This window comes from Solibacillus palustris, from assembly GCF_022549215.1.
GTDB lineage: Bacteria > Bacillota > Bacilli > Bacillales_A > Planococcaceae > Solibacillus > Solibacillus daqui.
Genome location: NZ_JAKZFC010000001.1, coordinates 346,028 through 461,370 on the forward strand (window position 1 = coordinate 346,028; position 115,343 = coordinate 461,370).

At 37.2% G+C, this 115,343-nt stretch carries 91 protein-coding genes; 78 read left to right on the top strand and 13 right to left on the bottom strand.

What is annotated here, in order from left to right; genetic code table 11:
- Positions 1-22: 22 nt before the first annotated feature.
- The 11 genes from murA (at position 23) to LZ480_RS01695 (ending at position 8,671) form a co-directional block, all read left to right on the top strand.
- Positions 23-1,321: a UDP-N-acetylglucosamine 1-carboxyvinyltransferase gene (murA, locus tag LZ480_RS01645; RefSeq protein ID WP_241367590.1), complete on the top strand. Its 1,299-nt coding sequence runs from the start codon at positions 23-25 to the stop codon at positions 1,319-1,321.
- A 153-nt stretch (positions 1,322-1,474) separates the two neighbouring features.
- Entirely contained in the window at positions 1,475-2,380 is a 906-nt protein-coding gene (gene spoIID / locus LZ480_RS01650) for a stage II sporulation protein D (protein WP_241367591.1), read from the top strand.
- Positions 2,381-2,429: 49 nt separating this feature from the next.
- Positions 2,430-3,080, top strand: a complete 651-nt coding sequence (locus LZ480_RS01655) for a M23 family metallopeptidase (protein WP_241367592.1) — start codon at positions 2,430-2,432, stop codon at positions 3,078-3,080.
- Between the two features lie 97 nt (positions 3,081-3,177).
- The gene (locus LZ480_RS01660) at positions 3,178-3,459 is read left to right on the top strand and encodes a sporulation transcriptional regulator SpoIIID (protein ID WP_241367593.1); all 282 of its coding nucleotides are present in this window, start codon (positions 3,178-3,180) and stop codon (positions 3,457-3,459) included.
- Between the two features lie 181 nt (positions 3,460-3,640).
- Positions 3,641-4,636, top strand: coding sequence for a rod shape-determining protein (gene mreB, locus LZ480_RS01665; RefSeq protein ID WP_241367594.1), 996 nt, complete (start codon positions 3,641-3,643; stop codon positions 4,634-4,636).
- Positions 4,637-4,953: 317 nt separating this feature from the next.
- Entirely contained in the window at positions 4,954-5,793 is an 840-nt protein-coding gene (locus tag LZ480_RS01670) for a flagellar hook-basal body protein (protein WP_241367595.1), read from the top strand.
- A gap of 69 nt (positions 5,794-5,862) precedes the next feature.
- The gene (locus LZ480_RS01675) at positions 5,863-6,702 is read left to right on the top strand and encodes a flagellar hook-basal body protein (protein WP_241367596.1); all 840 of its coding nucleotides are present in this window, start codon (positions 5,863-5,865) and stop codon (positions 6,700-6,702) included.
- Positions 6,703-6,726: 24 nt separating this feature from the next.
- Positions 6,727-7,026 carry a DNA-directed RNA polymerase subunit beta gene (locus LZ480_RS01680; RefSeq protein WP_241367597.1) on the top strand — a complete coding sequence of 100 codons (300 nt, stop codon included), beginning with the start codon at positions 6,727-6,729 and terminating at the stop codon, positions 7,024-7,026.
- A 170-nt stretch (positions 7,027-7,196) separates the two neighbouring features.
- Positions 7,197-7,631, top strand: coding sequence for a 3-hydroxyacyl-ACP dehydratase FabZ (gene fabZ, locus LZ480_RS01685; RefSeq protein ID WP_241367598.1), 435 nt, complete (start codon positions 7,197-7,199; stop codon positions 7,629-7,631).
- A 189-nt stretch (positions 7,632-7,820) separates the two neighbouring features.
- Positions 7,821-8,204 carry a hypothetical protein gene (locus tag LZ480_RS01690; RefSeq protein WP_241367599.1) on the top strand — a complete coding sequence of 128 codons (384 nt, stop codon included), beginning with the start codon at positions 7,821-7,823 and terminating at the stop codon, positions 8,202-8,204.
- A 104-nt stretch (positions 8,205-8,308) separates the two neighbouring features.
- Positions 8,309-8,671, top strand: a complete 363-nt coding sequence (locus tag LZ480_RS01695) for a hypothetical protein (protein WP_241367600.1) — start codon at positions 8,309-8,311, stop codon at positions 8,669-8,671.
- A 48-nt stretch (positions 8,672-8,719) separates the two neighbouring features.
- On the opposite strand, the gene LZ480_RS01700 is transcribed toward LZ480_RS01695, so the two are convergent.
- On the bottom strand, positions 8,720-9,178 hold the full coding sequence (locus LZ480_RS01700) for a YwpF-like family protein (protein WP_241367601.1): 459 nt from the start codon (positions 9,176-9,178) through the stop codon (positions 8,720-8,722).
- A gap of 253 nt (positions 9,179-9,431) precedes the next feature.
- Here LZ480_RS01700 and LZ480_RS01705 point away from each other — a divergent pair, with 253 nt between their 5' ends.
- The gene (locus LZ480_RS01705) at positions 9,432-9,833 is read left to right on the top strand and encodes a single-stranded DNA-binding protein (RefSeq protein WP_241367602.1); all 402 of its coding nucleotides are present in this window, start codon (positions 9,432-9,434) and stop codon (positions 9,831-9,833) included.
- A gap of 143 nt (positions 9,834-9,976) precedes the next feature.
- On the opposite strand, the gene LZ480_RS01710 is transcribed toward LZ480_RS01705, so the two are convergent.
- Both LZ480_RS01710 and LZ480_RS01715 read right to left on the bottom strand, forming a co-directional pair.
- Positions 9,977-12,727, bottom strand: coding sequence for a DEAD/DEAH box helicase (locus LZ480_RS01710; protein ID WP_241367603.1), 2,751 nt, complete (start codon positions 12,725-12,727; stop codon positions 9,977-9,979).
- A gap of 47 nt (positions 12,728-12,774) precedes the next feature.
- Positions 12,775-14,349: an SWIM zinc finger family protein gene (locus tag LZ480_RS01715; protein ID WP_241367604.1), complete on the bottom strand. Its 1,575-nt coding sequence runs from the start codon at positions 14,347-14,349 to the stop codon at positions 12,775-12,777.
- Positions 14,350-14,948: 599 nt separating this feature from the next.
- Here LZ480_RS01715 and LZ480_RS01720 point away from each other — a divergent pair.
- Positions 14,949-15,431: an IDEAL domain-containing protein gene (locus LZ480_RS01720; protein ID WP_241367605.1), complete on the top strand. Its 483-nt coding sequence runs from the start codon at positions 14,949-14,951 to the stop codon at positions 15,429-15,431.
- A gap of 311 nt (positions 15,432-15,742) precedes the next feature.
- On the opposite strand, the gene csaB is transcribed toward LZ480_RS01720, so the two are convergent.
- From csaB to LZ480_RS01735, 3 genes are read right to left on the bottom strand one after another with little or no spacing between them, the layout of a single operon-like run.
- Complete coding sequence (csaB, locus tag LZ480_RS01725; RefSeq protein ID WP_241367606.1) at positions 15,743-16,822, bottom strand: polysaccharide pyruvyl transferase CsaB; 1,080 nt, start codon at positions 16,820-16,822, stop codon at positions 15,743-15,745.
- A complete protein-coding gene (locus tag LZ480_RS01730; protein ID WP_241367607.1) occupies positions 16,822-20,328 on the bottom strand; it encodes a DUF5693 family protein in 3,507 nt (1,168 codons plus the stop codon). Before LZ480_RS01730 ends, csaB begins: the two co-directional genes overlap by 1 nt.
- Complete coding sequence (locus LZ480_RS01735; protein ID WP_241367608.1) at positions 20,325-21,065, bottom strand: WecB/TagA/CpsF family glycosyltransferase; 741 nt, start codon at positions 21,063-21,065, stop codon at positions 20,325-20,327. The genes LZ480_RS01730 and LZ480_RS01735 overlap by 4 nt, the downstream gene beginning before the upstream one ends.
- A gap of 741 nt (positions 21,066-21,806) precedes the next feature.
- On the opposite strand from LZ480_RS01735, the gene LZ480_RS01740 reads away from it, so the two are divergent.
- The 30 genes from LZ480_RS01740 to LZ480_RS01880 all read left to right on the top strand — a co-directional run bounded on the left by LZ480_RS01740 (position 21,807) and on the right by LZ480_RS01880 (position 68,281).
- Positions 21,807-25,463 (top strand): S-layer homology domain-containing protein, encoded by a 3,657-nt coding sequence (locus tag LZ480_RS01740; protein ID WP_241367609.1) that lies wholly within the window; start codon positions 21,807-21,809, stop codon positions 25,461-25,463.
- An 859-nt stretch (positions 25,464-26,322) separates the two neighbouring features.
- Positions 26,323-26,490: an NUDIX domain-containing protein gene (locus LZ480_RS01745; protein WP_241367610.1), complete on the top strand. Its 168-nt coding sequence runs from the start codon at positions 26,323-26,325 to the stop codon at positions 26,488-26,490.
- 186 nt (positions 26,491-26,676) lie between these two features.
- A complete protein-coding gene (locus tag LZ480_RS01750) occupies positions 26,677-27,510 on the top strand; it encodes a stalk domain-containing protein (protein WP_241367611.1) in 834 nt (277 codons plus the stop codon).
- Positions 27,511-27,797: 287 nt separating this feature from the next.
- Positions 27,798-27,920: a hypothetical protein gene (locus LZ480_RS19825; protein ID WP_255731153.1), complete on the top strand. Its 123-nt coding sequence runs from the start codon at positions 27,798-27,800 to the stop codon at positions 27,918-27,920.
- Between the two features lie 784 nt (positions 27,921-28,704).
- Positions 28,705-29,853 (top strand): acyl-CoA dehydrogenase family protein, encoded by a 1,149-nt coding sequence (locus LZ480_RS01755; RefSeq protein ID WP_241367612.1) that lies wholly within the window; start codon positions 28,705-28,707, stop codon positions 29,851-29,853.
- A gap of 9 nt (positions 29,854-29,862) precedes the next feature.
- On the top strand, positions 29,863-30,447 hold the full coding sequence (locus tag LZ480_RS01760) for a TetR/AcrR family transcriptional regulator (protein WP_241367613.1): 585 nt from the start codon (positions 29,863-29,865) through the stop codon (positions 30,445-30,447).
- A gap of 13 nt (positions 30,448-30,460) precedes the next feature.
- A complete protein-coding gene (locus LZ480_RS01765) occupies positions 30,461-31,963 on the top strand; it encodes a class I adenylate-forming enzyme family protein (RefSeq protein ID WP_241367614.1) in 1,503 nt (500 codons plus the stop codon).
- A 117-nt stretch (positions 31,964-32,080) separates the two neighbouring features.
- Complete coding sequence (locus LZ480_RS01770; protein WP_241367615.1) at positions 32,081-33,262, top strand: acetyl-CoA C-acetyltransferase; 1,182 nt, start codon at positions 32,081-32,083, stop codon at positions 33,260-33,262.
- A 96-nt stretch (positions 33,263-33,358) separates the two neighbouring features.
- A complete protein-coding gene (locus LZ480_RS01775; RefSeq protein ID WP_241367616.1) occupies positions 33,359-34,198 on the top strand; it encodes a 3-hydroxyacyl-CoA dehydrogenase NAD-binding domain-containing protein in 840 nt (279 codons plus the stop codon).
- 495 nt (positions 34,199-34,693) lie between these two features.
- On the top strand, positions 34,694-35,191 hold the full coding sequence (locus tag LZ480_RS01780) for a tetratricopeptide repeat protein (RefSeq protein ID WP_241367617.1): 498 nt from the start codon (positions 34,694-34,696) through the stop codon (positions 35,189-35,191).
- 17 nt (positions 35,192-35,208) lie between these two features.
- Positions 35,209-36,774 (top strand): O-antigen ligase family protein, encoded by a 1,566-nt coding sequence (locus tag LZ480_RS01785; RefSeq protein ID WP_241367618.1) that lies wholly within the window; start codon positions 35,209-35,211, stop codon positions 36,772-36,774.
- Positions 36,774-37,691, top strand: coding sequence for a Wzz/FepE/Etk N-terminal domain-containing protein (locus LZ480_RS01790; protein WP_241367619.1), 918 nt, complete (start codon positions 36,774-36,776; stop codon positions 37,689-37,691). Before LZ480_RS01785 ends, LZ480_RS01790 begins: the two co-directional genes overlap by 1 nt.
- A 25-nt stretch (positions 37,692-37,716) precedes the next feature.
- Complete coding sequence (locus tag LZ480_RS01795; protein ID WP_241367620.1) at positions 37,717-39,531, top strand: polysaccharide biosynthesis protein; 1,815 nt, start codon at positions 37,717-37,719, stop codon at positions 39,529-39,531.
- Between the two features lie 75 nt (positions 39,532-39,606).
- The gene (locus LZ480_RS01800) at positions 39,607-40,764 is read left to right on the top strand and encodes a hypothetical protein (RefSeq protein ID WP_241367621.1); all 1,158 of its coding nucleotides are present in this window, start codon (positions 39,607-39,609) and stop codon (positions 40,762-40,764) included.
- 20 nt (positions 40,765-40,784) lie between these two features.
- Complete coding sequence (locus tag LZ480_RS01805) at positions 40,785-41,702, top strand: glycosyltransferase family 2 protein (protein ID WP_241367622.1); 918 nt, start codon at positions 40,785-40,787, stop codon at positions 41,700-41,702.
- Positions 41,703-41,840: 138 nt separating this feature from the next.
- Complete coding sequence (locus LZ480_RS01810; protein ID WP_241367623.1) at positions 41,841-43,352, top strand: oligosaccharide flippase family protein; 1,512 nt, start codon at positions 41,841-41,843, stop codon at positions 43,350-43,352.
- Between the two features lie 23 nt (positions 43,353-43,375).
- Complete coding sequence (locus tag LZ480_RS01815; RefSeq protein ID WP_241367624.1) at positions 43,376-44,080, top strand: glycosyltransferase family 32 protein; 705 nt, start codon at positions 43,376-43,378, stop codon at positions 44,078-44,080.
- A 17-nt stretch (positions 44,081-44,097) separates the two neighbouring features.
- Positions 44,098-45,213 (top strand): glycosyltransferase family 4 protein, encoded by a 1,116-nt coding sequence (locus LZ480_RS01820; protein ID WP_241367625.1) that lies wholly within the window; start codon positions 44,098-44,100, stop codon positions 45,211-45,213.
- 8 nt (positions 45,214-45,221) lie between these two features.
- Positions 45,222-46,238 (top strand): UDP-glucose 4-epimerase GalE, encoded by a 1,017-nt coding sequence (gene galE, locus LZ480_RS01825; protein ID WP_241367626.1) that lies wholly within the window; start codon positions 45,222-45,224, stop codon positions 46,236-46,238.
- 66 nt (positions 46,239-46,304) lie between these two features.
- Complete coding sequence (locus LZ480_RS01830) at positions 46,305-47,171, top strand: NAD-dependent epimerase/dehydratase family protein (RefSeq protein WP_241367627.1); 867 nt, start codon at positions 46,305-46,307, stop codon at positions 47,169-47,171.
- On the top strand, positions 47,168-47,731 hold the full coding sequence (locus LZ480_RS01835) for a sugar transferase (protein ID WP_241367628.1): 564 nt from the start codon (positions 47,168-47,170) through the stop codon (positions 47,729-47,731). The genes LZ480_RS01830 and LZ480_RS01835 overlap by 4 nt, the downstream gene beginning before the upstream one ends.
- Before the next feature lie 428 nt (positions 47,732-48,159).
- Positions 48,160-49,275, top strand: a complete 1,116-nt coding sequence (locus LZ480_RS01840) for a phosphodiester glycosidase family protein (RefSeq protein ID WP_241367629.1) — start codon at positions 48,160-48,162, stop codon at positions 49,273-49,275.
- Between the two features lie 86 nt (positions 49,276-49,361).
- Positions 49,362-51,179, top strand: a complete 1,818-nt coding sequence (locus LZ480_RS01845; protein WP_241367630.1) for an SH3 domain-containing protein — start codon at positions 49,362-49,364, stop codon at positions 51,177-51,179.
- Between the two features lie 757 nt (positions 51,180-51,936).
- A complete protein-coding gene (locus LZ480_RS01850) occupies positions 51,937-54,768 on the top strand; it encodes an S-layer homology domain-containing protein (protein WP_241367631.1) in 2,832 nt (943 codons plus the stop codon).
- Between the two features lie 304 nt (positions 54,769-55,072).
- Positions 55,073-57,004, top strand: coding sequence for a stalk domain-containing protein (locus LZ480_RS01855; protein ID WP_241367632.1), 1,932 nt, complete (start codon positions 55,073-55,075; stop codon positions 57,002-57,004).
- Positions 57,005-57,335: 331 nt separating this feature from the next.
- Positions 57,336-59,834, top strand: coding sequence for an S-layer homology domain-containing protein (locus tag LZ480_RS01860; protein ID WP_241367633.1), 2,499 nt, complete (start codon positions 57,336-57,338; stop codon positions 59,832-59,834).
- 285 nt (positions 59,835-60,119) lie between these two features.
- Positions 60,120-61,919 (top strand): N-acetylmuramoyl-L-alanine amidase, encoded by a 1,800-nt coding sequence (locus tag LZ480_RS01865; protein WP_241367634.1) that lies wholly within the window; start codon positions 60,120-60,122, stop codon positions 61,917-61,919.
- Positions 61,920-62,503: 584 nt separating this feature from the next.
- Positions 62,504-65,920, top strand: coding sequence for a hypothetical protein (locus tag LZ480_RS01870; protein ID WP_241367635.1), 3,417 nt, complete (start codon positions 62,504-62,506; stop codon positions 65,918-65,920).
- Positions 65,921-66,048: 128 nt separating this feature from the next.
- Positions 66,049-67,107 (top strand): CAP and S-layer homology domain-containing protein, encoded by a 1,059-nt coding sequence (locus LZ480_RS19980; RefSeq protein WP_241367636.1) that lies wholly within the window; start codon positions 66,049-66,051, stop codon positions 67,105-67,107.
- A 232-nt stretch (positions 67,108-67,339) separates the two neighbouring features.
- On the top strand, positions 67,340-68,281 hold the full coding sequence (locus LZ480_RS01880) for a C40 family peptidase (protein ID WP_241367637.1): 942 nt from the start codon (positions 67,340-67,342) through the stop codon (positions 68,279-68,281).
- A 301-nt stretch (positions 68,282-68,582) separates the two neighbouring features.
- Here LZ480_RS01880 and LZ480_RS01885 read toward each other — a convergent pair whose 3' ends face one another.
- Positions 68,583-70,586 (bottom strand): S-layer homology domain-containing protein, encoded by a 2,004-nt coding sequence (locus LZ480_RS01885; RefSeq protein ID WP_241367638.1) that lies wholly within the window; start codon positions 70,584-70,586, stop codon positions 68,583-68,585.
- Between the two features lie 282 nt (positions 70,587-70,868).
- On the opposite strand from LZ480_RS01885, the gene LZ480_RS01890 reads away from it, so the two are divergent.
- The gene (locus LZ480_RS01890; protein WP_241367639.1) at positions 70,869-71,465 is read left to right on the top strand and encodes a TetR/AcrR family transcriptional regulator; all 597 of its coding nucleotides are present in this window, start codon (positions 70,869-70,871) and stop codon (positions 71,463-71,465) included.
- 61 nt (positions 71,466-71,526) lie between these two features.
- Here the strand turns inward: LZ480_RS01890 and LZ480_RS01895 are convergent, their stop codons facing one another.
- Together LZ480_RS01895 and brnQ are read right to left on the bottom strand one after the other, a co-directional pair.
- A complete protein-coding gene (locus LZ480_RS01895) occupies positions 71,527-72,897 on the bottom strand; it encodes a S41 family peptidase (RefSeq protein ID WP_241367640.1) in 1,371 nt (456 codons plus the stop codon).
- Between the two features lie 240 nt (positions 72,898-73,137).
- Positions 73,138-74,454: a branched-chain amino acid transport system II carrier protein gene (brnQ, locus tag LZ480_RS01900; protein ID WP_241367641.1), complete on the bottom strand. Its 1,317-nt coding sequence runs from the start codon at positions 74,452-74,454 to the stop codon at positions 73,138-73,140.
- 316 nt (positions 74,455-74,770) lie between these two features.
- Here brnQ and LZ480_RS01905 point away from each other — a divergent pair, with 316 nt between their 5' ends.
- Both LZ480_RS01905 and LZ480_RS01910 read left to right on the top strand, forming a co-directional pair.
- Complete coding sequence (locus LZ480_RS01905; protein WP_241367642.1) at positions 74,771-75,712, top strand: C40 family peptidase; 942 nt, start codon at positions 74,771-74,773, stop codon at positions 75,710-75,712.
- 592 nt (positions 75,713-76,304) lie between these two features.
- Entirely contained in the window at positions 76,305-76,856 is a 552-nt protein-coding gene (locus LZ480_RS01910) for a C40 family peptidase (RefSeq protein WP_241367644.1), read from the top strand.
- 324 nt (positions 76,857-77,180) lie between these two features.
- Here LZ480_RS01910 and LZ480_RS01915 read toward each other — a convergent pair whose 3' ends face one another.
- Positions 77,181-78,086, bottom strand: coding sequence for an accessory Sec system S-layer assembly protein (locus LZ480_RS01915; RefSeq protein ID WP_241367645.1), 906 nt, complete (start codon positions 78,084-78,086; stop codon positions 77,181-77,183).
- 3 nt (positions 78,087-78,089) lie between these two features.
- A complete protein-coding gene (gene secA2, locus LZ480_RS01920) occupies positions 78,090-80,450 on the bottom strand; it encodes an accessory Sec system translocase SecA2 (protein WP_241367646.1) in 2,361 nt (786 codons plus the stop codon).
- 286 nt (positions 80,451-80,736) lie between these two features.
- Between secA2 and LZ480_RS01925 the strand changes: the two genes are divergently transcribed.
- On the top strand, positions 80,737-81,792 hold the full coding sequence (locus LZ480_RS01925) for a glycosyltransferase family 4 protein (protein WP_241367648.1): 1,056 nt from the start codon (positions 80,737-80,739) through the stop codon (positions 81,790-81,792).
- Between the two features lie 213 nt (positions 81,793-82,005).
- Here LZ480_RS01925 and LZ480_RS01930 read toward each other — a convergent pair whose 3' ends face one another.
- Together LZ480_RS01930 and LZ480_RS01935 are read right to left on the bottom strand one after the other, a co-directional pair.
- Positions 82,006-83,049 (bottom strand): LCP family protein, encoded by a 1,044-nt coding sequence (locus LZ480_RS01930; RefSeq protein WP_241367649.1) that lies wholly within the window; start codon positions 83,047-83,049, stop codon positions 82,006-82,008.
- A gap of 178 nt (positions 83,050-83,227) precedes the next feature.
- Positions 83,228-83,860: a YigZ family protein gene (locus tag LZ480_RS01935; RefSeq protein ID WP_241367650.1), complete on the bottom strand. Its 633-nt coding sequence runs from the start codon at positions 83,858-83,860 to the stop codon at positions 83,228-83,230.
- A gap of 142 nt (positions 83,861-84,002) precedes the next feature.
- Here LZ480_RS01935 and LZ480_RS01940 point away from each other — a divergent pair, with 142 nt between their 5' ends.
- From LZ480_RS01940 to secA, 31 genes are all read left to right on the top strand, one after another.
- Complete coding sequence (locus tag LZ480_RS01940; RefSeq protein ID WP_241367651.1) at positions 84,003-85,166, top strand: sensor histidine kinase; 1,164 nt, start codon at positions 84,003-84,005, stop codon at positions 85,164-85,166.
- 21 nt (positions 85,167-85,187) lie between these two features.
- Positions 85,188-85,862: a response regulator gene (locus LZ480_RS01945; protein ID WP_241367652.1), complete on the top strand. Its 675-nt coding sequence runs from the start codon at positions 85,188-85,190 to the stop codon at positions 85,860-85,862.
- A gap of 379 nt (positions 85,863-86,241) precedes the next feature.
- On the top strand, positions 86,242-86,757 hold the full coding sequence (locus tag LZ480_RS01950; protein WP_241367654.1) for a nuclear transport factor 2 family protein: 516 nt from the start codon (positions 86,242-86,244) through the stop codon (positions 86,755-86,757).
- Positions 86,758-86,923: 166 nt separating this feature from the next.
- A complete protein-coding gene (locus LZ480_RS01955) occupies positions 86,924-87,769 on the top strand; it encodes a DegV family protein (protein WP_241367655.1) in 846 nt (281 codons plus the stop codon).
- Between the two features lie 360 nt (positions 87,770-88,129).
- The gene (locus tag LZ480_RS01960; RefSeq protein WP_241367656.1) at positions 88,130-89,071 is read left to right on the top strand and encodes a nuclease-related domain-containing protein; all 942 of its coding nucleotides are present in this window, start codon (positions 88,130-88,132) and stop codon (positions 89,069-89,071) included.
- A 536-nt stretch (positions 89,072-89,607) separates the two neighbouring features.
- Positions 89,608-90,705, top strand: a complete 1,098-nt coding sequence (locus LZ480_RS01965) for a DEAD/DEAH box helicase (protein WP_241367657.1) — start codon at positions 89,608-89,610, stop codon at positions 90,703-90,705.
- The gene (locus LZ480_RS01970) at positions 90,698-91,303 is read left to right on the top strand and encodes a ComF family protein (RefSeq protein WP_241367658.1); all 606 of its coding nucleotides are present in this window, start codon (positions 90,698-90,700) and stop codon (positions 91,301-91,303) included. Before LZ480_RS01965 ends, LZ480_RS01970 begins: the two co-directional genes overlap by 8 nt.
- A 114-nt stretch (positions 91,304-91,417) precedes the next feature.
- On the top strand, positions 91,418-91,828 hold the full coding sequence (locus LZ480_RS01975; RefSeq protein WP_241367659.1) for a TIGR03826 family flagellar region protein: 411 nt from the start codon (positions 91,418-91,420) through the stop codon (positions 91,826-91,828).
- Between the two features lie 194 nt (positions 91,829-92,022).
- The gene (gene flgM / locus LZ480_RS01980) at positions 92,023-92,283 is read left to right on the top strand and encodes a flagellar biosynthesis anti-sigma factor FlgM (RefSeq protein WP_241367660.1); all 261 of its coding nucleotides are present in this window, start codon (positions 92,023-92,025) and stop codon (positions 92,281-92,283) included.
- A gap of 36 nt (positions 92,284-92,319) precedes the next feature.
- Complete coding sequence (locus tag LZ480_RS01985) at positions 92,320-92,826, top strand: flagellar protein FlgN (protein WP_241367661.1); 507 nt, start codon at positions 92,320-92,322, stop codon at positions 92,824-92,826.
- A gap of 215 nt (positions 92,827-93,041) precedes the next feature.
- Entirely contained in the window at positions 93,042-94,577 is a 1,536-nt protein-coding gene (flgK, locus tag LZ480_RS01990) for a flagellar hook-associated protein FlgK (protein ID WP_241367663.1), read from the top strand.
- Between the two features lie 47 nt (positions 94,578-94,624).
- Positions 94,625-95,506, top strand: a complete 882-nt coding sequence (flgL, locus tag LZ480_RS01995; RefSeq protein ID WP_241367665.1) for a flagellar hook-associated protein FlgL — start codon at positions 94,625-94,627, stop codon at positions 95,504-95,506.
- A gap of 220 nt (positions 95,507-95,726) precedes the next feature.
- Entirely contained in the window at positions 95,727-96,653 is a 927-nt protein-coding gene (gene flgL, locus LZ480_RS02000) for a flagellar hook-associated protein FlgL (protein ID WP_241367666.1), read from the top strand.
- A gap of 64 nt (positions 96,654-96,717) precedes the next feature.
- Entirely contained in the window at positions 96,718-97,284 is a 567-nt protein-coding gene (locus LZ480_RS02005) for a DUF6470 family protein (RefSeq protein ID WP_241367667.1), read from the top strand.
- Positions 97,285-97,298: 14 nt separating this feature from the next.
- The gene (gene fliW, locus LZ480_RS02010; RefSeq protein WP_241367668.1) at positions 97,299-97,742 is read left to right on the top strand and encodes a flagellar assembly protein FliW; all 444 of its coding nucleotides are present in this window, start codon (positions 97,299-97,301) and stop codon (positions 97,740-97,742) included.
- Positions 97,742-97,963: a carbon storage regulator CsrA gene (gene csrA, locus LZ480_RS02015; protein ID WP_241367669.1), complete on the top strand. Its 222-nt coding sequence runs from the start codon at positions 97,742-97,744 to the stop codon at positions 97,961-97,963. Before fliW ends, csrA begins: the two co-directional genes overlap by 1 nt.
- A 637-nt stretch (positions 97,964-98,600) precedes the next feature.
- Positions 98,601-99,851: a flagellin N-terminal helical domain-containing protein gene (locus LZ480_RS02020; protein WP_241367670.1), complete on the top strand. Its 1,251-nt coding sequence runs from the start codon at positions 98,601-98,603 to the stop codon at positions 99,849-99,851.
- 66 nt (positions 99,852-99,917) lie between these two features.
- The gene (gene fliB, locus LZ480_RS02025; protein ID WP_241367671.1) at positions 99,918-101,132 is read left to right on the top strand and encodes a flagellin lysine-N-methylase; all 1,215 of its coding nucleotides are present in this window, start codon (positions 99,918-99,920) and stop codon (positions 101,130-101,132) included.
- 13 nt (positions 101,133-101,145) lie between these two features.
- Positions 101,146-101,859 carry a hypothetical protein gene (locus LZ480_RS02030; RefSeq protein ID WP_241367672.1) on the top strand — a complete coding sequence of 238 codons (714 nt, stop codon included), beginning with the start codon at positions 101,146-101,148 and terminating at the stop codon, positions 101,857-101,859.
- A gap of 24 nt (positions 101,860-101,883) precedes the next feature.
- Positions 101,884-102,237, top strand: a complete 354-nt coding sequence (locus LZ480_RS02035; RefSeq protein WP_241367674.1) for a hypothetical protein — start codon at positions 101,884-101,886, stop codon at positions 102,235-102,237.
- A gap of 497 nt (positions 102,238-102,734) precedes the next feature.
- A complete protein-coding gene (locus LZ480_RS02040) occupies positions 102,735-103,130 on the top strand; it encodes a flagellar protein FlaG (protein ID WP_241367675.1) in 396 nt (131 codons plus the stop codon).
- Between the two features lie 28 nt (positions 103,131-103,158).
- The gene (gene fliD / locus LZ480_RS02045; RefSeq protein ID WP_241367676.1) at positions 103,159-105,771 is read left to right on the top strand and encodes a flagellar filament capping protein FliD; all 2,613 of its coding nucleotides are present in this window, start codon (positions 103,159-103,161) and stop codon (positions 105,769-105,771) included.
- An 18-nt stretch (positions 105,772-105,789) separates the two neighbouring features.
- Positions 105,790-106,143 carry a flagellar protein FliT gene (locus LZ480_RS02050; protein ID WP_241367678.1) on the top strand — a complete coding sequence of 118 codons (354 nt, stop codon included), beginning with the start codon at positions 105,790-105,792 and terminating at the stop codon, positions 106,141-106,143.
- A 27-nt stretch (positions 106,144-106,170) separates the two neighbouring features.
- Entirely contained in the window at positions 106,171-106,575 is a 405-nt protein-coding gene (gene fliS, locus LZ480_RS02055; RefSeq protein ID WP_241367679.1) for a flagellar export chaperone FliS, read from the top strand.
- 276 nt (positions 106,576-106,851) lie between these two features.
- Positions 106,852-107,949: a DNA sulfur modification protein DndB gene (locus LZ480_RS02060; protein ID WP_241367680.1), complete on the top strand. Its 1,098-nt coding sequence runs from the start codon at positions 106,852-106,854 to the stop codon at positions 107,947-107,949.
- A complete protein-coding gene (locus LZ480_RS02065; RefSeq protein WP_241367681.1) occupies positions 107,949-108,995 on the top strand; it encodes a DNA sulfur modification protein DndB in 1,047 nt (348 codons plus the stop codon). Before LZ480_RS02060 ends, LZ480_RS02065 begins: the two co-directional genes overlap by 1 nt.
- 139 nt (positions 108,996-109,134) lie before the next feature.
- Positions 109,135-109,674 (top strand): competence protein ComK, encoded by a 540-nt coding sequence (locus tag LZ480_RS02070; RefSeq protein WP_241367682.1) that lies wholly within the window; start codon positions 109,135-109,137, stop codon positions 109,672-109,674.
- Positions 109,675-109,758: 84 nt separating this feature from the next.
- Positions 109,759-111,414 carry a phospho-sugar mutase gene (locus LZ480_RS02075; RefSeq protein ID WP_241367683.1) on the top strand — a complete coding sequence of 552 codons (1,656 nt, stop codon included), beginning with the start codon at positions 109,759-109,761 and terminating at the stop codon, positions 111,412-111,414.
- A gap of 168 nt (positions 111,415-111,582) precedes the next feature.
- A complete protein-coding gene (locus LZ480_RS02080) occupies positions 111,583-111,960 on the top strand; it encodes a PilZ domain-containing protein (protein WP_241367685.1) in 378 nt (125 codons plus the stop codon).
- 124 nt (positions 111,961-112,084) lie between these two features.
- Positions 112,085-112,639: a ribosome hibernation-promoting factor, HPF/YfiA family gene (gene hpf, locus LZ480_RS02085; protein ID WP_241367686.1), complete on the top strand. Its 555-nt coding sequence runs from the start codon at positions 112,085-112,087 to the stop codon at positions 112,637-112,639.
- Between the two features lie 176 nt (positions 112,640-112,815).
- Positions 112,816-115,326 carry a preprotein translocase subunit SecA gene (gene secA, locus LZ480_RS02090; protein WP_241367687.1) on the top strand — a complete coding sequence of 837 codons (2,511 nt, stop codon included), beginning with the start codon at positions 112,816-112,818 and terminating at the stop codon, positions 115,324-115,326.
- Positions 115,327-115,343: the final 17 nt, after the last annotated feature.

The following is a 115,343-nucleotide window of genomic DNA, read 5'->3' on the forward strand; positions in this document are numbered from 1 at the left end:
ATCGAATTCGGAGGGACGAATTGTGGAAAGAATTATTGTTACTGGGGGTAAAACGCTAAAAGGTAACGTACGTGTCGAAGGTGCAAAAAATGCTGTATTACCGATTTTAGCTGCATCTCTATTAGCTTCTAAAGATAAAAATATTATAAAAGATGTACCAAACTTAGCAGATGTAAGTACAATCAGCGAAGTATTGAAAAGCTTAAATGCAAAAGTAGAATATAAAGTTGAACATAATGAACTGATCATTGATACGTCTATGAAGCTTTCTAGTGAAGCACAATTCGAGTTTGTTAGCAAAATGCGTGCCTCAATTTTAGTAATGGGGTCATTATTAGCTCGTAATGGTTATGCACGTGTAGCATTACCTGGTGGATGTGCAATTGGTTCACGTCCAATAGAACTTCATTTAAAAGGCTTCGAAGCAATGGGTGCTAAAATATCATTTGGTCATGGTTATGTAGAAGCAAAAGTAATAGAAGAATTAAAAGGCGCAGAGATTTATTTAGACTTCCCAAGTGTTGGGGCGACTGAGAATATTATGACAGCTGCAGCATTAGCAAAAGGCATAACAGTCATTGAAAATGCAGCTAAAGAGCCTGAAATTGTTGATTTAGCAAACTTCATTAATGCAATGGGCGGTCGTGTCATCGGTGCAGGTACTGATACGATACGTATTGAAGGTGTGAAAGAATTAAAAGGTTGCGAGCATTATATTATTCCAGACCGTATCGAAGCAGGGACGTTTATGGTGGCTGCAGCAATTACTCGTGGTGATGTATTTATCGAAAACGCTGTACCAGAGCATATGACGGCATTGATTGCAAAAATGCGCGAAATGGGTGTTGAAGTAATCGAAGAAGGTGAAGGTCTACGCGTACGTGCAAACGATCCGTTAAAAGCAGTGGATATTAAAACTATGCCACACCCAGGCTTCCCAACAGATATGCAATCACAAATGATGGCATTAATGTTAACGGCTAAAGGCACAAGTATCATCACTGAAACTGTATTTGAAAATCGTTTCATGCACGTAGAAGAATTCCGCCGCATGAACGCGGACGCTAAGATTGAGGGCCGTTCTGTATTTATTGAAGGTGATAAAAACCTACAAGGTGCAGAAGTTTCAGCAACAGATTTACGAGCAGCAGCAGCACTAATTTTAACAGGATTAGTTTCTGAAGGTGTAACACGCGTTACAGAATTACATCACTTAGACCGTGGCTACGTGGACTTCCACAAAAAATTAGCGGCTTTAGGTGCAAATATTGAGCGCGTAGATATAGAAGAAGTTGTAGTAGAAACAGTGGTAACGGTATAACCGTTTAAGTATTTTTAAGCATCTAGTTGCTCGAATAGAATTTCGAGCAACTAGATGCTTTTTATATTGCTTAGACATATAGTAGGAAATATTTTTCTATAGAATTTTTTGAGTTTTCAGGTATATCTACTGGCAAAAATCATACATTGTCACATGAAAAAAATCATTCTCACGTTGTTAGTAATTAGCTTATTCCTTACGCCAGTTTTTATGCAAAAAGGTGAGACAAAACAATCGATTTCTACTATAGAAACACCGAAAGATGAATGTCCAATATTCATCAAAATCAATAATACTTCGATCCCGTTAGAAGAATATTTAGTAGGGGTACTAGCTGGAGAAATGCCAGCGAGCTTTCATGAAGAAGCACTAAAAGCACAAGCAATCGCCTCAAGGACGTATGTATTAAAGCAAACCAATAATGGACAAACTCCGATTTTAGCAACTACCGCACATCAAGTTTTTAATGATAAAGATTTGCGCGAAGAAAGATGGAAGGCCGCGTTTGCACAAAACGAACAAAAGGTGCAACAGGCTGTCGAGCAAACTAAACAACAAGTGCTTACTTATAACGATCAGTTAATTACAGCAATGTTCCATGCTTCTTCCTTCGAACAAACTGAGTCCGCCCAAAATTATAGCAATAGCATAGTTCCCTATTTACAGTCTGTCTCATCACCAGAGCCGCTTGAAGAAACGGAAACTACTTACACATACAGTGAATTAAACAAGCTGCTCAAACAAAATTTCACAATGGCACAGTACAAAAATACGAAAGTTAGCATTAATAGCTCAGGACGCGTGCAATCTATTACAATTGCAAATAAAACGTGGTCAGGGCGTGAAATGCGAGAATTATTAAATTTACGTGCAACCCACTTTACTTGGCAGTCCACTACAAAGGGGATCACACTAACAACTCTTGGATATGGGCATGGTGTCGGCATGAGTCAGGAGGGGGCAAATACGCTGGCACAAGGTGGAACCACAGCACAGGAAATTTTGGCGCATTACTATCCGAATACAACATTACAAACTTTTAATTATTGTCAAAAATAATGTTTAACTTGAGAACTTCCTGTCCACACTCTCTCTTGAGGTGATGAATATGGGAGAAGATAAACGAAAGCCTTCTCGGAAACCATTTATGGAGAGACCGTGGTTTTGGCCGGTCATTTATAGTAGCATTGCAGTAATGATTGTTGGTGTTATCTTAAGTTACAATGTTCTGTACAACAGTAAGCAAGATCAGGTTGCACTTGAAGGACAGCCAGAAACGAATCAACAATCTATTTTGCCAACTGCAACGAAGTTAGAAATGTTAAAATATCCGTTTAAAGAGGAATTATTCAATGAAGTAAGCATCGTACAAGAATTTTATGATGTAACTGCTGACGAAGCGACACGAGAAAAAGGATTATTAGTTTTTAATCAAGTGTTTACGACTTCTACAGGCGTCTCTATTGCCATTAATAGCGAGCCATTTGAAGTTGTAGCGGCAATGAGCGGCGAGGTCACACAAGTCAAAATGGACGTTTTCAAAGGCAATCAAATTACGCTGAAACATCCAAATGGTATGGAAACACGTTACAGCTCAGTCTCTGATATTTTAGTAAAAGAAGGCGACAAAGTTACACAAGGGGAAGCCATTGCCAAATCGCAAGAAAATGAATGGAACCCTCAAGCAGGCGTTCATTTATACTTTGAATTGGTAGAAGATGGTGTGCTAATCAACCCACGCAAATATTTATCGTTCTAAATTCGCAAACTAATTCGAATAAACCTAAACGTTGACACATAAGGTGAACCAATAAGAACTAAACACTCTTCATACATTTTATAGAGAGGAAGAGAACGTGCACGAGCATATTCGGCAGCGTTGCGTTCGATTAGGTGAGCTGTTTGTGGAGACAGGTGGAACGGTGCGTGCTCTTGCCAGTAAAACAGGATTTTCGAAAAGTACGGTGCATAAGGATTTAACAGAAAGGCTTGTACAAGTAAATGAGCCGCTTGCTAAACAAGTCCAAGACATGCTAGCGTACAATAAATCGATTCGACATTTACGAGGCGGAGAAGCAACACGCAAAAAATGGTTAACAAAGCCAATACAATCCCAAGCAATGTCTAGCGAGTTTTAACCTCACTAGGCATTTTTGTATTTCAATGGTACACAAAAAATCCCTATAAATCCCAAAGTAAAGGAAATTCCCTACCATAATTTTAGATGTAATTTACGTATTGTATATGATAAAATAATCTAGATAAAGAGAAAAATGAAACGTACACATGTTGAAATCGGTGGAAGGAGATTAAATAAACATGTTTTCTAAAGATATTGGGATAGATTTAGGTACTGCAAACGTGTTAATTCACTTGAAAGGGAAGGGCATTGTCTTAAATGAACCTTCAGTAGTGGCGATTGACAAAAAGAGTGGTAAAGTACTTGCTGTTGGTGAAGAAGCACGTCAAATGGTAGGGCGTACACCTGGGAATATCGTTGCAATTCGTCCGTTAAAGGATGGAGTAATTGCCGACTTTGATGTAACGGAAGCCATGTTAAAGCATTTTATCAATAAGTTGGATTTAAAAGGATTCTTATCAAAGCCTCGTATTTTAATTTGTTGTCCGACAAATATTACATCTGTCGAGCAAAAAGCGATTCGTGAAGCAGCTGAAAAATCAGGTGGCAAAAAGGTTTATTTAGAAGAAGAACCGAAAGTTGCAGCAATTGGAGCTGGTATGGATATTTTCCAACCAAGCGGTAATATGGTCGTTGATATCGGTGGTGGTACAACAGACGTAGCAGTATTATCAATGGGCGATATCGTAACGAGCGAATCAATTAAAATCGCAGGCGACGTATTCGACAATGACATCTTGCAATACATAAAGAAAGAATACAAGCTATTAATCGGTGAACGTACAGCAGAGAATATTAAAACAACAATCGGTACAGTATTCCCTGATAGCCGCAAAGAAGCGATGGAAATCCGTGGTCGTGATATGGTAACGGGTTTACCACGCACCATCGAAATTCACTCAGTAGAAATTGAGCAAGCATTGCGTGAATCAGTAAGTATGATTGTACAAGCGGCGAAGGACGTACTTGAAAAAACACCGCCAGAATTATCAGCAGATATTATTGACCGCGGCGTTATTTTAACAGGTGGTGGTGCATTATTACATGGCATCGACCTATTGCTAATCGAAGAATTAAAAGTACCAGTATTCATTGCTGAAAATCCGATGAACTGTGTAGCTGTTGGAACAGGCATTATGTTAGATAATATTGACCGAGCAGTTAGTAATAAATAACTATCCCCACCTATGTTCCTAACATTTAAGTGACTTTTACCGATATATAATCAATTACGCCTCGGCGTAATTGTGTCCAGGTTCTTTCTAGTATAGTGCCACAGGGCGTGGGTCAGTCAGCTGCTGTCACAGAATGTGATGTTTTTAGCCTTCGTTTTCCTATTCAGCTGGGGATTGCCCCCACTGAAGTAAGGTCCTACTTGATATTCAAAGCCCACTTATAGAAGTAGGGGAGTTCTGTATCTGTCACTTTACTGATGGTACAAAAAGAATCTGCAGTAGCAAGGTAAATATGACGTAAATTCGAGGTGAAGCGAATGTTTAAAGGGTTTTATACAGTAGCGACAGGAATGGTTGCTCAACAACGTAAAACAGAAATTTTAACAAATAATATGGCGAATGCGAATACACCTGGTTTCAAATCAGATCAAACGACAATTCGCTCATTTCCAGATATGTTGATGTCGGCAGTAGGTTCAACAAATATTCCTACAGAAAATGGCTTTGCATTAAAAAGACTAGATACAGTTGGCGCATTAAATGCGGGTGTATACTTACAAGAAACAATGCCAGACCAAGCACAGGGACAGATTTATTCTACGGGCTTGACGACAGACGTAGCGCTTATTAATAGTCAAGTTCCAACAGATGTAGCTTCAGGCAACTCCGGGCAAATTTTCTTCCGATTAGAAAACGAAAACGGCACAGAAAGCTATACGCGTAACGGGAATTTTACTTTAGACGGCGCGGGGAACTTAGTGAATCCAATGGGGTTATTCGTACTTGATGCAAACGGCAACCGTATGCAATTTGCGAACGATAACATTCGTATTGATTCAACAGGGGCAATTTTCGATGAAAACAACGTACAGGTGGGCGTATTAGGCGTAGCATTTTCGGCAAACCCAGACGTTTTAGTAAAGCGTGGCAATGGTCTTTACAATACGTTAGATGGTGCAGACTTACCTTCAGCTTACGGACAAGATGGCGTACAATTTTCAATGCAACAACAATACTTAGAAGGTTCTAATGTTGATGCTTCAAAAGCAATGACGGACCTTTTAACGGCTTATCGCGCATTTGAAGCCAACCAAAAAGTATTACAGGCATACGATAAAAGTATGGATAAAGCCGTAAACGAAATCGGACGTGTGTAACTTCGTTTAGCACAGTGAATTATTTTCATTCATGGGCGAAATTTCGTATAATAAGGAGGTAGTATTCAAATGCTACGTACAATGATTACAGCGACAAATACGTTGTCTCAAATCCAGAATCAATTAGATACCATTAGTACAAATATCGCAAATAGTAATACACACGGTTATAAAGCACAACAAGCGAATTTTACAGAGCTACTATATCAACAGTTTAATAATGATGAATACGACAAAACTGTACGACAAACACCAGTAGGCATTCGCTATGGAGTTGGAGCACAAATTGGTCAAATTCAATCAAATCAATCGCAAGGCTCAATCCAAGTAACAGACCGTGACTTAGATTTTGCTTTAACAACGAAAAATCAATACTTCAACGTACTGATGACAAATGATGCGGGCGAAACGCGTACAGCATATACACGTAACGGGAGCTTTTACGTATCGCCAGCGCAACCAGGTATTGTAACACTTGTAAATAGTGATGGCTATCAAGTGGCAGATGTGAATGGTCAAGCAATTACGTTCCCAGACAACGCAACACAGTTTACGATGGATTCAGATGGAACATTAGTAGTGAATTATGCAAATGGTCAACCACAACGTTTCCAATTAGCTGTTTCAACACTGCAAAAGCCGCAAATTATGGAAAACCTACAAGGTGGTACATACATTGGCTTGCCAGAAAATCTTGACGAACTTGGTTACACAGAAGCCGAGATTTTAACAGATTTACAGGGGGCAAACCGTCAAGTTGGCATTCAAAAAGGGGCACTTGAAATGTCAAACGTTGATTTATCGAAAGAAATGACAAATTTAATTCAGGCACAGCGTTCTTACCAGTTCAACACACGTGCGGTAACGATTGCTGATCAAATGCTGGGCTTAATAAACGGTATTCGCTAAAGGATATTGTAAGGGAGAATAGTTATGACAGATGAGTTTGAACAACAAGCAGCACAGCCGACAATAAAAAAGACGAGACGTGGCTTCAGAAGAAAACAAGAGACACCACAGCCGGAGCCAACGAACGATCAACCAGTCCGCTGGGTTCAGCTTCGTCTCATTCCCATTTGGTTACGCATAATTTTAGTAGCAGTACTTTTTGTTGCCGCTGCTGGAATTGGTCTTACAATTGGCTACAGCGTCATTGGTGATGGTGATTCCGCTGACACATTAAAATGGAGCACTTGGCAACATTTACTCGATATTATGAGTGGAAAACAGTAAAGAAGTTGTCATAAACATGATGTTGTGCTACCCTTTTAAGCTAGCTAATTGTGACATAAAGAGTAAGTGAGCATGGCTGTAGGAAACTTTTTCTACAGCCTGTTACACATAGTTTATACGAATTTTTTACATAACGATTACCTATCAAACAAATCAAAGGGGGAAGTTATATGTTAAATGCAGAGCAAATTCAAAATATTTTACCACATCGTTATCCGTTTCTATTAGTTGATCGTATTTTAGAGATTGAAGAAGGTAAGCGTGCAATCGGTTTGAAAAATGTGTCAATTAATGAACAATTTTTCAATGGGCATTTTCCAGGTTATCCAGTTATGCCAGGTGTGTTAATTGTGGAAGCATTAGCGCAAGTTGGAGGCGTAGCATTACTTAACACGCCAGCCTATAAAGGGCGTCTTGTATTTTTGACAGGCATTGATAATTGCCGCTTTAAACGTCAAGTTGTACCGGGCGATCAGCTAAAACTTGAAGTAGAGTTTATAAAATTACGTGGGCAAATGGGCAAAGGGAAAGCAATTGCTACTGTAGATGGTGAGCTAGCTTGTGAATGTGAAATCTTATTTGCAATTGGACCAGAACAGCCGTAATAAAGCAATTTGCAATTATACCGCAAAGATTATAGAATATATAGGTTGAAGTGAAATTTTTACCTTTTGACAGGAGTTAAAAAAAAACGGAGCTCTACTGATTAATAACCGTATGCAATTGTCAAAATATAAATATAGAGAATGATAACAAGCAAAATTCGGCTTTAAACGTAGGAGGTTTTAAAAGAGATGTATAAACAATTGTCTTCAGGCGTAAAAATTAGTATTACACGATCAATCTCGACGTCGTTTGAAGCTTATTTAGCAAATATTGGTTGGGATGAAGAAAAATTTTCAATGGAAGACTACATGGTAAGTTGGCAAAGTTACTTCAAGGAAAATGCGGCTTGGATCGATAAAATACCAACAGAGGTATTATTAAGCCCTGAATTCCACGAAGAAATCGCCAAGAAAATGGACGAGGTTATTGCAAAAATTTTAAATGAAGCGCCAACTGATAAGCAAAAGAAAGAAATTGCGAAGTTACAAAAACAGTTAGGCACGGACTATAAATTTGATTGTAAGGCTGAGGCTGCTTACGTGGAGCAACTGTTAAAAGATAAATTAAAATAATCCCATTTATATGTTGGATAGATCCTTCTTTTCCCGGGCACTATATTTATGATCACTTGAGGTGATTATGAATTGAGTTTCTAAGCGAAAGGAGGGATTTTTTTATGCGTACTTCAGCAGTAATGGTAAGTGTATTTTCGCTTTTTCTACTTGCTGGCTGTAACTGGAACACAGCTGAGCGTGATACAACAACTCCCGTAGAGGATGTAAAACGTGGAGTAGATGATACGATGGACGATACACGGGATGCCATTGATGATACAATCGATACTGTTGATCCGAATCGACCAAGAAACGGGGAAGTAAACGAAAGTACGATTGATAAGAATGGAACGTATCCAAACGGTTCAAGTAACCCAAATGGTGAAAATGGGATAACTGCACCAGGGGCTCCGTCTGTTAATCAAGAGGATATCATCGAGGATAATAAAGATCGCGTAGATAAAGACAAAGTGGATAATCACTAATGAAAAAAGGAAGTCCGTATTTAATACGGATTTCCTTTTTCATTAGCTTTATTTAATAACCTGTGTATTCTCTAAACGTTCATTCCGTTCTTGAAGTGATGGGCGTTCACGCATGCCTTGTTCAAATGCAACAAGTAGCTCATCGTTGCGTAAGCCCTGCTCAAGCAATTGTGACAATAATAACTCAGCGTATTTTTTGCGCTGTGCTTTCAACCGTCCTTTAAATAGTACCGAAATATTTTGATCAATAGGTGTTAAGGAATGTGCGATAATTGAAAACGGCGCGGGCTCGTTGTCTGGAAATGAAATAATAACGCGTGCATCGAGCATTGTACCGGATAAAATGAGCTCGTCAAACAGTTCTTTATATTCTGAAGTTGTAAATGCTTCAATTACCCAAAGTTGGTGGCTATTTTCTTGGCTGATAATTATGCCATCTGTTAGTGGGATTTTTTTGAGTTTGCCATCTAGTTGTAATTCAAACGAAAGCATTTTAAAAGTTTTCAAAAATTAACCCCCTTCGAATTTATTGATACATAAAGTATAACATAATCAAATTGCGAAACTGTCAAGATCGGCTACAATAATAATACTTTCAAACCATGATTACGTCTTATTTTGTTCAAAAACCAATAATTTTAACGCATCAAAAAAAACAATTTGACTTGTAAAAAGGGCTTAAAATTAATTTTTCAGATTTTGAAAAAAATTAGGTAATTATTTATTATGTAGTTACTTTAATACGAAAGGAGGAGAATGCATGAATCATGTTGGAATTGTCGGACGCACGACGAAGGATTTGAGCCTGCGTCAATTATCAGAAGGGCGTATACAAACAACTTTCACCGTAGCGATAAATCGCCAATATAAAAATAGTGAAGGGGTGAATGAGGCCGATTTTGTGCAATGTATTGCATGGGGAAAGCTAGCAGAACGGCTTATTAAGTATTGTGGAAAAGGCTCACTGATTGGCATTAAAGGTCGTTTACAAACAGGTTCCTATATTAATCGAGAAAACCAAAAAGTGTTTACAACAGATGTTGTAGCCGAGGAAATTCGCTTTTATGCAATGAAGCCAGTTACAAATACCACAGAGGCACCATCAATTCCAAAAGATTTTGTATTACCTGAGCAAGAAAGTGAGCTAGTAAAATCGTTATAGTTTGTCCTAGTTAGCTTAACATTACAATGGACAAGTCTACTGTATGACCGCACAGTAAAAATCTATTCCAATCTCAATGAAAACAAGTTGTGAAGTAAGCAAAAAATAGAGTCTACTTCAAGGCGTAAAGTAGACTCAACATTTTATTTAAATGTTGCTGTATCGAGGGTAAGTAAATTCATGAGCTCCTGATCATCGAGCTCAGTAAGCCATTTACTGGATTGAATCAATTCCTCTGACAGCGCAGACTTCATCGTGATCATTTTATCGATTTTTTCCTCAACTGTTCCAATTGTCACAAATTTATGCACTTGTACAAATTGTGTTTGGCCGATACGATAGGCACGGTCTGTTGCTTGGTTTTCAACGGCCGGATTCCACCAACGATCGGCATGTAGTACATGTGTAGCCGCTGTTAAGTTAAGCCCCGTACCACCAGCCTTCAGTGACAGTAAAAATACTGGGAATTCCCTCGCTTGAAAGGCCTCTACTAAATGGTCACGTTGAGCTTTTGAGGTACTACCTGTTAAAAACGGTGCATCGACATTGTAAAGCTCTTGTAGACAATGTTGGATTAAATTTCCCATACCGATATATTGCGTAAAAATTAAGCATTGTTCACCACTATCAATTATTTCCTTCGTCATTTCAATTATGCGTTTAAGCTTCACCGAACGATTCATCATCGTTTGTGCTTCATCAAAAGGTTCTTTTAAATAAAGGGCAGGGTGATTACATAATTGTTTAAGCTTTCCGAGCATTTTTAAGATGCGACCTTTTTTCTCAAAGCCCGCTAATTGTTCTAAACTTGCAAGCGTATCTTGAATATAGCCTTCATATAGCGCGGCTTGCTCTGTTGTTAATGCACAGAACTCATGAGATTCTTGTTTGTCAGGTAAATTTAATTGAAGCTCTGGATCTCGTTTAGAGCGACGTAGTAAAAACGGACTAATTTTTGTACGTAATATACGTTTATGTGATTCCGATTCGTCGCGTTCAATCGGGATAATATATTGTTCCGAAAACTTACTGAAGCTACCTAAATAACCCTTATGGATAAAGTCAAAAATAGCCCATAATTCAGAGAGGCGATTTTCAACAGGAGTGCCGGTTAATGCAATATGATGTGTCCCACTCAGTTTACGAATGGCACGGGATTGCATCGTTTGCATATTTTTGATATTTTGAGCTTCATCAAGCGCAATCGTCGACCAATGAAGGAGCTTTAAATCATCTGCGTCTTGAGTCACTGTACCATAAGTCGATAAAATTACATGCGGACGCTGCGTTAGTACATAGCTTGTTAAACCGTCACCTTTCAAACGGCGAGGACCGTAATGCGTATACACTTCTAAGTCTGGTGCGAATCGCGTTAATTCCTTCTGCCAGTTCCCAACAACAGAAGTCGGACAGACGATTAATGTAGGCTCCTGTACTTGCAAAGTTTGAACCGTGTGTAAAATATACGTAATTAACTGAATGGTTTTTCCTAGACCCATATCGTCAGCAAGACAAGCGCCGAACTTTTGCTCACGCATAAACGTTAACCATTCAAATCCCTCTTGCTGATATGGACGTAGCTCGGCGTGTAGCTTAGATGGCACTACGATTGGAGGTAAGCCCTTTTTATGTTGAAGCTGTTCGATATATGCGGCGAGTGATTGCTGCATTTCAAAGGCAAATAGCGGATCATCGCGCTCTGCATCATCATCTTCTTCATCAAGTGGTGCGGTTAACGTTTCTGGTAGCTCACGGAATAATAAATCCTTTACGGTCCAATTTTCTTCTTCCGCTTGCTCCATTAGTTCTTTCATTTCAGTAAGCCACTGCTCATCGATGCGGAACCATTCATTACCGATACGTACGAATTCACGTTTTTCGTCAACTAAACGTTTGAATTGCTCGGCAGAAACTTCTTCACCATTCATCGAGAATTGCCACTTAAATGTTAAAATATCATCAAGTCCAGCGACACTACGCGTAGATTGGTTACCTGCGCTTACGCGAACCCGAAGTTTTGACTGCTTTAATTCTTTTAACCATGCAGGCAAAATAACTTCAAACCCAATTGCCTGAAGCTTCGCTAAATCATGGCGTAAAAATTCGCGTACAGCTGCATCTGCTAGTGTTAAACGAATAAATTGAGAAGGTTCCAAATCGATTTGCAATAACTCTAACACTTGCTGCTGCGTATTTTCAATCTGTGATGCAATAGGTTCCCATTTTTTCGGTAAGGCATCATTGATTGGTAGTTGTCGTTTTGTAGCAGCAGGTGTCCAATGCTTAGCGGAAGAAGGACTTATTAAAACGGTTTCTAATAGCCAGTTTTCTTCATTTTCCTCTGGCTCACTTAAACGTAGCGCCATTTTTACGCCATCAAAAGTATGTGTTCCTTGCAGTGGCCAACCTCCGTTTAAAAAGTATGGAATTAGCGTAAGAGAATCTTCTTTTGACAGCCCTGCATTTGCGAGCTTTTGTTCCATTGCGTGCTGCAATAATTCCTGCTCAAAGTGAAAGCCATCTTCCGTAAGTGTTGCATGCTGCCATAGCTTTGGATCGGACCATAAAGGGAGTATCGTTTGTAGGTCACTAAACAGCTGAGTGGTTTCGCTATTTAGCGCCGAAAAATCTATAAATGGATGACGGTAGCGAGGGGATAATACATCAAGTAAATCCGCTGCATCTATAAGTAAGTCACGTTCTTCTAAAGACGTGTTTAACCCATATAAATTTTGCTCAAATTTAAAAAACAATGTCGGTACCCAGCTTGTGGTTGGCAAAATTAAATCGTCCTTATTGTACGCAGTCATACGAAAAAGTCCCGGACGTACTGTGGCAAGCTTGATGCGCATTGTTTGTAAAAATGGCAGTTTTGTATTGAGTAAAGTTTGCATAGCTAGCTTGCGTTACGCAAGTTCACCTCCTAATGACAACATACATATTATGAAGCAATTAAATTGCTTTTTATGATTTCTTCTTGTAGTGCACGTAGACGCTTAAACTGCTGTTGCACGGCATCTATATAGTTTTCAAAATAGTCGAGCTTTCCTGCTTTTTTAGCCGCAGATTTCATTGATCGCCAAATACGGACAGCCTGTTTATAATTTTGACGAGATTTTTGGTTAATTTCATCCATCGCATAAAAATGATAAAGCGGTAATGCGGCTTCTGGGGCATGGGCAACGACTTCCTTTAAGCCACTTTGCTCTAGATAAGCAATGGAAGTAGGGTAGAGCTGATGCAATGCGACCCATTCATTATAACGCGCATGACGTAGTAAATAATCAGAAAACGCCTCGATTCCAAATTTACCGAATGCTGCATACAGTGTAAGTTCCTCGGCTTCTGTTAAGTCAATTTGCTCATACAGTACATCAAGTTTACGTGTGTATTTTTGACGACGAATAGGTATTAACTGTTCTTGAATAAAGGTTTGTAAAAAAGGAAGCGCTTTTTTCAAAATCAGTGTCGCTTCAGCAAGATAGCCTTTTTCAAGACTTTGCTGCGCAACATCAATAAAGCTTTCTACATTTTCTAATGACATCTCTTGTATTATTCGTTCTAGCGGCGTCATCGTGCGTAATAAAATATAGAACAGCGCTTTCACTACGTTTAAATCGATATCGATTGGAGCGTTTGTTTTTTCTAAAACGGAAAGCTCCGCTGTTAAGCGCTTTTTCTCTGTGAATAGCTTCGTCCAAAATTGTAAGTATAGTGCAAGACGAAAATGCGTAGCCCCTTTTTCGAGCAGTAAAATATCGCGTGTTATTAGCTGTAGTGCATCAAAAAATGGTTCGGCTGCGAATAATTTCGTGGTTCTACTAATGATATCAATTGCACGTTCCATACGAATGAACGCATTTTCTAAGTAATAGTTGAAGTAATTATTGTCCATTGACATACCCGTTTTCACAGCATGCTGTAATAGGCGCTTCATTAACGCAATTTCCATATACAAATCAAATAAATGCTGCCACTCTTGTTCAAATGGTCGCTGGCGTTGTAATTTTAAACGGGCATTTTCAAGAAGCGAAGAAATTAAAAAGCTATCGATAGGTCGCTGCTCTTTAAAGGTATAGTTCAGCACTTCATCGGCCATACGCTGCCAGCTTTCAGGACTTCGCTCAGAGGCGAGGGTACTCAACTGCACTGTTTTTTTCGCGCGCCAACTTGTTAGCCAATCTTGCAACGAAATGAAATATTGTGAAAGCTTAAAAATAACTGCTAGCTGATGTCGACATAGCTTTTTTTGAGGGCATGTACAGCTAATTTGCTTCTGTGTAAAAGATATGGTTACGTCGGTTGTGCGAACATCTTGGATTTGGCACACCAAAATTTGTGTAAACGCTGAGTAATTACGTAGCTTGATCGCTTGATTACGCACGGAAAACATCGCACGCGTGACAAGTTCTGCATCCTCATTTGCAGAGGGATGGAGCTGCTCTTCGAAGCGCTGTAATGTTTTTTCAATAAAATCTTTATGTGAATGAGCAACATCAGAAAAACTGGAACTCACAATAGACGTCCTCCTATCTAAAAAAGTCGTTCCTTTCATTATAATATGAATTCCAACAAAGTGAAACTTTGCTCGATTGGGGTTTTCCTCATTCCCTTCAGAGCAATAGCCTTCACTAGTCAGGCATTTGTAAAGCTTTTAAGGGCTACGACATGTCGGCTTTGCGAGAATACGTGCGAATTTTGTGCCGGTATGTGCGGATTCACAAGGGATATTTGCGAATTTCGGAATTTTTTTGCGAAATCATAATGGAAATGAGCTAATTTTAAAATATACTTGCGAATACCCAGTAAATACCTGCTTTTCCGACAAAAATGTAAATGTACAAACGCTCGCAACTCAATTTGCATTCACTTAATAATGAAAAATGGCTCCATCACAATTTATAGGGATGGAATGTACATTTTTACCATGTACATTAATTGGAAGTTTGAAACGTTGAAAGTATGGGGATACTAAATGCAAATAAAAAATTTATCGAATTTTCAAAAATATTTAATTCCGTATTGTTAAATTTATTGAATAAAAACCTTGAAATAAGGTCTTTTGGTTGTGATAAAAACGAATGGGAACAAAACGACATCCAAGGAGGAATTCATATGATTCAAGTTCAATTTATGAAACCATTTTATACAAAATTAAATGGTTCAAAACTACGCTTAGTATTTGCCTATCAATACTTTTCAATTACAAAGGACGATGAGATTTTTCATTTCATTCCAATTGAAGGCAAAGAAATGATTGTGGATTTAAATACGTTGCAAGTTGAAAATTTATCAGAAGTATTTGTCTTCCAGCGTGGGAACCGTTTCGTGCGACTTCCGCTTTATCAACTACTATTAGTATCCAACGTACACGATCATTTAATGCCGATTATCGAAAACGTATCGACACATGTGAAGCCATCACAAGCTGAGGTGCTATATAAATTTGATGAGGAAGTAGAAGGGATTGTGCGCGTATTAGAAGAGGAAAACTTATCTCGCTTAATCGACAATGCACTTGAAGCGCGTAACGAAGCATTGTTTCATACCTTAATGGCAAAGAAGGCAAAATTGACTGGAGGCTTCGCCGCATCATGATTGTCAATAAGCTTAATTAGCGCCCACTGACGTATAAATTATACGCCAGTGGGTTTTTTTAAAGTGTCTAGGCTAAAGCGCCAGCCCCTCGCACCATTAGATCCCTCCTGCATAAGTGGTAGATCGCTTACTTTTGCGTCGGGCTATCCAATGTCTGAGACTCACACGATGTGAGTCATTGGGGGCATGCCACATGGATGTGGTGTTTTGCCCCCTATGGGCTGGAAGGGCGCTTTAGCACTTTTCTGATTACACAAAAAAGTCCCATGAAGCTTTTCCTCAAAAATGAAAAGCTCATGGGACAAAAGAAATTATTTACCTGTAAATAAATCCATCGCTAATTGCGCGGTATGTTGTGCTTGTTCATGTAATACGACAATTTGCGCGCGTAACGAAGCTTCGATTGATTCGCGTTCTGCTAGCATGTGTTGTGCTTGTTTGAACAAGTCTTTACCAGTCCAATCATCTTTTTCAACATGTCCGATCGTTGGTTGGTTTGCGATATCGGCAAAGGCATCGATTTTTGGGTCATATGAAATTGCAATAAATGGTGTTGTTTGAATCGCGGCAAAAATTAAAGAATGCAGGCGCATCCCGATTAATAAATCCGCGTTGCCAATAACCGCAATTTTTTCTTCGATGGATAAGTTACCCGGTGCGACTAAGCTTTGTTCAGCCATCATTTGTGAAAGTTGAAATGAAGCTTTTTCATCATGTTCATCATGCATCGGAATAAAGACAATTCGCTGACCCGCTTGTGCGAGTAATGATAAGCTATCGACAATTTTTTGTTTGAAGTCCACGTCAGATGGCCAATCACGTACACTTACCGCAATATAGCCACCTTCGAATGTTTGATAGTCTAACCAGCTGCTTTTGAACTCAGTAGCATTCAATCCAATAACAGGATCAGGTACAATCGACATGGGCTTGTTTACACCGATATCGATTAATAACTGACGAGATGCTTCATCACGCAGGGTAATTTGGTTGACCTTGTTTAGTGTAAATTTCGTCATCCACTTGCTAAATGCATGATTGATTGGGCCCATCCCTTGTGCATAGACGAAGACAGGCTTTTTATGAAACTTTGCGATCTGCATAATTGCGCAGTAGTAAGGAATGGTTTTCATGCCTGTTTGGTCCTGTAGTAAACTACCCCCACCACTAATTAAGCCATCAGCACGCTTTAATACAGCAGAAATTTCTTTTAGTTTCCAACGATTCACCGCTTGGACACCGTAAGTAGTAGCTGTGTGCTCTGGGTTATTCGATAGCACCGTTAATTCAACAGCAGGCTCTAACTTGCGTAGGGAAGTGATGATGGATAACAAAATCGCTTCATCGCCTACATTATCAAAGCCGAAATAGCCAGAAAGAACGATATGCATTATGACCACCTCGCGATTGCTTTTTTCACTAATTTAGCTAAAACAATATAAATCCCGATAAATACTAACCCAATAACAAAGCCAAACACAACACTATAAAACGTACGTAATAACGAAACATCTAACGGAATGTGTAAGTGTGTAAAAGTATTCATAATCGATAAGAAACCAATTACACCAGGAACTAATAAAATGCTACCAAGCTTACGGTTAATACCCATTACATAAAGCGCTAATACAAAGAATGGGAAGCCAATTAAAAATTCCTTCGTACGTGGACGAACATACAGTGTATTTTCTAGCCATTGACGAAGAGCCAGCTCAAGCGCACTTGCTGTACCAGAGTTACCAGTACGCGTAATGTAAAACACACCCACTGCCGCAATTACAACGAATAATAGAAGATGCCAGTAGCGAACTTCCATGTTCACAAGCTTTACTGTACGAGTAAGCGCATGCTTGGAGCCATTTTCGAAAATATTGTACATTTGCATAATGACAAGAACAATAACACCTGCAATCGGAATGACATAAACGAGCTTAACGCCACGGAACGCTTCAATACCTGTTAAGAAAGGATTGCCGTTTAGTAAACCAACAACGATCGCAATACCTATCGCACTAATCGCAATAGCTTTTACATATTGTACGAGGATGTTACCGATTTTACGCGAACCTTTTGCCGTAGACATTACTGCATAAATAGGTGTTAATACAGCGATAATTAACGCAAAGACTTGAATAAATAGTAAGCGATCTAATAAGAAATACGCCACTGCCAGTAAAATCATCCCCACTGTAGCGACTAAACGTAGCGGATGGCATTTAATAATACTAAACATCATGTACGTAAATAATACACCTGCCAGTAAAATGAATGCCGTAGACCAAGATGGAATCGTTACTTTATCTAATGTAGTCGGCTTGCCTAAAGTGAATGATGAAGGCACGGCTGATTGAATATCTGTTAAGTAATCCGTTGCTAATTCTAGATTTTCTTCAACATCGCCCTTTGTTTTCAAATGGTAGAAAATCGATTTAATATTACGCTCTTTAATCGCACGCACGGTACGCTCAACCATTACTTGGTTTGTTAGAGTTGGCTGACGATTAATATCGATACTGTGCAGTCGCACAATGTCGTAATCTGTTTGACGAGCAATCGCTTGCTCACCTTTTAGTGGGCCACCTTCGATTAAGTAGAAGAAATAGCCCGCTTCTTCTAATCTGTCTACAAATTTCGGTTGAGATGTTTGTCCAAATCCGATTGTTTCTTCACCCATACCAAGTAAACCAGATGTAGACTCATTTTTCATCTCTACTAATTGCGATACAATTTTGCCGTTTACTTCATCCGTTTCGGCATTTGTTGCGCGGAAAACATGTAGTAAATTATGCTGTTCAATCGTTTGTAGTGCTTGTTCATCATAGCCAATCGGTGTATCTAAATCATAAAACTCATCTGAGCTTGCTAAGAAGTAGAATGATTCATCGCCAATTTTTGTACTTTCAACGTCGATTGTGTTCGTAATCAGCTTTTGGTAATGTTCGTTTTCAGGAATAGAAATATAGAAGCCTGTCTTTTTCACATCTACTTCATCACGATAAGGTGTGAAGCGTAACATAGAAGCTAACTCATTTTCTTCAAAAATAGTCAGTACATTTTGATTTTGTAAATCTTTTAAGCTCAGTGGACTTAAGCTAACTGTTGTTAAACCAGCATCCTTCAACTCTGATAAAATATCGTCTACAGATAGCTCACTTTCCATCGATAGCGTTAAAATTTCCTCATATGGAATAATTACTTCATAATTATGACTGTTTTGCTCGGCATTCCAGCGATTTATAAAGCCAATGGAGCCAGCCAGCAATAAAATAAGAATGGCTGCCCATAGCCATGTACGTTTATTCTTCATAGTAGTACGATTGCCCCCGTTTCTTTCTTTAAGTTGTAGTTTTTTCCCAAGGACAGGGATTCGTTTCAAATCTTCTGGATGAATGGCACGAAGCACCCAAAGTAGCGCAAAGTACACAACGCCGCCAATCGCAATCGCGACGAACACATAGCCAAGCGCAAGCATACGCCCAAAGTTTGCTACGTCGAACCACAAAGTAGGGAGCCCAACGATGACTGCCATTATAATAGAAGAAATAATGATTTTTAATATTGTGGCATTGAAAGCCGAGAATGGAATTTTACGTAAAATAAACAGTGTGTTCACAATAAATACAACAGCATACACTATTAAAGTTGACCACGCGGCACCTTCTAAGCCATATTGCTGAATAAGCACGATGTTAAGTACGATTTTTAACGCAACACCTACCAAGATTATATAGGCGGCAAGCTTTGCTTTGTTCATGCCTTGTAAAATCCCCGTACTTACAAGTGTTAATGAGGTAAATACCGCACTCGCATTAATAATAGCAAGCATCGAGCTACCTTCAATATTTGTATAGAGTGCTAAGTTTAATGGTAACGTTAATGCCAGTAAGCCCATCGCAGCAGGCCATGTAATTAAATGCGTCATTCGGTAAGTTTGCTCGATTACAGAACGTGTACCAGCTACATCATTTTGCGCGAGCTTTTTTGTAATGAGTGGCACAAGCGGTAAAATAATTGACGACGCAAATACCGTAGTAATTTGAACTAACGTAGCACCACGACCATATAGTCCGTATAAGTAGTTAATTTCTTGCTGTGTGGTAATACCGATTTGTTTTAATGAATATGTAGCAGTAAACGAATCAACAAAGTTAAACAATGCCATTGTTACCGAACCTATCGCAATCGGAATCGAAATTTTTAAAATCGTGCCACTCCATGTTGAGAAGTCGCTTGATTGATATTTTTCATCTGAAGTTACTTTTACATTAGACCGCTGATATCTTAGACGCAGATAGATTAATGAAGCAAGTGCCCCAAGTACAGAGCCGATCATTACACCACCGGCAATGATTTCAGTGGATAGCTCCATTTTTACAAGAACATACGCAGCCACGATAATGAGAACAGCACGGATAAGCTGTTCTAAAACTTGCGAAATTGCAGTAGGGCGCATATCATCATAGCCTTGGAAAAATCCTCGATAGACCGCCATATAAGGTGCCACTAATAATGTCAATGCTACAACAATAAGGGCAAAGCGTGTTGATGGCCCCCCAAGCCAATCTGCTAAAACGTGAGAGAAGCTAAAGATAATCGTAAAGCTAAAAACCCCAAAGCAAATGGCTAATATACTTGCTGTAAGATAAATCTTTTTGACCTGCCCAGCTTCACCTCGCGTATTTGCTTCGGCAATGAGCTTCGAGATTGCGAGTGGAATACCAGCTACTGATAGATACAGTGCCACCATATATACTGGATACACAAGGCTGAAAATACCGAGTACCTCATCGCCCGCGATATTTTGCAGCGGAACACGGAAAATACTGCCTAATATTTTGGAAAGCAATGTAGCAATCGTTAAAATGAGCGTGCTTTTCACTAATGTGGATTGGCTCATTGCTTTTTACCTTGTCCTTTAAATTTTAGTGCAAATACTTTCAAAGCGAATTGTGGAAGCACAAGCGCACGCTTCCAACGGCTAGGCTGTTTTAGGAGGCGGTATAGCCATTCTAAATTGAGCTTTTGCCAAACTATCGGTGCACGTTTAACTGTACCAGCGATTACATCAAATGAACCGCCAATCCCCATAAAGACACCATGTGAAAATTTATCCATATTTTCAGAGATCCATTTTTCTTGGCGCGGCACACCTAGTGCTACAAAGATGAAATCAGGCTGTAGGGCCGCCGCTTCTTCGGCAATCGTATTGTTATTCCAATCAAAGAACCCATCATGATAGCCAACAACCTCAACATTCGGATAATCACGCTGAATATTTGCCGCTGTTTTTTCGATCGTTTCCTTTTGCGCTCCAAGTAAATAAATTTTGTAATGCTTTTCTTGTCCAATTTTTAAAAGCTCTACCATTGTATCGTAGCCTGTCACACGCCCCGGTAAATCCTCGCCTAAAATCGAAGCCGCTTTCACAACACCAATTCCATCTGCGCATATATACGTTGCTTCATTAATATACTGGTTAAGTGTGTCATCTTCATTGGCGCGCATGACAATTTCCGGATTCGCCGTAATGACAAAGGTCTTTTCCTTGTGCTCAGCTCGCTGGGCAAGTAATTTCACAAAGCCTTGCTGATCGATATGTAGAAAGGGAACGCCCATAATCTGTACATGTCTCATATTTTTTTGACAACCTTTCTTATATAAATACAATTAACTGCCCCTTATCATACCACAAATTCTACATGGAAAAAATATGTCACAGGGGGAAATGGCTAGGTGCAGTTAATCATTTGACGAGGAATCGAAGGGAAGGTTCTTATGAGCAGGTATATATAAAAAAATAATGAAAATTAGCGGATGTACAGGAAGAATTTACATTACAATTGCATTACAAGATTGACACTTATATTACTAAAAATAACAAATTGGTAGCGTATTTATGATGCTATTTTAAAGTAATTAACCTAAAAAGTTAGTATTTGGTTATACGAAAGAATCAGAATAATAAAATTTTAAATTTACAATTTTATTAATTTTTTGCCGTATTTTGGTGTTTTATGTTATGAAATGGTTTAAAAAAGCCACAATTCACCTAAAATTATGCATTAACATAATGCAAACTTTTCCAACATAAGGTATACTAGGTTTTGGATATGCCATAATTAGGGTTAGTAGGATATATTATTATTTTTAACTTTTTGGTAATGTGGAATTATTTAAGAGTCGAAATATATCCTTGTTTTCTAAAATAATAGATGGTATATTATTGAAGTAATTAAATGTGCCAAATTGATACTCTTGTACCAATTTATGCTCATTTACTAAAAAAATCCCTTATTCAGCCGTTAGAGGTAGCTAAAACGCAATGCGTACTATTTCTGGATGGATAAACGGAAAATTTAGGAGGAAAAAAATAAAATGGCAAAATCAAACAAAGGTCGTAAGTTATTTGCGACAACTGCAACTGCTGCATTAGTAGCATCTGCAATCGTACCAGTAGCTTCTGCTGCTCAAATTAATGACTTCAATTCAATTTCATCATACGCTCAAGAAGCGGTACAAGATTTAAACGATCGTGGAGTTATTAAAGGTGACCAAAAAGGGAACTTCAACCCTAAAAACCCAATCACTCGTGCAGAAGCAGCTACAATTTTAGTTGGAGCTTTAGAATTAGAAGGTTCTGGTTCTACTAGCTTCACAGACGTGAAAAAATCTGCTTGGTACTATGAAGCAATCGATGCTGCAGTATCTAACGGAATTTTCCAAGGTCAAGGCGCTGGTAAATTCAATCCATCTGCTAACTTAACTCGTTCTGAAGCGGCAATCATCCTTGTTGATGCTTTCGGTTTAGAAGGTTCTGCTGATCTTTCAGAATTCAAAGACAGCGCTAGCGTAAAATCATGGGCTGAAGAAGCTTTATCAATCGCAGTAGCTAACGGCGTTATGAAAGGCGACAACGGCAACTTAAAACCAAACGCTGCTATCTCTCGTCAAGACTTCGCTGTAATGTACCACCGTACAGAAGCTGCTGAAGGTACTGAAGAAGTATCAGGTTCAGTTAAAGCAATTAACTCTACTACTGTAGAAGTAACATTCCCAGAAGCAGTGACTGAATTAAATGAATTAAACTTCGCTATCGAAGGTTTAACAATTTCTAACAAAGTACTTAAACAAACGGATTCTAAAACTGTAGTATTAACAACTTCAGCTCAAACTGCTGACGTAGAATACACAGTAACTGTTAACGGTGAAGCTGTTGGCAAATTCAAAGGTGTATCTGCTGTAGTTCCAACTGCTGTTAAAACAGTTGTTGCTTCTCAACAAGGTATTATTGGTAAAGAAGTGACTTTAACTGCTGAAGTAACAGTTGCTGATGGCCAATCTAAAGCAGGTATCCCTGTAACTTTCAACATCGTTAACGGTGAAAAAACTAACGATAAAATTGAAGTTGTAGCGCATACTAACGATAAAGGTGTAGCAACATACTCTTACACTCGTTACTATAATGGAATTGATGATGTAGTAGCTTACGCTACAAACAAATCAAGCGTTAAAGATAACGCAAAAGTATACTGGGCTTCTTCTCCTCAATTAACAATTAAAGAAGATAAAGCAGGTACAACAGTAGCTAACGGTGGTAAAAAGAGCTACCAAATCACTGGAGACAAAAACTCAGTTGTATTAGTAGCATTTGAAGAAAACTTAGACATCAAATCTAACAAAATCGCTGACGTTCAAGTAACTAGCGCTGTTGGTTATATCGATGAAGACGATAACTATAAACCATATAGCAGTTCTAAAAAACTTACTCCTTATGAATTATCAACTGGAGCTGCACAATATGTAGTGGTTGAATTAGACAAAAAAGGTGAAGGTTCATTAATCATCACTGGTAATGATGCTTCTGTAACTCCAATCGTTTATGAAGCTGCATCAATTGGTGATTTAGACCTTAAAAAACTAGATACAGCTCAAGCAAATCTTAAAAAACTAGATGTAGAGTACAGCCGCACTCTTCTTCAAGCTAAAGCTGATAAAGTTAAATTCGAGCAAAACGATAAGCTAGCTCTTGATGTAAAAGCATTAGGAACTGAAGATGCTGCTCAAGCTTCAGCATTAAAAACTGCAGGAACTGAAATTGACGAGAAAAATGATTTCGGTTTAGGTGGTCGTGAATACGAAGTAACAGTTAGAACTAAAGATGGCGAATTAGCTTCTAAAGGATCTAAAGCTCATTTAGTATTCGAAGATATCAAAGGTGATATCCAAGTTATTATCGGTGATGTTGTATACAACGTTGAAGAAGATAAAGTTCTTTCAGCTCCAATTACAGTGGAGAAAGATGGAAAAGCTTCATTCCGCGTAATCGGTAAAGGTAAAGACTCTTATGCAACACCAACTGTATTCTTAAATACTGAAGGCAGTACTACTGATGTTAAACTTGATAAAAAAGATGTTCAAGTTAAAGCAGAAACTACTTACTTCACAGCAGCTGATGTAGAAGAAGCAGTTATTAAAGTACTTAATGGTGAGTTTGGTACAGAAGTAACATCATTACAAGCTGGTAAAAAAGCATACGCTGTTTATCAATCAGTGGATCAAAACGGATTCGCATATGGAACTGGTAAAACTTATGATGTAACATTCGAATTATCTAACACATTTGGTGAATTAGAAGTTACAGGTAAAGATGTTCAAAATGTAGGTAGAACTTATACTTACGAAACTACATCTGATGTAAATGGCCGCGCTGTAGTAGAATTCACTTCTAAATCAGCTACAACAGTAAGCATTGATATTTTAGGTTCAAGAAATGTTCTACCTACTAAAGTAGCAACTATGAAATTCACTCAATACGCAACAGGTGAAACAACTGGCGTAATTACAGCTACTAACACAGAAGATGATACATTAACTATTGGTACAAATGTATACAGCTATGCTGATGCTAAGGAATATAAGCAAAATGGATCAAAAATCAACAAATCTGAATTTGAAAAATTAATCGTTAAGGCAAATGCACGAGTATCTATTACAAAAGATGCTGATGGCAAATTAACATTTGATGTATTAAATGCAGCTGATCCAGCTGATGTTCCTGTAACTGTTACATCTGCTGAAGCTGTTGATACAGATGGAAATAATATCGCTGATCAAATTAAATTAACATTCAGTAAAGATGTTGATGAAGCTGTATTAACTGCTGCTTATCTTGGAGCTGTAACATTAACAGGTGGTACTGTAGGAACAACTGTTGTTGCTGATTCAAATAGCAAAGATAATAAAGTTACATTAGCTGTTACTGGTGCAACTGGTTTAGGTCTTGGTACATTAACAATGCCAGCTCTAGTTGACTTAGGTGTAGACGCTTCAGACTTTGCAAAATATACAACTTCTTTAGGTACTGCAGTAGCTCCTACATTAGTAGCTGCTACTTCTACTCCAACTCCTGGAACAGCTGTTAAACAAGTTGAGACATTAACTATTGATGCGAACGCTGCAGTTAATACTGGAGATGCAATTGTTACTGTTAAAGCTGCTGGCTTTAATGGCGGAGCTCCATTAGACATTAATGTACGTGTTGAAGTTGGTCAAGATGCAGATACAGTAGCTGCTTCTGTAGTAAAAGCATTAAAAGCTAACTCAACAGTTACAGGATTCTTCACTGTTACAGGTACTGCAGATGAAGTTATCTTAACTGCTAACACAGCAGCTGGTGATGATTCAACAATGAACATTGCAATTGCTGGTGGTTCACATAATGTAGTTACAGGTGTAGCTGCTTCAGTTGATACAAAAGCTGGTGAATTAACTGCAGAAACAGTTGATGTTAAAATTACAACTGGTGCAACAAATGCAGGTACTGTAACTGCTACAGTAACTGATGGTGCATCTAGTAAAACAGTTACATTCCAAGTTGCTGCAAATGATACAGCTAATCAAGTTGCTACTAAATTAGCAATTGCGTTATCAGCTGATTCTCGTTACGTTATTACTCAAACAGCTCTTGATACAGTTACTTTAACTAACAAAACTGCTGGTACTGCACCTGCTACTACTGTAACTGTTAAATAATTAACTTCGAAAGTTAATTATCGTGTACTAAACGCATTATAATTTTGACAAATCAATAGATTATCAGAATGATATAGAAAGTCCTTGTATGAGAGAAATCTTGTGCAAGGACTTTTCTTTTTGTCCTTCAGCCTCGCTCATGTTGAGTTCTGTAACATTCATAAATGGCGGAACACTTATAGCATGTATCAACCTCACAACAATTAAAGCTTCACCAGTAGAGATTTAAATGAGGAATATCTAAAAAAGCCTTTTATTCCAATGTTGGGAACGAAGGGTTTTTTTATTGGATATTAATCTAACTGTAGTTTTAAATTTGCTCTGTCTTCACTAAATTGCTTCTTGGATATACCAGTTAAGACGAGGCTCTTTTATTTGCATTTTATCTATATTAATAGACAGGTTCTTTAAGTATCTAAACATATCTGCAATGGAAACCTGTGGATTGAACCATAGATAGTGAGATATTTCTTTTTCCTTTTCAAAATAAGGTAACGTTTGTTGTATTGAAAAGTTAATACTATATGTCCCTAACCATTCTTCAAAATACTGGACTTTTTGTCGGTCTTTGTGAAGCACGTTAAGTGTTAGTGCAAACTCATTTAATTGAAGAGAAAAGAATAGAAGAGAAGCAAAGTGAAGTACCCGCAAAAAAAAATCAGCTAGTAGATGTAGTGTTGGAGAGAAAGGGGAGTCAGATGTTCTCAGTAAGACGTGTACGATCGCCAGAAGATACGGCAAACATCATTGTACATAGAAAATAATTTGCATACAATCATTAAGTTGATACAGGAGCATAATCAGAATTTTATTACAGAAGAGGTCGGATTATGGAGATTGGGGTTTACCTGGTGGAGCAATGGAACCAGGAGAGCCAATTGAAGAAACAATGATTCGTGAGGTAAGAGAAGGGGCAGGAATAAGTATTAAAGAATTTGATTTTCTTTCTGTTTATATGGGGAAAAGAATGATGTACAAATATCCTGATGGTAACGAAGTGGTTTTCGTAATGTTTTTTTTGAAGTAAAAATCGATGAACAAGGAATACTGTTAAATGATGGTGAAACATTGGATTATCAAGATAAATACAATGAATGGTTCAACAAGATTTTGATAATGTTGGAATTTATAGTGTTCTGTGAGTTATGATATACCATAATTTCCATATTTAGTGTATAATATAATTTAGAAACTATAATAGGAGTGATGAAATTTGGATAAAAAGATGTTTGGAAAAGTCAGAAAAGGTATTGCTTCAACGATTGTTGCTAGTCTTTTAATATTTTCACAAACGGCTGTATCTGAAGCTGCTGTAGTATCGAAAAAAGTTGAGACTAGCCCACAAATTAAGATTCTAAATAATAATGTTCAAGTGTCTGGTAATGTTGGTCCAATCGTTATCGATGGAACTACTTATTTACCTGTGCGTTCCTTGTCGAATGTACTTAACAAAAATGTTCGTTGGGATGGACCAACTAAATCTATTTTTATTACGGATACAGTGGACCCAAATGAATCAAAGAATGAAATTTATAATTTAGAAAAATTTATTAAAACTCAGGAAGCTAAAATTACTGATTTTGAAAGTTCAATTAAATCCAAAGATACTAAAATTACAGAGTTAGAAAACTCAAGTAAATCCAAAGATGCAAAAATTTTAGAATTAGAAAATGCAATTAAAGCAAAAGATGCTAGAATTGCTGAATTGGAAAAGAAATCTAGTACTTCCCTAAAAGATTTACAAAATCAATTGAATAAAGACTACGATGATTGGAGTGATTTGGCATTTGATATTACACTCAAAGGAGATAAGGATGATATTGATGTCGAAATCGAAATTGATTTAGGTAAAAATAGTTATTATAAAGAGTGGAATGCACTATCGGATTCAACAGTTAAAAAATTCATAACTTATATCGTTGAAGATATTTGGGATGAATATGAAGATGCTGAAATCACGGGTGAAGTGATTGATATTGATGAAGATGATACATTAGTTACATTCTCTGGTAAAGATGAGAAATTGGAAAAATTTAAACGATACTAAGAATAATGAGTAACTACCAACAATAGATATCGTGTACCAGGTTCACAAATAACTTTGATAATTACCTGTAGTTTATGAAAATATAGTGAATGTTGTTAGTTGAGGGAAGTCCTTTGCGAGAGTAATCTTGCATGGGGCTTTTCTTTTGCGCTCCTTGCCTTAGCTCCTGTCGAGAGCCGTAACAACTCGACTTTCAAATGGTTAAAATAATTATGAAGCAATGTATTAATGCCTTTCATTCCAATATGGAGTAAAGGGCTATTTTTCATTTTGAAGGAGGAATTCATATGGAAGAAAAACAAAAGAATGTACCTGCAAAGCGGATTCAGCTAGTTGATGTGGTGCTGGATAAGAAAGGGTTCATAGATGTTCGAGGGAAGACGCGTTCGATCGCCAGAGGATGCAGCTAACATCATTCGAGATTTCATCGGGGACAGAGACAGAGAGAAGTTTGTGGTGCTTGGGTTGTCGATGAAGAATGAGCCGTAGCTGCTACAGGTGGTGCGTATTACAGAGAAAAAAATACAATGGGATTATTACTGTAATTTTCCATTACAACCAGTAAAGCCTTGTGAAATTGTAGAAGAAGTAAAAATCGAGGTAGATGAAATCCTACATTTACTTAATAAAATACAGGATGTAAAGCAACGAAGCATAATTCATTATTACATTGCCTATTTAGTAAAAATAAGTATTAGGAAATTAGACGATTTTTAGTTGAACATTTGAATGTGGCACGTAATGGTAATCGCAAAAGAAATTATTGAGGAGAACTCTATGTAGCTCTGGCTGTGTAGGGTATTTTTAAATATGAAGTAAAGAATGAACTTCCCCCATTTGATTTAGATTTAGTAGGTGATGCAAATAGTGAACAAGTTTGCCACCACCCATTCTGCCATCAATTCCTCCACAAAATCCATTCGTTACAGCGGAAGAAGCGGTGTTCAAGGCTGAACAAAATAGTCTATATGAAAACTATAAATGCACGTGGTTTCAAATTTTGTATTGAAAAATGCTCGTTATGAGTTAGTATTATTTTTTTGTATCCGGTGCATGAAATTTAAAATTTGAACATAAATCAAAAATTGAACGCAGTTTAAAAAAATGTTGCATTACCGAAAATAGTTAGATAAAATTAAAATAATCAGAAAATACAGAAAGTAGAATACGTGCATTAAGGGGGAATAATTAGACGTGAAAGCTACTTTTTTAACAAATGAACATGACATGTTTCGTGAGGCACTTCGGAAAATGCTCCAAAAAGAAGCGTATCCGTATTACGAAAAATGGGAAGAAGAACGCAATATTCCACGAGAATTTTGGTTAAAGCTGGGTGAAAATGGTTTTTTACTTCCATGGGTGGACGAACAATATGGTGGCTTAGGGCTTGATTTTTCTTACTCTATGATTTTAACGGAAGAATTAGAAAAAGTTGGGGTTGGTTTAGCCAGTGGCATCTGTTTGCATTCAGATATTGTAAGCCCTTACATTGAGGCGTATGGTACAGCGCAACAAAAACAAAAATGGCTGCCAAAGAGCGTTACAGGTGAATATATTTCTGCAATCGCTATGACAGAGCCAGGTGCTGGTTCCGACTTAGCTGGCATTAAAACGAATGCGCGCAAAGACGGAGATTACTATATTTTAAACGGAGAGAAAACATTTATTACAAATGGCATCCATGCAGATTACGTCATTGTTGTTTGTAAAACAGATCCCCATGCACAACCCGCGTATCGAGGGATTAGTTTACTCATCGTAGAAAATGGCGCACCTGGGTTCAAACGGGGAAAAAAGCTAAATAAAATCGGCATGCATTCGGGTGATACTGCAGAGCTTATCTTTGAAGATGTAAAAGTACCTGCCGAAAACCTGCTTGGTGAAGAAGGAAAAGGCTTTTATTACTTAATGGAAAAGCTGCAGCAAGAGCGTCTTGTCGTAGCACTTCAAGTTCAAATAGAAGCAGAGGTCATGCTGCAACTGACAATCAATTATGTGAAAGAACGGAAAGCTTTTGGTAGCAGGATTGCCGATTTCCAAAATACACAGTTTAAGCTAGCAGAAATGGCCACAGAGATCGACATGGGAAGAAACTATGTGAATACACTGACTGAAAAACATATGCACGGCGAAGATATTGTCAAAGAAGTATCGATGGCAAAGTGGTGGATTAGTGAAATGGCGAAACGAGTCGCAGCCGAATGCCTTCAACTTCACGGAGGCTATGGCTATATGGAGGAATACGAAATTGCTCGAAGATATCGCGACATTTCCGTGACGTCCATCTATGCGGGGACAACCGAAATTATGAAAGGCATTATCGCCAAAAAAATACTGTCGTAGGAGGTCTATATGAAACTCTCTGAGAAAAAAATCCTAAAGAAGAAAGAACAAATCTTATTATCCGCCATTACGATTGTAAATCGGAGAGGGTATGACGGTGCAACAATGGAAGAGATTGCTGCAGAGATGTTGATGACAAAAGGTTCATTATATTATTACTTTAAAAATAAAGGCGATTTAATGTACCAATGTCATAAACTTGTGCTCGCGCAAGCAACGCAAGAGCTTGAGGAGGAGTTACAAGGTGAGGGAACCGCGGAAGAAATTCTTCGGAAAATGGTCGCTACACATATCAACTATGCGGTGGAGGAAAAAGAAACATTCAACATGATTATCGAACCGAAACAAATGTTTAACCCTGAACAAATCGAACCTGTGCTGAAATTACGAAAGCATTACGCTAGTTTGTTTGACCAAGTGATTGAAAAAGGTGTCTCTACAGGGGAATTTCATGTGGAAGAGCCGATTATTGTCCGAATGATCATACTTGGTGCAATGAACTGGATTCAACAATGGTATAGAGCGACTGGGAGATTGGCAAAGGAAGAGCTAAAACAGCATTTTGCAGAGTACATTATTAAACTACTGAAATAAAGGGGAGATTGACATGTTACTACCTGAATTATTCGGGAATTATGCGAAAAATCAACCGGACAAAGTGTTTACATCTTATAACGGACGTGAGTGGACGTATCATGAGTTTTATGAAAAGGCGAAACGAATCGCAGCTTATTTTCAAACAAAAGGGTATGAAAAGGAAGATATTATTGCGCTTTATTCATTAAACACTGATGTATTTTTAGTATGTTATTTCGGTTTACAATTAGGTGGATTTACTGTAATGCCCGTTAATACAAAGCTTGCTGTACCTGAGGTGGAATATATTTTCAATCATTCAGAAGCAAAGTCTCTTATTTATGATGTACGAATTGAAAATGTCATTAATGAAACACAGCATGTATTCCATGAAAAGCTAGCAATCGGTGGGGAGGATCAGCTTGGAAAAATTCTTGAAGACGAATCACTCCACTTTTCACCTGTGCCATTAGGAGAACATGATACGTCCGTTATTATGTACACATCTGGAACAACAGGAAAACCAAAAGGAGTTATGTTGACGCATCGAAATATCATTGCGGCTGGGGAAGTTTGGTCAGAAGTAATGGATATTACGGAAAATGATCGGATGCTAGTGTCCACGCCATTATTCCATTGTGCGGCAGCCCATGTATTCGTTGTCCCAGTCACGTATAAAGGGGGCACAATTATTATTGAAGAGGCATTTTCTACTGACAAAACATTAGCTCTTTTACAAAATGCACAGCCGACCATGTTTTTCGGTGTTCCAGCTATGTACACAATCCTGTTGAATTTGCCACATATAAAGGAAATTGAACTTCCAACATTGCGCTTGTTTGGTTACGGAGCTGCGCCAATGCCTTATGAAATATTGAAGAAATTAAAAGAAACATTCCCAAATATTAAAGTACAAAACTTATATGGTCAAACGGAAAATGCACCTGCTGCTTCTTCTCTAAAAGACCATCATGCACTTAACAAAATCGGCTCAGTTGGTGAACCACTTCCACAAACGGAAGTACGAGTAGTCGATGAAAATGGAAATTCATTACCTATTGGGCAAGTGGGAGAAATCGTTGTTAAAGGCGCACAAGTCATGAAAGGCTATTTAAAAGATGATCAAGAAACAGCGCGCGCCATTAAAGATGGTTGGCTTTATTCAGGCGATTTAGGGCGATTCGACGAGGATGGGCTTCTGTATATTGTCGACCGCAAAAAAGACATGCTTATTCGAGGCGGAGAAAATGTTTATCCTGTTGAAGTTGAAGAGGTGTTATATCAAATCCCTGAATTATTAGAAGCCGCAGTAGTCGGTGTGCCGCATCCAGTGTACGGGGAAGTGCCGAAAGCATATGCGGTTTTGAAGGAAGGAAAATCATTGACGGCAGCCCAAGTAATGGACTATTGCTCAACACAGCTCGCGAAATATAAAGTGCCAATGGAAGTAGAATTCCTGAATGAATTACCTCGAAACGCTTCAGGTAAAGTATTGAAACATACATTGGGACCTAAAGAGAATATGAGTGTATGAGTCAAGTACGACGAGCAAGCCGGTATATTTCTTTGTACCAATTGGTTTTCTTTTCATGTTATTAGAAGTACTTTTACGATTTGTACGGAAGTCCGAAGAAGGAGGCGAAGTTGGATTATGAAAAATGTATATATAATAGACGGAGCAAGAACAGCATTTACAGCGTTTGGAGGGTCATTTGCAAGTGTTGGGGCAACCGAACTTGGTGCGGCGACAGCGATTGAAGCGATGAAGCGTGCCGATATACAACCGAATCAAGTAGATCATGTTATTTACGGAAATGTAATTCATAGTAGTGAAAGTGCATCGTACCTAGCGCGTCATATTGGACTTCATGCAGGTGTTCCTCAAGATGTTCCCGCCTTGACGCTCAATCGATTATGTGGTTCAGGGATGCAAGCCATTGTATCAGGAGCCCAGCATATTTTACTTGGTGAAGCACAAATTGTGTTAGCGGGTGGGGCAGAAAATATGTCGCAATCCCCATATGCGAACTTTGAACAACGGTTCGGTGGGGTGAAAATGGGTGCACTGAAATTTCAAGACATGCTGCAATCCACGTTAACTGATCAATATACAGGAAGCGGTATGGGGCTAACGGCGGAAAAATTAGCTGAACAGTACGAGATTCCACGTGAAGAACAGGATGCGTTTGCCATTGAATCGAATCAACGCGCCGCACAAGCACAGCAAGACGGAATATTTGCGGAAGAAATTGTCCCAGTCGAAGTAAAAACACGCAAAGGTACCATCATTATAGATAAAGATGAACATATTAAACCACAAGTAAATACAGAAGGAATGGCAAAACTTCGGCCTGCATTTAAACCAGATGGAACTGTGACAGCTGGTAATGCTTCGGGAATTAATGATGGCGCGGCATCCATTGTTATAGCGGGTGAAGATGCCGTACAAAATCACGGGTTAAAACCTTTAGCGCGCATTGTTTCTTGGGGAGTCGTTGGAGTGGACCCAACAATTATGGGCATCGGTCCGGTGCCTGCTATCAAGCAAGCATTAGAACGTGCGAACCTTACAATTGATGATATTGATGTATTTGAAGTAAATGAAGCGTTTGCCGCGCAATTTTTAGCGGTTGAAAAAGAACTTGGATTAAATCGTTCCAAAACAAATATCCATGGTGGTGCGATTGCGCTCGGACATCCTGTAGGTGCAAGTGGCGCACGCGTTTTATTGTCAGCAGCCTATGAACTAAAACGTCGTAACGAAAAATATGCAGTCGCGAGTTTATGTATCGGTGGCGGGCAAGGAATTGCGGTGGTAATTGAACATGCTTAAACTACCAGTCATTGTTTCTCCAATGTTTTTAGTGTCCACCCAATTTCCACTGAAAGCAACGGACTTACCAGCTTTTATGAAGGCGGGTGAGAGAAGTTGAAGATAGGTGTTGTCGGTTCAGGAATTATGGGAAATGGCATTGCCCAAACATTTTCTATGGCCGGATATGATGTCATACTGAGTGACCTTAATGAGGAGGCACTAGTAAGCGCGCGTGAAGTCATTGCCATGAATATAGAAAGAGTATTAAAAAAGCAAGAAAGTACGCAGGGCGGACATGAAATTCTCCAACGGATTCAGTTTACTACGAGTAAGGGTGAATTAGCAGATGCGGATTTGATTGTAGAAGCCATTGTTGAAAATATGGAAATGAAAAAGGCAATTTTCAAAGAGTTAGATGAAATTTGTGAGCAAAAGACCATTTTTGCCTCTAATACTTCTAGTTACTCAATCACTGAAATAGGAGCTGCAACAAAACGCCCTGATCGTGTGTGCGGTATGCATTTCTTCAATCCAGTACCGGTTATGAAGCTCATTGAAGTGATTCGAGGGGAGGCAACTTCGGATGAAACGGTCGCATGTATCCAACAGTTAGTAACGCACATGGGGAAAGAAAGTATTACGGTGGCAGATGCACCATTATTCGTTGTCAATCGTATACTCATACCGATGATTAGTGAGGCGATTTTTGTTTTAGATGAGGGTATTGCCACTGCAGAAGATATCGATAAAGGGATGGTTTTAGGAACAAATCAGCCCATTGGTCCATTAAAGCTTGCGGATATGATCGGCTTAGATACGTTACTTTACGTTCAAGAGACATTGCTAAATGAAACTGGTGATTCGAAATATCGCATTCCACAATCACTGAAAAAGCTAGTACGCGCAGGGCATTATGGACGAAAAACAGGACAAGGGTTTTATCGTTATACTTAATGGGTGAACTGTGTGTCTTGTGCCCTGTGCTACTGTGAGGATTCGTGCGATTTTTCGGTGTTTATGTGTGAATTTATGCAAAATGCGTGCGGTATTTCAAATTTATGTGCGATTTTCGAGCATTTGCGTGCGAATTTTGAAAAATACGTGCGAATAACCATTTAATACCGATTATATGCGGGGATATGTGCGGTTAGGGAAGCCCCCATGCACTATAAGAAAATCGAAATGAGAGGTCCTTCATTGCTATAGCTGTGTAGGGCTTTTTCTTATTTGCAAACACCGTTAATGGTTACATTAATAATATTCGCAAACAATTAGGGAAAATATCACGCAACAGGTTTTGTTGATTTCTTTGTAGAAATATCCAAGCAAGCAATATAATCGAATAGATAATATTGGATAAAATAACAATCCATTTTATGAAACTCTAGCAAAATAGTGTATAATAAGTAAGGTCAATTTATTAACTTTATATTAAAGGAATGGAATGAAATGAATTTAAAAGAATCTACTAGAAGATACATATTGTTAGGAGCTTTACTATTTATTGTAGCAGGGCTTATAGCAGCGAATGTACTTGCGAATGGGCAAGATGCGCAATTTACAAAGGAAGATGCACTTTACCAGCAAGTCGCTCAGCTTTATAGTGAGAAAAATTATGAAGAAGCCTCGGTTCATATGAAAGAACTTTTAAAAGCACAGCCTAAATCTGAGGCAGTGAATTATTTAGGGGGTTTAGTAGCAGCAAATGTAGGGGACAACAAGCAAGCTGCTATTTTACTACAAAAAACATTAGATATTAATCCGCATAAAGTAGAAGATGCGATGTTCATGCTTCAGTTTGGGGAAGTCTTGGTGCTAGCTGAGCGAAAAGAAGATGCGAAAACGGTATTAATGCGCTGCCAAGAGTCAGCATGGGCTCCAGAGGATTTCCCAGAATATCAAAATCGTGTAGCTGAATTACTTGCACAGATAGACACTATACAATAAGGAAGGTATATAGAATAATGACTTCATTTTACGAAGAACTGAATAAAACAAGCAAGGTTGGCGACGACAAAGAAAACGCCCAATCCCGTGCGAATGTAGACAAATGGATTTTCCGCCTATTGCTACTTCTAATTGGGGTAATGCCACTAATCGTACTTGCTAGTGTTGAGCAAGTAGTAAGCCCACTCATTTCCAATATTAGTGAACTCTCCTCTGGCATGAAGGGGGATTTATTTACACATTACAAAGCATTGTTTGTAATTGCTATTACGGTTATTACGGGCGCAATGCTATTCGTCAAAATCTTTTTTATGGATGGTCAAATTCGAAAAACGCCTTTTAACTATGTAATTGGATTATTCGCATTTGCAATCATCCTATCTACGTTATTTTCACCAAATATTACAGTTGCATTAAATGGTTTATACAATCATTCGGATGGTGCGATTAGCTGGTTATGTTATTTAGCGCTAATGTTCATCGCGATGAATATCGAATATCCGAAAAATGTTACTAAATATGTCATGTACACAATGATACCATTTGTTTTCATTAACTTATTTATAACTTCAATGAACTTTTACGGAAAAGATTTACTTCAGTATGGATGGATGCAAAAGCTCGTTTCAATTGTGCTTCCAGAAGGTGCAAATCTTACGGCAGGCTCAACGTTAGTCGGAACATTAAATCAATGGAACTATATGAGCGGGATGTTTGCGATGATGACGGTCATGTATGTTGCTTGGGCTATTATTGAAAAATCATGGGTACATAGTATAGTCGGTGCGATTACAGCAGCTGCTGCTATTGCTGTTATGTTTATGTCGATTTCTACAAGTGGATTTTTAGCAGTATTAATGCTTTTACCTGTATTACTTGTATTAATTTTTAAAGTGCAGCATAAAAAGAAAGCCGCTATTATGCTCGCTATTTTTATCGGGATTTCAGCGCCTATTTTCCATATCCTTGCCGAAAAGGATGACCGCGTTTGGGGAGAATCGTTTGGTTTCTTTGTAGGGAACAACCCTTACTTAGATGAAGAGCCAGTCGCAGTAGACAACTCAAAAACGCCGCTAAATTGGACAAATAAAGCATATGCCGCGGAGAAAGCATTAGAGCTACCAGTTTTACCGGAACGAGGAATGGCATTTGGCTCCGGTCGCGGTTATATTTGGAAAGAAACTTGGGAATTAGTACAGGATCGACCACTAGTTGGTTACGGTAGTGATACCTTAATGTATAATTTCCCGCATTTCCAACTAGAAAGCCGAGGCGCGCTAAATTGGGAAGAAATTGTAACGGATAAACCGCATAATGTGTATGTCGGTATTTTATATGGAATGGGTATATTAGGATTTATTGCGATCATCGTACTAGTAATCTTCCAAGTATTAAAATTGCTTCAACAATTATTTAATAAAAAAGGGAATTTAGCGGCGATTGTATTAGGGGTAGGTGTAACAGCTTATTTCATTCAAGCGATGTTTAATGACTCTTTACCAGGTATTACAACCGTTGCCTTCGTATTATTTGGCATGATGATTTCGATGATTTCAAATTCTAAAAGGGAGCCAATGAATTAATGGAGGAAACGATTGAATTAAGAGAAATAATTAATATTATTTTAAGAGGGAAATGGCTTATTTCACTTATTACCATAATCGCCCTATTATTCGCTGGTATTCTATCTTGGTTTGTAATTCCTGAAAAATATGAGTCGAAAGCAGTTATTCAAGTAATTGCAGATGCTCAAGATGCAGGGATTATTAATTCATATGTGAGCGCGGAATTTACACCCGTTATTTATACACAGCGTATTCAAAATGAAGCAGTAATGGATGCATTATTCGAACAAAATAATTTTGGACAATTTGACGTAAAAAACTTAGTTGTTTCGTCAGATGTTCAATCGAATTTAATTAATCTAAGCTATCTGTCAAAAAATCCTGCAGAGGCACAAAAGCATCTACAGCTATTAACGGAAGAAACAAAAAAACAAATGAATGAATCCGTACAAACGACGTTAGAGAATTTAGAGAAAACGTATTTAGCTGAATCTAAAAATTTAGCAGAAGAAGTAGCGGTACTAATGGAAAAGTACAATCGACTCATTATTTCTAATAATTTACCAGAAGTATTAATTTTACAAACGATTTCAACGGAACAATATGTATTAAATTTAAATGAAAATCAAACAGCGGCATTGGCTTCGATTAATGGTGCAATGCAAAATGAATTATCACAATTAAAGAGTGAAATCGATATAAAATCAGAACAATACCGTCAAGTGTTAGCCAATTATCAATCCGTAAAAACCGGTTTGGACAGCTTTAAGCCAGATCCATTTATCCGCGTGATTGTAGAGCCTACATTACCTAAAGATCCTTCTGCACCAAACAAAGCAATCAATTTATTGGTTGCCCTTGTTTTAGGCGTAATGATTGGTATAGGGGTCGTATTTTTCCGCGAATATTGGAGAAAATCAGCGATTGTAAAATAAATGTATTTGAAAGAGGTTGCTAGAAGTGGGTTATAAGCTGCGTTATTTTATATTTTTCATAGTAGACTCTTGTATTGTACTTTCTGCTATTTTCATTAGCTATTGGCTGCTTCATCCAACACTTAGTGTCTATTACGATAAAGTAATTGTATTAAGTGCGCTTACATTGTTAGTGAGTCATCATATTGCAGCTTATATATTCCAACTTTACACACGAATGTGGAGTGTTGCAACTGTTCGAGAATTGCTAATCATTGTATACGCGGTAACTATTTCTGTTGTTGCGGCGAGTATTTTACAACAGATCATTAATTCCGATATTTATTTTCGTGTCATGACTGTTACGTGGATGCTACATATTATTATGATTGGTGGTTCACGTTTTATATTACGCTTATTAAATGATAGAGAATCGTTTAAACACGCGCCAAACAGTAAACAAATTTTGATTGTAGGTGCTGGACAAGCTGGAACAATGCTCGCTAAAAATTTGCAAAGCGCACAAAATCAAGAGTCTTATGCGGTAGGCTTTGTCGATGATGATGTCAATAAAACGCATTTGAAAGTCATGGGACTACCTGTTTGGGGTTCTACAAAAGATATTAAGCGTATTGTCAAAGCGAAAGGAATCGATGAAATTATTATTGCGGTTCCTTCACTTGGCAAGAAAGGTGTTCAGAGCATCTATCAAGAGTGCTCGAAAACCGATGCAACGGTGAAGATTATGCCGAAAATTGAAGATGTTATGACAGGTAAAGTAACGGTTAATGATATGCGTGAAGTTGATATTAATGATTTACTTGGTCGTGATGAAGTAAAGCTGGATATGATTGCAATCTCCGAAAAATTAACGGATAAAGTTATATTGGTAACCGGTGCGGGAGGCTCCATTGGTTCGGAAATTTGCCGCCAAGTAATGAAGTTCCAACCGAGAAAATTAATTTTGCTAGGTCATGGAGAAAACTCGATTTATACCATTCATATGGAATTATTCGAGAAAATTGGTGGGGATATCGAGCTGATCCCTGTTATTGCGGATATTCAGGATAGAGAACGTATTTTTGAAATCGTGAAGCATTATCAACCAGATGTTATATATCATGCAGCAGCACATAAACATGTACCATTAATGGAATACAATCCACGTGAGGCGATGAAAAATAATATTTTTGGTACGAAAAATGTTGCCGAAGCAGCACATGAATACGGTGTCGGCAATTTTGTGATGATTTCAACAGATAAGGCAGTCAACCCACCGAATGTGATGGGCGCAACAAAACGCGTTGCCGAAATGGTTGTCCAAAACTTAGCGAAAACAAGTAGCACCAAATTTGCAGCAGTACGATTTGGTAATGTTCTTGGCTCTAGGGGTTCTGTTATTCCACTATTTAAAAAGCAAATTGCTGCAGGTGGTCCAGTAACTGTCACGCATCCAGATATGACACGTTATTTTATGACCATTCCAGAAGCATCACGTCTTGTCTTACAGGCCGGTACTCTTGGTGGTAATGGTGAAATCTTTGTTCTTGATATGGGGGAGCCTGTAAAAATTGTAGATTTAGCGCGTAACCTGATTCAGTTATCTGGCTTTATGGAAGATGAAATCAAAATTAAATTTACCGGTTTACGTCCGGGAGAAAAAATGTTCGAGGAGCTACTAAATGAAGAAGAAATTCAAGAAGAGCATATATTCCCTGGGATTCATATTGGACGAGCCAATGTACTTGAAACGAGTAGTCTTTACGAATTGCTTGAGTGTATAAAATACATGTCTGAAGAAGAGCTGAAAGCAACACTATTAGGGGTTGCTAATAATAAACTAGTCGAAATGAGTTTATAGTACCAAATAACATGTATTTGGCATACATGTTGAAACGATGGATTTTACTGTTCTGGTTATAGTAGGGGATAAAAAATGAAAATACAAATATTTATTTATATAGTGGTCTATAGTTTAATATATTTCCTTTTGTCAACCAGTTTATATTTTATCAGTGTAAACAGTGGCTATAACGGATTGTCACTGCCGCTATTTGGCGGTGGGGATGATGGGCAATTTTACTATGAACAAGCAATGCATTTTGCAAATGGTGAGCCTTATATTTATACGTCTATGCATGTGTGGGTACTTGGCATAATTTTAGCTGTTTTTAACACGGAGAGTGTCATGATTTTACGGCTGTTTAACTTAATATCGAATCTATTAATCCTCATTTTTTCACTATTGATTTTAAAGAAGATAAGTAAGGAACAAACTTTCCATTTGGCTGCTACATTGCTCGTTCTATTATTAACGCTTTATCCAAGTTTATTATTAAATTCTACGCTTTCCATTTATCGAGATTCATGGATTTATGCGTTTTTCTTATGGGCCACATACTTATTTATTAATCTATTTATTAGTAAAGGCAAATGGCCAAGAGTCATATATTTCGTTCTTTTAGTGTTTGTATTAATCATGCTTGGTGGCTATAGAAAGTATGCATTATTAAGTTTTGTAATCGGTTCTATAGTTTACTTATTTATTAAATTGATTAGTAAGAAAAAAGTGAGCTTCTTTAAAATTGGTGGATTATTATTTATAGGAATATCGGTGTTTTATCTATTGTTTCGCAACTTTAAATTCCCAGTAGTAGGGCTTTCATTTTCGGATGTACTGCAATATAGGCAGTCGAGTTTGGAAATAGGTGGAAGTCAGATGGGGATTTCCCTGGATCATTCGAATATCCTGTTATTTTATGCTAATTATCTTTATAGTGTTTTGAGTAATTTTATAGGACCGTTTCCTTGGCAAATTACGGGTGGCTCGACATTGCTATTGATGGTAACAGAGGGGATTTTATTTTTCTTTATTAGTATTTATTTAGTAAAAAAGATAAAAGTCTTTTCTAAAATCGAATTATTTTTATTCATCCAGGCGGTTGTATGGTTCTTATTAATTAGTATTTCAAACGACAATTTTGGGACGGGTTCTAGGCTAAGAATCGTTGGTTGGTTACCATTACTCATTATTTTTGTGAAATATTATTCAGAAGGAATATATAGAAGGAAGTTAAACAGTAAGCGGGTTTAGTGCAGTAAGGAGTTTTTTAGATGCCTAAAATTTCGGTAATTATCCCCATTTATAATAAAGGGAATCGATTAAAAACTACGATTCAATCGGTTTTGGATCAAAGCTATCAGGATTTCGAAATAATTTTAATCAATGATGGTTCAACTGATAATACTGATGAAATCATCCAATTTTATAAAGAGCAATATCCAACTAAAATTAACTGCTATTCTCAAACGAACAAAGGGGTTTCGGCAACACGTAATTTTGGAATGACTGTATCAAAAGGGGACTATATTTCATTTTTAGATGCAGATGATTCTTATCATCGTGATTTTTTGCAAGAAACAATGGTCCAAGTGAATGAAAAGGGCAGCGATGTTATTTTAACAAAACATCATAAGCATTTTTTAAGTAGTGGTAAATTAATTCAATCAAAAATGAAAATAAATAGCCGAGATATTCTAAAAGATTTTATTCTAGGGAAAATAGATGCCAATACTGATTCTTGGTTGATTAAGAAAACGTTATTGAACGATAATCAAATCTGTTTTAACGAGGCACTAACTTTTGGAGAAGACATGCTATTTTTTATAGAAGTTTTAACAAATGCGCATAATCCGAGCTGTGTTTTAAAAGAGTTGACTACCTATAACATCGGCGTTGAGAATTCACTAAGTTCGAATTCAATTGATAAAATTTATAAGGATATTGAATGGATCACATTAGCAGTTCAATATATTTCGAAGCATTGCAACGATGAATCAAGGAAGTTAGCTTTGCTAAGTGCACTAGAATGTTATCGATTACCCGCTGCAATTGTCTATCGATTGCATTTGAATAAAACGGTTGAAAATTATAGCGAACATAAGACAGCGCTTATGAAATATATTAAAAAGTTTCGATTTAATAATGGCCTTAGAAGTATCAAGCTGTTTAAAGCGATTCGGTCACTTTAGATGTAAATGTAGATGAAAAGACAAGGGTCATCCCGAAAAATAACTGCACAATTAGTAGGATGAATGAAGTCATTCATCCTTATTTGAATTATAAAATCGTATACACTAGGCATCAAATAAATAATAAGGAACTTAACAATGAATCAATTAAAAATAGGAATTGTTTTAAATTATGTCTCAGTTGCTGCGACATTTGTTATTGGTTTGCTGTATACGCCATTCCTAATTCGGACATTAGGACAAGCGGATTACGGAATTTATTCATTGGCATTAGCAATTGCGGGCTATTTATCATTGCTCGATTTAGGTATTGGGAACGCCATCGTAAGATATATCGCACAAAACCAAGCAATCGGAACAAAAGATAAAGAAGCAAGATTAGTAGGCTACTTTTTTAAGCTTTTTTCATATATCGGGCTAGCTACTTTAGTAATCGGGATTTCCATTGCAATGAATTTGCAAAACGTTATATCAAGCGATTTTACAAACGAACAAATTGAAACATTACAGTGGATGATTCTCATCTTGACAGTGAATTTCGCAGTAGGTTTTATATTAAATACATTTTCAGCTGTTTTACAAGCTTATGAAAAGTTTATCTTTTTAAAGCTAGCGAATGTATTGCGCGTTTCTTTGACACCGATCATTTCTGTCTTTTATTTGTTTTATTCAACGAATCTCATCGTGTTAACGGTGATTTTAACAGTGGTGAATAGTGCCGTTTTAATGGTCAGTTATTTCTACTATAAAAAATCATTGAAAATTAATATGTCTTTTGAGCGAGTGCAAAAAGACTTGAAGAAGGAAATTCTAGGCTATTCTATTGTGATTTTTGTTGTGGCCATTGCAGATAAAATTTACTGGCAAACCGATCAAATCTTATTAGGAATTTTAAAGAACCCTGAAACTGTCGCTGTTTTTGCTTTGGCCATTCAATTCGTCAATATATTTATGTCATTATCTATTGCGATTAATAGCGTATTTTTACCCCGAGTGACACATATTGTGAGTGCCGAAAATTACGTCAATCAGTTAAATGCTTTATTTATTAAAGTGAGTAAGTTTCAAACATTTGTAATGGGGCTCTTCTTGTCTGGTTTTATCATCATTGGGGAAATATTCATTGAGCTATGGGTGGGAAAAACTTTTGAGCTGACATATGTCATTGTTCTGATCTTAATGTCCACTTTCTCATTAGATTTAATCCAAAATTTAGGATTAGTCATTATGCAAGCAAAAGGGAAATACATATTCCGAGCGTATACATTAATCATTTGTTCGTTATTAAATGTCTTGATTTCTATTCCGATAATAAAGATTTATGGTAGCTTAGGCACAGCAATAATTACTGCTATATTTGTGTTTATCGGAAATGTGCTCGTTTTGAATATTTATTATCACCAAAAATTACAGCTAGATATGCTTGCTTATTGGCGAGAGATAGGCAAACTGATAGGGAGTATTAGTGTAGTTGCTCTATTAGGGTTTGTTTTAAAAGGAATATTTTTAGTAGATGACTGGGCCTCATTATTTACGTATATTGTGATTTACTCCGTGCTCTATTGTGTAGTTATTTATTTTACTTATTTGTCAAAAAACGAAAAACGATGGATTATTAATAAAGTGAAGCGGTTGAAGAATAGAGATTAAGCTCAGAAAGGAGGCAATTCTATATGATTCCTAAAAAGATCCACTATTGTTGGTTTGGAGGCAATGAATTAGATGAAAAATCTAAAGGCTATATACAAAGCTGGAAGCAGCACCTTCCTGAATATGAAATCATCGAATGGAATGAAACGAGTTTTGATCTGAGTCAAAATGACTTTGTAAGAGAGGCTTATGAACAAAAAAAATATGCATTCGTTTCAGATTATGTCAGGTTATACGCGTTATATCATCACGGTGGCATATATATGGATACGGATGTAGAAGTGACAAAATCTTTCAATGATCTATTAACTAATAGGGCGTTCACAGGTGTTGAACGAGGCGACTATTGTATAACGGGCACAATGGGAGCAGAGGCATACCATCCATGGATCGAGAAATTGCTACATTACTATAATGGAAGAAAGTTCATTTTAGAAAATGGTGAACTTGATTTAACGACAAACACTGTCATTATTACGAAAATCACAAAAGAGCATTATGGATGGAAAGAGGGCAATACGTATTCTGAATTAGCTGAAGGGATTGCTATTTACCCATTTGATTACTTTTGTGCTAAAAATGGCATGACGAATGAGTATCATATTACAGACAATACATATACGGTACATCATTTTAATGGTTCATGGGCGTCTAAGTCGAATAAATTATTGAAAAATTATGTTCGAATAATTAGGAGACTATTTTTTAGTAAAAAATACAAAATTTAGTTAGAAAAGAGAAGGATATGAAAATACTATTTGTAGCCTCCGTATACCGTCACCTTACAGTATTCCATATCCCCTATATGCAGTATTTCCAATCGCAAGGATATGAAGTATGGGCCGCGGCAGGTATTGGAAATGAAGATAAAGAGAATTTACAGAAATTGAATATAAAATGCGTAGACATACCTTTTTCAAGAAGTCCGCTTAGTGCGCAAAATATGACAGCGTACCAAGCGCTCAAAAAGTTGTTCCATAGTGAACGCTTTGACTTAGTGCATGTACATACACCGATAGCTGCGTTATTATCAAGAGCGGCTTTTCGAAATGTCAAGCATGGAAAAATCGTTTATACAGCGCACGGCTTTCATTTTTATAAGGGAGCGCCGAAACAAAATTGGCTAATCTATTATACAGCCGAAAAGTTGGCCGCAAAATGGACAGATCATTTAATTACGATGAATGATGAAGATTATAAAAATGCTCAAAAATTATTGCCAGTGGAGAAAATTTCATACGTGCATGGTGTTGGCGTAGAGTTTACAACGGAAGTATTAACATCATCAGAAAAAGCTGAAATGAAGGCCCAGCTTTGTTTACCAAATGATGCCGTTGTTATTTCATGTGTTGCAGAGATGAATTCCAATAAAAATCATCAGTTTTTACTTCGGAATTGGCAACAGTTGAAGCAGGACAATCCAAACTTAGAGCTATTATTAATTGGTAATGGCGAAATGGAACATGAATTACAGACATATGTAGCAAAAGAGCAATTAGTAGGCATTCATTTTTTAGGGTATAGACGAGATGTTCCAAAGCTGCTTCAAATTTCAGATATCGTCACATTGCTATCTCATCGCGAGGGGCTACCGAAAAGTATAATGGAGGCGATGGAGGCAAGTATTCCTTGTGTTGTAACAAATACGAGGGGGCTACGTGATTTAGTTCAAACAAATGAAAATGGCTATGTCATAGAACATGGGGACGACCAATCCCTTATAGCAGCCTTTGCAAAGTTAGCACAATCAGCGCATCTAAGAGAGCAAATGGGACAGCGAGCGAAACAATTAGTAGAGCCGTTTGTGTTGGACATGGTTTTACAGGAATATATAACGATTTATAAGAAATTGCTAAAGTAGGTGAAAGCATGACGATTCTAGTCACAGGTGGCCTAGGATTTATAGGTAGCCATACAGTAGTAGAATTAATTGAACAAGGGGAAGATTGTTTAATCATTGATAATTTATCAAAATCTGTTATTGATGTATTAGAGCGAATCGAAACAATTGTTCATAAGAAAATTCCATTTATTCAATTAGATTTATTGGATTTAGATAAGTTGCGAACGGTTTTTAAGGAAAACGCGATTACCGCTGTCATTCATTTTGCAGGCTTTAAATCGGTAGGTGAATCTGTTCGTAATCCACTGATGTATTATCAAAACAATTTAATGAGTACGCTCAACTTGCTCGATGTGATGAAAGAATTTGATGTGAAGAAATTGGTCTTTAGTTCTTCTGCAACGGTTTATGGAGACTTGCATACACCGCCACTAAAGGAAGATTTATCCCTTCATGCACCGAATCCATACGGCCGTACAAAATTAATGCTAGAAGAAATTTTACAGGATATCGTCGCAGCACAAGCTGGCTGGAGTTTTGCGTTAATGCGTTATTTTAATCCAATTGGCGCGCATAAAAGTGGCTTGTTAGGAGAAATGCCCTTTGGTGTGCCAAATAACTTGATGCCTCATATTTTAAAAGCAGCTAGCGGAGAAACTTCGGCATTACAAGTGTTTGGTGGCGATTATGAAACCGAGGACGGTAGCTGTATCAGGGATTTTATTCATGTGATGGATTTAGCAAAGGGACATGTAAAGGCGCTAAATTATATAAAAGCATTTGAAGGCTGTGAGGCGTTTAATCTTGGTACGGGGATTGGTTACTCTGTTTTTGATTTAATTCGTACATTTGAGGATGTAAATAGCGTAAAGGTTCCATTTGACATTGTTGCACGCCGAGAAGGGGATATTGTTGCAAGTATTGCTGATATTTCCAAAGCGAGCATGCTGCTTGGATGGGATGCTCAGTATGATTTGCAGGCTATGTGTTATGATTCATGGAATTGGTATCAAAATATTTTACATAGCATGACCGAAGATTGATAGTTTGTAAGTGTTAGCAGGAGTACATTCTTAACCACTGAAATAGGTAGTAATGGGGAGTAATTTATGAAGGTATTGATAATCGGAAAAAATGGTTATGTAGCCCAAAAATTAGTAAAAGCATGCAAGAATAATCCGCTAATTACGGATACGGTAGCAGTAAGTGTGCGTCAAGGAATAAAGGATATTGAATTTAATCATTTTGACGTATGTATCCACACAGCCGCGTTAGTTCATAAGAAGGAAAGCCATTATCAAAAAGCTGATTATTTTAAGGTGAATACAGATTTAACGATTGAAATTGCTGAAAATGCTAAGAGTCAAGGTGTAAAGCATTTTATTTTCTTAAGTACGATGGCTGTGTATGGACAACAACGAGGCGAAATTAATGGACATAGCTCGTTAAAGCCAATAACTTTTTATGGAGAGTCTAAATTGGCTGCCGAACAAGCATTACAAGCATTACAAGATGAGTATTTTACGGTATCTATTGTTCGACCACCGATGATTTATGGACCGAATTGTCCGGGGAATTATGCCTTGCTTCGGAAATTGGCAAAGAAAACGCCAATCTTCCCTTCTATTGAAAATGAACGTAGTATGTTATTTATTGATCATTTATGTGAATTTATTAATCAATTGATTTTGAGTAAAGATGCTGGCATTTTCCATCCGCAAGATGGGGCTTTTATGAATACGTCGCAAATGGTGTTAATGATTTCTAAGCACAATAATCACCGTATTTTTTTGAGTAAGATGGGTAGAGCTCTAATAACTAAAACACTTTCGAATGTCTCGTTAATGAATAAAGTCTTTGGGAATTTGACATATGCGCAAAATATTTCACAGTATAATGGGAATTCGTATCAAAAATTCAATCTAGCTGAGGCAATTGAACTTACAGAACGGCAGTGGAAGGAGGATGTCAAATGAAGCGTCTGTTAGATTTTTTCCTTTCTTTGGTTGCAATCATTATTTTTGCAATTCCGATGTTACTAGTAGCAACTTGGATTAAGCTAGATTCGAAAGGATCTATTCTATTCAAACAAAAGCGAGTCGGTTTAAATGGCGAATTATTTGAAATTTATAAGTTTCGTTCTATGTATACAGAAACACCGAATGTATCGACAGAAGCTTTAGGGGATCCTAGTGTGTATATTACGAAAGTAGGGAAATTTATTCGCAAAACGAGCTTAGATGAGTTGCCCCAACTTTTTAATATTTTAAAAGGTGATATGTCGGTGGTAGGACCTCGCCCTGCACTTTATAATCAGTATGAGTTAATCGCAATGCGCGATGAGGTAAATGTAAACGCTGTGAGACCGGGATTAACAGGGTATGCGCAGGTAATGGGACGTGACTTTATTTCCGATGAAGAAAAGGTTCGTTATGATCTTCATTATGTAGAAAATAAGGGTATTGGTTTTGATTTGAAAATTATTTGGCTGACGTTATTTAGTGTGTTAAAGGCTGAAGGGGTTAAATTGAAATAAATTTAGAAGATGGCTCCTTGGTAACGGTACGCCCTTCAGGAACTGGTCTGAATTGTAAGAAAATTACAATACAAAGTGAGTGGTCTTATTTAACTCGAAATATTAGGCAACACCAAACTTAAAAAGTCGCTAAATGAATAAGTCTTTAGTAACTTTACCAAAAGCATTGTGGAATGAAAATTTCTGCAGTGCTTTTGTTTTTTTTCTTTAAAGTCATTCAAATGCCGAACAGTATTGAAGTACAGTACTCCTATATTTCCAAACTTTCATTTGCGAATATTATAAAATTACGTAGCGTAAAAAAAGTTCATTTTCTAGCGATGTATCGTTAGAGTCCGTATTAATTTTGCCTCTTGCAGTTTTAAATTCTTTGTACGAACCGATATAAAGCGTATATGCTATTTTGGAAATTTGAAGGAGCTAAAAAAATGAAGAAAATAATTATTACTGCATTATTCGTGTTACTCATCAGCTTTAACCTACACACACCAAATACATATGCCAATTCCTACGGTGTTGTAGAGGATGGCTCAAATCGCACACTTGTACCGCTGCGTATGATTGCAGAAACATTTTCAGTGGCTGTCGATTGGGACAATGCCAGTAAGGTTGTGACAATCGACAATAAATACAAGCTAACGCTGGGAAGTAAGGCGATTAAAAGTGCGGGACAAGTCATTCGCCAAATGGATACACAGCCGAAGATGCTTCAAAGCACGGTGTATGTTCCTGTGCGTGAAGTCGCATTTTTATTTGATGCACCGATGAATTGGGATCAAGCGAAAAAAGAAGTTTCTTATCAGGTTGGAGCAACTACATATAAGGTTTCAGTCTATCCAGAGCAAGTTATGAGCAAGCCAAAAGTAACGGTGACAAAGAAAACAGTCAATGCTGGTGGGAAAAAACTAGCGATGAATGTGGTGTCTGTGAATTTATTAGCGCCAAATACATCATTGCATGTGGAGCTAGCGAACGACAAATTAGGTTCAGTTGGTTCGTTAGCTACCATTGCAAAAAAGCATAATGCACAAGTTGCGATTAACGGTAATTATTTTGATGCCTATTCGAATTCTAGCTACCGTACAGTGTACAACGGTTTAGTAATGAACGGTGAGCGTGTAAAGGTATTTGATCCAAAATTCTCGGTATTTTATGTGTTAAAGGACGGCAATGTCAGCATTTTACCAGGCGAGCAATTTATGAAACTATTTGCAGAGGGAAATGTACAAGAAGCGATTCAAGTAGGACCGCGTTTAATAACAAATGGCTCGGTAACGGTTGATCCGATTGCAGAAGGCTTTTCAAGTCACAAAATTTTGAGTTCACCTGGTGCGAGAAGTGCGATCGGTATTTTACCAAATCGTCAGCTTATTTTTGTAACAACAAGTGGTGCAACTGTGCAACAACTTGCTTCAGCGATGAAACAATTAGGCGCAGTGGATGCGATGAATTCCGACGGTGGTGCATCAAGCGGTCTTTATGCAAACGGGAAATACATCACACCACCAGGACGCGATATTGCAGTCGGCTTACTAGTGAAATAATCGTGTATATTCGAACATGCCCCACTTTCTCTACCAATCATTTGGTAAGATAAAAACGACAACAATGATGTGAGATGAGGAAGCCTATGAAATTTTTTAAAATCATGTTGAGTGTGCTACTTTTTACTGCGCTATTGCCAAATCCATTTGTTATGGCGCAGGAGGAAGGGCAGCAATATATAGTGACAACGACAAATGGCGTGTCACTGACAGCAAGTGCAGATGAAAAAGGGATGGTTGTCGCGAAACTATCTAAGGGTGCGCGAGTGAATTTTGTTCGCCAACAGGACAATTGGGTGAAGTTAGATTACAAAGGTAGGCTAGGCTGGGTGCCAAGTGAAACCATTGCACCGTTTACTGCAGATTTATTGTCTATTTATGCAGGCTATTATCAGCAACTTTCAAAATTTGACCATATTATATACGCCTTAGTTGCTGATTTTACACAGGATGGTATCGAGGACCTTTATATCGTACGTGATGCAGATCCATCAAAAGGTCAGTATGAAGAATACATATATAGCGGTGAACAACTGATTTATCAAAAGAACAGTAAAAGCGGCTTAACCATTTTAAAAAACGGCGATAACTATTACGTATATCATCATGCTCAAATGAATGATGAAAAAAAGTATATGCTTAAGCAATTAAACAGCCAAGCCAAAACCGATTACTTTGAAGTGAGTGCAGGCAAAGAAAGCTACGAAATTACTGCAAATAGTTATGTAAAGTCGTATTTTGTATTGAGTGCAGGGGATGGCTCTTTGGATGAGCAAACGTTCACCTATGAGCAAGTTGCCTCAAAGGATTATTACGGGGCAGAGCTAAAAAATGATTATGAAGAATCGATTTACTTAGAGAATTATGCGTTGTCAAAGGATGGTCAAACAACGACATTAATGGAGCAGGACTACCGTGAATTATTTTCGACCTATGAAAAATCAAAAGTAATCAAAGTAATTTACGATGATCACTATAAATCATCTGCATTGAATGAGCGTTTCCAATTTGATACCAATCGTATAAAAAAGGAATTATTGGATTTAGCGGAGACGGTTATGCCTGAAAAGCAATTCGATTTTGAACAAACGGAGCTTGAAAAACTACAGCTACTGCTTGACCAATCTGTTTATTTAGAAATCCCTTACAAAAGTAATATTGAGCGAAATATGTTGACGTATTTTAAAGCGGTACAGCGCGGAATAGCAAACGGTATGACCGGCTTCGATTCAACGCAGTTACTCATAACGAACAACGAAACAGCTATTACATATGAACGAGCTTCTATCGATCAAATGATTTACGATTTTTATGGTGAGAAAATGAAGCCAGATGATTTTAACCAGTTGGCTAATGATACGGGCTACTTAATGACCAATGAAAATTATGTAGCAAACATAATAGAGGAAACTCAAGTGGAGACATACATATATCGTCAGCTATTAGCGATAAAAACGTTAGAAAACGGCTATATTGCACTGAATTACACGGATTATGAAATGCCGCTAGAGATGAAGGTTTCGCCAACAAATGAAAGCATGATTATTGCAGGCAACAAAGTTGGACAGGGGTATGTACTTTTAAAAAGACTGCCATTTAAATCAGATGTGAAATTCGTCTATATCGATACTGTGGACTCGCTTGATTATTTAAATGTAAATCAATTCGGCGTGTATGAAAATTCTTTGGATGCTATTCAGAAACTATCTGCAGAGCAAAAAGCAGGGCAACCAGAGGAAAAACAGGAAATGGAAGTAACGGAAACAGAGGAGGATGCACGAGCGCAACTTGAAGCGGAAGATGGACCACCGATTAGTTGGTGGCTATTATTAGGGGGAGCTATGTTAGTAGTGAGTACTTTTGCATCGTCGTATTATTTTTATCGTAAACGTATTCTTAAATAAGAAGAAACAACATGTAATTAGTAGGAATATCACCGTAACAAGGGGGTGATATTCCTGATAAGGTACTATACTGCTTCGGTGAGCTACGGTATGTGCGCTTTTCGAAATATACGTGCGAATTTTGTGCAGATCTGTGCGAATACACGCAAGATACGTGCGGATTTCTGGGGTTTATGTGCGATTTTAGAGCATTTGCATGCGAATACTCTGAAAAATCCATTCCTGATTAAAATTGGAATCTCATGTCATCCTCAATGAACCATTAGCGATGGATATTACAAAATAATGACAAGCTCATATTAAATGAAAACACGTGAAGAATTCTTTATTGAATCTTTTCGTGTTTTTTAATTTTCTTAAACAAGAAATATCATCGGAAATAGCTAAACATCTTATTGATGGATAATAAATAGCGGATTTTTAATAGATAATCAATTGATTGGGATAAATGCAATTATTAGTAATTAATACCTCATAGAACCATATATTGTATTAAAATGACATCATTGTTAACTATTTTCTAACATTTGTAATGGAAAATTAATAAAAATGTAATAAGAAAAGTTAGTACTTTACCAAATGTATGTTATAATCAAATAGAATTATTAATAGAGAAATCTGTTAAAAATAATTCATTAGCGAAAGCGTCAGCCATTTTCTTTTGGAATACATAGTGAAAAAAGAGTAATAATGGTGAAATTTATAGTTTTGTTTCAAAAATGTGTTGGAACAATGATACGTCTTAGGAGGAAATTTAATGTCAAAACAAAATACAGGTCGTAAATTCTTTGCGACAGCTGCAACTGCTGCATTAGTAGCATCAGCAATCGTACCAGTAGCTTCAGCTGCTGAATTCACAGATGCAGATCAAATCGCATCTTGGGCTAAAGAAGCTGTAGAAGCTTTAGCTGCAAAAGAAGTAATCACTGGTAACCCAGATGGTTCATTTAACCCAGCTGGTACTGTAACTCGTGCACAAGCTGCAAAAATGTTCACAGTTGCATTAGGTTTAGATACTGAAGGTACTGAAAACTTCGCTGACGTTAAAGATGGCCAATGGTTCCAAGAGTACGTTGTTGCTGTAGTTAACGCTGGTATCGTAAACGGTATGACTGCAACTGAGTTTGCTCCAAACGGTAAATTAACTCGTGAACAAGCTGCGAAAATGATCGTAGAAGCTTACGGTTTAGAAGGTGAAGCAGACCTTTCAAAATTTGCTGACGCAAAATCTGTATCTGGTAAATGGTCTGAAGGTTACCTTTCAACTGCTGTAGCTAACGGCGTTATCAACGGTAAAGGCGACAAATTAGCTGCAACTGATTCAATCTCTCGTCAAGAGTTTGCTGTAATGTTAACTCGTGCGATTGACGCTGGAACAGATAACTCAGCTGAATTATTAGCTGCTGTTGAAGAAGCAACTAAAGCTTTAGATGAAGCTGTAAAAGCATTAAAAACTGAAGTTAAAGTAGAAGAAATTGAAGCTGCTAAAGCTGGAGTTACAACTGCTGAAACTGCAATTGTTACTGTAGAAACTGCATTAGAAGCTGCTAAAGAAGTAGTATCTGAAGAGCAAGCAGCTAAAGTTAATGAAGCAATTGCTTCTGCTAAAAAAGCTGTAGAAACTACTAAAGCTGCAATCGCTAAAGCTGAAGAAGCTGCAAAAGATTTAAATGTAGAATCAGTTACTGCGATTAACGGTTCAACAATCCAAGTTAAATTCACTAAAGCTGTAAAGAAAGAAACTGTTATTGATACTAATGGTGATGTAGATGCTGATTTCACGTTAGTTGAGGATACTGCAACTGCTACTCCAGTTACTTTAACTGGTAAAAAAGCGGAGTTATCTGAAGATGGCAAAACTTTAAATGTTTACGTAGCTTCTAACTTAGAGGGTAACTATGTATTAAAGATTGCTAAAGATGTAGTTTTAACTGCTGATGGCAAAAAAGCTTTACCAGAAGTAAAAGCAAAATTCAGCATTAAAGACACAACTCGTGCTGCAATTGAAGGTGTTAAAAACGAAAGTAAGTATGTTTTCAATATTAATTTAACTGAACCAGTAACTTCTACTGGTAACGTTACTGCTACTTTAGCAGATGGAACTTCAGTAATTAGTGGTGCAACTACATTAACTAACAATGGTAAAACATTACAAGTTACTTTAGTGAATAACAATAATGCTGTAAACGCTGGTAAAGAAGTAACTGTTACAATTCCTTCATTAACTGATTTTGCAGGTAACATTTCTGTTCCAACTACACAAACAGTAACGGTATCAAATTCAGATGTTACTGCTCCAAAAGTTGTTTCTACAGTAGCTACATCTGCTACTTCAGTTGAAGTAACATTTGATGAAGCGGTAACTCTAGATACAACTGTTACTGCAGGTAACTTTGATAAATTTAAATTTAACGGTTCTCAAGCTAACACAGTAATTTCTAGTATCGCTCCAAAAGCAGGAGATACTACAAAAACTAAATTTGTTGTTACTTTAGCGTCAGCTCAAACAACAGCAGCTTATTTAGACTTACTAGCTGGTGCAGCTACAGACCTATCAGGTAATACTTTAGAAGCAACTTCTAAATTAGTAACATTCAATACTGATAAAACTGCTCCAACAGTTACTTCTACTTCTGTACAAAAAATTGCTGGAGTTAACTACTTAGTAGTAAACTTCTCTGAAAAAGTATCTAAAGTTGGTAATACTGCTTTAGCATTTAAATTTAAAGATGAGTTTGGTGTTGAACAAACTGCTACTTTAGCAGCAGGTAATATTGCAGCTGACGTAACTCCAAACGGAACAGATGGAACTTCATTTAAAATTAATTTAACAAACGTTTCACCTGCACTAAAAACGGGTGTAGAATATTCAGTTGAATTTGCAAAAGGTTACTTTAAAGATGCATTCTCTAATGACTTAGAAAAAACAACTGTTAAGTTTGTAAACAACTCTTCAGATGCAACTACTACAAAATTAGTAGCTACAATTGGTGCTGAAGGTGTAGATGCTGATGGCCGTTACGTTACTGTGAACTTTGATAAAACTGTAGACCCAGCTTCAGCAACAGACAAAGCGAACTATACAGTTGAAGGTGCTACTGTAAAAGAAGTTAAATTAGCTTCAAATACAGCGGCTTCTGGTTCTGTTAAAGTTTACTTAACTGCCGATACTGTAAAACTTACAGGAAATTATCAAGTAACTGTACAAAATGTAAAAGGATTTAACTCTTCAATTAAAGCAATTGACTCAACAACTGCATCTGTAGTAATTAAAGAAAACGTTGCTGCTAAAGTTAAATCAAAGTCTATTACTTTTGGTGCAAACTCAGTAATTGACTTAACATTTGATGAAAATGTGACAGTTGCAACTGGTACTGATTTTGATCTATACATTGATGGTGTTAAATCTACTGCAACAGTAGCAACAGCTCAAAATGGTACAACTGGTGTTCGTGTAACAGTTACAGGATTAGACTTATCATCTGATATTGCTTCTACTAAAAAAGTAGTATTAAAAGCAAATGGTACATTTGATATTGAAGATGATAATGATAACATTGCTTCTACATTAGATGTAACATTAAACTAATTTATTGTAACTTAAATTGAAGTTGAAAAACCTGTCGGAGAGAAATCTTCGGCAGGTTTTTTCATATATGCTAGGTTTACTAATGAACTATAGGTTGCAGCACAAAATTTTTAATTCAAAGGGGTTTATGACCTAACCTCTTTTGGTCGATCTAGCTAGATTAAATCCAAACAACTGTCACTTCTATCTTAATAATTTCCAATTAATTTCTATTCTAAAAGTATCATTATTCGCTTTTGCTCCCATCTAAGCAAAAGTGTATGTTATCATAGTGAAAGACTTGAAAAGTGTGAGGAGTGTAAAGATGAAAAAATATCTTGCGGTACTGTTTACGGCAGTACTGGCAATGAGTTTGTTCTTTGTAAGTCCAAGCTATGCCGCAGAAACGAATAAAAACTTAGTCGAACAAAAGGTCACAGTAATCATTAATGGAGAAATTATTTCGTTTAATGATCCTATTTTAAATAATAGTGGGACAATTCTTTTACCGATGCGTGATTTTTATGAAGCAATTGGCGCAGAAGTAAGCTGGAATCAAATAGATAAAATAGCGACAAGTGAACGTAATGGTCAAATTGTTGAATTGACAATTAACTCAAAAACGGCAAAAGTGAACGGCGATAATGCGCAATTACTTGTTGCCCCAATGATTTACAAAGATCGTACCTATATTCCAATGCGATTTGTCAGTGAAAATTCAGACGGACAAGTATATTGGAATCAAGAAAACAAAGTAGTAGAAATTATTTTAAACGAAGATACGAATGATGGCCAAAGCCCAGGTGAAGAAGAGCCAGAAGAGCCAGCGCCGATCATACCTGAAGAAAAGTATATTTTATATATGAACAATCAGCGTGTTGAAATGGAACTGCCGCCAATTACAAAAGATGGGCGCATGTATATCCCAGTGAATTATTTCAGTGATTATTTACAGGATAGTTTTAACCAGTGGGTGAATGAAACGAGCTTGGATCTAACAATTTCAGGTATAACATTTAATTTCACAGAGAACAGCAATAAAATTTATATCAATGGAGAGCTGTATTCGGGGAACGAGAAGCCATTTATTCAATATGGCGAAATGTATGTACCCGTGAAATTTATTGTGGATTCATTTAAAAATGGTGGCTCATTACGCTATGTACAAGAAGATAGAACTATCTATATTTCTTTGTATGACTACATAATGACAAGTGACTTTTTAGAAAAATCATATGGTTCATTAAATGTACCACAATTAGTCGAAAATGCAGCATTAGATGGTAAGCGTGAGTTATTTGTCAGTGACAACCCTGAGGAATTAACTCCGACAATTATTATGAGTGCCAATGAAACATTAGCTGAAAATCATGTGCAAGGTGTTACTTCGACAAAAGAGCACCGTGTCTATGGTTGGCATATTAACAAACTAGGTGATCGCGCTAAAATCGGGATTACTATTCAAAATACTTCATCTTCTGAAATTCAAGTGATGAATTCTAAAGGTGTGTCACAAACAACAAGCAATAGCTGGAGTACATTCGATGTAGGCTTACCTTTATCAGATGCGGTATTAACGAATACGTTACGCGATGCAAAGGAAAGTAAGATGACCATTGCGCCAGGTGAAACGAAAATCATTCAATCATATGATATTGGTAAAAATTATTTACTAGGATTTACACATGATTTTGATATCCGTTCGGTAACAGGAGCTGAGGTGAATTATACAATTCGAACAGTCATTAGCTTAGATAGTGAGCCGAAGCTAGAAGCAATTCAAACGCCTGCTGTACGAATTAATGAATATGCAGCACATCCGCGTGGAGTATGGCCAAGCTCGGCATTAAAGGTAACTTTACCATCGTATACAGTTGATAGTGAGCAAGTTGGTTATAACATTTCAAACGGAAAAACAGACCATTTCTTAACAGCTGAAAACTCATTAGATAAAATGAATGGCACAGTTGGCAACCCAGGGCATTTTGGTATGACTTATAAAGTCGATATTCCAGTTGTCAATAACACGGGTAAGCTAAAATATGTTGTTGTTAAAATAACAGGACGCGGCGGCTTTTATAGTGGTGCGGTGAAAATGAATGGGAGAACGTATTTAATCCCAACTTTAAAACCAGGTCAAGAATATGTACAATTACCTGTACACCGTTCGAAAAAAATGAATGATGTCATCAACCTAGAAATCATTCACGCAGGCGGCAGTAATTTGCCAGTCGCAATTTATGTAGAAACGAGATAAATAGTACGGGGCTGACCAAAAAGTCATAACTTTTTGGTCAGTGCAAAGGGGTCTGCGCGAGAAGTAAATATTTCTCGCGTAGTGCTTTTGCGGTGGTCGAAATAAGAACGAATGCTAAAACCGTCATATCATGTGACAACGCATTCATAACCAGCATCGTGCTGGCCTCCATCCTCGGCGCAAAGGAGGTGTCCCAGAATCTTTTCTCGGACACCTCCTTTTATATTAATTTTCAATGACGTATGTTTCAATTAATTGAATTTCCACCGTTGACTATAATAGTATGTTATCCTTTTGAAAGACAGAATGTAATAGAAATGGAGAGAGACTTGTGAACAAAAAAATTGTGACCGCTGCTGTGGCAGTAGTCGCTGCGCAGGCTACGTTTTTTGTAGCAGATAGCGAAGCGGCATTTGACGAAAAAGTGACGGATAAAAAAACAACCGTTTCACCGGGTGTAGAGTACATACAAGAACAATATCAATCAGCAGAAACAAAAGAGGTTGTCAACTTTTTAAATATCGATTTGAACAATCGCTACACCTCATTAGAAGTAGGTATGCCCGATCCAATCAATTCCTTAAAAACAACTTCTGCTATTTCGAAAATACATAATTATGAAGGACATAGAGTAGTAGGCGCAACTAACGCGTCATATTTCCTAGGAAATGGTTTACCAGCAAATTTATTAGTGAATAATAATGTTATTGTCAATTATGGTATTTTAGGTGAAAACGCAAACAGCCCAACTCAGCAGCCGGTTGCATTTGGTGTAACGGCTTCGGGTCAAGCAATTGCCGATTATTATACAACGGATTTATCCTTTACGGTTGCAGGTCAACAATTTACGATAGACCGCATTAATACGGAGCGTGTCACAGGGACAACAGTGCTATATACGGCTGATAAGGCTTCAACAAGCACCAATAACTGGGGTCTAGAAATTGTCGTGACGGGTGCTTCAAAAAGCACGAAATCATTAAGCTTTGGCGATTCAATTTCAGGTACAGTCGCAAGTGTGACGGAATACGGTCAATCCGGTAACTCCGCTGTACCAACGGATGGTTTTGTAATCTCAATCCAAGATAAAGCAACTGCCGAGCAATTGAAGGCATCACTTGAAGTAGGTGCACCAATTCAAGTCGATTTGAATATTGATGATAAATGGAAAAATGCCAAATTCATTTTAGCTGCGGGTCCATTATTGGTGAAAGATGGGAAAGTGAATATTTCGATGCCGACCGATTCGTCATTTGTCAAAACACGTAGCGACCGTACAGCAGTGGCGGTAGATGCTACAGGTACAAAGGTGTTTTTAGTAACAGTTGATGGGCGTCAAAGCGGCTATAGTAATGGTACGTCTTTAACAGACTTAGCCTCTTATTTAATTTCAAAAGGGGCAAAATACGCGATTAACCTAGATGGTGGCGGTTCTACGACAATGGTTGCGCGTACACCAGGTCAAGAGGCGCCTTCGCTTGTGAATCGACCTTCTGAAGGGAGCGAGCGCCGAGTTTCTGCTACGCTTCAAGTAATTAATAACGCACCTGCTGGAACAGTAAAAGCCTTTTCAATTACAGGCATTCCAAGCTCAATGCCGATAGAAACAACTGCAACAGCAGATGTGTCATTAGCCTATGATGAATTTTTAAATCCGGCTGTCATTCAAAAGGATCAGGTGAAGTGGTCTGTAGAAGGGGGTATCGGTACATTAAATGGGACAAGCTTTACGGCAACAAAAGTAGGCGCTGGCAAAATTGTCGCTACTTATAATGGCGTACGTTCCGAGTTTCCTATAAAAGTGACAAAAGCCCCGGAAGCAGTTGAAGTGGTGGATTCATTTGACGTTACTTCGAATTGGGCTGTTACGACAGCAAAAGCTACGGCTACCATTGTGAATGCTTCAAAAGCTGAACCGTTCCGCGAAGGTCAGTCATCATTAAAGCTTAACTATGATTTCACAACGGCAGAATCAGGCACGAAAGCGGCATATGCTGTAGCACAATCACCAATTACTATGGAAGGTTTGCCGAAACAAATCGGTGTTTGGGTATACGGAGATGCGGCGAAGCATTGGTTGCGCGGTTCGATTATTGATGGCAATGGACAAAAGCATACTCTTGATTTCACACAACAAGGCAAGCTAGATTGGTCAGGCTGGAAGTACGTTACGGCTGAAGTTCCACAAACATTAGCATTACCGATAAAATTCGACCGCATTTATGTGACAGAGCCTGATGCAGCAAATCAAAATAAAGGCGTGCTTTATTTCGATCAATTACAGGCGGTTTATAAGGACGATTACAAAGAGCCATTATATACAGATTTGAAATTATCACATTGGGCAAGTTCAACCATTGAATATTTAAATACAAAAGAATTGGTAAAGGGCTATCCAAACGGAACATTCAAGCCTGAAAGTACAATTTCTCGTGCAGAGGCAGCAACAATTATTGCACGCGCACTAGGGATTTCATCTACCAATAAGGTTGAATTTGATGATGTCAAGGCGAGTCACTTTGCATACGGCGCGATTGCAGCTGTATCAGAAAAAGGCATAATAACAGGTCGTGAAGCAAGTAAATTCAGTCCAGACGGTAAGCTAACGCGTGCCGAAATGGCGACAATCTTAAAGCGTGCCTACAATTTATCAGGCACTGCGAAATTGCCATTTAAGGATGTGCCAAGTTCTCACTGGGCATATGATGCGATTGCAACCGTATATTCAAACCAATTAACAGGCGGCTACCCGGATAATACCTTTAAACCAAATAACAGTATCACGCGTGCCGAATTTGCTACATTCCTATCAAAAATTTTGCAAAAATAAGTAGAATAGCATGAAATAATAGTTATTTCTAATAAAGAATAGATTAAGTGCAGTGCGCTCAATCAATGCAGCATCAGTTGAATTTAAAATTATTAGTATAGAATAATAGAAAAAGCTAGCTGTGCAATCTGAAACTTAATTCAGATTGCATAGTTTTTTATTTGTTAAAAAAATTAATTTAATAAATTTTATAGTATAAAAGTATAAAGTATCCAAAACTAGTGAATTATAGTTAATTGTTTGTTAAAATAATAGTTAATTATTAGCTGAAGGAGGACTACAGCCGTGCGCGTAAAAAAAATCAGCTTGCTGTTTATCATTTTTATGATTTCCTTTTTTACAATTCACAGTTCAAAAACACAAGCAGCAACAATTTCATTTACAGATGTATCTTCAACGAATCCAGCATATGGGGAAATTATGTACCTCGTAAAATTAGGGGTGTTAGAAGGCTCCTTTGAAAATGGGAAGCGTGTTTTTAAGCCAACTGAACAAGTGACACGTGGACAAGCGGCGAAAATGGTCATAGTGGCAACAGGAAAAACACCATTAGTCGTTGAAAAATCTTCGTTCACAGATATTGATGTAAAAACTAATGCAGCATTATCAGGCTACGTTGAACAAGCAGTGCAGCTTGGTTATTTCAGTGAGTATTCTCCAGGCAAATTTGAACCAAAAATTCCACTAACTCGTACTGAAATGAGTAAAGTGCTTTCATTAGCATTCAATTTAAATGTAGACCAAACAGCCAATTTAACAATACCATTTGCGGATGTTGCCAAAAGTGACCCATACTATAAATATATTTCCGCAATTTACTACAACGGGATTACTAATGGAACACATAATTCCACAAAGTACAGTGCCAATGAACCGGTAACGAGAGCGCAATTTTCATCGTTTGTTGCGCGTGCAGCATCAGATACATACCGATTAAAATTACCGGTACAGGATGTATCTAATACGAATCCAGATCCTACAAAAGCGATTGGTAAAGTTTTTGTTTCGGTGGACGGGTTAAATATTCGTTCTTCTGCTACAAGTACCAATCAATCGAATATTGTAGGGAAAGCGAATACAGGGAAAGAATTTTCAGTTTATGAAGACCAAGGTTATTGGTTGAAGGTCGCTTATAACGGAAAAATGGCTTTCGTGGCGAAAGAATTTACGAAAACGGCTGAGCAGCTAGAGCAAGAATTAGAGCAGGAACAAGAAATAGAGCTAGAGCAAGAGGTAGAACAAGCCGAAGATAATTCTAATCCACAAGAAACAGAAACACCTGATGCTGAAGAAAATAATGAAGAACAACCTAATGAGCAGCCTAGTACAGTAGGGTTAGCTACGATCAATGATTTAGTTATTCGTGAAAAGAACGATGCAGCTTCCAAATCGTTAGGGAAGATCAGTCGTGGAACTGAAGTGGATGTTCAGTCGATTAACGGAGAATGGGTTGAAGTATCGTATAATGGGATAATAGGCTTTATTGAAAAACGCTTTATACGATTAAAAAATACCGAGGATAGCCCAGTAAAAGATCGTATTATTGTACTCGATCCAGGCCATGGTGGTAAAGATGTAGGGGCAATAAACGAGATATCAAAAACAACAGAAAAATCAATTGTATTAAAAGTAACGACTTTAGTGAAAGAAAAGCTAACTGCAGATGGGGCAATTGTGCAAATGACACGTATAGATGATACGTATCCATCATTGGATGACCGTATTAAATTCGCTAAAGATAAATATGGTGAAATGTTTATTAGTATTCATGTTAATAGTGCTGACAATAAATCAGCAAGTGGAACTGAAACCTACTATAGCGTTTCTTCAAACGTGAATGAAAAAGAAGATCAAGTATTGGCGACAAATATCAAGAATCAAATTGTAAAAAATGCAAACATGAAAGATCGTGGGGTAAAACGTGCTGATTTTAAAGTTATTAAAGGCTTAACAATTCCTGCTGTATTAGTGGAATTAGGCTTTATTAAAAATGATCAGGATCATGCAAAGTTAATAGACGATAAATACGTCGAAATTTTTGCAGATTCGATTTATCAAGGCATCGTTGAATACTATGCGAGATAATTCATAAGATAATGTATTTTAAATTGAAGGGGCTGTCCAAAAAGAACACTTTTTGGACAGCCCCTCGCCTTTTTATGATAACTAACAGTTAAAATGTTCGGATTTTGAAACAATAAAAGTGAATATCCATTAGCGGTTACTCGTCGCAAAGCGTTTGTCAACGCTTTGAAGCCACGCCCCCAGAAAAGCGTCCCTCGTAGCGTAGCAGAACGGACTTTATTAGATACATGCACTTGATTCCAAATTTCGTATTGAGAAATGATCTTTATAAGTTTAAATATTATCTAGATATTATTTTCCTATATTTAGAATTTACAATTTTGTAACTAAACACCTATATGATCTTACCGATAAAATAGAGAGAAGTATGAAATTCGAAACCATTTTACTTGCTTCAGCAGGAATCCTTTACTTATAAGTTGGGGTGAAAGCCAAAGTATGTCCTACATTCAGTGGGGGTTCAACCCTCCGCTGTTACCCCTCGGGCGGATGTCACAGATTTTTAGAAGAGTTTTTCGAGCGGCTCGAAAAAAATCTGGACGAAAGTTAGCCGAGACATAATTAAAATAGAGGAAGGTGTCAGCATGAAAAAAAATATGAAGATCGGTTTGATGGCAGGTTTGCTTATTACACCTGCAGTTGTCGCGCAGGCAGCACCAGTAGCAGCGGAAGAAACTACACCAGCTAGTGTAAATGTCGAGAATTTTCTACAAGCACAGGCTACATTTTTAGCGTCGACACCACCCGGAAGCATATCAGCTTTATATACAGCAGTGAATAAAGTGAAGTCTGCTTACAATCGATTGACTACGCAAGAAAAAGCAGCACTCACTGAAGAGGCAAAAAAACAATATGATAATATTATTGCTACGTATTCAATTGCGAAAAATATTGATGATTTAGTCAAAAAAACAGATACGACAGCAAAGCTATTAGAAGCGATTGTAAGTATAGAGACGAGCTATAATGACTTAGGTAGTGCGGATTATCAAAAATTTATCATGAATTATGCGAAGTTAGAGGAATTAAAAGGTTCTGTTCAGCAAGTAGTCAAATTAGAAAATGAGATTGCTAAAATTCCTACTACTACAGAAGCACTGACGCTAATTGCTAATATTGTTACAGATTCTAAGGGATTATCACCACTTCAGCGCAAATATTTATCAGTAGAAAATCAAGCGTTATTAACTTCGTGGGAACAGACCATTGCAGCGGCATCAAATTTAATTAAAGAAATTGACGCCATTTCGACAACGGCATTTGCCACATGGGGAACTACGAATTTATCAGCGAAGGCTAACACAGTAAAGCAATTTAATACAAAAATTGCTGCCCTTTTAGTGAAGCTAAATAATATTAAGCTAGCATCCATTCCTGCTGGGATAGATTCAAAAGAGCTTGTTACAAATAAGGCGCGTTTATATGCGTTAAACGATTTTGTAGACATTTCAGCATCTATTTTAGAACTAAATGCAGACTCAGCGCGTGTAGCAGAAACGCTGAATGCAGCAAAGGTGAAATTAGCTACATTTGAGGGGAAAATGACCGCCAATGCCAATCACTTATCTGGAACGGATAAATTAAATTTACCCCATCTACAAACCTTTTTAGATGAATATATTAAAAACTTGGAGCAAGAGTTAGTTGGTATTAAAGAGGTAGAGGACTTAATAAAAGGCTTAGAAACAAATATGGACTTGGTCAAATTAGCTGCTGCACGTGAAAAATATAATGCATTGTCTGCAGAATCTAAAAAGTTCGTATCCAATGCAAGTCAATTAACAACCCTAGAAAATGCCTATAAAACTGCCTTATCTGTCGTGACGCAAATTGAAGCAATCGAACCAACTGCGAAGGATTTTGCCAATAAGGTAACAACAGCAAAGGCTGCTTACGATAAATTGGCGACTGCCGCATTAAAAGAATCCGTAACAAACTATGCCGTATTAGAGGGCTATTTAGCAATCGCGAAATTAATGCAAGACATTGATGCGTTACGTGTCACGAACAAAAGTTTCCGCCAAGATTATGAAAAAGCGAAAAGCACATTTACAACATTAACGGCAGGGGTAACGCTTGATTCTGAAAGCAATACAGAAAATCCAGATGCAACCCCGTCCAATGATAAAGTGCTGATTGCCAAGAAGCAGCTGTTAAAGGTGTACGGACCAAAGCTTGATCAATTCGGAATGAGCATAGCAACGGCAGATCGTATTGATCAGCAAATTGCAGAGCTTGCTTCAAAATCAGGGGAAAGCTTTATGACAGCACTAAAACAGCTTTCAGAAGAATATAAAAAACTAGATTCTACTATAAAAAGTCTAATTGCCAAAGCTAACGAATTAAAAGCGTTTGAGAAAGATTACAACGCTTCGTTAAAGGTATTTAATTTAATCGAGCAGCTTCCAGTTAGTTCGGACAAGCAATTTTCTTCAAAAGTTACATCGGCTGAAGCGGCTTATCAGAGATTGACGACGGCGCAAAAGGCGAATGTCTATAATTATAACAAGCTAGCTGATGTCCTTAAGGCAGCAACACTTATTTCAAGTATCGATAAGCTACGAACAACAAGTAAAACATTTGAAATGGATGTCAAAGCGTTACGTGAACAATACGAGGCGCTTAGCGATGAAGAAAAGGCGATTGTGCACAATATTGCAAAGCTCGTTGAAGCAGAAGAAAGCATTGGACAGGCCGAAAAGGTAATTGAGCTTATTAACCAAGCTGTCCCAACTGCCGAGAATTACCTAGCAAAATTAAGAGCAGCTCGAGAGGCATACGATAAGTTAGACCGTTCCAAGCAAGCGATTGTAGTTAATGCGAAGGAATTATTTGCAAGAGAGCGAGCAGTAAAACCAATATTAAAATTAGATAGCGATATATTAAATTTAGACCCATCGAATGCCAAAAGTTTTATTTCAAAATATAATTCTGCTCAAAAAGCGTATGAAAAATTATCGATAGTAGACCGTAACCTTTTAGAAAATGCCGGCTTACTTACAGGTGAGCTAAAGGAGCTTTATACGGTAATTAATGCCATTAACTCGATTAAAAGCTCAAGTAAAACCTTTGTTTCTGACACGCAAACAGCCCGTAATATGTATGAAGCATTAACTCCGGAGCTAAAAGCGAAAGTATCCAATTACAAAGTATTAACGGATCATGAGTTAAATGTTGCAGGAGGAGCAGCGGTTGATGAACAAATTCGTAATTTATCATCCGTTGAGCCATTGCAATTTATTGGAAAGGTGAAGGAAGCAAGTGAGGCTTACAAAAAGCTGAGCTCTTCAAATAAAAAGGCGGTCACTTTAATAAAGGATTTACAAAGCCTAGAGAAGTATATTAAGCCTGTAGAAAAAGTCATTGACGAAATTGAAGGCCTATCAAACCCACGTAATAATTTGGCGAAACAATTTTCAAAAGTAAGCACATCTCTACAAAAATTGGATGCGAAACAATATAGCTATATTACGAATATGGATAAATATTCGAACTTAGCAAATGTTATTCATGCCTATGAGCTGATTGAAAAACTAAAGCCAAGTGACAAATATTACGAAGGAAACTTAGAGGCTGCAATAACTGCATACAATAAGCTTTCAGAAGACGAAAAGAAAAGAGTAACCAATTACTATAAGCTACAAGAAGCACAGTTAAATATTGATGAAACCAAAGTAGTGATTAATTTAATCGGTTCGTTAACAAGTACATCAAGCTCTTATATGGACGATGTAGCAAAAGCAGCCGCGGCATATAAAGCACTTCCTTCAAGCGTACGTAAGCAGGTAGTCAATTACGATGTGCTAAAGCAGGCTGAAAAGGATATTCAAGAGGCGCAAAAGGTTATAAAACAAATTGCAGCTTTAGATCTTACTGCAAAAAGTGCAGAATCAAAAGTGAAATCTGCAAAAAAAGCATTTGAAAAACTAACGAAGGAACAACAGTCATTAGTAAGTAACTACAATATTTTACAAGCTGCGATTTTAGAGTTTGAGCTATAGCTTTTTCGTTGAATATATGTAAAAATTTGATATTATTGAAAGAGCGTCCTTCTATTGATGAAGAGACGTTCTTTCTTTCTTTTTATTAAATAATTGTATAAGATAGTTTTTTGAAAAGGAGTGGTTAAGTGAAAAAAATATTATTAGCTAGCTCATTTGCGGTATTATTTTGGGGGAGTGTGCAAACACAGAGTTTAGCAGCTACATCCTCTTTTAGTGATGTACCTGCAAAGCATTGGGCGGCTACTACTATATATGATTTAGTCGCAAAAGGGTATATGCAGGGCTATGAAGATGGCACATTCAAGCCAAATCAAACAACGACTCGTGGAGAAGCGGCTGTTATCATTGCACGAACAATGGGCATTGATTTAACGACGGACTTTAAGCCAAGCTTTCAAGATGTTCCAGAAACGCATCCATATTATAAACAAATAAGTAAATTAACTGAATTAGGCGTGTTACAAGATGGTTACTTTTTTTATCCAAATGCACAATTAAAGCGTTCAGAAATATCGAAAATGATTGCACTTGCATATGGGATCGAAGTGGACAATCAAAACAAATCGGCATTCAAAGATTTGTCTAACAATTTTTGGGCAAAAGATTATATTGAATCATTAGCTGATGTGTCAATCGTTCAGGGGATAACTGCCAGTAGATTTGAACCAAATCAATATGTAACACGTGCACAAATCGCATTACTTACAAAGCGCGGCATGGCATTTAAAGGACAACTTGAAAAGAAAGAAATAATCTATGATTTTTTACAAAAGGATTATATTACAACGGTTAATCATTATAAAAATTGGGAAACGAAAATTTTATCTCTCGTAAATGAAATTCGTGTAAAAAATAATTTGTCGAAGCTCACAATCGATTCGGATTTAACGCAAATTTCAATTATAAAAGCAAAGGATATGATGAAGCGCAATTATTTTGAGCATTGTTCACCATTCTATGGGAACCCATGGGATTTAGCGACGTTATTTGACTATGAATATATTAGTTTTGGGGAAAATATTGCACGGAATTTTACGACAGCACAAGCAACTTTTGATGCATGGATGGCCTCACCAAAGCATCGTGCAAATATATTAAATAGTCAATATGAGTATATGGGCATCGGAGTCGAGAAAGCAAAAAATGGTAAATATTACATAGTCCAACATTTTTCTGCTAAGTAATTACCAAATATTAGATTGCTATATTACAAAAATATTACACTGGATAATAGTGTGTTAAAAATTCTCTAGTTTAATCAATAAATTTCTGCTTTGTGTTGTGAATTTAGTTCGTTGTGTTATCGAGGGAAATCTGATGAACTGTTACAGAAGTGAAAAATTATAGCGTAAAATTATGTGTTACTCTATTTCTAGGTTAAATAAACCTTATTTTTCGGAGGGAGTAACATTTAACATGAAGAAAAAAATTTTACTGCCGATTTTCGCAGCATTTATGATTTTTGCTGGAACGGCTACTACAACAAACAATTCTGCAGAGGCAGCATCAATTTCAGAATTAACAGCAACAGCTTCTAAATATATCGGTGTACCATATGTATACGGAGGGACAACAGCTCAAGGGCTAGATTGTTCAGGTTATACAAAACTAGTATTTAAACAATTAGGTTATACATTAAACCGTACAGCTGCGATGCAATATAAACAAGGTACTTCAGTTTCGAAGGCAAACTTACAAGCAGGGGATTTAGTATTCTTTGATACATCTGGTGGCGTTTCACATGTAGGTATTTCATTAGGTGGAACTAAATTTATCCATGCTGGTGTAAGTACAGGCGTTACAGAGGCTGACATTAACACATCATACTGGAGCAAGCGCTATGTTGGTGCCAAGCGTGTAACAACTTTTGGTGAAAATACAACTGTAGCAGCTGGTGAAGCGAAAAAAGAGGAAGTAAAAGACGCAGCAATTGATTTTACTGTATATGCTTCACGTGGTGAAGTAGCATTACAATTAGCTGAAGCATTAGGTCTTGATACATCAGATACAACTTCTGTATTCCCAGATGTAAAATCGTCTTCAAAATTTGCAGGTGCAGCGAAGGCGTTATATGAGTTAGGTGTTTTCACTGGTGATGAAAACGGTAAATTTAATCCTGGTTCACCATTTACACGAGCTCAAATGGCAAAAGTCTTAGTTGCTGCATATAAATTAGAGTTACAAGAACAACAATTAAGCTTTACAGACGTACCTGCTTCACACTGGGCTTCAAATGATATCTCGATTTTAGCTTCAAATGGCATTACAAATGGTTTAGGTGATGGCACATTCGGTGTGAGTAACAATGTAAAACTAGTAGACTTAGCTGCATTTATCGAGCGCGCTCAAAATAAATAACCAACATAAGTTTTATTATGATTGCTTAGCTACATAGCTAGATGAAAGTAATAAAGTAAAAGGGACATACTAGCTAATTGCTAGTATGTTTTTTTGTTTATGTATAGAGTGTATGACGATTAAGTAATAAAATCTATAATACTCACATTGAACAGATTCACTTCTGGATTAAGTGCAGTATTACTTATTTTGGAGGTCTACTGCATGGTGACATGTAGGGCCCATCGAATTAAATTTTTGTTTTTTGAGATTTATAAAACGCCCGACGGATTTCCTGTCGGGCGTTTTATGGTTGGTAGTATTAATTTGCTTGGAATTTTGTTACTAAGTCTGAGCGTACCCATACGTAACGGCTTGGTGGGTTGGCATCTGAAATAATTTTGTACCATACATAACCATCAGCAGCTTGTGTTTCTTCAACGATTACTACAGGATATCCGAAAGTCTTCGTTTCACCAACATTTTTTGCTTTATACGTAAATACTTTTTCAGAGTCAGTTGTAGCCTCGGCACGTGTATTAACTAAGTCACCATTATTCACAACAAAACCTAGTTGAGAAGTTTGGCTATCTTTTTTACCGAAACGATTGTCGATACGGTACATATGGCCTGCGATTTTACTACCCCAGAAAGGATCTGATGCATAGTGCACGTTCATACCGGAAGTCTTATTTCCGGGAGCTGCGCCTTTTGCATAACCACCAGACTGTGGCACATAGTTTAGATTTGTATATTGATTGATAAAGGCACGTACACTATCGTCGCGTGAAGCAAATGTTGTACCTAGTGCAGTGTTAGAATCATACACTTTAATACCGAAAATATTATTCTTTTTCAATGCATTTTCACTTATCCCATAGTTACTTTCATGGATAGCAGCTGCTAGGATGAACAGTGCATTAATATTATATGTTGCTTCAACTTCTTTTAATAAGGTACCTAGACCGATTAGTCGTGAATCGGTTAGTACATTTTCATAGCCTGCTAGAACTTGGCGCTCAGTTAATAGCGTCATAATAATGTTATCCAGCTCTTCTGCAGTGTAATTTGTATGTTGACGAATTGAGGCAAATTGGAAATACGGGTAGTATGTTCCGACTTTTGCCGTTAATAAAAAGTCGCTATAGAAATTGACACCGTCTTGGCTATAATAGTGCACGTTTGGTTTCATAAAGCTTGGTGCAGGTCCAATCGTATAGGCACCATAATATTTTTTTGTAATATGGTTATAGGTGTTGTGATGTAGGATCCCATCTACTACAGAGTAATACGAAGATTTATCATTTACTAAGCTAGATGGCGTTAATGTAATCTCGTCCATTTTAGCATAGCCCTTTGTATCGGCTAAGCGGACAATGGCGTATTTATCGGTACTAGCGTAATATTTAAACTCGCTTCCTTCAACAGCACCAGTTAGTACAGTTTTAAAGTTTGGGTCTGAATAAATTGTAACCGTATTGGCTGTTGTATCAGCTGCTGATGCGATACCAGCTGGCATGTTAATGATTTTTTCGCCTTTAAAGATTAAATTTAAGTTAGCTGCCTTTTGAGCTTCAACTGCTTGTTCGTAGGAATAATAGCTTGTTGGGTTTTTTGTCACAACACCATTGTTAATTTTACCGATATAGTAATTTGATGCATCCACAGGTGGTGTTACAGGTGGTTCTTCACTATTTTCACTATACTGGTCAATTACTGTTTGCATACGATATAAAAACGCTGCAGCTTGAGCAATTGTAGCGGACCCCTTAGGCTCGAAGTAAATCCCTTTAGCCGTTTGTGAACCACGAATAATATTGTAGTAAACGTTTGTGGCAACAGCCGGTTTAAATTCATTTCGGATTTTATCATTGTCTTTAAACGTAAGAGGTGCCCCATTTAGTGGGACCTTTCCGTACGTTAATGTACGTAATAATAGTGCCGACATTTGTTCGCGTGTAATTTTGTCATTCGGGCGGAAAGTTCCATCAGGGTAGCCGCTTAAAATACCTGCCCCAGCAGCTGCTTGAATTTCATTTGTTAATGTTTGACCGGCCTTTAAATCTTTAAATGTATGTGTGGACGATTCTGGTAAATTAAGTGCGCGTGTAATATATGAAGCGAATTCGCCACGAGTTACAGCACGATTCGGATTGTAATTTCCATTAGCGTCAGGTCGAATAACATTTAAATTAGACCAATATGTCAATTCATGTACCATGGGATGGTTGTCAATATCATTAGCATTAGCAAATGAAGGTGATAGAATTGAAAACGACATAATGAGTAATAATGTTATACCGAAGCTAAATATTTTTTTTATCACAAATCAACACTCCTTTCGATACTATAATTTTAACAAATAATGAATCCATATAATAGCAACAAATAGACTATAGGACTCTTTCGAATATATACGATAAGAATTTGTCAATATAGCAAAATAATTATTATTAGCTAATAATATAAAAATACTACTAGAAATGAGATAAAATGTTATTTTTATGCCGGAATCCTTTATTTTGAAAGATAATTATTATATAATAAATGTGAAATTATTGGAAATTATCAGTACTAAACATCTGAAAAAGAGATAAGGTGGAGAAGTATGGCTAGAGGACGTCGAGTAAATTCAAGCGGAGAAAAAAGTAAAAAATTATTATTAGAAAAGGCAATTGAGCTTTTTTCTACACATGGATATCATCAAACAAAAATTAGTGATATCGTAAAAGCGGCTAGTTTAACACAGCCAACGTTTTATTTATATTTCCAAAGTAAAGAGTCATTGTTCAATGACCTCAATGAAAAATTTCGAAATGATTTGGTTGAGATTTTTTCTAACTCTGGTGAAGCTGTTAGCACCGAAAAAGAGGATTCTATGGTAATTGAACAGAACCTAAAATGTATCTTTGACTATTTTATTGAAAATCCAAGTTTAACAAAGATAGGTTTTTATGAAGGTGATCAATCAGCGATAGTGAAGCAAATACTTGTTTCAAAACTAGAAAATATGATTAATGAAGACCTTAAAGATTATACAATTGTAAAGAGCGTGAATTCCAATATACTTGCACAAAGCATAGTTGGATCGATGGAGCGTTTAACATTAACGAATCTGTTAACAAATAAATCGAATCCTAAAAAGCTTGCTGAAGAAATTAGTAAGATTTATTTTGTAAACGAACATAAGCTTGTACATCAATAATTACATATGAAATAAAAAGAGTTTGTTAAAAGTTGAAAAACTTTTGACAAACTCTTTTTCATTATTTCGTTGTTGTTACGTGTAAATAAATACCTGTTTTTAAGCTTTGGCCGCTGTCTGTTTTCACTTTTGGATGAATGATCAGCATGTATTCTTTGCCTGCATCTAACGGTTTTTTTGGCGTCACTACTAATTGCTCGTTGGATACGTTAACTGTTGATTCTATTGAACCGCCACCAAGGGCCACTAATTCAACGGCAGCTGGATCGATCTTTGTAGTAAGTAATTTCGAGAATTTCACGGTAAACGATTTGTTTAAAGGAACATTTTTTAAGGCTTTCATTTCTTTATAGTTTACTAAGCCACTAGCAATTGTATCGAAATGCGCTTTATAGATGGCATTACCAGTTGTTGTGACGTGTGGCTTCACACCAGTGTGGTTAATGACTGTACCTTTTGGACCGAAAAAATGCCCGATTGTTAGCTTTAAGAAACTGCCATCTTCAAGTTCAAAGAATCCTTGCATTGCCCCTTTTCCATAAGTTGTTTGGCCGTATAGCTTTGCCGCATTTTGATCTAATAGGGCAGCTGCTGTCATTTCAGAAGCACTTGCACTATGGGCGTTTATCAGTACTTTTGTATTTTTAGGGAATTGTGTTGTTTGCTTTAATGCTCGAACGTTAGAAGTGACGGATGCCTCTTGTAGCTTGTAGGCATAGGTTGCGTTAGGGAACATACCTATTAATTGTTCGGCCGCTGATACGTAGCCACCACCATTATTTTGTAAGTCGAAAATAAAAGCTTTAGCCCCTTTGTTTTTCAAATCACGAATCGATTTTGCTACTAAACTAGCTGTGTCATTTGAAAATGAATTTAATGAAATATACCCTACATTTCCGTAAAGCATTTCAGCTGCTACGTTTGGTAATGAAAAAGCTTTACGCACAAGATCTTTCGTTAAAATTGTGCCATCCTCACGTAAAATTGTTAGGGAAACACTTGTATTTGCAGCTCCTTTAATGCGCGCAGAAGCTTGCTCGATCGTTAATGCAGCTGTAGGGGTACTATCGATTGTCGTAATAATATCGCCAACTTTTAATCCTGCATTTTTTGCACTACCACCATCAATTACCTGTGTAATGTTAATCCCATTATCCACTTTTTCAATAACAACGCCAATTCCAACGGACGTTAGTTCAACACCACTTATAAAACTTTCAAATTCTTCAACTGTAAAATAAGTCGAATATGGGTCAAGCATATCCATCATTTCATGGATGCTTGTTGCTTGGTCAAGATTGCCATCAATATCCCCTACGTAGTTGTCTTTTACGATATCGCGTACTTCATCGATAGAAGCACCAAATGCTGTAACTGGGATTGAGATGCATAGTACAAATAGCAATAATGCTGTTAGCTGTTTTTTAAGCATAATTTTGCCCACCTTATAATGTTATTTAAGGAAAAATTCCGTGTTTCTACTATTATATATACTTATTTTATAGAAATTACCCAGTTAAGTCCAATTCGAATAGGGAAATGTTTGGAGGATAGTGTTAAAATTTTGCACCAGCTGCATGACAACTTCGAAAATGTATAAATAGAAAGGATTCTAGAGGATGGAGTAAAAAAAGCATAGCGAAATTTCCGCTATGCCTTTTATCTGCTAATTTTATTTATGCTTTACAATATACATAATATAACCAATTACGCCACCGATTAATGCCGGAACAACCCATGCAATTCCTTGCTCGTAGAATGGGAAGATGGATAAGAAATTGTCATAAGCCTCAATTTCAAAACCAGCTTCCTTAATGCCATCATATAGGGCAACGACACCTGTGAAAATTAATGCAACGCCATACACGCTAGGTGCATGATTGAATAAGTTACCGAATAATGCAAATACCATTAACACAATTGCAATTGGGTAAATTGCTACTAGCACTGGCAAAGAAATTTGAATTAAATCCGCTAAACCGAAGTTAGAAATGGCGAATGAAAATATCACAAAAATGACTAAGTACACTTTATACGAAATCTTCGGGAAAATCTTATGGAAGAATGTCGCATTGGCCGACAGTAAACCAACCGAAGTTGTTAAACAAGCTAAAATAATAACTGCTGACAAGATAATATTACCTGCTTGCCCGAAAAGCTGTTGCGCTGCCAATGAAATAATTGTACCGCCATTATCGTGGAAGCCAATTGCCGAAGTACTTGTTACCCCAATATAACCTAAAGATACATAAACAAACACTAAGCCTGCAGCGGCAATAATACCTGCGAAAACGGTAATTTTAATTTGTGCTGCTTTTTCTGTTACACCACGTGCAACTAATGATTGAACAATAACAATCCCAAATACTAACGAGGCTAGTACGTCCATAGTTAAATAGCCTTGAATGAATGATTCCCCAAATGCGTTATCAATATAGGTGCCCTGTGCTTGGCCAATTTCACCCATAGGCGTAATGACGGATTTAATTGCTAATAAGCAGATAATGATCAATAATGCTGGTGTTAATATTTTCCCTACACGGTCAACGATTTTTGTAGGGTTAAACGCTAAGTAGAATGTAAGTCCAAAAAATAATATAGTTGTAATAAATAGTGGAATCCAACTATCTTTCATTCCTTCAGATAAAAATGGTGCAATACCAATTGAAAATGAAACGGCACCTGTACGGGGAATCGCAAAGAATGGCCCAACTGATAAATAAACAATCGAAGTGAAGATAATTCCGAAATAAGGATTAACACGACCTGCTAAAACTTCTAAATCACCACCGTTTTTTGCAACGGCAATAATACCTAAAAGAGGTAAACCTACCCCAGTAATTATAAATCCAATCATTGATATCGTAATATTTTCCCCTGCCATTTGACCTAGCAGTGGTGGAAATATGATATTACCTGCACCAAGAAACAGTGCAAATAACATGAAACCTACCGCGATATTTTCGCGGAAAAAACTCTTGTTATCCATGTTAAGAAAAAACTCCTTCAAAATTGAAAATACTAAACTTTCTAAAAATTTAAACCTTGCAACAAGACGTAATTCTATCATAAAAAAGTCGGAATAGGAAATGAAAAAAATGTAAAAATAACGAAATCGTCAGAATTTGTGTAATTTCGATAGAATTCAACTTAATTATGCTAGAAAAATGGTATGGGGAAATTTATATTTTTATTAGAATATTAATAGTAAATAATCTATCTAATGGCATGTTGTGAACATGATAGTAAATTAAGTAAAATGAATACGAGAGTATAAGTTTCACAGAGAAGGAGGAGTTTTCAATATGAAGAAAGCTATAAAGATAGCGCTAGCTGGAGCGGTAATTTCAGGTGTATTATGTTCGGCTTCATTAGTAGAAGCATCACCTTATATCGTACAAAAAGGGGATACACTATCAAAAATTGCGAAAGCTCACAACACGACAATTCAGCAGTTGAAACAATGGAATCAATTATCAGGGGATCAAATATACATAGCACAATCCCTAGTTGTTACTAAATTAGGAAGTTCAAACAATGGCGGAACTACTAATACTGCATCTGAAGAAATCAAGCAAAATGTGCAAAAGTCCCTTTCTCACAAGGTGATAAAAGGGGATACACTATCAAAAATTGCAAAGAAATATAGCACAACTGTTGAAAACATTATACTATGGAACAATTTAAAATCCGATGCTATTAAAGTAGGGCAGAAGCTTAAGATTAATAAAGATACGGATATAATTGATGAAGCACCGACAGCAAATGAAGTCGAGGCGGAGATTAATTTTAAAGAAACAGCTGATGAAGCAATTGAAAAACAACTAAATAGTGAAAAAACAGCATCACTTTCTATATCAAAGGCCAATACAGAGTTGTATACAAAAGCGCTTGAAATTGCCAAGTTAGCTATTGATATACCATATAAATACGGTGGTAATACAATAGAAGGTTTTGATTGCAGCGGCTTTATAAGCTATGTATATAACAATGCTGGGCTTAAGCTAGAGCGCAAATCAAGCCTACAATATTTTGAACAAGATACACAAAAGGTACAACAACCATTACCGGGGGATATCGTATTTTTCAAAAATACTTATATTCCAACCATTTCACATATGGGAATCTATATTGGTGGTGACCAATTTATTCATGCAGGTACAAAGGGAATTACCATTAGTAATGTCAATGAAAAATACTGGAATGAGCGTTTTGTAGCGTATAAACGTTTATCTACCGTAAAATAATGTGAAACTTTGCTCGGTGGGGGTTTTCCTCATCCATAAACGAGCATTAGCTTTCACCAATTGGGCTTTTAGGGGCAGTGGATAGCCATATTAACTGTCTCATGACAATTGCCAGTTTGAAGTGGGCGTCTTACTGTCCCTTAATGCGAGATAAACGAGTTTGTGCCATAATCTTTTAGTGGGACAAGCAAAAGTAGGTCGACTATGTTTTGAGTATTAAGACATAGTCGATTTTTTTGATAGAAAGGAAAAGAGAAGTTTTTCAATGTAATCTTTTTTAGAAAAGACATCAACTCGCGCTATTTTGGCACGAGTTATGTGTTTTTTTACGTTAGTACTTACGACTTATGTTACAAATGTTACAAGAGATACTTTGCAGTAGGGTTAAATTGTAATTTATTAGATTATAAATTAATTGATAGAGCGTGAAAATGTTGGTATATCAGGGTTTTTAGTTGTTGTTTAATAATTACAGTTGAGGATAAGTGTAACTATAATGTTACATAACTGTAATGTTATAAAGTGGAATCTCGTGTTAACCTAATATCAATCAAGTTTTCAGAAAATTTATTGAAATGGTTGGAGGAACACGATGAACTACATTAAAATAATACGTAATACGGTACTAACTTTGGCAGCGGCATTCGTCATCTTCTTCTCACCAGTGCATGAAAACGAAGCTTCTGCTGCATCATATTCTATAGAGGAATTAGATAAAATAACTTCAAAATATATGGGTGTTCGTTATTCATATGGTGGAACAACTTCAAATGGCTTTGACTGCTCAGGTTATGTTCGCCAAGTGTTTAAAGAGTTAGGTATTACTTCACTAGATCGTACATCTTCAGATATGTATGCCCAAGGTACAACAGTGAAGAAAAGCGACTTACAACCAGGTGATTTAGTATTCTTCAACACTTCTGGTAATCGCGTATCACATGTAGGAATTTACATTGGCTCAGGCAAGTTTGCCCACGCTTCAACTAGTAAGGGTGTTATTAAAACGAGCATTAATGATAAATATTATTGGGCTAACAAATATGTAGGCGCTAAACGCATCGCAAATTTCCAAACAAATAGTCAAATCGCTGCTTTAGAAGATGATTCTGACGTAGATAACACACCAGAAACTGACACAGAATAATAAATTTTTCTTACAGATTATATATCCAAATCTCTCATCCTTTTAATTAAAAGGAGCGAGGGATTTTTTGTTGTGAGATTTTACATAATTTTTTTATCAAAAGAAGGTCTGTAAGTCATTTGGAAAAATCTATTACACTAAATCTATTACTTGCTAATAATAACCTGTGTTAATAGCAAAAGACATAAAGTGGCTATTTGATGGCTAGCATGATACCTGTAGTGAAGATACTCGATCAAAAGAGTATCTTCACTACAGGTATTTTTTTATGGATATAGACTACAAAAAAACAGCACTCCAAATATTGGAGTGCTGTCAAAATAACTATTGAGGTACGCGTGCTGTCCAGCGAGATAGGTCTGCTCCTTCAGCTGTAACAAGCTGTGCTGGGAAGATGAACGTCCAAGGTTTTGTAGTATTTGGTTGAACGGATAATACAGGATCTAAATTGAACGAACCCTTTGCTACAACGACTCCGCGAGCATCCACGATTTCAAGCGGCAATTGCTCTAAGTTAATCGCTTTATCATGACCGTTGCGGATGAAGATTGAAGCATGTAAACTATTGTCATCATTTAATTTTGTTTGTAAACCTGTAAAGTTAACTTCTGTTTTACCTAGCTTCGGTAACGTTTTGACGATTTCAGCTAATTTTTCTTGCTCTTTTTCTGGTAGCTGCTTTTTCCAAGTGTCATCTAAATCTAATTGATGACCGCGTAATGAAAGTAAGTTAAATGAAATTTTCCAGCCTTCTTCAGGAATTTCCTCACTCGTAATTGTTGATTTAGGGAAGTTGAAAATCCAAGGGCGCGCACTTTCAGCTGGAATGACACCAAGCTTTTTGAAATCAAAGTAGTGAGACGCTATACGGTTGTCATCTTTGTCTAAAACTAATAGCTCGATATCACCAAGCTCGATCGCTTCTGGTAATGAAGAACGGAAGAATGCTTTAACATTCCAAGAGCCATTTGCTGATACAGGCTCAATGTTAATTGCCGAAAGAGAAAGTTGATTTGGTTTTAATGGTGCTAAATCGTTTGCTAAGAAGTTGAACACGTATTTTTGTTCTTGTGGCACATTCCACTCTGGATGGAATGATAATTTCGTTACAACATCACGATTTGCGTCCTTTTTTGCTGTTTTTGCTGTTGATTTTACGACTGATGATGAATCAATTGCACTGTCTTGACCGACTTTATCGCCTTTTTTAAATAAATCGAATAAACCCATTTTTTATTCCTCCACGTTCATCGTAATGTTTTTCATAAATGTTACAAGATCTTCAACAATTTTGCGACGTAGCTCTTGATAGTTTTTTCCGAATAGTTCTAAGCCTTCACGTTGGTAAATGCGCATCGGGTCTTCTTGTTGGTAATGACGTAAGCCGATACCTTCTTTTAAATGCGCCATCTGCTCTAAGTGACGAACCCACATATGGTCGATGAAGCTAAGCATTACTTTAGGAATAATGGCCATCATTTGCTCATTTTGCTCGAAGCTCTCGATAACGGTCTTTAGTTCTTTAACGGATGAATCTAGAGAATCTAAAATTTTCGTTACTTTTGTTTCATCGCGGTTTACTGAAACTGATGTAATAAACAATGAATTGACCGTGCGCTCGATTTTATCGAAGTCCCATTCAATAACATCTTTATCCTCTGGAGCATTTTCGCGAACGGCAAAATCAACTGTTTCGTACATCATTGTTATTAAATGTTCTAAGATGCCTTCGTTTTTTAGCACTTTATCACGTAAACCATAAATAACACGACGTTGATCATTAATCACGTCGTCGAGCTTTAAATTGTATTCACGCATCGAGTAGTGTGCGCCTTCAACGATACGCTGTGTACGGTCAAGGAGCTCAATAACATCTTTGTTTTGAACGCAACCGATTTCGTTTGTTGTCATTTTTTTGCGGAACTTTTCGACATCGTCTTTTGCAAAGCGTTTGAACATATCGTCTTCAATCGACAGGATAAATTGACTTTCGCCAGGGTCACCTTGACGACCAGAACGACCGCGTAATTGATTGTCGACACGGCGGGATTCGTGTTTTTCTGTACCGATAACGAAAAGACCGCCAATTGTCTCAACACCCTCACCTAATACGATATCTGTACCACGACCGGCCATGTTTGTCGCAACAGTAATACGTTTCTTTTGACCGGCTTCAGATATTAATTCAACTTCTTGCTCCACTGTTTTGGCATTTAGAAGTTGGAATTGGAGACCATATTTTTTTAAATAGCTCGCTACTTTTTCGGATTGTAAAATAGAAGTAGTTCCGACTAAAACCGGTTGACCTTGTTCATGGCGACGTAATACTTCCTGTGCCACATATTCGTATTTTTGCTCGATCGTCTCGAATACGATATCGGTTTGGTCCATGCGTTTGCGCGGACGGTTCGTTGGGATTTGAATCACGTGCATGCCGTAAACTTCTAGAATCTCCTTTTCTTGCGTTTTCGCAGTACCAGTCATCCCTGATAATTTCGGGTACATACGGAAGTAGTTTTGAATCGTTACTTGAGCTTGTGCTTTGTTTTCTTCAGTGATTGTCACGCCTTCTTTCGCTTCAATCGCCTGGTGTAAGCCATCTGAAAGTGAACGTCCTTCCATAATGCGGCCTGTAAACATATCGACAAGTTCGATTTTATCTTCACGCACGATGTAATCAACATCGCGCTCAAACATGACATGCGCACGAACGGCTTGGATTACATAGTGGTACAGTGTTTGGTGCTCAAGATCGTATAAGTTATCAACACCAAACGCGGCTTCAACTTTTTCAATTCCTTGATCTGTTAATGAAGTTGCCTTCGTTTCATCGTCGAAGTCATAGTCTTCATCGACATTAAAACGTTTCGCTAACATGGCAGCAATGCGGTGTAATTCTTCATTTGCCCCCATTTTACCAGCAATAATTAATGGTGTTTTCGCTTCATCGATTAATACCGAATCCACCTCATCGATAATAGCGAAATGGTATGGACGCTGAACTTTGTCGCCAATTGTATGCGCCATATTATCACGTAAATAGTCGAAGCCAAATTCCGTACCAACACCATATGTGATATCTGCATTGTACGCTAGTTTTTTATCGGCAGGCTCCATCATTGGTACGTTCAGACCAACTGTTAAGCCAAGGAAGCGGTGAATTTGACCGATTAATTCGTAGTCACGCTTTGCTAAGTAATCGTTTACTGTGATTACGTGGACTCCTTTGCCTTCTAATGCACGAACGTAAGAAGGGAGTGAGGCAACTAAAGTTTTACCTTCACCTGTAGGCATTTCAGCAATATTTCCTTCTGTTAATACAAGACCACCAATTAATTGCACATCAAAATGGCGCATGTTTAAAACACGTTTAGATGCTTCACGCACGACAGCGAAGGCATCAGGGATGATGTTAACTAGCGCTTCGCCGTTCTCTAAACGTTCTTTGAATGTAAATGTCATATTGCGGAGCTCGTCGTCCGTCATTGGACTGTAAGTTGCTTCAAGCTTGTTAATTTGGTCTACAGTTTTGTAGTATTTTTTTAGCTCTCGGGCACTTGTTTGCTCCGGATTGCGTTTAAAAATTGAGAACATATTTTTACTCTCCTTTAAAATTGGCTACTTCAATATAGTAGACACTCCACTATTTTATCAAATTTTGAGCATAATGACTACTAGACAATAGGTGATTCATAGGGTAATCTCCATTTGTTGGGTATTATTTGGATTTTTTTGAAACGATTGCATAGTAAATAAAGCTATATTTTATAATTTGTCCGTGATATAATTAGCTTGAATAAAAATGTATATTTCTTATGAAACTTCAACTTACACGAAATCGTTGTAGTAGTTGAGACTACAAATATTAAGGAGGAGAGACATGATTTATGTGTCTTTAATCGTGGCCTTTGTTGCTGCTATTTTACTTACTCCGCTTGTGAAGCGTTTAGCGTTTCGCCTTGGCGCTGTAGATGCCCCAAACTATCGAAAAGTACATGCACGCATTATGCCACGTCTAGGTGGATTAGCGATTTACCTTGCATTTATGATAGGAATTTTGTTTTTAAAATTTGTCACGAACTTTGAAAGTGACTATTTATATGCGATCTTAATCGCCGCTACAATCATTGTGATTACAGGTATTGTTGATGATATGCGCGAACTTTCAGCAAAAGTAAAGTTAGTAGGGCAGTTTGCTGCTGCGTGTATCGTAGTATTTGTGGGCGGTATTCAAATTGTTAATATTAACTTACCATTTGGTGGAGAGCTTGACTTTGGTTGGCTAGGCATCCCACTTACAATCGTATGGATTGTAGGGATTACAAATGCGATCAACTTAATTGATGGTCTTGATGGTCTTGCTGCTGGTGTTTCAACAATTGCGCTTATGACATTGGCTATCATGGCGATGTTATTAGGAAATGGTATTGTTATTGCAATGGCAGCCATTTTAGCTGCTGCCACAATTGGTTTCTTATTCTTTAACTTCCACCCTGCGAAGATTTTCATGGGGGATACGGGAGCACTGTTTTTAGGTTTTATGATTTCGGTACTAGCACTTCTAGGATTTAAAAACGTAGCGGTCATTTCGTTCGTTATCCCAGTTATTATGCTAGGTGTTCCAATTTCTGATACATTCTTTGCAATTGTGCGTCGTTTACGTAGCGGGAAAAAATGGTCAGATCCTGATAAATCTCATTTACATCACCGTTTACTAGATTTAGGATTCTCCCATCGTCAAACAGTGTTGATTATCTATGCAATGGCGGCTATGTTTGGTGTTGCAGCGGTTATATTCTCAATGGCAAAAGTATGGGGTGCGATTTTATTAATCACGGTCATTCTAGTAGCAATTGAGTTATTCGTAGAAGTTATTGGACTTGCTGGTAAAAACTATAAACCACTGTTGAATTTAGTGAAGATATTTAATAAATGAAAAGATCGAAACAAGTAACTAGTTTGCGCTAGTTGCTTGTTTTTTTGTTGTTTTACGCGTTTGGTGTCTTCATGTCTTCGATATTTGCGATGTTTATCGGTTTATTAGCGAAATATCGAGGGTATTTGCGGCTCCACCGCGTCCACTAATAAACTTTACAAAAAACCCCGAAGCTCATATTACTAAATAAGCTTCGGGGTTAAAAATTATAGTTTATTGTGTTAGTGAATCTGAATCGTCTTCTGTATAAGCGGAGTCAGATTGTGTGCCGGTACCTGAATAGTTTGTTGATTCAGGGTTTAAACCTAAATGGCTTTGTAGGATTTGGCTGATTTCTTCTACGTTTTCATCGTCTAACTTGTAATAGTAAGTGCCTGTAGACATATCATCATAGCCTTTTAATGTTAATGTGTCGATACGTGGCATACCAGCTGTTAAATAGCTGAAGAACGAACGCATTTCATCGAAGGTCATGTCTGTTTTCATATTTGAACCAACAGCAGATAGGATATCATCGTATTTTGAGATAGATGTGAAAGATGCTGATTTTTTAGCAATGGCTTTAATAATTTCTTGTTGGCGTTTTCCACGCTCGATGTCACTATCTTGCTTACGAGTACGTGCCAATGCTAATGCTTCGCGGCCATCTAATGTTTGAAGGCCTGCTTCTAAGTCGACTGTCTTTTTGTCGAACTCATCCATTTCAAGCATATCGTATGGTACTTCGACTTCGATACCACCTAAAGCATCGACAATATCGATAAATGCATTGAAGTTCATGCGTACATAGTAGTCGATTGGAATATCAAATAGTTCTTCCACCGTTTCGATTGAAGCAAGTGTTCCACCAAAAGCATGGGCATGAGTGATTTTATCTCGATAGCCAACATGTGGTATATAAACATAAGAATCACGTGGAATACTTAATAGTTTTACAGTTTTTGTTTTGTTGTTTAATGTTGCTAATAATAGGGCGTCTGAACGAGAGTTTTCTGCACCTTGGTCGCGCTTTTCGCTATCATCGACACCTAAAATTAAAATAGAGACATTGTCTTGCTTTGGCTCGGCTTTTACTTCTGATTGTTTACGATTTTCAAGTTCCTCGTAGGCACCATCAGCTGCGTGTTTCGCTTGCTTTGTTAAATAAACGCCATATGCTGTGGCACAAATTGTTAGCGAAAACGCAACGAGAATAGCTACTTTTAAAAATAACTTGAATTTCGAAGAGCCGCTCTTTTTGTTTTGCCTGTTTCTCATAAAGATTCTCCTCTTAAATTACGAATAGGTTGCTGTATACATAGGGTATTTTGAGCATAAATAATAGTAAGGGTAAAGGGTGTTACTATAAAAATTAATAGTTTCAAATCTTATTTATTATACTACTATCCACTTATGCAGTAAAGTTTTCGACAAAAAAGAATGACATAAAGACCAATTATTTTAAAAATTCGATAAATAGTGATTCCTCGTTAGTGATAACAGCCTGTCCATTTGTTAATTCAGTAATCCACTCCATAAATGTTGCTTCATCTTCTTTTAACACGTGCACAAAAATTTCTACATTGTCTGCGTAGCCGATATCGCGAAGTGTGTAGTCGGAATTACGAATTTCATTTTCCAATTTACCTAGCCAAACATAGTCAATTGCAATTTTCATGACATAGTGTAATTTGCGCTCGACAACTTGTGCTGCCGCAATACCTTCTGTTGTGGCATTGCCATAAGCACGAATTAAACCACCGCCGCCGAGTTTAATCCCCCCGAAATAACGGGTAACGACTACAACTGTGTCTTTTAGTCCTTGCTTTTTTAAAACTTCTAACATAGGGACGCCAGCTGTTCCACTCGGTTCCCCATCATCGTTTGCTTTTTGAATTTGGTCATGCTCGCCGATTAAATAGCAGGAGCAATTGTGCGTAGCGCTAGCATGCATTTTTTTTATTTTTTCGATGAACAGTAGGGCTTCTTGTTCGGTTTCGACACGTTCAACGTATGTTAGAAACCTAGATTTTGAAATTATAATTTCAGATTCGCCATAACCTTTGACAGTAAAATAGTTATTTCTCATTAAAAATTCTCCTTATAATTACATTAAATTACTTTTTTTGTAGTTACAATATATCTTAAAAAATGATTTAATAATGCTATAATAGTAGTGGAACAAATAGATAGCAGTAGTTATTATTTTGGTCGAGTAAGGTGGGGATAGTATGTTTCAAGATGATCAGATAGATATAGCCTCGCTTGATATGATTTTTAATCGAATGTTAGAAACTATTACAAATTCTAAGGACGATATATTTATTATAAGCGAACAGAGCCGAAGAAGCTTTGAAGAAATGCAACAAGAGCTCGAAATAGTTCGTCAAGAGATTAAAATTATGATTGATGAAACCGATAGTTCAGAGAAACTACTGCAATTATCAAAGCATCGATTAGTTATTGTTAGTAAAAGCTTTAACGATCATTCGGAAGAACAGATTCGTGTAGCTTATGAAAATACAAATAATTTACAACTTAAAGTGTCGTTATGCAAGGAAAAAGAGAAACAATTACGTGACAAACGAGATGATTTAGAAAGACGACTACGTGCACTTTATGATACGATTGAAAGAGCAGATCACATTGTCAATCAGGTAAATGTCGTTATTAGCTTTTTGACAACTGATTTAAAAAATGTGGGTGCTGCACTCGAGCAAGCTAAAATCAAGCAAGACTTTGGTATTCGTATTATAAAAGCTCAGGAAGAAGAGCGTAAACGATTGTCGCGTGAAATCCACGATGGGCCAGCTCAAATGATGGCTAACGTATTAATGCGATCTAATTTAATTGATCGGATTTTCCGTGAAAAGGGCGCCGACAAAGCACTACAAGAAATTCAAGATTTAAAAATAAACGTCCGCAACGCTCTGTCAGAAGTCCGTCGAATAATTTACGATTTACGCCCAATGGCACTTGATGATTTAGGCATAACTCCAACATTAAAAAAATATTTATCAACCGTTATGGAATATAACCCAGGCGTTGATATACAATTTATGTCCTACAATAATGAACGCCGCATTTCGTCGGATTATGAGGTAGCGATTTTCCGTTTAGTGCAAGAATGTGTCAATAATGCAATAAAACATGGCAAATCTACATTAATACATGTAAAAATCGAGTGGCTACGTGACGAAATAAATGTTGTAGTAAAAGATAATGGTAAAGGCTTTGATACGGAAAACGTTCGAGAAGGCTCATTTGGTATTATAGGCATGAAAGAAAGAATTGATTTACTAAGAGGTAACATGAATATTAACAGCGTTGTAGGTAAAGGCACGACTGTTTTAATAAAAATTCCTTTACCTATCGAAGAGGAAGAAACAATATAAGTAGACTTAGGGGGTATTACCATGACAAAAATTATTATTATTGATGACCACCAATTATTCCGTGAAGGCGTTAAACGTATTTTAGATTTTGAAGATACGTTTGAAGTTGTCGCTGAGGGCGATGACGGTACAGATGTAGTGAGTCTATACGAAAGAAACCAGCCAGATGTTGTGTTAATGGACATTAACATGCCGGGGAAAAACGGTGTAGAAGCAACAGCAGACTTAATCGCGGAATATCCAGATGCAAAAGTAATGGTGTTATCAATTCACGATGACGAATCTTACGTTACAATTGCATTAAAATCAGGTGCACTAGGTTATATGCTAAAAGAAATGGATGCAGACGAAATCGTAGAAGCGATCAAAGTTGTATCAAACGGTGGCTCTTACCTACATCCGAAAGTAACGAAAAACCTAGTAGCAGAATTCCGTCGTCTATCTGAGCATGAAAACAAAGGGAATTTCCACCAAACAGAAATTCGCCGCCCATTCCACTTATTAACGAAGCGTGAATGCGAAGTGCTACAGTTATTAACAGATGGTCAATCAAACCGTACAATCGGCGAAACATTATACATCTCAGAAAAAACAGTAAAAAACCATGTTTCAAGCATTTTACAAAAAATGAACGTAAACGACCGTACTCAAGCAGTAGTAACTGCCATCAAAAACGGGTGGGTAGAAGTTCGATAATTGAATTACTCACGAATAAAGGGCTTGTCCGGAAAATGATTTCTGGACAAGCCCTTTGCGCCGAGGATGATGAGAATTTAAACTGACCACCGCAGAAGTACCGCTTAGTGGATAATTAACACATGTGGAGGACTGACCTAAAAGTAATCACTTTTAGAACAGTCCTTTTTTCTTTTCAAAAAATGTGCTACATAAATAAGTTTTATTTTGCCACGCTATTACGTACGTATAATTCACTAGAAATCGTCTCTATTTTACATGTATGAAACATCTGTGAACTTCTGGCGTCTTATTGTGTGGTAAGTATGTTTTGACAATCCGAGATATCGAATTTTTAATATTAGTGTGCTAAAATGTTGTGCGGGAGGTTTGTAAATATATGAAAAAATGGTTAATGGCTGTCATGGCAATGTTCCTGTTGACGGCTTGCGGCGATGAACAAGACGCATCACCAGAACAATTACAAAAAAAGATTGAAGATGGAACGGTAGGCTTTGAGGTTATGGGAGATTCGATTCAAGAAGCCGCAAATATTCCAGCAGATGAAAAAGAAAAGATAATTTATGCGTTTAACGAATACATCAAAGCCTTTAATGACAAAGATTTAGAAAGTTATAAAAATATTATTTCCAAAAATGCACAGGGCTTTAATTATGATGAGGATGTAAAGGCGGTTGCGGACGTATTTCAGCAATATGACGTCAATCGTACTGCTGAAGATATAACAATTGTGAAATATAGCAAAGAAGATGCACAAGTATTTTCGAATTTAACGACAAATACTAAAGAACTTGAAACTGGAGCAGAACTATCGGGTACAGGTCGACAAGTAACGGTATTTGTAAAAGAAGATAGCTGGAAAGTTTCGAGTATTTATTATATTGGAAATGAATGATTGATGAGCAATTTCTAAAACATCCTAATCGAGTTATCGGTGGGATGTTTTTTTGCGATAATTTCCCCATGGAATTAAGCTTTGCTCGATATGACAAATGTCATTTTTTCATTCACATTTACATACAGATACGGTAATATAGTTGACATAGGAGAGTGGGGAAGCGATGAAAACAGCAATTGTTACAGATAGTACAGCCTATTTGACGCTTGAAGAACGTCAGCGTCTTAATGTTTATATGATTCCTTTAAGCGTTAATATAGAAGGAACAATTTATGATGAAGAAATCGATATCACAGCTTCTGAATTTTATGATCGTGTACGTGGAGCTAAGGAATTCCCTAAAACAACACAGCCACCGATTGGTAAATTTGTAGAGCTTTATGAAACATTAGCAAAAGAGTATGATGAAATTGTAACAATCCATTTATCAAGTGGCATTAGTGGTACTTTCCAAGGTGCGGTACAAGCAAGTGATATGGTAGAAGATGTAAATGTTTATGCATTTGACTCGGAAGTTGCGGCTTATTTACAAGGCTTTTTTGTAATAGAAGCGGCGAGAAAAGCAGCGGAGGGCGCTTCGGGTGAAGAAATTATTGCGCATTTAGAACTTTTACGTCCAACACGCGAGGAATATATTATTGTAGATGACTTGCAGCATTTACAGCGTGGAGGTCGTTTATCCGCAGCGGCGGCATTAATTGGTGGGCTACTACAAGTAAAACCGGTATTAACCTTCCAAAACAAAGTCATCGTTCCATTTGAAAAAATTCGTACGCGTAAAAAAGCCTTACGCCGTGTAGAAGATCAACTTGCTGTAGCAGTTGAAAAGCACGGTGCACTGCGAGCTACGGTTATTCATGGAAACTGCGAAGAAGAAGCGGTTGAATTGATGAGTAGCTTAGCTGAAAAATATCCAACTGTAGAGTTTACATTAAGCTACTTCGGCCCAGTTATCGGTACGCACTTAGGTGAAGGCGCGATGGCAATTGGCTGGATCAAAAAAATATAGCACTAGCACAACAGTCACTACGAAAATTTTGTAGCGGCTGTTTTTTGGTTTTAGTTACGTAGTGCTTGCGTTTTTATTGTGAGAATTAGGAGGAGACTGTGGACTCGAGCGTATATTACGAAATTCGAGCATAATACTTCAATTTCCGAGCATAAATTCTGAAACCCGCGCATAAACTCAGGGATTTCGAGCATAAATTTCAAAACCCGAGCATATCCCCCGAAAGTCCACCCGAGCATTGGCATACATCAAAGGCAATAATGCACATTTCGCCCCTTTTTAATAGGTAAAAAGAAATTTCCGCGCAAAGGATTTCACTTTAAAAATTTTTATTTTATGCTATATGTAGAGGTGATGTACATGCAAAAATCCGAGCACTACGTATTTATGGACGCACTTGTTCGTAGAATTCACGAGGATGATGAGGAAGCATTGCTATTTCAAGAAGAATTTTATCGTTTACAAGCTGGACTAGCAGGTGAAATGAAGTTAAAAACGACACTCGCAGACTATTTTTTTAAATCGGATTATGAGATTTTATACAATTTTGAATGTATCAATCTACGTGGCTTTACACATCAAATCGATGCGCTACTCATTACCCCGCATTTTATAATCATTTTTGAGGTCAAACAAATCTCGGGTAGCCTATTCTATAAACCTGCTGTTCAAGAGTTTTATCGTGTTACCGATAATGGTATCGAAGAAAATTTCGCCAATCCATTCGATCAAGTGTATCGCCATCAATTGTTTATTGAGCAGTTTTTGCAGCAATCTGCACTCAAGTTACCCGTGCTGCATATAGTTGTTATCGCAAACTATCGTGCAAAACTCGATAATGGTTTCGAATCGATGCCTATTATCCACTTGAGCAGCCTACCTAAATTTCTCGAATCCTTATATGAGCACTATCCGAGCACCACTGTCGTCCCCCGTCAAATTAGTGAGCTTTTTAAAAGTATTCACCAGCGTCTTCCAGCTCGCCGTCAAATTGAAGCAAGTCGTTTGAAGACAGGTGTATTTTGTCATCATTGTAATGTGATTGGTCCGATGCTTTTTTACCGTGGTTTTTGGCATTGCGAGCATTGTAAAACGAAATCTACAGATGGGATCATCGATGCGTTACAGCATTATCGTATTTTAATTGGTCCTCATATTACGAATCACGCGTTTCGAAACTTCTTAGGTATTAAAAGCAGATATGCAGCTATTCGATTGCTTTCTAAATTAAATGTGGAAGCAGTTGGACAAGGGAAAAGTCGCTATTATGTCATTCCAGAGGATTTGCTTTATGGGGATTAAGGGATGGTAAACCGCACGCAAATTGAGAAAATCGCACATAAACAGTCGGAAATCGCACGCAAATTGAGAAAATCGCACATAAACAGTCGGAAATCGCACGCAAATTCAAAAAACCGCACATAAACACCTATAATCCGCACGTATTCATCCGAAAATCGCACATATCCCCTGCCATCCAACCCCCCAAACCACTCAAAAGGAGGATTCACTTGAAGCATAAAAAAATTCATTCAATCCACCTCAAAAAGGAGATATCTCCTCGCTTTATTACCTACTACGGCGTCATTCCTGAACCAAGAATCGAAAATTTCTTCACTGGTCGTATATGGTCACGTCATAATACACCGTTCCCCCAAGCGATAATCAATACTTATATTACCCAAAATTACTTCGCAAAAAGCCCAGCCGTCACTACAACCCCAAAGTTAAGGTGCAACCGCTGTTTAAATGAAACTCACCATAAATTTATTTCCTTCCACTGTGCAAAGTGCCAGCAAATTTGTCATTATTGCCGGCATTGTATTACGATGGGACGCATGTGTAGCTGTGAAGACCTCATTACGTGGGCTGGGCCAAGCTACTTCGTTAAACAAGCATCTCCACATTTTACATGGACTGGAACGCTAACATCACAGCAACAAAAAGCAGCACATGCGTTAAATGAAAGCCTTCAGCGAAAACGTAATCATCTTATCCATGCGGTCTGTGGTGCGGGGAAAACCGAAATTCTATTTGCGGCAATCCACAAAGCGCTCGAACAAAACAAAAGAGTTTGTGTTGCGACGCCACGGACAGATGTTGTGCTCGAATTATACCCTCGTTTTCTACAAGTTTTTCAAAATATTACGATTCACGCGCTATATGGGGGAGCTGAGCCAAATAGCCAATTTGCGCAGCTTGTTCTAGCAACAACGCATCAGCTGTACCGTTTTGAACAGGCATTTGATGTGATGATTGTTGACGAAGCAGATGCCTTCCCGTATACGTATGACCAGGCATTGCAAAGTGCAGTGTTAAAAGCTAAAAAGCTAGATGCACCAATTGCTTTTGTGACAGCCACGCCATCAACTAAATTACTCAACCAACGACAAAAAGAAGACTGGGGATACTCATTTATCGCGCGCCGCTTCCACGGATTTTTATTGCCTGTCCCACAATATCAGCCTCTTTGGAACTACGAAAAAGCATTCAAGAAAAATCGAATCCCGCAAAAACTTCTTCATTGGGTAAACAAGCGTCTCGAAAACAACGAGCCATTTCTTATTTTCTTTCCAACAATCGATTTAATGGAACGAGCAGTATCGCTGTTTCAGGCCATTGAACCGACAATCGAAAGTGTCCATTCGGAAGACCCAATGCGAAAAGAGAAGGTACTCCAGTTGCGTAACGAACAGCGTAAAGGCTTACTAACAACTACGATTTTAGAACGTGGCATTACAATCAAAAATGTACAGGTAGCGGTAGTAGGTAGTGAAAGTCCTATTTTTACTGCAAGTGCACTCATTCAAATTAGTGGGCGTGTTGGACGCAATCCTCAGTTTCCAAATGGTCAAATTGTCTTTTTTCATCATGGCATCACGTTGGAGATGGATCGTGCGTGCAAAAAAATACTGGAGATGAATTGTTATGAATAAACCAATTACGCACTGCTTATTATGTGAACGTGAATTACAAGGGAATGTTGGCTGGCAAGAGCTATTAAAAAAATCACTGCCAAAAACAATATGTCATCGCTGCGAGCAACGTTTCGAAAAAGTCGAACAGCAAACAGATCCAAACATCACCGCATTATTTCATTATAATGACGCCATGAAAGATTATGTACACCGCTATAAATTTCTCCATGACGTTGTACTTGCGCATGTATTTAACACAGCACTCCACGAACATTTGAAAAGTGAAAGACGCCTCATCATTCCAATTCCGATGCATGAAGAAAGTTTAAAAATCCGCACCTTTGCACAAGTAGATGAACTATTAAAAGCAGCTCATATCCCATTTCAGCATCACCTCACTAAACAAACTGACGAACAGCAGTCAAAGAAAACCAGAGCACAACGGTTAGAAACAGCTCAGTTGTTTAGTGTAAATAATCCAAGTCTAATAAAACATAAAGATATTTTATTAATTGACGATATTTATACTACAGGCACTACATTACAGCATGCAAAAAATGCATTGCTAGAAGCAGGCGCAAATACAGTAACCGGATTTGCATTAATCCACAGTTGAAATTTGTGGGATTACTCATATCAAAAAAGTTTGAAAAGTTGTCAATGAAAATGAAGTAATATTATGTATAATGATAAGTAAAAAGGTTCGACTTTATATTAAGGTGGGGTTGGAATGGCAGAGTTAAGAAATTGTCCGATGTGCCAAGAATTCTTTAATTACACAGGCTTACGTGAAGTATGTCATAAATGTGCTCAAAAAGAAGAGGATATGTATCAAGTCGTCTATCGTTTTTTACGGAAGCGTGAAAATCGCGCAGCCAATATTGATCGCATTGTAGAAGCAACAGGTGTAGAACGTGATTTGCTATACAAGTGGGTGCGTAAAGGCAGATTACATCCAGCGACTTTCCCAAGCTTAGGCTATCCATGTGATAACTGCGGGCATTTAACGACAAAGGGTAAGTTATGCGATAAATGCCAAGGGGAATTAAAGGCAGATTTACGTACATTTGAAGCGGCAAAAGAATTCCGTGAAGATGTAGTGCGCCGAGATCGCGGTACTTATCACTCAGATAAACGATAAAAAAGTGCTAAAGCGGAGTCTTATTTATGGGACTTCGTTTTTCTTTTTAGTAAAATGGGAATAGAAGCTTATTAACAAAAGCTGCTTTGAAAACTTTTGTCGCATAAATTCGGAAATTTTTTAGAAGGCATAAACAATTTTATGCTACAGTCGAAATATATAGTAGAAAGAGCATTTGAGGGGAGGCCAACCACATGAAAATCAATCCAATTGGTTTACAGGCGATTAATTCATATAAAAAGCAAGCACGCACAGGAAAAACAGAGAACGTGCAAAAATCATTCGCAGATCATATCGAAATTTCATCAAAAGCAAAAGTAATGCAAGCGACGAACACGTATGCAAATGAACGTGCAGAGCGCATTAAACAACTAAAAGCCGATATCGATTCAGGCGAGTACAAAGTAGATGCAAAGCAAGTCGCAGCAGACATGCTAAAATACTACCGCCGCTAATTGTCAAATTTTTAACGTAAGGGGGCATAAAATTACATGTCAATTGCCACAATTGTTGCGACGTTAGAAAAGCTTGAAAAAATGCACAAGAGCCTACTTGAACTAGCGCTAGCAAAAACAGAATATATTAAGCAAGGTGATATGGAAAAGCTTGATCAACTCATTAAAAATGAACAAGCACATGTAGCGGCTATTGATACTATTGAGCAACAGCGTCAAGTGATGGTAACGGATTACCTACGAGCAAAAGGAATTGCTCTCACTGATACACCATCTGTTGCCGAGGTGATCGAAGTTGCTCAAGCAAGTGAGCCGACAGAAGCGTTAGTAGCTGTACGTGAACGTTTAGTAGAGCTACTAGGTAAATTAAAAGCTCAAAATGATTTGAATCAAAAAATGGTGCTGAACTCGTTGCAAATTATCAATATTACACTAGATGCGATGCGTCCACAGCCACGTACAGAACAGTTCAACTATTCTGGTGCAGAAGTGCGCGGTCAATCCGAAATTGCACGCCGCACATTTAATGAATTTAAAGCCTAATCGCATGTTCTTTCCTGCGCATGTAGCAGGGAGGGCATGCGATATTTTTGTGGGGAAATAAGGTTCAATTACTCCTAAGAATCACAAAGTTGCGACTTTATTTTTCATTATTTTGCATGAAATTTGCTTTATATATGAAATTTTATTCAAAGCATTACATAAATTGTCGAAATAAATAATAACGATGAACGAAAGATAAGAAGGAGGCTATACTCATGCGCTCAACTTTCATGGGACTTGAAGCAAGTAAACGTGGGCTTTTCACACAGCAATCCGCCCTATATACAACAGGCCATAACATTTCAAACGCCAACACTTTAGGCTATACACGCCAACGCGTAAATTTTGAAACAACACCAGGATTCCCAGGGGCAGGACTAAATTCACCAACAACCGCGGGACATATCGGTACAGGGGTCCAAGCTCATTCTGTACAACGTATGCGTGATGAATTCGTAGACCGCCAATTCCGCCAAGAATCAAACAAATTAGGTTACTGGCAATCGACTACAAAGGCAATTTCTCAAATGGAAGATATTATGTCAGAGCCATCTGAATTCGGTCTGAACCAAGCGTACACTGAGTTTTGGAAGTCAATGGAAGATGTTATTGATAACCCAAAGGACACAGCAGCTCGCCAAGTAATGCTTTCGAAAGGGCAAGGTTTAGCAGAATCATTTAACTATATTGATAAGCAATTAAAGCTGATTCAAGGAAATCTGGGAAATGAAATTAACGTTAATACCAAAAACGTTAACTCAATATTAAAGCAAATTGCCGATTTGAATAAACAAATTCAAGCAGTTGAGCCAAATGGATATATGCCGAATGACCTTTATGATGAACGAGACGTTTTATTAGATAAATTAAACGAATTAATTCCGGTTTCCATTTCATTCGAAAAATCAGGTGGTAATGCTCTGGACATCGCAGAAGGAAGCATGACGATTAAGTTTAAGCCTGAAAATGGTCAAGAAATTGTCCTTGTACAAGGGAGAGATTATGCCCATTTAAATGCAATGGACTCAAAAGGAAAAGAGATTAATGGCGATGTTGATGACGCAACAACAGACGGCTATAACGAATTCCAAGGCTTTGCAATTTCGGGCATTGGTCACCCACCAACACCGACAACAGCGGTCAATGTGAATTATGCGGATTTAGAGAAAAGTAAAGGGAAATTAGCCGCTTTAATTGATTCATTTGGTCATAGTGGTGGCAAGGGGACTTACCCAGAAATGCTTGAAAAGCTAGATTTATTAGCAAAGACATTTGTTGAAGAATTTAATAAAGTACACAATAACGGTGTTGGATTAGATGGTTCAAAAGGCGATTTCTTCTCTGGTACAACAGCAAAAGATATTAAGGTTGTGATTACAGATCCAAAGCAAATCGCTGCATCTGATACGAATGGAGAAGAAGGTAACAATAAAAATATTTTAGCGTTATCAAAGCTTCAAGCGGCAGTACAAGGTAATTTACAGGGCGGTACATTCCAAACATATTATAAATCATTAGTAGGGGATTTAGGTGTTAAAGGGGAGCAAGCGGCTAAGCTAGAATTTAACTCAGGAACGCTCCAATTACAAATCGCCAAAAACCGTGATTCACATAACTCAGTTTCACTTGATGAAGAAATGACGAGTATGATTACATTCCAGCAAGCGTATAATGCCAATGCACGTATGATTACAGTAATCGACGAAACATTAGATAAAATTATTAACGGCATGGGGCGAGTAGGACTATAACAAAAACATCAACTTAGATTTAACAACGAGAGAGTAGGAAAATTTAAATGCGCGTTACACAATCAATGCTATCTAGTAATATGCTTCGTAACCTGAATGTAAGTTACGGAAAAATGTCGAAATACCAAGAACAATTAACTTCAGGGAAAAAAGTAAATCGTCCATCTGATGATCCCGTAATTGCGGTGAAAGGAATGGGCTACCGCGTTGACTTAGATAAAGTGGAGCAATTCCAGCGTAATTTAAATGAAGTACACTCTTGGAATGATGCAACCGACGAAGCACTTGACCAAGTAGGTTCCGCTTTACATCGAGTTCAAGAGCTCGTTACCAATGCAGCAAATGATACGAACACACCAGAAGAGCGTGAGAAAATTAATGCAGAAATAAAACAAATTCAACTTCAAATGCGTGATATCGCCAATTCGAAAGTTGGAGAAAACTATATCTTTACAGGAACGCATACAAACTCACCACTTTTTAATGCGGATGGAACGATGGCCAATGGAACAGGTATCGACAAATCGATTCAAGTTAATGTATTTGATGGGATATCAATGGATATCAACTTACCTGGCCAAGAGCTGTTTAAAGGCATTGATGAGATGATTTCGAAAGTATCAAAAACTTTAGAAAACCCAGCATCTACGGGCGAAGAAATCGGTGCGTTACTAACCGACATTCAATTGCAAACGAATAAAGTTTTAGAGCAACGTGCGGTTGTCGGTGCACGCCAAAATCGCGCTGAAATGATGGAGAACCGTCTATCATTGCAAGAAGTTAATGTGACAAAGCAGCTATCTGAAAATGAGGATACGGATTATGCAAAAACCATTACAGAAATGGTCACGACAGAATCCATTCACCAAGCTTCCTTATCAGTAGGAGCAAAAATTATTCAGCAATCTTTAGTAGATTTCATCCGTTAGATGAAATCTACTAAAGTTCTGCATCTGCCGTTACACTTTCGATGCAAATGTGATTTGTGCCGAAAGCGAAGCAACAGGCACAAACGAGTTTAAAGTTATCGGTTGATTTTATTCGATAAAAATTTTTCGAAGTGGTAAACACATACATCCATAGTATAGACAGCAAAGATTAAATCGTGTTGAGGCCATTTCTATTTTTCACTTTGAAAGGGGAATAACAATGCGCGTTACACAATCCATGTTATCAAGCAATATGCTCCGTAACTTAAATGTTAGCTACGGAAAAATGTCAAAATATCAAGAACAATTACAATCAGGTAAGTTAGTTAACCGTCCATCCGATGACCCAGTAATTGCCGTAAAAGGAATGGGATACCGAGTAGAGTTAGATAAAAATGCACAGTTCCAACGTAATATTCGTGAGGCACATACTTGGCTAGACTCAACAGACGAGTCGCTTGGACAAGTAGGCGAGTCGCTTAAGCGTGTAAAAGAATTAATCGTTCAAGCGGCTAATGACACGAATACATCTGAAGACCGTCAAAAAATTAATGCAGAAATTTCGCAAATTAAAAATCAAATTCAAGATATCGCAAATTCAAAGGTTGGCGAGAATTATATTTTCACAGGAACACATACAAACCAACCTTTATATAAAGACGGTGCACCAAATCCTGACGCTACATTAACAGCGAAGGGTCTAGGCGAAAAAATTGAAATTAATGTGTTTGACGGCATTAAAATGCAGATTAATACATCAGGTAGTGATTATTTTAAAGAAGTTGATGATTTCATGACTCATGTGGAAAAAATATTAAATGACCCGACGATGACTGGAGACAAAATTGGGGATGCATTGGGTGCAGAGATTACAGATGGCACGAGTAAGATTCCTGGTTTAGATGCAATAACTGAAAAAACACTAACATTACGTGCCGACGTCGGTGCACGCCAAAACCGTATTGAACTTATGGAAAATCGCTTATCACTTCAAGAAGTAAACGTAACGAAACAAATGTCTCAAAACGAAGATACGGATTATGCTAAAACGATTACCGAAATGATAACAACTGAATCAATCCACCAAGCATCATTATCAGTAGGCGCGAAGATTATTCAACAGACTTTAGTAGATTTCATCCGTTAAAATTCATAACTCACAAAGCGTTTGGATCATTTCCAAGCGCTTTTATTAAAAGGGAGGGACAAAGATGCGATTCCCGCAAATAGAAATTTCAACAACCGATATTCGGATGGACTATACGACTACCAAGCCACAGCAACGAATTCAGCAGCCACAAGCCGATTTGAAAATATCCCAGCCCGCTGCAACATTGGAAATCAACACGACCAATCCGAAGTTAGACATCAATCAAGACCAGCTATGGCGTGATTTAGGAATGAAGCCTACAGGGGAACTCATAAAAGAATATGCGCAAATAGGCCGACAAGAAATGCTAAAAGGGATTTCGAGACGTGTCGGTGAGGGCAATCAAATGATGCGCAGTGCCGGAAAAGATCAAGGGCGAGCTACCATTCAAGGTATTGCCAAACAAAATCATGGACCAAAGCGCGCCGGTCCATACAATATTAAGTTTATCCCGTCTTATAATGCGGTTAAAGTTAATATTACACCGGGTACAACCGACATAAACATCGAGCGCAATGAACCGAAAATTGACGTAAAAGTGAACAAGCCAATTCACCAATATACACCTGGAAAAGTAACTGGTACAATAGTGCAAAGACCAGAAGTACAAATTGATGTCATCGGTTAAAAGGAGAGAGCGACTTGCTTATTCAAACGAAATTTTTAGGTGAAGTAGAAATAAAAGAATCTGAAATAATTACTTTCGAACAAGGTTTACCAGGGTTTCTAGACTATCAAAAATTTATTATCTTACCTTTAGATGCCGATTTACCTTTAGCATTATTTCAATCAATAGATGAGTCGACAATTGGTTTCGTAATCGCTTTCCCATTTGCATTTAAGTCCGATTATGCATTTGATTTGAGTGATGAGGAGAAGGAAGATTTACAAATCGAAAAAGAAGAAGAAGTTCTTACATATTCAATTGTTACATTACAAGAAATATTTACTGATTCGACAATGAATTTATTAGCGCCAATTGTGATTAATACAACGAAAAAGCTTGGGAAGCAAATTATTTTGCAAGATAGCAAATCCTATCCATTACGCTTCCAAATTCAGCAATCATTAGGAAGTGCGAAATAATGCTAGTCTTATCAAGAAAAAAAACAGAGTCGATTATGATTGGTGATCAAATTGAAGTGAAAGTTCTTTCAATTGATGGCGATCAAGTGAAACTGGGCATCGTCGCGCCAAAGTCTGTCAAAGTACATCGCTCAGAAATTTTTGAAGCAATTCAAGAGCAAAATAAGAAAGCACTTAGCGGAGCAATTCCAGAATTCATCAAACAATTAAAGAAGGATTAGTGTTTCACTCTCTACTAAATTAAACAGTAGGGAGTTTTTTGATGGGGAATTTTAAAGATGAAAAAGGCTGGTTGTTAAAATTAATATACAACTTAAATATAAATATGTGTCAAAATAGGACAAAAGGTTAGGAATGGCACTTATTTAAAAATATGTCGTATATGGAATTCGACGAGTGAGGTAAATACAGATTTTTATTTAATAAAATTTATTAGTGAAACAAAGTGCTCTTCGAATTAATTTTTTATGTAAAGAATGAGAGTATTGAGTTATTATTATATGCTTCATTCTGAGAATAAAAGGGCAAAAAATTAGCGTTTTTAGAGTAAAGACGAATGAATTCTCAGTTCATTTCTGAAGGAATCTTGTAGAACTATTATCTTGATTTGCATTTCTAAAATGTAATTGAAGGAACAGTTATTTTCTTGAATTTGTAAATCACCCTAATTTTTCCTTGTTTAAAGCTATTTAGAGAAGTCCTGCTTTTCATTATAAAAAAATCTTAAAAAATAATTTAAAAGAGTATAAACATTTCCGAGAAACTAACGATATATATAGTGTAAGGTAGGGGAACACTCCCCGAGCTACACTCCCAACAAGGATGTAGGGAGAAAAAACATTCAAGGAGGAATTCCAAATGAGAATTCAACATAACATTTCAGCTTTAAACACACACCGTAACCTTGGCTTCAACAACGCACAATCTGCAAAAAACCTTGAGAAATTATCTTCAGGTTTCAAAATTAACCGTGCTGGCGATGATGCTGCTGGTTTAGCAATCTCAGAAAAAATGCGCGGACAAATCCGTGGTCTTGACATGGCTACTAAAAACTCTCAAGACTCTATCTCTTTAATCCAAACAGCTGAGGGAGCTCTTAACGAAACACACTCAATCCTACAACGTATGCGTGAATTAGCAGTACAATCTGGAAATGACACGAACGTAAACGAAGGCGACCGTGAAGCTTTACAAAAAGAGATTTCACAATTAACTGAAGAAATCGATCGTATTGCTGAAACAACTGAGTTCAATACTCAAAAATTACTTAACGGTGGTTTCAAAGGAACTTTCCAAATCGGTGCAAATGAAGGTCAAACAATGAACTTAAATATTGGTTCTATGGATTCGGCAACTTTAGGCTTATCTAAAACAAGTGTAGTTGCAACAGATGTTGCTGTTACAGGGCTAGCTGATGGTACTTACACAGTTGATGGTAATGATCTTAAAGATAAAGACGGAAATGTAGTTGGTACTGTTGATGCTACGGATTTAACTGTAACAGGACAGTCTGCTGTTACAATGGGCGATGCAAGTGCATTAAATACTAAAGGTAATAAAATTGTAGTTAAAGATGGTAAAGCTACTGTTACAATGGAGGCTGGTACGAATACTAGCAAAGTAGCAGCAGGTGATTATAAAATTGCTGGTAAACTAGTATTAAAAGATGGTAAAGAAGTAGGTTCATTTGATACTGCTACTAACAAAGCAACAATTAACCATGCAGATGGCACAAAAACAGATATACTAGCAGCAGATTTAGGTTTAACAACAGATTTAGCAGATGGTGCTACATTTAAGATCGGTGGCGCTAGCATTGGCTCACGAGAAGATGCGGCTGGTACAATTACTACAATCGACAATGCAATCAAAAAAGTGTCTGATCAACGTTCTTCATTAGGTGCTGTTCAAAACCGTTTAGAGCACACAATTAACAACTTAGGTGCTGCTTCTGAAAACTTAACAGCTGCAGAATCACGTATCCGTGATACTGACATGGCTGCTGAAATGATGGCATTCACTAAAAACAACATCCTTACTCAAGCTGCTCAATCAATGCTTGCGCAAGCTAACCAACAACCACAAGGTGTTTTACAATTATTAGGTTAATCCCTAAAATCGAAAGCTTGAAGGTCATTGCCTTCAAGCTTTTTTTCGATAAGAAAGGAGAATCGTATGGAGAAAATTATGTTAGTTCCAAAAGGGACGGAGCAATTTCGCTGTATTGGGGCGGCTTGTGAAGACCATTGCTGCAATACATGGCGCGTTGATATTGATCGTGTCGGCTTTATGAAAGTATCAACGTCAAGTAACCCGGTTATTAAACCGTTAGCAAAAAAGGCTTATAAAATAAATTCTAAAGCAACAAGTGATGTAAATTACGGTAGCATGAAAATGAATGATAAGAATGAATGTCACTTTTTAGACGAAAATAAGTGGTGTCAAATTCATAAAGAACTCGGAGAAAGTGCACTATGTAATACTTGTTCTATCTATCCGCGTATATATCGTAAAATAGGGAATGTGATTGAGAAATCTTTAACTTTTTCTTGCCCCGAGGTGGTTCGTACACTTTTATTACAACAAGAAGGGCTAAGTTTTGAAGAAGCATACCCACAAGCAAATGAACTCATTCAAAGTAAAGCGACTTTAAGTGGAATACCTGAAGAACTAATGTGGAAAGTGCGTATATTTGCGATTACATTGTTACAGGAACGCGGTCTATCACTTGATACACGCATACTTTTACTCGGTATATTCTCAGACTTATTATCGAAAGAGCCTTTAACTGAACAAAGTGTAGAAAATGTAATTTCTTTAATGAATCAACGTTTAGCACATTCACAATATGTACAAGCGATAGAGGAAGTGAAAGGTAATGAACTTGTACAAATACAATTACATAAAGAATTATTGCGTACTACCGTAGAAGAATTATCTTTTAATGTACGATATGTTGAAGTTGTTAATCAATTTATTGTAGGGTTACAAACGGGTCCACTTGAAGACAAAGTAGTAACAGAAACAACGTTGCAAAAATATATGGCATCGCAAAAAATATACCAACAGTTTAATGAAACACATTCATATATTTTAGAAAACTATGTTGTACATTATGTTTTTACGAATGTTTTTCCATACAACAGTCAAACACCGCTACAAGCATTTGGAGATATTGCAGTGAATTATCAACTAATAAAAGCTTTACTGATCGGAATGGCAGCGCATAATGGAAAAGTGACTGTTGATGACGCAGTTTTAGTTATTCAAAGTTACACGAAAGCTGTAGCACACAATAATAAAAGCTATAAGACGTTGCGTCAAAAAATTAAAGAATCTAATATGGAGTCATTAGCATTTTTATTTGCGTACATAAAAACAAATGGGTGAAATAAAAAAAGAAATGAATGAGTCGTTATTGGTCAAAGGATGGGTAGCGGGGCTAAAGCTCCTAGAGAAAATAAGTTTTTTCTATATATTAAGGAATTGTATTTTCAATAATAAGTCAGATGAAGTAAATCGTAACTTTATTGATTTTTGGATATTATTAAATATGTTTATTGCTTTTGGTTTTATTTTTATTAGTGATAATGACAATATAAATAATATTGTGAAATATCTGTTCGTCATTTATGGGAGCAGCCGTATTTTTGAAATTTTAATTTATCAATTAAATGTAATGCTTGTTCATCCTTATAAAGGGGAAGTTTATTCTTTAAATAGTTATCGTCGCATGACAATCGCATTGATTCATAATTTTTTTGAAATTGTATTTTGGTTTGCTGGAACGTATTTAACATTTCAATTTATTCAGGGGATAACACCAGGGGATGCAATTTATCATAGTTTCACGCATATGGTTACGTATAGCTTGGATATTGATAAAGGTAAGTGGTCATCTATTGCTTTAGTTGTTTTACAAAGCCAGGCATTGATGGGCGTGTTTATGACGGTTATTTCATTATCGCGTTTTATTTCTCTATTTCCGCAACCGAAATCAATGAATGAATTGGAAAACCTTGATTATGGAACAGTAATAGAAGGTCAAGAGTTAATGGACATAAAGAAAGAATTAGAAGAAATTAAAAAAATGATGTCAGATAAAGTAAATCAATAATATATTACATAAGGAGTTACCGCTATGCAGCAATTGCTAATAGAAACGCAACAATCCTATTACGAATATGTAGTAAAGATTCAAAGTGCCAGTCAAAAGATAGCAAATTTATTAAAAAGATATGAATTAGAACAAGCTTTTCGACTAATTGCGGATCTTAGTGAAGGTATAAATTGGATAGTGACAGTGGAGCAACATATTCAAGAAAATAATTATATAATTAATAGTCGTACATCAGAAGTAATTGAACATCTTCACTATTTAAATGAGTTGATAGAAAGAAAAGATATTGACACTTTATCACAATTTTTTGAACATAAATTTGCGCCACTTTTTGCAAGCTCCTCTGAATGGATTTTTAAAAAAGTGCAGAATTAACGTGTCTTTAATTATAAAGTGAGGGGAACGAAGGGGTTTTAGCTGGTATAATAGAAAAAGCATTCTTCGGTGAAAGGATGCTTTTTTAAATATTACTATGAATTTTGACACCTAACATTTTTTCTAAAATTTATTTGGTTTAACATTATGTTAGTAGTATTCGGAGAAAGGTGATCAAATTTGAGTTGTGCTTTTTTTGCATAGGTAATAAAATTCCCATTTTTACCTTGGTTCAATACTAAATCGATATATAAACTATAAATCTGTTTTCTGTAAGGGAGTTTGTGTAATTTTTTTTGAATCTTACTTTTTTTGCTTTATGGATAATACTTTAATGACAAAATAGGATACAAATTTATTCCTAATGAGAGACTATATGTACATAAGAACGCCAGTATTTCTTCTATTAACATACAGAAGAAATACTGGAATTTTTTTATTTACAACCGATATTACATTTAGTAACGCTTGTATAGAATTCAGGGAGGATGAAAAACATGCGTATTTCAGGAAACGCCAATTTGGAGACGGCTGCAATGAATAGACCAGCAGCTATGCCTCAATCAATTGGAGAAAATGTAGTTCAGCAAGGAAACCAAACTACAATGAAACAACAGGCTACAACCGTTGAACGTGTGCAAAATTTATCGATTGACAATAGCGAAGAAACAAAAGCAAAAGTACAAGAAGCGGTCGATAAAATGAATGAAATGCTTGATGTAAATAACAGCGCTTCAAAGTTTATGTTTCATGAAGGTTTAGAACGTTATTATGTTACAGTAGTGGATCGTGAAACTGAAGAAGTAGTGAAGGAAATCCCACCAAAAAGATTATTAGATGCTTTTTATGAAATGCAAAAAATGCTCGGCATGATTGTTGATGAAAAAATATAAAGAGATTTAAAACGAGGAGGAAAATAGTATGGTAATGCGAGTTGGTGGTTTAGCGTCAGGAATGGATATTGATGCTTTAGTCGAAAAATTAATGCAAGCTGAAAAGGCGCCGTTAAACAAGCTTTTACAAAATAAAACAAGGTATGAGTGGCAACGTGATGCATATCGTGGGGTTAACACAAAATTAAAAACGTTTGATACGTATATTGCGGATAATTTAGTCTTAAAAACATTCAATTCTAAAACAGCATCAAGTTCGAATTCATCATTAGTATCTGCTGTGGCTACTGGTAAAGCATCGGGAACGCTTACAATCGAATCAGTATCTCAGCTTGCGACAGCAGCACGAGGTATTGGTGAGCAAACAAACTTTAAGAGTGATACGAAACTTAGCGATGCCTTAGATGGAAGTGTCCCAGCTTCAATTTCAATTCAATCGGTAGATAAGCAGGGGAATTTAATTGATCCGGTTAAAATAGATCTTACAAGCGATATGACTGTAGATGATTTAATGAGCAAAATTAATTCAAGTGGATCTGGAGTAAGTGCTATTTTTGAAAATGGACGATTATCTATTACAGCCAAAAATACAGGTAAGGCAGCTGAAGGAACATCCATTAAGCTTGATACGGACGGAGCAAATGTATTTACTAAATTAGGGTTGAAAGAAGCAGATATTAAAGAAGGGACAAATGCTAAGTTTGAAGTAAATGGTATTGCAACTGAGCGTTCTTCTAATAGCTTTAATATTAATGGTTATAATGTTACATTGAATTCGACTTTTAATGAGATGTCTGGACATTCAAATCGTGTAAAAGCTGCTCAAATTTCTAAAGATATTGCAGAAACAGCTATCACGAAAAAATTTGAAGATTTAAAAACTAAGTATGGTATAGATACTACGGGCAAGACTTTGGATGAAATTAATACAGAATTTACAGCAAAATTCGCGGAACTTGCAACAGATTATGCCGAAAAATTAAATACATCAAAAGAAAACTATTTAAATGCTTATAATAAAAAAATTAGTGGAACAACAGCAGGTGCTATATTTGATAATTTGACTACTGATGCCAAAAACTTTTTGAAAAATGTTTCGCTTGGGGCTAATGAAAAATTAACAGATGAACATTTTGATGGTACGACTTTATCGGATGCAGATAAAACAGCCTTATTAGAGCTCAATATTTCTGGTAGTGACATCGCTAAAATTAATGCGATTGATGAAAAAAAGGCTGCTCAAATTGAGGCTGAAACAGCATTACAAACAGCGAGTAGTGAAAGTATCGGTAACGGTTCAGATACAGCAGGTAATGTTTTTAGTGGATTATCAGAGGAAGCTAAAAATTTATTAAGTAATATGCCAGCTGGTGGTAAATTTACTAGTGAAATGTTCGATGATACATTTGATACAAATGAAATAGATAGGTTAGTGGCCTTATCATCGGATGATGTTTCGAAGCTAAAGGATGTCCAAACGAAAACTGCTGAAAAAGCAACAGCAGATGCAGCGGTTACCGCAGCAGTAGATGCAGATATTAATAAAGTTACAGCTGGTCAAGCATTAGATGGCTTATCTGCAGATGCACAAAAATTCTTAAAAGATAATAGTACAATAGATGATGCAACTATTGATGGTTCTTCGCTATCAGACGATGAAAAAGCATTATTAAAGACGTATACTGCAAGTCAGTTAACGGATTTGAAAGCTGTACAAACGACACAGGAAATTTTTAGTGCTGATAATGCAAAGTTACAGGACTTAAATAAAGATATGAATGAAGTAGTAAGTGCATATACCACTTATGAAGAAGCAGAAAAAACATTAAATGACATTAAGAATGAAACTCCTCCCGCTGAAGAAACCAAATCGTCTGCTGTGACATTAACTTCAACAACAAACGTTGACGAAATGATGACAAAGATTAAGGATTTTGTGAACACATATAATGGTTTAGTGAAAGATTTAAAGAATCAAACAAGTGAAACAAAGTATCGCGACTATGCCCCTTTGACAGATGAGCAAAAGAAAGATATGAAAGAAAATGAAATAAAACTTTGGGAAGAAAAAGCAAAGAGTGGTTTATTGCGTAACGATGCATTAATTAGTTCAGGCTTATCAGATATGCGTTCATTAGTATATCAATCAAACCCTGCTATTGAAGATTCGAAGTTTAACACATTGTACAGTATCGGGATTACATCATCTAAAAACTATAATGAAGGCGGCACATTAGAAATTGATGAAGATAAATTACGTAAAGCAATTGAAGAAAATCCTGATGCGGTAGAAAAACTTTTCAAAAATAGTGATGGTAAAAAAGAAGATACAATTCAAGTAACAGATCCAGTGACTGGTAATGTTATGACAAAAACAGTCGATTCTCGTGGTTACATAGATAAGTTGCGTGAATCTATGAAAAACTTCGAAATCTCAATCGAGAAAAAAGCAGGCCGTTCAACAATGACGGATGGACAGTATGCAATTGGTAAAAGCATTTTGGATACAGATAAGCGTATTTCTACTTGGCAGGACAAGTTAAAAAACATCGAAGCACGCTACTGGAAACAGTTCTCAGCAATGGAGCAGGCTATTAACAAGGCAAATTCACAGTCTTCTATGTTCATGCAAGGTCAATAATTAGTAGGTGGCATAAAAATGGAACAACAACTTTTACAAGTATCAGCGAAGCTCTATCAGCATTTGACAAATCTACCGACAGATGAGCAGAGAGATGAATACATTGAGAAAATTCACCAAATGTTGGATGAACGCGGTATAATGATCGAGAAAATGCAAAATGCAGGATTTCATGTTGATTTAGAAAATAAATCCCATGCAATGTTAGCACAACTCGACAAAGGGATTCGTGAGCGTCTTGACAAAGTGATGAAGACCATTCAGAATGATTTAAAAGACCTACAAAATGCAAAAAAAAATGAAAAGCAGTATATGAATCCATATGCGAATGTTCAAGTGATGGATGGTCGTTATTACGACAAAAAGAACTAATAAATAGCTTCAGAGGGAGTGTAATTTGTGTCTGCACAAACCAATGCTTATAACGCATACAAACAAAACAGCGTTACAACAGCCTCACCAGGTGAGTTAACATTAATGTTGTATAATGGATGCCTTAAGTTTTTAACGATGGCGAAAAGAGCAATTGAAGTGAAAGATGTACAAGCTAAAAACCTTAATCTTCAAAAGTCACAAGCCATTATTGCAGAATTAATGTCAACGCTTAATATGGATATCGAAATTTCAAAACAAATGCTACCATTATACGAATATATGAATCGTCGCCTTGTTGAAGCAAATATCCAAAATGACACTTCTATTATTGAAGAAGTCGAAGGGCTAGTAACTGAATTCCGCGATACTTGGAAGGAAGTTATCAAAATCACGCGTCAACAGCAATATGCTAATGTAGAGCAAGTATAAAATTTAAAAAATGCAGAAATGTAATGATTTTTGCGGATTAAATAAAACCGAACTATTCTTTGAAGTTCTCTTAATGAGATTCAAGATAGTTCGGATTTTTTATTTTACTTGAATATAGATTTTCTTGTGCTAGTTTGATTTCATGTTTTTTGGTATTTGTCAATAGCGTAGAAAAAAGTGTAATTTACGCAATAATTTTCTGAATAATCTGTAAAATAAATGTAGACGAATACAATGAGAACTAATATAATGTAAGATATTAGGAGGTATTGCAGGATGAATGTAACAGATATGCAAACGACTATTCGGGGAGTTGTATTTAACCAGTTTGGCCATTCTGTCGCAGCTGTTCAAATGCCACTTTCCATGTTGCAGTCCTTATTCAAAATTGATCCAGAAGTCCAGCGTGTGATTGATCCAAAAAGGCGAGCGGAAATTCGTGATTTTATCATTCTTAGTTTGGAAAAAAATGTCCCTTTTTATTTCTCGCCGCTAATCTTCTCGGGACGTGGAAAATTGCGGGCTGAGGGCGATATATTACACATTGAACCTGGAAATTATTTGTATATTCTGGACGGGATGCACAGAATAACCTCAATGCTTTCAGCGATTAGTCAGCTACAATCGGAGGCAGATATCGCAGAAGAGATTAATAAGCAAAATGACGCACAAAAGCTTCGTGAATTTGTAGAGGTGCTTTTAAATTATCCGGTTGCGATGCATGTGTTTTTAGACTTAACAATCGAACAGGAAAAATTGGCCTTTACGGATATTAATAACGAACGTAAGGAAATTCAAAGCGATCAGCTTATGCAATATGATCAGCGTGATGAGTATAGCCGATTGACAACGCGTGTTGCCAACAAGCTACAACAACATATGGTGATTGAAATGGCCTCTACGCGATTAACTGAAAATACGCACGCAGTGACCAATTTAACGATTATGAAACGTTGCTTTATTGCCCTTTTTGAAGGGATTATTACGCAGAAAAATGGACAGCCCTATTACCGGAATTGCAATCCAAAAGATGTACCTAAGATTGCTGAAAGCTTTTTTGCAGAGCTTTTCAAAGCATTTCCTAAAGAGATGTATGACCGCAAAAAATATGTAATTGGATTATCAGGAATTCAAATTACGCTTGCCTATTTAACCTTTTATTTAGTACGTGAATTGCGTATTACACATCTAGAAGCCATTCAACATATTCATCATTTAAAAAAACATTGTACGTTTCAACATGATGATCCACTCTTTCGATTTTTATATGATTCATCAAAAAAGCAGCTAAAAAATCATTCCACAACAACAGCAATTAAGCGCTTAATGCTTACCTTTCTCGAAATATTACATAAGGAGAGGGGGGAATCTTAATGTTTATTCATTCCGTTTTCAATAAAAAACAAACGTTTCTATTCTATTCAATTGAAGAATTTTTACATATGGCTCAGCTGAATAATTTGAAATTACGTAATACAAATCCAACTCATGTTAATAAAATTCGCAAGTATGTCGTGGATAATTTTATGAAGGAATCTATTTATTTTCCTCCGATTGTTGCTTGTCTGGAGGCAGGGGAAACGATTCAGACAGAAAAACCAATGCAATTAACAGTCATTGATGGCTCTAGTCGAATTAAGGCACTGACTGATTTTGATCATATGATTTTAAAATTAATTTCAGATGATGATGAGAAAAATCAGCGAAAAGGTTTCTTTCTTAAATATCGTTTGAAGGAAATGAAAATTGCTGTACAAATATTTGAGGGTTTATCTGAAGAGGAAATCAATCAATTATATATTGATATGAATTCAAAGGGGAAAAAGGTGGCATTATCCAAACGAATTTCTCATGATTCCCGTGATGCGATAAATGTAGCAACGAATAAATTAATGGCATCGCATAAAGGGCTGAATCTTGCAGGGATTGAAGTGGAGCGGGCGTCTGTTATTCGACCAAATAATCAAAAGTTTTTATCGCTTGCGCAATTACGAACCATCGTTATTTTGTTTATAACGGGGACGACATCTATTCGAAATGTGAATTTAGATAACTACGGGCAGCGTGAGTTTGATGAGGTTTTTGACTTGCTTTGTATTTGGTTTGATGAGCTATTTGCTCTCCATCCAGCTGAAACGGTTGGCGATTATCATCAAACCATGCTCGCAAGCTTTTCGATGATTTATGCTATTGTGCACTATGTAAATTTCGAATTAAATGATGTGCCGATTAAAAAACGAGAATTGATTCTTCGAAAACGAATGAAAGCGCTGCATTCAATTGATTGGCGCAGGGATCAAGATCTGTGGCTACAATTTGAAGGCAATTTTAAAGGAAAAGACCAATATTATTATATAAACCAAAATAAACGGACTACTTCGGCCATTGTTAAATGGTTGTTCAGTAAGGGAGGTGAGTAGTATGTGAAAGAACCAAAATAAAAAACCTTAAGTGAGCATCCGGCAAAGAATTTCACTTAAGGTTTTGGACGTCGGAGTATACCGACTAGTTTTAGTATACTCCTTTTTATTGTAAATTTCTAGAAGGGGGCTAAAATTTATGTTTAAAGATGAAAATATTGAAGGAGCTATTGCATTAATTCCGCGATATGACGACTTCGGAAGTATTTACACATTAATTGTAAAACGTACGGGCATTGTAAAATCTAAATTAACGCCAAAGCAATTACTCGATAAGCAATTACGTAAAATCGGATCAAGCTTAAGAGGGGCAAAGGATGCTGCATATTATTTGATTGGTTCAACATCGATGCATCCAATTTTATTGCAACTATATCCAACAATCCATGTGTGGTTGCCAACTGAATCGATGCGCAATGATACATGTGCTTATTTATTATTACATCATATTATTAACTATGCTGCAGATTCGGCAAAGGATACGATTGTGTATGGGATTGAAGGTTTTGAATTTATAGTTCCTACTACATGTTCAAAATTTGCTAATCGTTTTCAGGAAGCGCAGAGTATGCAAAGTAAAGTTTATTGCCAGCAACATTTTTCTTATGAAGCTCTTGTACAAAAAGAGAGAACTACAATACACTGCGCCGAGATGCATGAAACTTATTTAGAGAAATAAAGACATTGCCTTTAGCAAAAGATGTTATTCTTTTACTAAGGGCTTTTGCATATATATGAACAATTCAATTTGAGGAGCATATAGATGAACGAACAATTACTTTACGAACAATGGGTAAAACAATCCCTTTATACAGAAGATTTAGAAGCAATCTCTACTAACGTTCAAGAAATCCAAGACAGCTTCCACCAACAGCTACAATTCGGCACGGGCGGTCTACGTGGCAAACTAGGCCCAGGCACAAATCGTATGAACACACATACAATTCGTCTTGTGGCAGAAGGATTGGCTCGCCAAATTGAACAACAGGGTGAAGTAGCGAAAATGCGCGGAGTGGTCATTGCTTACGATACACGCCATTTTTCACAAGACTTTGGATACGAAACAGCTGGCGTTTTGGCCGCGCATGGTATTCAAAGCTATGTATTCAAAGAAAGTAGGCCGACTCCGGAATTAAGCTTTGCCGTACGATACTTGGCTGCTTATGCAGGTGTTGTTATTACAGCCAGTCATAATCCGAAACAATATAACGGTTTTAAAGTGTATGGCGAGGACGGCGCACAGCTTACACCACAATTTGCAAATGACATTGTCGCGCATATGCAAGCGGTAGATTCGATTTTTGATATTCCGAATTTGTCAAGGTCTCAACTACAAAGCTCAGATTTGTGTGTAGAAATACTAGAAAAATTGGATGATGCGTATTTACAGGCGCTTTCAAAGATTCAACTTAACAAAAATGGTAAAAAAGATATGGGAATTGTCTATACACCTATACATGGGGCAGGGCTTGAGCCGACGATTCGAGGATTACAAAATTTTGGTTTTACGAATGTGCATCTGTTACAACAACAGGCAGTTCAAGATGGGGATTTTCCAACCGTTATTTATCCAAATCCAGAGGAAGCCGAGGCGTTTAAACTAGCAATGAAGCTTGGTAAGGAAGTAAGCGCACAATTATTGCTAGCAACAGATCCTGATGCCGATCGTCTAGGTGTGGCAGTGCTCGTTGACGGTGCTTATAAGCTATTAACGGGTAATCAATTAGGCGCGCTACTTCTCGATTATATTTTGTCAGCTCAGCCAGCTGAGCCAAATGCGGCGATGATTAAAACAATCGTGACTTCGGAACTTGGTGCGGCTGTGGCACAGAAATACGGTGTGGCAACTGTGAACACGTTAACGGGTTTTAAATATATCGCGGAAAAAATAGCAGAATGGGAGCTAACAAAAGAGCACAAATTTATTTTTGGCTACGAAGAAAGCTATGGCTATTTAGTGAGCGATGTTGTACGCGATAAAGATGCAGTGCAAATTGCGTTACTAACTGCGGAAATGGCTGCGTATTATGCTGCAACTGGCAAAACACTAGTGGACGTGCTAACGGCGCTATATGAGGAGCACGGGTTTTATCAAGAAGCATTAATCTCACTGACATTTGAAGGAATGGAAGGACAGCAAAAAATTACTTCAATTATGGAGGCATTTCGTAAACAACCACCAAAACGATTTGCGGATATAGCCGTTAGGAAAATGGAGGATTATTTAACGGAGTCGATTAACGGTCTACCTCAAGCCGATGTAATAAAATTTATATTAGAGGATGATTCGTGGATTTGCGTACGACCTTCAGGAACAGAGCCGAAGTGTAAATTTTATATTGGGGTGAAAACAGAGAGCTTGTTAGAAAGTGAACAAAAAATTGAACAATTAAAGTCTGCATTACAGCAGTGGGCTTAATAAAATGAGTATCTCGCAAAATGAGATACTCATTTTATTTTCAACTTTTGAAACAGATTTCTGAGGAATGCTACTTAAATTAAAAAGGTGAATATTATACAATTTATGTAATGTTAAAGGTATAATGTGGGTATGTAAAGAATTAATGTAATCGCTAGGAGGATTAAAATGACTTTTAAACGGACAGAGGGATTTCGTTTTAGTTTTGGAGAGCCAATTCCAGCAAAATATATCATCTTAGTTGACGGTAAACCAGAAGACCAAAAATTGACAAAATATAGCTGTGAAATATTAGATATTAGCCCACATGGAATGAAAATGTTTTCTTTTCATGATATTGGTGAAAATAGTAGTGAGCTGTTGCAGCTTGAAGTTCAATTTATTTTAGACGAAATTTTAATTAAAGCCATTGGAGAAATCGTATGGAAAAAAGATTTCGGTAGCAAAATTCAATATGGGTTAATTTTTGTAGGACAACCCCAAGTTGAAGAATTAATAATAAGCGAATTAAAACTTCGCCGTAAAAAAGAAGTAGGTCATCGGTAAAGATTAAACCTTCCATCAAGATGTAACGAAATGTCGAAATTTGAAAAACATTTTTAAAATCTAGAAGGGATTTTACCAACTGTGTAGAATTAGTAATTATAGCCGTAATGAAGGAGGAGTTCACATGCTAAACTTTAACATTCGTGGTGAGAACATTGAGGTAACTCCAGCGATTCGCGATTATGTTGAATCAAAAATTGAAAAGGTAGAACGTTATTTTAATGACGACCTAAACGCGAACGCTAATGTTAATTTAAAGGTGTACAACGACAAACAAACTAAGGTAGAAGTAACAATTCCGATGAAGAATTTAACGCTTCGTGCTGAGGAACGTCACAATGACATGTATGCAGCAGTTGACTTAATCGTTGATAAATTAGAGCGCCAAATTCGTAAACATAAAACAAAAGTAAATCGCAAATTCCGTGATCGTGAAGGCGCTGGGCTATATTTTGCAGCGGTAACGCAAGCAGGAGCAACAACAGAGTCGTCTGAAGAAGAGTACACAATTGTTCGTACAAAACAATTCGACTTAAAGCCAATGGATCAAGAAGAAGCAATTTTACAAATGAACATGCTAGGTCACGACTTCTACATCTACACAGACGCAGAGTCAGACGGCACAAGCATCGTTTACAAACGAAAAGACGGCAAATACGGCTTAATTGAAACAAACTAACATTCCAAACGAACTGCCTGTAATGGGGAGTTCGTTTTTTAAATGGTGACTGTCGCTATTCTTTTTACACAGAATGAACATCCTAACTATACAGAGATATGGTGCTGATTTGCGCCTTACCTATAACTAATGGTAAAATGCAGTTTGAGACTATTTATTGGGAAGTGACCAATTCGATGGCAAATTTATTAAATAAATTATTTGATTTCAATAAAAAAGAAGTAAAGCGTTTAGAAAAGACGGCAGATAAGGTGGAGGCATTAGCAGGACAGTTTGAAAGCCTATCTGACGAAGCATTAAAAGCAAAAACAGAAGAATATAAAAGTCGTTTCCAAAACGGTGAAACAGTAGAGCAATTATTACCAGAAACCTTCGCAACGATTCGTGAAGCATCTCGCCGTGTATTAGGGATGTTCCCATTCCGCGTACAAATTATGGGTGCTGCAGCGTTAAACGAAGGTAACATCGCAGAGATGAAAACCGGTGAAGGTAAAACGTTAACAGCGACAATGTCTGTTTACTTAAACGCCATTACTGGGAAGGGTGTACATGTTGTAACAGTCAACGAATATTTAGCAAGCCGTGACGCGCGTGAAATGGGTGAGCTGTATGAATGGTTAGGCTTAACAGTCGGCTTAAACTTAAACAGCTTATCAAAAGAAGAAAAACGAGAAGCCTATGCTGCGGATATTACGTATTCAACGAATAACGAGCTAGGGTTCGACTATTTACGTGACAACATGGTGCTATATAAAGAAGACCGTGTACAACGTAAATTACACTATGCGGTAATCGATGAGGTAGACTCGATTTTAATCGACGAAGCACGTACACCGTTAATTATTTCTGGACAAGCTGGTAAAACAGCACAGCTTTATGTACAATCAAATGCCTTTGTGCGTATGCTAAAGCAAGATGAAGACTACAACTACGAGGAATCGACAAAAGGTGTAACGTTAACAGAAGCAGGTATCGAAAAAGCCGAGCGTTCGTTTGGTATTGATAACTTATTCGATTTAGCACATGTTCGTTTAAACCATGCGATTAACCAAAGCTTAAAAGCACATGCATCAATGCATTTAGATGTTGATTATGTTGTGCAGGACGGCGAAATCGTTATCGTTGACGGCTTCACAGGTCGCTTAATGAAAGGGCGTCGTTATTCAGACGGCTTACACCAAGCAATTGAAGCGAAAGAAAGCTTAGATATTCAAAACGAGTCAATGACAATGGCAACCGTTACATTCCAAAACTACTTCCGTATGTACGAAAAACTGTCTGGTATGACAGGTACAGCGAAAACAGAAGAAGAGGAATTCCGTAATATTTACAATATGCAAGTTGTCGCAATTCCAACGAACAAGCCTATCGCGCGTGATGACCGTGCGGATTTAATTTATGCAACAATGGATGGTAAATTCAGAGCAGTTGCTGAAGACATTGCTGAGCGTCACCGAGCTGGCCAACCAGTTTTAGTTGGTACTGTTGCGATTGAAACGTCTGAGATTATTTCAAAATACTTAACGAAATTTAAAATTCCACATAACGTATTAAACGCGAAAAACCACGAAAAAGAAGCGGAAATTATTTTAAACGCGGGTCAAAAAGGTGCGGTAACAATCGCAACTAACATGGCCGGTCGTGGTACGGATATTAAACCGGGTGAAGGCGTACTTGAAGTTGGTGGTTTAGCAGTAATTGGTACAGAGCGTCACGAGTCACGTCGTATCGATAATCAGCTACGCGGTCGTTCTGGTCGTCAAGGGAACCCAGGGGTAACGCAATTCTATCTTTCTTTAGAAGATGAATTGATGCGTCGTTTCGGTTCGGACAAAATGAAATCAATGATGACACGACTTGGTATGGATGATTCTCAACCAATTCAATCAGGCATGGTTTCAAAGGCGGTAGAATCTGCGCAAAAACGTGTAGAAGGTAATAACTTTGATGCGCGTAAACGATTATTACAATATGATGATGTATTACGTCAGCAACGTGAAGTAATCTACAAAGAGCGTGAAGATGTACTGGATTCTGAAAATATGCGTGAGTTAGTAGAGTCGATGATTGCACAAGCCATTGAAAATGCAGTAGCTGTTCATACGCAAGGTGAAAAGGATACTTGGACACTTGATGCACTAGAAGATTACATCGCAGCCAACCTTTTAGATGAAGGCGATCTGACAAAAGCAGATTTAGAAACAAAATCACCTGAAGAGATGATGGCGTTTATTTCTGAAAAAGTAACAGCGCGCTACAATGAAAAAGAAGAAGCAATGACAGCTGAGCGTATGCGTGAGTTCGAAAAAGTTATTTTACTTCGTTCAATTGATACGAAATGGATTGACCATATCGACGCGATGGATCAATTACGTCAAGGGATTCATCTGCGAGCATACGGTCAAAACGATCCTTTACGTGAATACCAACAAGAAGGCTTCGCAATGTTCGAGGATATGGTAGCAGCAGTGCGTGAAGACGTGGCGAAATATGCGTTAAAAGCAGAAATTCGTAGCAACTTACAACGTGAAGAGGTAGCAAAAGGTCAAGCAGTGAACCCAAAAGAAGAGGGTGCTGCAAAGCCAAAAAAATTACCAACACGTAAAGCCGAAAACATCGGACGCAACGACCCATGCCCATGCGGTAGCGGCAAAAAATACAAATCATGCCACGGCGTAGGACAATAAAGTAAGTAAAGAAAACA

Excerpts from the sequence above, each read along its gene's own strand:
- spoIID (WP_241367591.1), top strand. The coding sequence starts at position 1,475 with ATGAAAAAAATCATTCTCACGTTGTTAGTAATTAGCTTATTCCTTACG.
- LZ480_RS01655 (WP_241367592.1), top strand. The coding sequence starts at position 2,430 with ATGGGAGAAGATAAACGAAAGCCTTCTCGGAAACCATTTATGGAGAGA.
- mreB (WP_241367594.1), top strand. The coding sequence starts at position 3,641 with ATGTTTTCTAAAGATATTGGGATAGATTTAGGTACTGCAAACGTGTTA.
- LZ480_RS01670 (WP_241367595.1), top strand. The coding sequence starts at position 4,954 with ATGTTTAAAGGGTTTTATACAGTAGCGACAGGAATGGTTGCTCAACAA.
- LZ480_RS01675 (WP_241367596.1), top strand. The coding sequence starts at position 5,863 with ATGCTACGTACAATGATTACAGCGACAAATACGTTGTCTCAAATCCAG.
- LZ480_RS01680 (WP_241367597.1), top strand. The coding sequence starts at position 6,727 with ATGACAGATGAGTTTGAACAACAAGCAGCACAGCCGACAATAAAAAAG.
- fabZ (WP_241367598.1), top strand. The coding sequence starts at position 7,197 with ATGTTAAATGCAGAGCAAATTCAAAATATTTTACCACATCGTTATCCG.
- LZ480_RS01690 (WP_241367599.1), top strand. The coding sequence starts at position 7,821 with ATGTATAAACAATTGTCTTCAGGCGTAAAAATTAGTATTACACGATCA.
- LZ480_RS01695 (WP_241367600.1), top strand. The coding sequence starts at position 8,309 with ATGCGTACTTCAGCAGTAATGGTAAGTGTATTTTCGCTTTTTCTACTT.
- LZ480_RS01705 (WP_241367602.1), top strand. The coding sequence starts at position 9,432 with ATGAATCATGTTGGAATTGTCGGACGCACGACGAAGGATTTGAGCCTG.
- LZ480_RS01710 (WP_241367603.1), bottom strand. The coding sequence starts at position 12,727 with ATGCAAACTTTACTCAATACAAAACTGCCATTTTTACAAACAATGCGC.
- LZ480_RS01720 (WP_241367605.1), top strand. The coding sequence starts at position 14,949 with ATGATTCAAGTTCAATTTATGAAACCATTTTATACAAAATTAAATGGT.
- csaB (WP_241367606.1), bottom strand. The coding sequence starts at position 16,822 with ATGCATATCGTTCTTTCTGGCTATTTCGGCTTTGATAATGTAGGCGAT.
- LZ480_RS01730 (WP_241367607.1), bottom strand. The coding sequence starts at position 20,328 with ATGAGCCAATCCACATTAGTGAAAAGCACGCTCATTTTAACGATTGCT.
- LZ480_RS01735 (WP_241367608.1), bottom strand. The coding sequence starts at position 21,065 with ATGAGACATGTACAGATTATGGGCGTTCCCTTTCTACATATCGATCAG.
- LZ480_RS01740 (WP_241367609.1), top strand. The coding sequence starts at position 21,807 with ATGGCAAAATCAAACAAAGGTCGTAAGTTATTTGCGACAACTGCAACT.
- LZ480_RS01745 (WP_241367610.1), top strand. The coding sequence starts at position 26,323 with ATGGAACCAGGAGAGCCAATTGAAGAAACAATGATTCGTGAGGTAAGA.
- LZ480_RS19825 (WP_255731153.1), top strand. The coding sequence starts at position 27,798 with ATGGAAGAAAAACAAAAGAATGTACCTGCAAAGCGGATTCAGCTAGTT.
- LZ480_RS01760 (WP_241367613.1), top strand. The coding sequence starts at position 29,863 with ATGAAACTCTCTGAGAAAAAAATCCTAAAGAAGAAAGAACAAATCTTA.
- LZ480_RS01765 (WP_241367614.1), top strand. The coding sequence starts at position 30,461 with ATGTTACTACCTGAATTATTCGGGAATTATGCGAAAAATCAACCGGAC.
- LZ480_RS01770 (WP_241367615.1), top strand. The coding sequence starts at position 32,081 with ATGAAAAATGTATATATAATAGACGGAGCAAGAACAGCATTTACAGCG.
- LZ480_RS01780 (WP_241367617.1), top strand. The coding sequence starts at position 34,694 with ATGAATTTAAAAGAATCTACTAGAAGATACATATTGTTAGGAGCTTTA.
- LZ480_RS01785 (WP_241367618.1), top strand. The coding sequence starts at position 35,209 with ATGACTTCATTTTACGAAGAACTGAATAAAACAAGCAAGGTTGGCGAC.
- LZ480_RS01790 (WP_241367619.1), top strand. The coding sequence starts at position 36,774 with ATGGAGGAAACGATTGAATTAAGAGAAATAATTAATATTATTTTAAGA.
- LZ480_RS01800 (WP_241367621.1), top strand. The coding sequence starts at position 39,607 with ATGAAAATACAAATATTTATTTATATAGTGGTCTATAGTTTAATATAT.
- LZ480_RS01805 (WP_241367622.1), top strand. The coding sequence starts at position 40,785 with ATGCCTAAAATTTCGGTAATTATCCCCATTTATAATAAAGGGAATCGA.
- LZ480_RS01810 (WP_241367623.1), top strand. The coding sequence starts at position 41,841 with ATGAATCAATTAAAAATAGGAATTGTTTTAAATTATGTCTCAGTTGCT.
- LZ480_RS01815 (WP_241367624.1), top strand. The coding sequence starts at position 43,376 with ATGATTCCTAAAAAGATCCACTATTGTTGGTTTGGAGGCAATGAATTA.
- LZ480_RS01820 (WP_241367625.1), top strand. The coding sequence starts at position 44,098 with ATGAAAATACTATTTGTAGCCTCCGTATACCGTCACCTTACAGTATTC.
- galE (WP_241367626.1), top strand. The coding sequence starts at position 45,222 with ATGACGATTCTAGTCACAGGTGGCCTAGGATTTATAGGTAGCCATACA.
- LZ480_RS01830 (WP_241367627.1), top strand. The coding sequence starts at position 46,305 with ATGAAGGTATTGATAATCGGAAAAAATGGTTATGTAGCCCAAAAATTA.
- LZ480_RS01835 (WP_241367628.1), top strand. The coding sequence starts at position 47,168 with ATGAAGCGTCTGTTAGATTTTTTCCTTTCTTTGGTTGCAATCATTATT.
- LZ480_RS01840 (WP_241367629.1), top strand. The coding sequence starts at position 48,160 with ATGAAGAAAATAATTATTACTGCATTATTCGTGTTACTCATCAGCTTT.
- LZ480_RS01845 (WP_241367630.1), top strand. The coding sequence starts at position 49,362 with ATGAAATTTTTTAAAATCATGTTGAGTGTGCTACTTTTTACTGCGCTA.
- LZ480_RS01850 (WP_241367631.1), top strand. The coding sequence starts at position 51,937 with ATGTCAAAACAAAATACAGGTCGTAAATTCTTTGCGACAGCTGCAACT.
- LZ480_RS01855 (WP_241367632.1), top strand. The coding sequence starts at position 55,073 with ATGAAAAAATATCTTGCGGTACTGTTTACGGCAGTACTGGCAATGAGT.
- LZ480_RS01870 (WP_241367635.1), top strand. The coding sequence starts at position 62,504 with ATGAAAAAAAATATGAAGATCGGTTTGATGGCAGGTTTGCTTATTACA.
- LZ480_RS01880 (WP_241367637.1), top strand. The coding sequence starts at position 67,340 with ATGAAGAAAAAAATTTTACTGCCGATTTTCGCAGCATTTATGATTTTT.
- LZ480_RS01890 (WP_241367639.1), top strand. The coding sequence starts at position 70,869 with ATGGCTAGAGGACGTCGAGTAAATTCAAGCGGAGAAAAAAGTAAAAAA.
- LZ480_RS01895 (WP_241367640.1), bottom strand. The coding sequence starts at position 72,897 with ATGCTTAAAAAACAGCTAACAGCATTATTGCTATTTGTACTATGCATC.
- brnQ (WP_241367641.1), bottom strand. The coding sequence starts at position 74,454 with ATGGATAACAAGAGTTTTTTCCGCGAAAATATCGCGGTAGGTTTCATG.
- LZ480_RS01905 (WP_241367642.1), top strand. The coding sequence starts at position 74,771 with ATGAAGAAAGCTATAAAGATAGCGCTAGCTGGAGCGGTAATTTCAGGT.
- LZ480_RS01910 (WP_241367644.1), top strand. The coding sequence starts at position 76,305 with ATGAACTACATTAAAATAATACGTAATACGGTACTAACTTTGGCAGCG.
- LZ480_RS01915 (WP_241367645.1), bottom strand. The coding sequence starts at position 78,086 with ATGGGTTTATTCGATTTATTTAAAAAAGGCGATAAAGTCGGTCAAGAC.
- secA2 (WP_241367646.1), bottom strand. The coding sequence starts at position 80,450 with ATGTTCTCAATTTTTAAACGCAATCCGGAGCAAACAAGTGCCCGAGAG.
- LZ480_RS01925 (WP_241367648.1), top strand. The coding sequence starts at position 80,737 with ATGATTTATGTGTCTTTAATCGTGGCCTTTGTTGCTGCTATTTTACTT.
- LZ480_RS01930 (WP_241367649.1), bottom strand. The coding sequence starts at position 83,049 with ATGAGAAACAGGCAAAACAAAAAGAGCGGCTCTTCGAAATTCAAGTTA.
- LZ480_RS01935 (WP_241367650.1), bottom strand. The coding sequence starts at position 83,860 with ATGAGAAATAACTATTTTACTGTCAAAGGTTATGGCGAATCTGAAATT.
- LZ480_RS01940 (WP_241367651.1), top strand. The coding sequence starts at position 84,003 with ATGTTTCAAGATGATCAGATAGATATAGCCTCGCTTGATATGATTTTT.
- LZ480_RS01945 (WP_241367652.1), top strand. The coding sequence starts at position 85,188 with ATGACAAAAATTATTATTATTGATGACCACCAATTATTCCGTGAAGGC.
- LZ480_RS01950 (WP_241367654.1), top strand. The coding sequence starts at position 86,242 with ATGAAAAAATGGTTAATGGCTGTCATGGCAATGTTCCTGTTGACGGCT.
- LZ480_RS01955 (WP_241367655.1), top strand. The coding sequence starts at position 86,924 with ATGAAAACAGCAATTGTTACAGATAGTACAGCCTATTTGACGCTTGAA.
- LZ480_RS01960 (WP_241367656.1), top strand. The coding sequence starts at position 88,130 with ATGCAAAAATCCGAGCACTACGTATTTATGGACGCACTTGTTCGTAGA.
- LZ480_RS01965 (WP_241367657.1), top strand. The coding sequence starts at position 89,608 with ATGTGTAGCTGTGAAGACCTCATTACGTGGGCTGGGCCAAGCTACTTC.
- LZ480_RS01970 (WP_241367658.1), top strand. The coding sequence starts at position 90,698 with ATGAATAAACCAATTACGCACTGCTTATTATGTGAACGTGAATTACAA.
- LZ480_RS01975 (WP_241367659.1), top strand. The coding sequence starts at position 91,418 with ATGGCAGAGTTAAGAAATTGTCCGATGTGCCAAGAATTCTTTAATTAC.
- flgM (WP_241367660.1), top strand. The coding sequence starts at position 92,023 with ATGAAAATCAATCCAATTGGTTTACAGGCGATTAATTCATATAAAAAG.
- LZ480_RS01985 (WP_241367661.1), top strand. The coding sequence starts at position 92,320 with ATGTCAATTGCCACAATTGTTGCGACGTTAGAAAAGCTTGAAAAAATG.
- flgK (WP_241367663.1), top strand. The coding sequence starts at position 93,042 with ATGCGCTCAACTTTCATGGGACTTGAAGCAAGTAAACGTGGGCTTTTC.
- flgL (WP_241367665.1), top strand. The coding sequence starts at position 94,625 with ATGCGCGTTACACAATCAATGCTATCTAGTAATATGCTTCGTAACCTG.
- flgL (WP_241367666.1), top strand. The coding sequence starts at position 95,727 with ATGCGCGTTACACAATCCATGTTATCAAGCAATATGCTCCGTAACTTA.
- LZ480_RS02005 (WP_241367667.1), top strand. The coding sequence starts at position 96,718 with ATGCGATTCCCGCAAATAGAAATTTCAACAACCGATATTCGGATGGAC.
- csrA (WP_241367669.1), top strand. The coding sequence starts at position 97,742 with ATGCTAGTCTTATCAAGAAAAAAAACAGAGTCGATTATGATTGGTGAT.
- LZ480_RS02020 (WP_241367670.1), top strand. The coding sequence starts at position 98,601 with ATGAGAATTCAACATAACATTTCAGCTTTAAACACACACCGTAACCTT.
- fliB (WP_241367671.1), top strand. The coding sequence starts at position 99,918 with ATGGAGAAAATTATGTTAGTTCCAAAAGGGACGGAGCAATTTCGCTGT.
- LZ480_RS02030 (WP_241367672.1), top strand. The coding sequence starts at position 101,146 with ATGAATGAGTCGTTATTGGTCAAAGGATGGGTAGCGGGGCTAAAGCTC.
- LZ480_RS02035 (WP_241367674.1), top strand. The coding sequence starts at position 101,884 with ATGCAGCAATTGCTAATAGAAACGCAACAATCCTATTACGAATATGTA.
- LZ480_RS02040 (WP_241367675.1), top strand. The coding sequence starts at position 102,735 with ATGCGTATTTCAGGAAACGCCAATTTGGAGACGGCTGCAATGAATAGA.
- fliD (WP_241367676.1), top strand. The coding sequence starts at position 103,159 with ATGGTAATGCGAGTTGGTGGTTTAGCGTCAGGAATGGATATTGATGCT.
- LZ480_RS02050 (WP_241367678.1), top strand. The coding sequence starts at position 105,790 with ATGGAACAACAACTTTTACAAGTATCAGCGAAGCTCTATCAGCATTTG.
- LZ480_RS02060 (WP_241367680.1), top strand. The coding sequence starts at position 106,852 with ATGAATGTAACAGATATGCAAACGACTATTCGGGGAGTTGTATTTAAC.
- LZ480_RS02065 (WP_241367681.1), top strand. The coding sequence starts at position 107,949 with ATGTTTATTCATTCCGTTTTCAATAAAAAACAAACGTTTCTATTCTAT.
- LZ480_RS02070 (WP_241367682.1), top strand. The coding sequence starts at position 109,135 with ATGTTTAAAGATGAAAATATTGAAGGAGCTATTGCATTAATTCCGCGA.
- LZ480_RS02075 (WP_241367683.1), top strand. The coding sequence starts at position 109,759 with ATGAACGAACAATTACTTTACGAACAATGGGTAAAACAATCCCTTTAT.
- LZ480_RS02080 (WP_241367685.1), top strand. The coding sequence starts at position 111,583 with ATGACTTTTAAACGGACAGAGGGATTTCGTTTTAGTTTTGGAGAGCCA.
- hpf (WP_241367686.1), top strand. The coding sequence starts at position 112,085 with ATGCTAAACTTTAACATTCGTGGTGAGAACATTGAGGTAACTCCAGCG.
- secA (WP_241367687.1), top strand. The coding sequence starts at position 112,816 with ATGGCAAATTTATTAAATAAATTATTTGATTTCAATAAAAAAGAAGTA.